General features: G+C 67.8%; 97 protein-coding genes (2 of these 97 cut by a window edge). 51 read left to right on the plus strand and 46 right to left on the minus strand.

What is annotated here, in order from left to right:
- Positions 1–394, minus strand: partial view of a long-chain-fatty-acid--CoA ligase FadD2 gene (gene fadD2 / locus AU187_RS05175; protein ID WP_059098711.1) — the 5' portion only. 1289 nt of this gene lie to the left of the window's left edge; the window shows 394 of its 1683 coding nt (coding positions 1–394); the start codon lies at positions 392–394; its stop codon lies off the left edge, out of view.
- A 55-nt stretch (positions 395–449) separates the two neighbouring features.
- On the opposite strand from fadD2, the gene AU187_RS05180 reads away from it, so the two are divergent.
- The 3 genes from AU187_RS05180 to AU187_RS05190 all read left to right on the plus strand — a co-directional run bounded on the left by AU187_RS05180 (position 450) and on the right by AU187_RS05190 (position 2765).
- Positions 450–1718: a DNA polymerase domain-containing protein gene (locus tag AU187_RS05180; RefSeq protein WP_059098712.1), complete on the plus strand. Its 1269-nt coding sequence runs from the start codon at positions 450–452 to the stop codon at positions 1716–1718.
- Between the two features lie 132 nt (positions 1719–1850).
- Entirely contained in the window at positions 1851–2261 is a 411-nt protein-coding gene (locus AU187_RS05185) for an STAS domain-containing protein (RefSeq protein ID WP_059098804.1), read from the plus strand.
- 132 nt (positions 2262–2393) lie between these two features.
- Positions 2394–2765: an NYN domain-containing protein gene (locus AU187_RS05190; protein WP_059098713.1), complete on the plus strand. Its 372-nt coding sequence runs from the start codon at positions 2394–2396 to the stop codon at positions 2763–2765.
- Here the strand turns inward: AU187_RS05190 and AU187_RS05195 are convergent.
- Positions 2749–3384, minus strand: coding sequence for a TIGR03086 family metal-binding protein (locus tag AU187_RS05195; RefSeq protein WP_172800161.1), 636 nt, complete (start codon positions 3382–3384; stop codon positions 2749–2751). The genes AU187_RS05190 and AU187_RS05195 overlap by 17 nt on opposite strands.
- A 51-nt stretch (positions 3385–3435) precedes the next feature.
- On the opposite strand from AU187_RS05195, the gene AU187_RS05200 reads away from it, so the two are divergent.
- Both AU187_RS05200 and AU187_RS05205 read left to right on the plus strand, forming a co-directional pair.
- Positions 3436–3870, plus strand: a complete 435-nt coding sequence (locus tag AU187_RS05200) for a MarR family winged helix-turn-helix transcriptional regulator (protein ID WP_059098715.1) — start codon at positions 3436–3438, stop codon at positions 3868–3870.
- A 10-nt stretch (positions 3871–3880) separates the two neighbouring features.
- Positions 3881–5296, plus strand: a complete 1416-nt coding sequence (locus AU187_RS05205) for an NCS2 family permease (protein ID WP_059166339.1) — start codon at positions 3881–3883, stop codon at positions 5294–5296.
- A gap of 6 nt (positions 5297–5302) precedes the next feature.
- Here the strand turns inward: AU187_RS05205 and AU187_RS05210 are convergent, their stop codons facing one another.
- Both AU187_RS05210 and AU187_RS05215 read right to left on the minus strand, forming a co-directional pair.
- Positions 5303–5968 carry a hypothetical protein gene (locus AU187_RS05210; RefSeq protein ID WP_059098717.1) on the minus strand — a complete coding sequence of 222 codons (666 nt, stop codon included), beginning with the start codon at positions 5966–5968 and terminating at the stop codon, positions 5303–5305.
- Between the two features lie 23 nt (positions 5969–5991).
- The gene (locus AU187_RS05215) at positions 5992–6540 is read right to left on the minus strand and encodes a CsbD family protein (RefSeq protein WP_059098718.1); all 549 of its coding nucleotides are present in this window, start codon (positions 6538–6540) and stop codon (positions 5992–5994) included.
- A 76-nt stretch (positions 6541–6616) separates the two neighbouring features.
- On the opposite strand from AU187_RS05215, the gene AU187_RS05220 reads away from it, so the two are divergent.
- From AU187_RS05220 to AU187_RS05275, 12 genes are all read left to right on the plus strand, one after another.
- Entirely contained in the window at positions 6617–7660 is a 1044-nt protein-coding gene (locus AU187_RS05220; protein ID WP_059098719.1) for a CobW family GTP-binding protein, read from the plus strand.
- 19 nt (positions 7661–7679) lie between these two features.
- A complete protein-coding gene (ligD, locus tag AU187_RS05225; protein WP_059166340.1) occupies positions 7680–8663 on the plus strand; it encodes a non-homologous end-joining DNA ligase in 984 nt (327 codons plus the stop codon).
- A gap of 50 nt (positions 8664–8713) precedes the next feature.
- Positions 8714–9679 carry a YihY/virulence factor BrkB family protein gene (locus AU187_RS05230; RefSeq protein WP_059098721.1) on the plus strand — a complete coding sequence of 322 codons (966 nt, stop codon included), beginning with the start codon at positions 8714–8716 and terminating at the stop codon, positions 9677–9679.
- A 22-nt stretch (positions 9680–9701) separates the two neighbouring features.
- On the plus strand, positions 9702–10574 hold the full coding sequence (locus AU187_RS05235; protein WP_231740265.1) for an MOSC domain-containing protein: 873 nt from the start codon (positions 9702–9704) through the stop codon (positions 10572–10574).
- On the plus strand, positions 10574–11383 hold the full coding sequence (locus tag AU187_RS05240; RefSeq protein WP_059098723.1) for an SDR family oxidoreductase: 810 nt from the start codon (positions 10574–10576) through the stop codon (positions 11381–11383). The genes AU187_RS05235 and AU187_RS05240 overlap by 1 nt, the downstream gene beginning before the upstream one ends.
- Before the next feature lie 35 nt (positions 11384–11418).
- The gene (locus tag AU187_RS05245; protein WP_059098724.1) at positions 11419–12327 is read left to right on the plus strand and encodes an ABC transporter substrate-binding protein; all 909 of its coding nucleotides are present in this window, start codon (positions 11419–11421) and stop codon (positions 12325–12327) included.
- Between the two features lie 12 nt (positions 12328–12339).
- Entirely contained in the window at positions 12340–13050 is a 711-nt protein-coding gene (locus AU187_RS05250; protein WP_059098725.1) for a queuosine precursor transporter, read from the plus strand.
- 74 nt (positions 13051–13124) lie between these two features.
- Positions 13125–13802: a 5-oxoprolinase subunit B family protein gene (locus AU187_RS05255; RefSeq protein ID WP_059098726.1), complete on the plus strand. Its 678-nt coding sequence runs from the start codon at positions 13125–13127 to the stop codon at positions 13800–13802.
- Between the two features lie 66 nt (positions 13803–13868).
- Positions 13869–14753, plus strand: a complete 885-nt coding sequence (locus AU187_RS05260) for a 5-oxoprolinase/urea amidolyase family protein (RefSeq protein WP_059098727.1) — start codon at positions 13869–13871, stop codon at positions 14751–14753.
- Between the two features lie 37 nt (positions 14754–14790).
- Positions 14791–15372: a GNAT family N-acetyltransferase gene (locus tag AU187_RS05265; protein ID WP_082683955.1), complete on the plus strand. Its 582-nt coding sequence runs from the start codon at positions 14791–14793 to the stop codon at positions 15370–15372.
- A 114-nt stretch (positions 15373–15486) separates the two neighbouring features.
- Positions 15487–16635 carry a uroporphyrinogen-III synthase gene (locus AU187_RS05270; protein ID WP_059098728.1) on the plus strand — a complete coding sequence of 383 codons (1149 nt, stop codon included), beginning with the start codon at positions 15487–15489 and terminating at the stop codon, positions 16633–16635.
- Positions 16632–17312, plus strand: coding sequence for a sirohydrochlorin chelatase (locus tag AU187_RS05275; protein WP_059098729.1), 681 nt, complete (start codon positions 16632–16634; stop codon positions 17310–17312). The genes AU187_RS05270 and AU187_RS05275 overlap by 4 nt, the downstream gene beginning before the upstream one ends.
- Before the next feature lie 77 nt (positions 17313–17389).
- Here the strand turns inward: AU187_RS05275 and nirD are convergent, their stop codons facing one another.
- The 4 genes from nirD to AU187_RS05295 form a co-directional block, all read right to left on the minus strand.
- The gene (gene nirD / locus AU187_RS05280) at positions 17390–17737 is read right to left on the minus strand and encodes a nitrite reductase small subunit NirD (RefSeq protein WP_059098730.1); all 348 of its coding nucleotides are present in this window, start codon (positions 17735–17737) and stop codon (positions 17390–17392) included.
- A complete protein-coding gene (nirB, locus tag AU187_RS05285) occupies positions 17734–20295 on the minus strand; it encodes a nitrite reductase large subunit NirB (protein ID WP_059098806.1) in 2562 nt (853 codons plus the stop codon). Before nirB ends, nirD begins: the two co-directional genes overlap by 4 nt.
- A 175-nt stretch (positions 20296–20470) precedes the next feature.
- Entirely contained in the window at positions 20471–20854 is a 384-nt protein-coding gene (locus AU187_RS05290; protein ID WP_059098731.1) for a hypothetical protein, read from the minus strand.
- A 9-nt stretch (positions 20855–20863) separates the two neighbouring features.
- A complete protein-coding gene (locus tag AU187_RS05295; RefSeq protein WP_059098732.1) occupies positions 20864–21622 on the minus strand; it encodes an isocitrate lyase/PEP mutase family protein in 759 nt (252 codons plus the stop codon).
- A gap of 111 nt (positions 21623–21733) precedes the next feature.
- Here AU187_RS05295 and AU187_RS05300 point away from each other — a divergent pair, with 111 nt between their 5' ends.
- The 5 genes from AU187_RS05300 (at position 21734) to AU187_RS25380 (ending at position 25935) form a co-directional block, all read left to right on the plus strand.
- Complete coding sequence (locus AU187_RS05300; RefSeq protein WP_059098733.1) at positions 21734–22027, plus strand: Rv0250c family protein; 294 nt, start codon at positions 21734–21736, stop codon at positions 22025–22027.
- A gap of 48 nt (positions 22028–22075) precedes the next feature.
- On the plus strand, positions 22076–22915 hold the full coding sequence (gene sdhC / locus AU187_RS05305) for a succinate dehydrogenase subunit SdhC (RefSeq protein ID WP_059098734.1): 840 nt from the start codon (positions 22076–22078) through the stop codon (positions 22913–22915).
- A gap of 33 nt (positions 22916–22948) precedes the next feature.
- Positions 22949–24913, plus strand: coding sequence for a fumarate reductase/succinate dehydrogenase flavoprotein subunit (locus AU187_RS05310; protein ID WP_059098735.1), 1965 nt, complete (start codon positions 22949–22951; stop codon positions 24911–24913).
- Complete coding sequence (locus tag AU187_RS05315; protein ID WP_059098736.1) at positions 24913–25665, plus strand: succinate dehydrogenase/fumarate reductase iron-sulfur subunit; 753 nt, start codon at positions 24913–24915, stop codon at positions 25663–25665. The genes AU187_RS05310 and AU187_RS05315 overlap by 1 nt, the downstream gene beginning before the upstream one ends.
- A 96-nt stretch (positions 25666–25761) precedes the next feature.
- A complete protein-coding gene (locus tag AU187_RS25380; RefSeq protein ID WP_156425577.1) occupies positions 25762–25935 on the plus strand; it encodes a hypothetical protein in 174 nt (57 codons plus the stop codon).
- Between the two features lie 3 nt (positions 25936–25938).
- Here the strand turns inward: AU187_RS25380 and AU187_RS05320 are convergent, their stop codons facing one another.
- Positions 25939–26427 (minus strand): flavin reductase family protein, encoded by a 489-nt coding sequence (locus AU187_RS05320; protein WP_059098737.1) that lies wholly within the window; start codon positions 26425–26427, stop codon positions 25939–25941.
- 83 nt (positions 26428–26510) lie between these two features.
- Between AU187_RS05320 and AU187_RS05325 the strand changes: the two genes are divergently transcribed.
- Positions 26511–27185: a GAP family protein gene (locus tag AU187_RS05325; RefSeq protein ID WP_059098738.1), complete on the plus strand. Its 675-nt coding sequence runs from the start codon at positions 26511–26513 to the stop codon at positions 27183–27185.
- A 4-nt stretch (positions 27186–27189) separates the two neighbouring features.
- Here AU187_RS05325 and pe read toward each other — a convergent pair whose 3' ends face one another.
- From pe to AU187_RS05345, 4 genes are read right to left on the minus strand one after another with little or no spacing between them, the layout of a single operon-like run.
- Entirely contained in the window at positions 27190–28329 is a 1140-nt protein-coding gene (gene pe, locus AU187_RS05330) for an acyltransferase PE (RefSeq protein WP_059098739.1), read from the minus strand.
- Positions 28330–28364: 35 nt separating this feature from the next.
- Complete coding sequence (locus AU187_RS05335; protein ID WP_059098807.1) at positions 28365–30101, minus strand: AMP-binding protein; 1737 nt, start codon at positions 30099–30101, stop codon at positions 28365–28367.
- Complete coding sequence (locus AU187_RS05340; RefSeq protein ID WP_059098740.1) at positions 30098–33103, minus strand: MMPL/RND family transporter; 3006 nt, start codon at positions 33101–33103, stop codon at positions 30098–30100. The genes AU187_RS05335 and AU187_RS05340 overlap by 4 nt, the downstream gene beginning before the upstream one ends.
- A gap of 26 nt (positions 33104–33129) precedes the next feature.
- Positions 33130–34551 (minus strand): condensation domain-containing protein, encoded by a 1422-nt coding sequence (locus AU187_RS05345; RefSeq protein ID WP_059098741.1) that lies wholly within the window; start codon positions 34549–34551, stop codon positions 33130–33132.
- A 236-nt stretch (positions 34552–34787) separates the two neighbouring features.
- On the opposite strand from AU187_RS05345, the gene AU187_RS05350 reads away from it, so the two are divergent.
- Positions 34788–45836, plus strand: coding sequence for a type I polyketide synthase (locus AU187_RS05350; RefSeq protein ID WP_059166341.1), 11049 nt, complete (start codon positions 34788–34790; stop codon positions 45834–45836).
- Between the two features lie 74 nt (positions 45837–45910).
- Here AU187_RS05350 and AU187_RS05355 read toward each other — a convergent pair whose 3' ends face one another.
- A complete protein-coding gene (locus tag AU187_RS05355) occupies positions 45911–46999 on the minus strand; it encodes an NAD(P)H-dependent amine dehydrogenase family protein (protein ID WP_059166342.1) in 1089 nt (362 codons plus the stop codon).
- 239 nt (positions 47000–47238) lie between these two features.
- Here AU187_RS05355 and AU187_RS05360 point away from each other — a divergent pair, with 239 nt between their 5' ends.
- Positions 47239–49074 carry an acyl-CoA dehydrogenase gene (locus AU187_RS05360; RefSeq protein ID WP_059166343.1) on the plus strand — a complete coding sequence of 612 codons (1836 nt, stop codon included), beginning with the start codon at positions 47239–47241 and terminating at the stop codon, positions 49072–49074.
- 99 nt (positions 49075–49173) lie between these two features.
- Here the strand turns inward: AU187_RS05360 and AU187_RS05365 are convergent, their stop codons facing one another.
- From AU187_RS05365 to AU187_RS05380, 4 genes are all read right to left on the minus strand, one after another.
- Positions 49174–49818 carry a response regulator gene (locus AU187_RS05365; RefSeq protein ID WP_059098745.1) on the minus strand — a complete coding sequence of 215 codons (645 nt, stop codon included), beginning with the start codon at positions 49816–49818 and terminating at the stop codon, positions 49174–49176.
- Entirely contained in the window at positions 49815–51092 is a 1278-nt protein-coding gene (locus tag AU187_RS05370; RefSeq protein ID WP_231740266.1) for a sensor histidine kinase, read from the minus strand. Before AU187_RS05370 ends, AU187_RS05365 begins: the two co-directional genes overlap by 4 nt.
- A gap of 243 nt (positions 51093–51335) precedes the next feature.
- Positions 51336–52277 carry a TIGR03564 family F420-dependent LLM class oxidoreductase gene (locus tag AU187_RS05375; protein ID WP_059098747.1) on the minus strand — a complete coding sequence of 314 codons (942 nt, stop codon included), beginning with the start codon at positions 52275–52277 and terminating at the stop codon, positions 51336–51338.
- 150 nt (positions 52278–52427) lie between these two features.
- Positions 52428–53735 (minus strand): acetyl-CoA C-acetyltransferase, encoded by a 1308-nt coding sequence (locus AU187_RS05380; RefSeq protein WP_502687733.1) that lies wholly within the window; start codon positions 53733–53735, stop codon positions 52428–52430.
- A 38-nt stretch (positions 53736–53773) separates the two neighbouring features.
- Between AU187_RS05380 and AU187_RS05385 the strand changes: the two genes are divergently transcribed.
- The 3 genes from AU187_RS05385 to AU187_RS05395 all read left to right on the plus strand — a co-directional run bounded on the left by AU187_RS05385 (position 53774) and on the right by AU187_RS05395 (position 56649).
- Positions 53774–55126: a 3-oxoacyl-ACP reductase gene (locus AU187_RS05385; protein ID WP_059098748.1), complete on the plus strand. Its 1353-nt coding sequence runs from the start codon at positions 53774–53776 to the stop codon at positions 55124–55126.
- Position 55127: 1 nt separating this feature from the next.
- Positions 55128–55970 carry a MaoC/PaaZ C-terminal domain-containing protein gene (locus tag AU187_RS05390; protein ID WP_172800163.1) on the plus strand — a complete coding sequence of 281 codons (843 nt, stop codon included), beginning with the start codon at positions 55128–55130 and terminating at the stop codon, positions 55968–55970.
- A gap of 103 nt (positions 55971–56073) precedes the next feature.
- On the plus strand, positions 56074–56649 hold the full coding sequence (locus AU187_RS05395; protein ID WP_059098749.1) for a histidine phosphatase family protein: 576 nt from the start codon (positions 56074–56076) through the stop codon (positions 56647–56649).
- Here the strand turns inward: AU187_RS05395 and AU187_RS05400 are convergent.
- Together AU187_RS05400 and AU187_RS05405 are read right to left on the minus strand one after the other, a co-directional pair.
- Entirely contained in the window at positions 56646–57290 is a 645-nt protein-coding gene (locus tag AU187_RS05400; RefSeq protein WP_059098750.1) for a TetR/AcrR family transcriptional regulator, read from the minus strand. The two genes, AU187_RS05395 and AU187_RS05400, sit on opposite strands and share 4 nt — an antisense overlap.
- 34 nt (positions 57291–57324) lie before the next feature.
- Positions 57325–58533, minus strand: a complete 1209-nt coding sequence (locus AU187_RS05405) for a glycoside hydrolase family 3 N-terminal domain-containing protein (RefSeq protein WP_059098751.1) — start codon at positions 58531–58533, stop codon at positions 57325–57327.
- A 120-nt stretch (positions 58534–58653) separates the two neighbouring features.
- Here AU187_RS05405 and AU187_RS24880 point away from each other — a divergent pair, with 120 nt between their 5' ends.
- Together AU187_RS24880 and AU187_RS05410 are read left to right on the plus strand one after the other, a co-directional pair.
- The gene (locus AU187_RS24880; protein WP_082683956.1) at positions 58654–58827 is read left to right on the plus strand and encodes a DUF2613 domain-containing protein; all 174 of its coding nucleotides are present in this window, start codon (positions 58654–58656) and stop codon (positions 58825–58827) included.
- A 19-nt stretch (positions 58828–58846) separates the two neighbouring features.
- Positions 58847–63076, plus strand: a complete 4230-nt coding sequence (locus AU187_RS05410) for a DUF3367 domain-containing protein (protein WP_197413433.1) — start codon at positions 58847–58849, stop codon at positions 63074–63076.
- On the opposite strand, the gene AU187_RS05415 is transcribed toward AU187_RS05410, so the two are convergent.
- Positions 63069–64664, minus strand: coding sequence for an MFS transporter (locus AU187_RS05415; RefSeq protein WP_059098753.1), 1596 nt, complete (start codon positions 64662–64664; stop codon positions 63069–63071). The genes AU187_RS05410 and AU187_RS05415 overlap by 8 nt on opposite strands.
- A 74-nt stretch (positions 64665–64738) precedes the next feature.
- Between AU187_RS05415 and AU187_RS05420 the strand changes: the two genes are divergently transcribed.
- Both AU187_RS05420 and AU187_RS05425 read left to right on the plus strand, forming a co-directional pair.
- The gene (locus tag AU187_RS05420; RefSeq protein WP_059098754.1) at positions 64739–65710 is read left to right on the plus strand and encodes a phosphotriesterase family protein; all 972 of its coding nucleotides are present in this window, start codon (positions 64739–64741) and stop codon (positions 65708–65710) included.
- Position 65711: 1 nt separating this feature from the next.
- Entirely contained in the window at positions 65712–67181 is a 1470-nt protein-coding gene (locus AU187_RS05425; RefSeq protein WP_059098755.1) for an AMP-binding protein, read from the plus strand.
- Here AU187_RS05425 and AU187_RS05430 read toward each other — a convergent pair.
- Entirely contained in the window at positions 67150–68262 is a 1113-nt protein-coding gene (locus AU187_RS05430; protein ID WP_156425594.1) for an acyltransferase family protein, read from the minus strand. The genes AU187_RS05425 and AU187_RS05430 overlap by 32 nt on opposite strands.
- A gap of 249 nt (positions 68263–68511) precedes the next feature.
- On the opposite strand from AU187_RS05430, the gene pgfA reads away from it, so the two are divergent.
- The 4 genes from pgfA to AU187_RS05450 all read left to right on the plus strand — a co-directional run bounded on the left by pgfA (position 68512) and on the right by AU187_RS05450 (position 72169).
- Positions 68512–69708 (plus strand): cell envelope lipid trafficking protein PgfA, encoded by a 1197-nt coding sequence (gene pgfA, locus AU187_RS05435; RefSeq protein ID WP_059098756.1) that lies wholly within the window; start codon positions 68512–68514, stop codon positions 69706–69708.
- Positions 69709–69743: 35 nt separating this feature from the next.
- Entirely contained in the window at positions 69744–71420 is a 1677-nt protein-coding gene (locus AU187_RS05440) for an MmpA family trehalose lipid delivery protein (RefSeq protein ID WP_502687735.1), read from the plus strand.
- Positions 71421–71519: 99 nt separating this feature from the next.
- Positions 71520–71753, plus strand: a complete 234-nt coding sequence (locus AU187_RS05445; protein WP_059098757.1) for a FitA-like ribbon-helix-helix domain-containing protein — start codon at positions 71520–71522, stop codon at positions 71751–71753.
- Positions 71750–72169 carry a type II toxin-antitoxin system VapC family toxin gene (locus tag AU187_RS05450; RefSeq protein ID WP_156425578.1) on the plus strand — a complete coding sequence of 140 codons (420 nt, stop codon included), beginning with the start codon at positions 71750–71752 and terminating at the stop codon, positions 72167–72169. The genes AU187_RS05445 and AU187_RS05450 overlap by 4 nt, the downstream gene beginning before the upstream one ends.
- Here AU187_RS05450 and AU187_RS05455 read toward each other — a convergent pair.
- Entirely contained in the window at positions 72153–73313 is a 1161-nt protein-coding gene (locus AU187_RS05455) for a glycosyltransferase family 4 protein (RefSeq protein ID WP_059098759.1), read from the minus strand. The genes AU187_RS05450 and AU187_RS05455 overlap by 17 nt on opposite strands.
- Before the next feature lie 34 nt (positions 73314–73347).
- On the opposite strand from AU187_RS05455, the gene AU187_RS05460 reads away from it, so the two are divergent.
- Positions 73348–74136: a class I SAM-dependent methyltransferase gene (locus AU187_RS05460; protein WP_059098760.1), complete on the plus strand. Its 789-nt coding sequence runs from the start codon at positions 73348–73350 to the stop codon at positions 74134–74136.
- Positions 74137–74150: 14 nt separating this feature from the next.
- Positions 74151–75626 (plus strand): aldehyde dehydrogenase, encoded by a 1476-nt coding sequence (locus tag AU187_RS05465; protein ID WP_059098761.1) that lies wholly within the window; start codon positions 74151–74153, stop codon positions 75624–75626.
- A gap of 54 nt (positions 75627–75680) precedes the next feature.
- Here AU187_RS05465 and AU187_RS05470 read toward each other — a convergent pair whose 3' ends face one another.
- A complete protein-coding gene (locus tag AU187_RS05470) occupies positions 75681–77516 on the minus strand; it encodes an acyl-CoA dehydrogenase (RefSeq protein WP_059166344.1) in 1836 nt (611 codons plus the stop codon).
- Between the two features lie 255 nt (positions 77517–77771).
- On the opposite strand from AU187_RS05470, the gene AU187_RS25625 reads away from it, so the two are divergent.
- Positions 77772–77909: a hypothetical protein gene (locus AU187_RS25625; protein ID WP_172800164.1), complete on the plus strand. Its 138-nt coding sequence runs from the start codon at positions 77772–77774 to the stop codon at positions 77907–77909.
- A 71-nt stretch (positions 77910–77980) separates the two neighbouring features.
- The gene (locus AU187_RS05475) at positions 77981–78553 is read left to right on the plus strand and encodes a TetR/AcrR family transcriptional regulator (RefSeq protein WP_059098812.1); all 573 of its coding nucleotides are present in this window, start codon (positions 77981–77983) and stop codon (positions 78551–78553) included.
- On the opposite strand, the gene AU187_RS05480 is transcribed toward AU187_RS05475, so the two are convergent.
- The 7 genes from AU187_RS05480 to AU187_RS05510 form a co-directional block, all read right to left on the minus strand.
- Entirely contained in the window at positions 78529–79071 is a 543-nt protein-coding gene (locus AU187_RS05480; RefSeq protein ID WP_059098763.1) for a dihydrofolate reductase family protein, read from the minus strand. The genes AU187_RS05475 and AU187_RS05480 overlap by 25 nt on opposite strands.
- A 1-nt stretch (position 79072) precedes the next feature.
- Positions 79073–79990, minus strand: a complete 918-nt coding sequence (locus tag AU187_RS05485) for a helix-turn-helix domain-containing protein (RefSeq protein WP_059098813.1) — start codon at positions 79988–79990, stop codon at positions 79073–79075.
- Positions 79991–80058: 68 nt separating this feature from the next.
- Positions 80059–80913, minus strand: a complete 855-nt coding sequence (locus AU187_RS05490; protein ID WP_156425579.1) for an arylamine N-acetyltransferase family protein — start codon at positions 80911–80913, stop codon at positions 80059–80061.
- Between the two features lie 65 nt (positions 80914–80978).
- Positions 80979–81308: a DUF8129 domain-containing protein gene (locus tag AU187_RS05495; RefSeq protein WP_059098764.1), complete on the minus strand. Its 330-nt coding sequence runs from the start codon at positions 81306–81308 to the stop codon at positions 80979–80981.
- Between the two features lie 11 nt (positions 81309–81319).
- Positions 81320–81526, minus strand: a complete 207-nt coding sequence (locus tag AU187_RS05500; RefSeq protein ID WP_059098765.1) for a hypothetical protein — start codon at positions 81524–81526, stop codon at positions 81320–81322.
- 39 nt (positions 81527–81565) lie between these two features.
- Positions 81566–82348: a crotonase/enoyl-CoA hydratase family protein gene (locus tag AU187_RS05505; protein ID WP_059166345.1), complete on the minus strand. Its 783-nt coding sequence runs from the start codon at positions 82346–82348 to the stop codon at positions 81566–81568.
- A 118-nt stretch (positions 82349–82466) separates the two neighbouring features.
- Positions 82467–83699, minus strand: coding sequence for a protein kinase domain-containing protein (locus AU187_RS05510; protein ID WP_059156996.1), 1233 nt, complete (start codon positions 83697–83699; stop codon positions 82467–82469).
- Between the two features lie 111 nt (positions 83700–83810).
- Here AU187_RS05510 and AU187_RS05515 point away from each other — a divergent pair, with 111 nt between their 5' ends.
- Positions 83811–84620, plus strand: coding sequence for a lysophospholipid acyltransferase family protein (locus AU187_RS05515; RefSeq protein ID WP_059098768.1), 810 nt, complete (start codon positions 83811–83813; stop codon positions 84618–84620).
- A gap of 52 nt (positions 84621–84672) precedes the next feature.
- Positions 84673–85962 (plus strand): alpha/beta hydrolase, encoded by a 1290-nt coding sequence (locus tag AU187_RS05520; RefSeq protein ID WP_059098769.1) that lies wholly within the window; start codon positions 84673–84675, stop codon positions 85960–85962.
- Here AU187_RS05520 and AU187_RS05525 read toward each other — a convergent pair.
- A complete protein-coding gene (locus tag AU187_RS05525) occupies positions 85952–87367 on the minus strand; it encodes a WS/DGAT/MGAT family O-acyltransferase (protein WP_059098770.1) in 1416 nt (471 codons plus the stop codon). The two genes, AU187_RS05520 and AU187_RS05525, sit on opposite strands and share 11 nt — an antisense overlap.
- Positions 87368–87393: 26 nt before the next feature.
- Positions 87394–88617, minus strand: a complete 1224-nt coding sequence (locus AU187_RS05530) for an alpha/beta hydrolase (RefSeq protein ID WP_059098771.1) — start codon at positions 88615–88617, stop codon at positions 87394–87396.
- A gap of 147 nt (positions 88618–88764) precedes the next feature.
- Between AU187_RS05530 and AU187_RS05535 the strand changes: the two genes are divergently transcribed.
- Entirely contained in the window at positions 88765–90960 is a 2196-nt protein-coding gene (locus AU187_RS05535; RefSeq protein ID WP_502687734.1) for an acyl-CoA dehydrogenase family protein, read from the plus strand.
- Here AU187_RS05535 and AU187_RS05540 read toward each other — a convergent pair whose 3' ends face one another.
- From AU187_RS05540 to AU187_RS05550, 3 genes are all read right to left on the minus strand, one after another.
- Positions 90961–91401: a hypothetical protein gene (locus AU187_RS05540; RefSeq protein ID WP_059098773.1), complete on the minus strand. Its 441-nt coding sequence runs from the start codon at positions 91399–91401 to the stop codon at positions 90961–90963.
- Complete coding sequence (locus AU187_RS05545; RefSeq protein WP_059098815.1) at positions 91398–92045, minus strand: helix-turn-helix transcriptional regulator; 648 nt, start codon at positions 92043–92045, stop codon at positions 91398–91400. The genes AU187_RS05540 and AU187_RS05545 overlap by 4 nt, the downstream gene beginning before the upstream one ends.
- A gap of 82 nt (positions 92046–92127) precedes the next feature.
- Entirely contained in the window at positions 92128–92319 is a 192-nt protein-coding gene (locus AU187_RS05550; protein ID WP_059098774.1) for a ferredoxin, read from the minus strand.
- A gap of 122 nt (positions 92320–92441) precedes the next feature.
- Between AU187_RS05550 and AU187_RS05555 the strand changes: the two genes are divergently transcribed.
- Positions 92442–93344 carry an alpha/beta hydrolase gene (locus AU187_RS05555; RefSeq protein WP_059098775.1) on the plus strand — a complete coding sequence of 301 codons (903 nt, stop codon included), beginning with the start codon at positions 92442–92444 and terminating at the stop codon, positions 93342–93344.
- A 1-nt stretch (position 93345) separates the two neighbouring features.
- Here the strand turns inward: AU187_RS05555 and AU187_RS05560 are convergent, their stop codons facing one another.
- The gene (locus AU187_RS05560; RefSeq protein WP_059098776.1) at positions 93346–94650 is read right to left on the minus strand and encodes an amidohydrolase family protein; all 1305 of its coding nucleotides are present in this window, start codon (positions 94648–94650) and stop codon (positions 93346–93348) included.
- Complete coding sequence (locus tag AU187_RS05565; RefSeq protein ID WP_059098777.1) at positions 94644–95762, minus strand: CoA transferase; 1119 nt, start codon at positions 95760–95762, stop codon at positions 94644–94646. The genes AU187_RS05560 and AU187_RS05565 overlap by 7 nt, the downstream gene beginning before the upstream one ends.
- A 132-nt stretch (positions 95763–95894) precedes the next feature.
- Between AU187_RS05565 and AU187_RS05570 the strand changes: the two genes are divergently transcribed.
- Positions 95895–97055 carry an acyl-CoA dehydrogenase family protein gene (locus tag AU187_RS05570; RefSeq protein WP_156425595.1) on the plus strand — a complete coding sequence of 387 codons (1161 nt, stop codon included), beginning with the start codon at positions 95895–95897 and terminating at the stop codon, positions 97053–97055.
- A gap of 103 nt (positions 97056–97158) precedes the next feature.
- Here the strand turns inward: AU187_RS05570 and AU187_RS05575 are convergent, their stop codons facing one another.
- Positions 97159–98040: an enoyl-CoA hydratase/isomerase family protein gene (locus AU187_RS05575; RefSeq protein ID WP_059098779.1), complete on the minus strand. Its 882-nt coding sequence runs from the start codon at positions 98038–98040 to the stop codon at positions 97159–97161.
- Entirely contained in the window at positions 98037–99587 is a 1551-nt protein-coding gene (fadD4, locus tag AU187_RS05580; RefSeq protein WP_059166346.1) for a fatty-acid--CoA ligase FadD4, read from the minus strand. The genes AU187_RS05575 and fadD4 overlap by 4 nt, the downstream gene beginning before the upstream one ends.
- A 114-nt stretch (positions 99588–99701) precedes the next feature.
- Between fadD4 and AU187_RS05585 the strand changes: the two genes are divergently transcribed.
- Complete coding sequence (locus tag AU187_RS05585; protein ID WP_353612190.1) at positions 99702–102236, plus strand: ATP-binding protein; 2535 nt, start codon at positions 99702–99704, stop codon at positions 102234–102236.
- 204 nt (positions 102237–102440) lie between these two features.
- Here the strand turns inward: AU187_RS05585 and AU187_RS05590 are convergent, their stop codons facing one another.
- The 3 genes from AU187_RS05590 to AU187_RS05600 all read right to left on the minus strand — a co-directional run bounded on the left by AU187_RS05590 (position 102441) and on the right by AU187_RS05600 (position 106870).
- Entirely contained in the window at positions 102441–104267 is a 1827-nt protein-coding gene (locus AU187_RS05590) for a phosphoenolpyruvate carboxykinase (GTP) (protein ID WP_059098780.1), read from the minus strand.
- A 141-nt stretch (positions 104268–104408) separates the two neighbouring features.
- The gene (locus AU187_RS05595) at positions 104409–105872 is read right to left on the minus strand and encodes a hypothetical protein (protein ID WP_059098781.1); all 1464 of its coding nucleotides are present in this window, start codon (positions 105870–105872) and stop codon (positions 104409–104411) included.
- On the minus strand, positions 105869–106870 hold the full coding sequence (locus AU187_RS05600; protein WP_231740268.1) for a hypothetical protein: 1002 nt from the start codon (positions 106868–106870) through the stop codon (positions 105869–105871). The genes AU187_RS05595 and AU187_RS05600 overlap by 4 nt, the downstream gene beginning before the upstream one ends.
- A 147-nt stretch (positions 106871–107017) precedes the next feature.
- On the opposite strand from AU187_RS05600, the gene trmB reads away from it, so the two are divergent.
- The 3 genes from trmB to AU187_RS05615 all read left to right on the plus strand — a co-directional run bounded on the left by trmB (position 107018) and on the right by AU187_RS05615 (position 111931).
- Positions 107018–107824, plus strand: a complete 807-nt coding sequence (trmB, locus tag AU187_RS05605; protein WP_059098782.1) for a tRNA (guanosine(46)-N7)-methyltransferase TrmB — start codon at positions 107018–107020, stop codon at positions 107822–107824.
- A 74-nt stretch (positions 107825–107898) separates the two neighbouring features.
- The gene (locus tag AU187_RS05610; protein WP_231740271.1) at positions 107899–108525 is read left to right on the plus strand and encodes an NYN domain-containing protein; all 627 of its coding nucleotides are present in this window, start codon (positions 107899–107901) and stop codon (positions 108523–108525) included.
- Positions 108526–108562: 37 nt separating this feature from the next.
- Positions 108563–111931 carry an MMPL family transporter gene (locus AU187_RS05615; protein WP_059098784.1) on the plus strand — a complete coding sequence of 1123 codons (3369 nt, stop codon included), beginning with the start codon at positions 108563–108565 and terminating at the stop codon, positions 111929–111931.
- A gap of 13 nt (positions 111932–111944) precedes the next feature.
- Here the strand turns inward: AU187_RS05615 and AU187_RS05620 are convergent, their stop codons facing one another.
- Positions 111945–113084 carry an AI-2E family transporter gene (locus AU187_RS05620; protein ID WP_059098785.1) on the minus strand — a complete coding sequence of 380 codons (1140 nt, stop codon included), beginning with the start codon at positions 113082–113084 and terminating at the stop codon, positions 111945–111947.
- Positions 113085–113159: 75 nt separating this feature from the next.
- Between AU187_RS05620 and AU187_RS05625 the strand changes: the two genes are divergently transcribed.
- Together AU187_RS05625 and AU187_RS05630 are read left to right on the plus strand one after the other, a co-directional pair.
- Entirely contained in the window at positions 113160–114215 is a 1056-nt protein-coding gene (locus AU187_RS05625; protein ID WP_059098786.1) for a lysylphosphatidylglycerol synthase transmembrane domain-containing protein, read from the plus strand.
- 12 nt (positions 114216–114227) lie between these two features.
- Positions 114228–114605 (plus strand): DUF3054 domain-containing protein, encoded by a 378-nt coding sequence (locus AU187_RS05630; RefSeq protein WP_059098787.1) that lies wholly within the window; start codon positions 114228–114230, stop codon positions 114603–114605.
- 25 nt (positions 114606–114630) lie between these two features.
- Here the strand turns inward: AU187_RS05630 and AU187_RS05635 are convergent, their stop codons facing one another.
- Entirely contained in the window at positions 114631–115011 is a 381-nt protein-coding gene (locus tag AU187_RS05635; RefSeq protein ID WP_059098788.1) for a heme-binding protein, read from the minus strand.
- A 190-nt stretch (positions 115012–115201) separates the two neighbouring features.
- Positions 115202–115343, minus strand: the final stretch of a protein-coding gene (locus tag AU187_RS05640) for a hemophore (RefSeq protein WP_059098789.1). It continues 431 nt past the right edge of the window; only the last 142 of its 573 coding nucleotides appear in the window; the start codon falls outside the window, past its right edge — the gene reads right to left on this strand; the stop codon is at positions 115202–115204.

Here is a 115343-nt window from a genome sequence, read left to right on the forward strand (position 1 = left end):
CACCGGTGCGGGCGGCGCCGTAGAGCGCGACGAGGAACCACCGGTGGTTGCGGGCCAGGATCGCAACGCCGTCACCGCCCTTGACGCCCTTCTCCAGCAGGCCGTTGGCCACCGAGTGCGCGGCGTCGTCGAGCTCCTTGAACGTCATCTCGCCGAAGTCGTCGATGATCGCGGTGCTGTTGGGCGTGCGACGCGCATTGAGGGCGGGGATCATCCCGAACTCGCCCCAGCGCCGGATGTCGGCGAGCATCCCGGCGATGTTCTGCGGCGGTTCGATCTTGAACGCGCCGGCGCCGAACATCTTGCTGGCGTAGTGCAGCTCGGCCGACCCCCGCTCGACGAGCTGTTGAGCCTTGGCGACTGCTTGCAACGGGAGATCGGAGAGTCTGGCCATGGACCCACAATATGTGACCGGCGTCGCACTTCGGCCGGGAAACTAGCATGACGATATGGCCTCTCGGCGGCAGGAAGCCCGGTACCTGGAGGTCGACGGTCTGCGGGTGCCCATCACCAACCCCGACAAAGTCGTCTTCCCCGAGATCGGGGTGACCAAGTCCGATCTGATGCACTACTACATCGGCGTCGCCGACGGCGCCCTGCGCGGCGTGCAGGACCGGCCGATGATCCTCAAGCGATTCGTCAAGGGCATCACCGAGGAGGCGGTGTTCCAGAAGCGGGCGCCGCAGAAGCGGCCGGATTTCGTCGACGTCGCTGAGCTGAAATACGCGTCCGGGACCTCGGCCGCCGAAGCGGTGATCCGCGATCGGGCCGGCTTGGTCTGGGCGGTGAACCTCGGCTGCGTCGACCTCAACCCCCATCCGGTGCGGTCGGACGATCTGGCCCATCCCGACGAGCTGCGTGTCGACCTCGACCCGATGCCCGGGGTCGCGTGGCCACAGATCATCGACGTGGCGATGGTCGCCCGGGAGGTGCTCGAGGACCACGGGTTGACGGCGTGGCCGAAGACGTCGGGGTCACGGGGTTTTCACATCTACGCCCGGATTCAGCGGCGGTGGCCGTTCAAGTTCGTTCGGCTCACCGCGCAGGCGGTCGCCCGTGAAATAGAGCGCCGCGCGCCCGACATCGCGACGGCGCGCTGGTGGAAGGAGGAACGCGAGGGCGTCTTCGTCGATTTCAACCAGAACGCGTTCGACCGGACCGTCGCCTCGGCCTACTCGGTGCGGGCGACGCCGGATGCCCGGGTGTCCACGCCCCTGCGCTGGAGCGAAGTGCCCGGCTGCCGACCGGAGGCGTTCACGATCGCGACGGTGCCGGAGCGGTTCGCCGAAACCGGCGATCCGTGGGAGGGCATCGACGACTCGGCGGGTTCGCTGGACGCGTTGCTCGATCTCGCCGACCGGCTCGGCCCGGCAGAAAAGGCGCCGCGCGGGGCGAAGCGTTCGGGCGGTGGAGACGCGCGTCGCAGCGCGGGCCGCACATCGTCGAAGCCGCTGATCGAGATCGCCCGCACGAAGACAAAGGACGAGGCGATGGCCGCTCTCGAACAATGGCGGCGACGTTACCCGTCGGTAGCCGAAAAACTCGAGCCCGCAGATGTTCTCGTCGACGGAATGCGGGGACCCAGTTCGATCTGGTATCGGATCCGGATCAACCTGCAGCATGTGCCCGAAAATCAGCGCCCCCCACAGGAAGAGCTGCTTGCCGACTACAGCCCCTGGGAGAACTACTCCGGTCCCCAGTGGTTGCGCCGCGGCTGACGGGTTTGCTGGTCGACGCGAATGCGGCTTCTTACCAAAGTATTAGCCGCCGCTCCCGGTTGCCTTAAATTGGCCGCTTAGCTTGGGTTCCAAGGTCAAGTTGAGGTGCAGGAGGCGGGGATGCCCGGAAAAATGTACGGCAATCCGACCTTCGACTGCGCCGGCGCGCAGCTTCACGCGGTGTGCCGCCAGCTGGCGACGGTCGTGACGGTCGACGGAGTCATCGACGATACGAACATCGAGCGGATCACCGCGTTCGCGCACCGGTTCGTGCTCGCCGAGAAGCCGTTCGTTCTCGACCTCAGCGGCGTCACTTCGTGTGCGGGCCAGATCGTTTCACTGATGTACGACGTCGATGAGTGCTGCTTCCACGCCGGTGTGGAGTGGTCGGTCATCGCCAGCGATGCTGTGCAGCGCGTGCTGCGCGGTACCGGAGTGAGCTTCCCGGTGGCCGAGTCGGTGCCGGACGCGCTTCACCACTTCGCCGACAGCATCGATCAACGGCGCCGCCTGCTGCCGCTGTTGACCAAGAAGACCGCATAGCGGAAGGCGACACACGTGCTACTCGACATTCGTTGGCTCGGTTACCTGCTTGGCCGTCGGCATCCGGCGGCCAAGCAGACCGGCCACGCCGCTCACTGAACCGACGCCCTCGACTGACGCCCGCACCGACGGATGCGCTGGATCGTCGACGGGATGAACGTGATCGGATCGCGCCCCGACGGTTGGTGGCGCGACCGGCACCGCGCGATGGTCGCCCTGGTCGAGCGCCTGGAACGGTGGCGACCCACCGGTGACGACGTCACGGTGGTGTTCGAACGGCCGCCGAAGCCACCGATCGTCTCGTCGACCATCACCGTCGCGCACGCGCCGCAGCCGGCCGTCAACTCGGCCGACGACGAGATCGTGCGACTGGTGAACGCCGACACCCGACCGGCCGACATTCGCGTTGCGACGTCGGATCGAACGCTCGCCGAGCGAGTGCGAGCCGCCGGCGCATCCGTATGTCCGGCGGACCGACTGCGCGATCTCATCGACCCACGGTGACGCCTTCCGCCCGCCAGTCGGGTGAGCGGCCGAGGTGGCGCAGCAGCCGATCGAGGTCGCTCGCGCCCGCTTCCGTGGGGACGGCGTGGGCGAACGGCGAGTTGTCCATGTCGCGGATCTCGCCGTCCGGAACCGCCAATGCCAGCGGTAGGACGGCCTCGATCACCTCGGCCGGCAGCGAGAACGGCACCCCGAGGCTGCGGGCGACGTCCCAGCCGTGGACGACATAGTCCACGAAGTGGAAGCCGATCGCCATCGATCCCGGGACGGCGGCGTCCTTCCCGAACTCGGGTAGCGCGAACGTCGCATCCGGCACGCCGTCGGCGGAGAACGCCTCGAGCACGTTGGCGGCGGCCGCGGCGTAGGTGCCGCCGGGGTCCGCGCGGACCGCGTCGGCGACGGTCGCGGGATCCCACATCGCAAGGTCTGCACCCGACCCGCGCGCGGCGGCGGCAAACCCGTTGTGCTGCACGGTCATATGGGTCAGCAGATCGCCGAGGTCCCAGCCGGCACACGGGGTCGGTGAAGCGAGGTCGCCGAGGGTGACGTCCGCGACGATGTCGACCGACGCGGCGACGGCGATCCGGTGGAGCGGTCGAAGGTCATTATTGATATGCATGTGCATACGATATGCGTCTACTTATCATTGGTCAATGCTTAACATTCGCCCATGCCGCCGAAGTCGAGACGACCGGACCTCGCGGCGATGCTCGCCCCGCTGCTGCGCCGGCTGATCGCCCTCGAAACCCCGATCCTGGCGTCGCACGACGTGTCGATGTGGGGATACAGCGTGCTGGTGGCGCTCGATGAGTCGCCGGTGCGCACCCAGGCCGCACTCGCCGAGGCGATCGGCGCCGACAAGACCCGGATCATTCCCACGCTGGACGAGTTGCAGGCCAAGGGCTACATCGAGCGCCGGCCCGATCCGGCCGACCGGCGTGCGCGGCTACTGGCCATCACCGACGAGGGCCGTGCCCTCAAGGACGCGGTGCAAGCGGAGATTCAGCGCGGAGAGGAGCGGTGGCTGTCGGTGTTGCCGGCCGCCGAGCGGCGGGCGTTCCTGCGGGCTCTGCACGAGATGACGCGCGTCGAGCCCAACCCATAGGGTTCGGAGAGTGACTCGCCTCGTCGACCGCTTCTTCGAGATCTCGGCGCGCGGTACGACGGTCGGCGCCGAGGTCCGCGGCGGACTGGTCACGTTCATCGCGATGGCCTACATCATCGTGTTGAACCCGATCATCCTGTCGAGCTCCGAGGACGTCGCCGGCGAGAGGCTCCAATTCGCCGAAGTTTCGGCGGTGACCGCGCTGACGGCGGGCGTGATGACGATCCTGTTCGGCGTCATCGCGCGGTTGCCGTTCGCGTTCGCCGCGGGCCTGGGCATCAACTCGTTCGTCGCGACCACGCTCGTCGGCTCCCTCACGTGGGCCGAAGCCATGGGCCTGGTGGTGATCAACGGGCTCGTCATCGTCGTGCTGGCCGCGACCGGATTGCGGCGGCTGGTATTCGACGCCGTGCCGATGCAGCTCAAGCTCGCGATCACGGCAGGCATCGGGCTGTTCATCCTGTTCGTCGGTCTGGTGGACGCCGGCTTCATCGGCAGCACCGGGGAGCCGTCACCGCCGGTCGGCCTGGGCCGTCTCGGCGACGGCTCGATCGGCACCGTGCCCACCGTCGTCTTCGTGTTCACGCTGCTGCTGACCGGAACCTTGGTGGCCCGAAAAGTGCGGGGCGGCATCCTCATCGGGCTCATCACCGGCACGGCCGTCGCGGTCGTCATCGAGGCGATCTGGCACCTCGGCCCGGCGGCTGACAAGCCCGGCGGGTGGAGCCTGTCGGTGCCGACGCTGTCGGGATCGCCGTTCGCGATCCCGGACCTCTCGCTGGTCGGCGCATTCAGCTTGGACAGTTTCGGTCCCGTCGGAATGATCGCAGCGATCATGTTCGTGTTCACGCTCGTGTTCGCGAACTTCTTCGACGCGATGGGGGTGTTCACCGGGCTGTCCCGCGAGGCGGGCCTGGCCGACGCGCAGGGCACCTTCCCGCGGCTGCGTTCGGCGCTGATCGTGGAGGGCGCCGGCGCGGTGGTCGGCGGCGCATCGTCGGCGTCGTCGAACACGGTGTTCCTCGAATCGGGCGCGGGCATCGGCGAGGGCGCCAGGACCGGCCTGGCGAACCTGGTGACCGGCGGGCTGTTCCTCGCGGCGATGTTCATCTCGCCACTGGCCAACGTCGTGCCCACCGAGGTGGCCGCCGCAGCACTCGTCGTCGTCGGCGTGATGATGGTGTCGCACCTGCGCCACATCGACATCTCCGAATTCTCGGTCGCCCTGCCGGTGGTGCTGACCGTGGCGACGATGCCGTTCTCGTACTCGATCGCCAACGGCATCGGCGTCGGCTTCATCGCCTGGGTGGTGTTGCGATCGGCGGTCGGCAAGGCGCGCGAGATCAGCCCGCTGCTGTGGGTCGTCGCCGCGGGGTTCCTGCTCTATTTCGGCCGCGGCTGGATCGAGTCGCTGATCGGGATGTAGCGCGGGTCAGCGGTCGGCTTGCCGCGTCTCCTTCTCCGTTTCGGCGAGATCCTCGATCCTGTCCGCCTGCGCCTGCGTCACCGTGGCATCGACGCGCTTTTCCGCAGCGTCGTCGAGCTTGGCGGCTGCGGTCGCTGCGACGCTGCGCTCGGCCGCATCGATCTGCGCCTCTTCGCGACGCTTGGCGGTCTCGACGTTCCTCTTGCGTTGGGTGGCGATCTGGTCGGCCTGCTTCTTGTTCGCGGCGATGCGCTTCTCGGCGTTCTCGATCGCCGCCCGCTTACGCTGCTGGGCCTCCTTGCGGGCCTCTCGGGCTTCGCGTTCGGTCTCCTCGAAGGCATCCTGCTTGTCCTGCAAGGCCTTCTCGCGCGTCACCTCCAACTCGGCATCGGCCTGCTTGGCGTTCTCGTCGGCGGCCGCGTCCAGTTCGGCCGCGCGGCGCAGCGCATCGCTGCGCTCGACGAGCGCGGCCCCCCGCTTACGCAGTTCGGGATCGCCGAGCGCGACGCCGACCGCGGTGTCCAACATGCCCAGCGAACGCTCGTAGAAGAGCCGGGCGGGCGCCTCGGAGTCCATTTGCGCGACGAACCGGTCGTCGATCAACTGCAGTGGCATGCGGGCCAGCTGGTACTGGATCCTCAGCACCGCCCTCGGGATAGCGGTGAGACTCATGGTCAAGCTCCTTTGTGCCCTGGTCAGGCGTCGTTGTTGAGGTTCTCGGCCTGCCGCCTGATGCGGGCGGCCTCCGCGTGCGCGCTGGCCGACTCCGCAACGGCTTCGCGATGTTCTTCGAGCGCGTCGGCGAGTTGGCTGTCGGCGTCGTGGATCTCGGCGCGCTGTTCGGCTTTCGCTTCGCGCGCCTTGCGCTCCGCATCCCGATCGGCCTGGCTGCGCTCTTCGTCGAGCTGCCGGTGGGCGGCCTGCTCGGCGGCCCGCTTCTGCGCGGCTTCCTGATTGTCCACCGCGGCCTGCTCGGCGGCCGTTTCGGCGTTCAGCGCGGCGCGTTCTCCGGCGCTTTCGCGGTTGGCCTCGGCCACATCGGCCCGGGCCTCCCGAGCCTCGGCGTCGGCGAGCGCCCGCGCCTTGTTTGCCTCTTTGCGCTGCTCGGCCTCGGCCTGCTGAAGCTGCCCTTCAGCGGTCAGCGAGTCGTTTCCGGTGACCGCGCCGAACACCTCTTTGGCCTTGCCCTTCACCGAGTCGATCAAGCTCTCGCGTGCCTGGCCGGCCTTGTCTTGGTCCGTCATTCGGGCCTCCTCTCGGGGGCTTAGGTTCCACATCCGACGGGGTCCGAAACACGGCTGTGGGCCAATCGCTGACATCATGTGTGCCGTGGTGGCCCGCGTCCTGCAGCCGACGGTTCCCGTCATTGCGCTCACCGGCTATCTCGGCGCCGGCAAGACGACCCTGCTCAACCATGTGCTGCGCGCACCGGGGGCCCGCATCGGCGTGGTGATCAACGACTTCGGCGAGCTCAACGTGGACGCCGCCCTGGTGAGCGGACAGGTCGACGAACCGGCCTCGATCGCAGGCGGCTGCATCTGCTGCCTGCCCGACGACGACGGACTCGACGAGGCGCTGGCCAAGCTCGCCGACCCGAAGCTGGCACTGGACGCGATCATCGTCGAAGCGAGCGGCCTGGCCGACCCGATCGCGATCTCGCGCATCATCCGGTTCAGCGGCGTGGACCGTATCCGGCCCGGCGGCATCGTCGACGTCATCGACGCCAAGGCACATTTCGGCACCGTCGACCCGCACGCCACCCCGCCGGCCCGGTACGCCGCGGCCTCTCTGGTGGTGGTGAACAAACTCGACCAGATACCGCACGACGACCGCGACGGCGTGCTCGCCCGCATCACCGACCGGGTGCGTGAACGCAATCCGGACGTCCACCTGGTCGGCGCCGTCGCGGGACGCGTCGATCCCGCGCTGCTGTACGACGTGTCCGAGGCGTCCACCGAGGACGGCCAGTTGTCGCTGCGCGAACTGCTGGTCGACGCCGAGCTCGACCAGCATCCGCACGTGCACGCCGACTCCGTCACCGTGACCAGCGACGGATGCGTCGACCCGGACGCGCTGTTCGACCTGCTCGAGCAGCCGCCCGACGGCGTGTACCGGCTCAAGGGCATCGTCGCGGTGCGCTACCGCGACCGCGTCCGCAGCTACGTCGTCAACGTGGTCGGGACGTCGGTGCACATCGCGGCCGCGCCGTCGTCGGCCCGGGCCAACAGCCTCGTGGCCATCGGCACGCACATCGATGCCGATGACGTCCGCGCTCGCGTCGAGGCCGCGCTGCGCCCGCACGACGGCGCCCCGTCCGCCGCCGGCGTGCGGCGCCTGCAGCGCTATCGCCGGCTGAGCGTGTGACGCTGCTTAAGGTGGGCTCATGAGCGTCGCCGAGGAGCGCGCCGGGGTTCGGCTGACAAACCTCGACCAGCCGTTGAGCGAGGATTCCGGGGCGACCAAGCGCGATCTCGTCGACTACCTCGACGCGGTGGCCGAACGAATTCTGCCGGGTCTGGCGGGGCGTCCGCTGACCGTGCTGCGAGTACTGCGCGGCCAGGCGCCGTTCATGCAGAAGAACGTCCCGAAGTACACCCCGGAGTGGGTGAAGACGGTGTCGATGTGGGCGGAGTCCTCGCACCGCGAGGTGCGCTACGCCCTGTGCGACGACCGCCGCACGCTGCTGTGGCTGGCCAACCAGCGCGCCGTCGAATACCACCCGACGCTGGGGCTGGCCGACGACATCTACCGCCCGACGCATCTGGTGCTCGACCTCGACCCGCCGCCCGGCAGCGCCTTCGACGCAGTGGTGGCCACGGCTGCGCTTGTGCGGCAGGCGCTTTCGGACTGCGGCCTGACGGGCGTGGTGAAGACCAGTGGCGCCAAGGGGCTACACGTGTTCGTGCCGGTCGACGACAGTGCCTCGGTCGACGACGTCGCGGCGGCCACCCGCGCCCTCGCGGCGCGTGCGGAGCAACTCGATCCCGCCCGCGCGACAACGGCTTTCATCGTCGAGGACCGCGAAGGCAAGGTCTTCATCGACTCCACCCGTGCCGGCGGTGCGACCGTCGTCGCCGCCTACAGTCCCCGACTGCGCGCCGGCACCCCCGTGTCGTTCCCGGTGGACTGGTCGGACCTGGACCGCATCACACCGGCCGACTTCTCGGTGCACACCGCGCTCGGTGTACTCGGCGACCGCGATCCGTGGGCCGAGCTGATGCCCGCCCCGCAGCCGCTGCCATCAGATCTGATCGAGCACGGCAGGACCATCCCCGTGGCGCGGGTGGCCGCGATGCACGAGGGCAAGCGCCGGGCGCGGGCGCGCCGCGCGCAGGACATCAAGGCGTCAGATTTGCCAGGGCGGTAAACGGGTATCGACCAGCGCATCAGCGAGGCCCGGGTAAGGGGGTCGGTGAGATGGTGGGCTGGCTGGACAGGCTGCAGCGACGTCACCGCCGCATCGGCTTCCTCATCGCGGTCATCTACAAGTACGTCGATGACCAGGGCGGCTACCTGGCCGCGCTGATCACGTACTACGCGTTCGTATCGCTGTTCCCGCTGCTGCTGTTGATGACGACGGCGTTGGGCGTGGTGCTCGCCGGACACCCGGACCTGCAGCAGCAGGTGCTGCAGTCCACGCTCAGCCAGTTCCCGGTCATCGGCAGCCAGTTGCAACGGCCGGAGCAACTCAGCGGCGGCGCCACGGGTGTCGTCGTCGGCATCGCCGGTGCGTTGTACGGCGGCCTGGGCGTGGGGCAGGCCGTGCAGAACGCGATGGACTCGGTGTGGGCGGTGCCGCGCAACAACCGGCCCGACCCGTTCCGGTCGCGGTTGCGCAGCCTGCTGCTGCTGTTCGTGCTGGGGTCCGCGGCCATCGCCACGACCGTGCTCTCGGCGGTCGGCCACGCGACCGCCGGCCTCGGGTGGCTCGGCAAGGTCGGCGTCACCGTCGTCACGGTGGGCATCAACGCGCTCATCTGCCTGGTGGCGTTCCGCGTCACCACAGTGCGGCGCCTCTCCTACCGCGACGTGCTGCCCGGCGCGCTGACCGCGGCGGTGATCTGGCAACTGCTGCAGTGGTTCGGCGCCAGCTATGTCACCCACGCGGTCAAGTCGACGAGCGCCACCAACAGCGTGTTCGCACTCGTGCTGGGGTTACTGGCATTCCTGTTCCTGGTGTCGGTGACGCTGGTGATGTGTGCGGAGATCAACGTGGTCCGGCTCGACCAGCTGCATCCCCGGGCACTGTTGACACCTTTCACCGACGACGTCGACCTCACCTCCGCCGACCGCCGCACCTACACGCGCAGGGCGAAAGCCGAACGGGCCAAAGGCTTTCAGCGCGTCAGCGTGCGCTTCGACGGTTCTCGCGAGCCTCCGTAGCGCCGGCTTGTACGGTCGGTACATGAGACGGATCCGAGATCGGATGACGGACAAGGTCGGACGCGTCGCCTCGCTGCGTCGCTATCCCGTGAAGTCGATGCTCGGGGAGCAGTGCGACTCCATCGAGCTCAGTCCGCTGGGCGGGGCCGGAGATCGGCGGTATGCGGTCATCGACGACGCCACCGGGCACGTCGCAACCGCCAAGCACCCCCGACTTTGGAGCGCGCTGCTGCAGTGTTCGTCGGCGACCGGACCCGACGGCGTCGCGGTGACGCTGCCCGACGGCCGCACGGTGCCGGTCGCCGAGGCGGCCGCGCCGCTGTCGGATCTGCTCGGCCGCACGGTGCACCTCGCCGACGAGCGAGCGGTCGGGGCCGTGCTCGAACGGTCCGATCCCGTCGACGTGCTCACCCACGGCATCGACGCGGAGATCGACCCCGTGCTGCTCGAACTCGCACAGGGCACGCCGGGCGGAGCGTTCGTCGACCATTCTCCTGTGCACCTGATCTGCACCGCCACGCTCGACGCCGTCGGGGTCGACCTGGCCGAGGCGATCCGGTACCGGCCGAACATCGTCGTCGAGACCCGCGGGTCTTCGCCCTTCGTCGAGAACGACTGGGTCGGTGCGCAGATCCAGCTCGGCGAGGTCCTGTTGCGGGGGACGCGGCCGACGCCGCGTTGCGCCGTGCCGACCCTGAAACACGGCCGCTCCGAACGCCTTCCGGGAGCCGTCCGGCACCTGCTCGAGCACAATCGCGTCGAGGTGCCCGGTTCCGGTGCGCTCCCCTGCGCCGGTCTGTACGCGGAGGTCATCACCGCCGGCACCGTCGGCATCGGTGACGAGGTCCGCATCATGGGCGACATCGACGTCGTCGATGCGGGTATGAAGATCTGATGACGCAACCCCCGCCACCACGCAAGTCCGTCTTCATCACCGGTGCTGCCGCCGGGATCGGCCGCGCCACCGCGCTGACGTTCGCCCGTAACGGCTTCGTCGTCGGCGGCTACGACATCGACGAGGTCGGTCTCAAGAGCCTGGCCGACGACATCGACGGGCTGGGCGCCACCGCTGTCGTCGGGCACCTCGACGTCACCGATCCCGACGAGATGGCGCAGCGCGTGCGCGAGTTCGCCGAAGCCGCCGGCGGCCGCCTCGACGTCATGATCAACAACGCGGGCATTCTGCGTGCGGGCCGGTTCGAGGAGATGGACATCCGCGGCCATCTCAAGGAGATCGACATCAACGCCAAGGGCGTCGTCAACGGCCTGTACGCGGCGTTCCCCTATCTGAGGGCGACGCCGAACTCGGTCGTCGTCAACCTCTCCTCCGCTTCGGCGATCTACGGCCAGGCCGAACTGGCGAACTACAGCGCCACGAAGTTCTTCGTCCGCGGGATCACCGAGGCGCTCGACATCGAGTGGAGCCGGTACGGCATCCGGGTCATCGCGATGTGGCCGCTGTACGTGCAGACCGCGATGACCGAGAGCATCAAGACCGGCACGACGGATTCGCTCGGCATCCGGCTGACGGCTCAGGACATCGCCGACGCGATCGTCAAGGCCACCGACCCGTCGTGGTTGCGGCGGGCCATCCACCAGGTGCACTTCCCGGTCGGATCCCAGACCAAGGTGCTGGCCGCGGGTTCCCGGTTCTCCCCTGGATGGCTGACCCGGCTGGTGAACAAGAAGCTGGCGCACTCCTGACGTGGTCTGACCGTTCGGTTGGCTAGGCTCGCCGAGTGGCCACACGGCTGACTCGGCGAGGCTTCCTGACGGTGACCGCGGGCGCGGCGCTCGTCGTCGCGGGATGCGGCTCGGACAAACCCGGCACCGTCGCCAAAGATGGCTCGGTCACCGTCAAGCATGTCTTCGGCGAGACCAAGATCCCGGCGCCGCCCACCCGGGTGGTCAGCGCGGGGCTCACCGAACAGGACGACCTGTTGGCGGTCGGGGTGGTGCCGATCGCGGTCACCGACTGGTTCGGTGGCGAACCGTTCGCAGTATGGCCGTGGGCGCAGCCGAAACTCGGCGGCGCCCAACCCACGGTGCTCAGCCTCGCCGACGGGATTCAGGTCGCCCAGATCGCGTCGCTGAACCCCGATCTGATCGTCGCCGTCAACGCCGGCCTGGACTCCGACACCTACACGAAACTGTCCGAGATCGCGCCGACGGTCGCACAGTCCGGGCACGCCGCGTTCTTCGAGCCGTGGAAGGACCAGGCGGGCACGGTCGGTCAGGCGGTCTTCAAGCACGACGAGATGCAAGCCCTGATCGCGGATGTCGACCAGAAGTTCACCGCGGTAGGTGAGAGCAACACCGCGTGGGCCGGCAGGAGTGCGGCACTGTTGCACGGCCGGCTGGACGATGGGGAGCCGCGGGCCCTGACCCCCGATTGGCGCGCCGAGTTCCTCACCCAGATGGGTCTTCGCGTCGTCGAGAATCCCGACACGGCCGACGTGCTGATCTGGGCCACCGAGAGCGACGAGGAACAGGCCGCGCTGCTGGCCGACCCGGCCGTCGCGAAGCGCGGTAAGGCCAACGTGTTCACGGGCAAGGAACTCGCCGGGGCGATCGCGTTCGCCTCACCGCTGTCGTATCCGGTGGTGGCCGACCGACTGCCGTCGCGCATCGCCCAAGCACTGAGTTGAGAAGATGACCCGGTGACGGTCACCCCGGACGCCCAGCAGACCGAGCACCGCGGCTTCGCCACCACGGGGTCGGCCTACTATCCGACGCTCGTCGCGGTGTTCACCGGCCTGGTGCTGATCTCGAACGTGGCGGCGACCAAGGGCATCGCGTTCGGCCCCATCATCGGCGACTGGTCGCTGATCACCGACGGCGGCTTCGTCGTGTTCCCGTTGACCTACGTGATCGGCGACGTGTTGTCGGAGGTGTACGGCTTTGCGGCCACCCGGCGCGCGATCTACATCGCGTTCGTGATGGAGGCGCTCGCGGCGTTCACGTTCTGGCTCACCGCCGTGCTGCCCGCCGCCGACTTCTACACCAATCAAGCGGCGTTCGAGGCCGTGGTGAAGCCGTTCACGCAGTTGATCATCGCGGGGCTGGCGGGCTTCATCGTGGGGCAGACGCTCAACGCCTGGGTCGTGGTGAAGGTCAAGACCCGGGTCGGCGAGAAGCATCTGTGGGCCCGGTTGATCGGCTCGACGGTCATCGGCGAGTTCGCCGACACGCTCGTGTTCTGCAGCATCGCCGCGGCCGCCATCGGGATCGACACCTGGGGTGACTTCCTCACGTACGTGGCGCTGGGGTGGGTGTACAAGACCGCGGTGGAGGTGGTCGTGCTGCCGGTGACCTACCGCGTCATCGCGTTCATCAAGCGCCGCGAACCGACCTATCGGCCCGCCTCCTGAGGCTTCGTTAAAACTCCTCTGGCAAGGCTCACAGAGCACGGGATTTGGTAGCTACTCGCGGGTAAGTTCGGGTCATGAGCGTGACAGCCGAAATGGACCGTGGCGTACGGGGCGCCGGCGCCATTCCCATCCGCGACTACGGGGAGCGGGCGCTCCTGCTCGAGTTCGACAGCACCGCCGCAGTATTGGCCTGGACCGAGGCGATCCGGCAGGCCGACCTGCCCGGCGTGCTCGACATCGTGCCGGCTTCGCGCACGGTGTTGATCAAGCTCGCTGGGCACCGGTACCAGGCGCCCACGCGGCAACGCCTGCGCAGCCTGCGTGTCGACGCCGACTTCGATGCGGAGTTGACACCGCCGGCAGACCGCCGCGCCGACGTCACGATCGACGTTGTCTACGACGGTCCGGATCTCGACGAGGTGGCCCGACTGACGGGCCTGACGCCCGAGCAGGTGGTCGCCGCGCACACCGGCAGCCTCTGGCGGGTCGGGTTCGGCGGCTTCGCACCGGGTTTCGCCTATCTCATCGGCGGTGATCCCCGCCTGGAGGTGCCGCGACGGTCCGAACCGCGAACCAAGGTGCCGGCCGGGGCCGTCGGTCTGGCGGGCGAGTTCAGCGGCGTCTATCCGCGTGAGTCCCCGGGCGGCTGGCAGTTGATCGGCCACACCTCTGCGGTGCTCTGGGACGTCGACCGTGAGAAGCCGGCGCTGCTGACATCGGGCATGTGGGTGCAGTTCCGGGATGTCGGATAGGACGTCAAATAGGACGTCAAATAGGACGTCAAATAGGACGTCAAATAGGACTGGGTAGGAGGGGCCATGACCACGCTTGAGATCCTGCGCTCCGGGCCGCTGGCGCTGATCGAGGACATGGGCCGCCCCGGGCTGGCGCACATGGGCGTCGGCCGATCCGGTGCCGCCGACCGCCGGTCGCACACGCTGGCCAACCGGCTGGTGGCCAACCCCGGCGATCGGGCCACCATCGAGGTGACGTTCGGCGGGCTGGCGGCGCGCGTGCGTGGTGGCGATATCGCCATCGCCGTCACCGGCGCCGACACCGACCCGGCTGTCAACGGAATACCGTTCGGCACCAACAGCATCCACTTCGCTCGCGACGGCGAGGTGATCACGCTCGGTGCACCGCACTCCGGCCTGCGGACCTATCTGGCGGTGCGCGGCGGTATCGACGTCGAGCCGGTCCTGGGGTCGCGGTCATACGACGTGATGTCCGCCATCGGACCGCAGCCGCTGCAGCCGGGTGATGTGCTGCCGGTCGGCGAGCACACCGAGGAGTTCCCCGAACTCGATCAGGCGCCGGTCGCGGCGATCGAGGACGACGCGCTCGAGCTGATGGTGGTGCCCGGTCCGCGCGACGACTGGTTCGTCGACCCGGATGTGTTGATCCGCACCAACTGGCTGGCGACCAACAAGAGCGACCGCGTGGGCATGCGGCTGGTCGGGATGCCGCTGGAGTACCGCCGTCCGGATCGGCAACTCCCCAGCGAAGGGGCCACCCGCGGCGCAATTCAAGTGCCGCCGAACGGTTTTCCGGTCATCTTGGGGCCGGACCATCCGGTCACCGGCGGCTACCCGGTGATCGGCGTCGTCGCCGACGAGGACATCGACAAGGTGGCTCAGGTGCGGCCCGGGCAAACGGTACGGATGCACTGGTCGCGGCCGCGCCGGCCATTCGAAGACGACTAGACAGACAACGAGCGCACCGCGCTGGTAGAAAAGCAGTGTGCATGTTCAGGAGTCCCATGTTCCCGTCGTGCGCATCCACACCGCGCGACTGATCCACACTTCCGACCTCGACCCCGAGACGCGCGAGGACGCCAAACGGATGGTGATCGAGGCGTTCGGCGGGGATTTCACCGAGGTCGACTGGGAACACTCCCTCGGCGGCATGCACGCGATGATCTTCGACCACGGCGCGCTGATCGCCCACGCGGCGGTGGTGCAGCGGCGGTTGCTGTATCGCAGGACGGCGCTGCGCTGCGGCTACGTGGAGGCGGTCGCGGTGCGCGAGGACTGGCGCGGGCAGGGCTTGGCGCGAGCCGTGATGGATGCCGTGGAGCAGGTGCTGCGCGGGGCGTATCAGCTCGGCGCGCTGAGCGCCTCGGAGGCGGGCAGGCACATCTACACCGCCCGCGGCTGGCTGCCGTGGCAGGGACCGACCTCGGTGCTCGCACCGGCCGGACTGACCCGCACTCCCGACGACGACCATGCGTTGTTCGTGTTGCCGGTGAGCCTGCCGGACGGCATGGCGCTGGACACCAGCGCCGAGATCACCTGCGACTGGCGCGACGGCGACGTCTGGTGAGATTCAGGTCATAACGCCCGCTTGACCTGGGATTTGTGGGCCGCCCGGACTGCCGACACGACTCCGCAACGGTCAATTAATCGCTCGGAAACATGCAGTGCATACACATGTCGCATGACCGAGCCCGACTGGGCGCCGCTCACCGGCTTCCGGGTGGCGGTGACCTCCGCCCGGCGTGCCGACGAGTTGAGTGCGCTGCTGCGCCGCCGCGGTGCGACGGTGACCAGCGCGCCGGCGATCCAGATGGTGCCGCTGCCCGACGACGACGTGTTGCGCGCGCACACTCGAGTTCTGATCGACGCACCACCGGACATCGTGATTGCCACCACCGGCATCGGCTTCCGCGGCTGGATCGCCGCCGCAGACGGCTGGGGCGTCGCCAACGACCTGATCGACGCGCTTGCCAAGGCGCGCATCCTCTCCCGTGGGCCAAAGGCGACGGGTGCCCTGCGCGCGGCCGGCCTGCCCGAGGAGTGGTCCCCAGACTCGGAGTCGTCGCGCGAGTTGGTGCATTACCTCGTCGCGGGCGGGATCGCCGGTCAGCGCGTCGCGGTCCAGATGCACGGCGCGACCGATGAGTGGGACCCGTTCCCCGAGTTTCTCGACGAGTTGCGTGCCGCCGGCGCCGAGGTCGTGCCGATCCTGGTGTACCGGTGGTATCCCGCGCCGCACAACGGAGACTTCGACCAACTGGTGGCCGGCATCGCCGAGGAGAAGTTCGACGCGGTCAGCTTCACCTCGGCGCCCGCGGTCGCGTCGGTTCTGCTGCGGGCCAAGGAAATGGGCCTGGAGAGCCGGGTGCTCGCGGCGTTTCGCGGTGACGTGCACGCGATGTGCGTCGGGCCCGTGACCGCCCGGCCGCTGGCCCGACTCGGGGTGCCGACGTCGGCGCCTGACCGAATGCGGTTGGGCGCGTTGGTCCGTCACATCACCGACGAGCTTCCGCTGTTGTGCGCGAGGACGGTTCGCGTGGCCGGGCATCTGCTCGAGATCCGCGGCACCTGCGTGCTGGTCGACGGCGTCGTCAAGCCGGTGTCGCCGGCCGGGATGGCGACGATCCGCGCGCTGGCCCACCGGCCCGGCGCCGTGGTGTCGCGCGCCGACCTGCTCCGGGCGCTGCCCGGCAACGGAACCGACACCCACGCGGTGGAAACCGCAGTGCTGCGGCTGCGAACGGCGTTGGGCGACAAGAATATCGTGTCGACGGTCGTCAAGCGGGGTTACCGACTGGCCGTCGAGGACAGTCTGGCGGTCGCACCATGAGTTTTCTGCTGGTGGCGCACGGCACCCGCAAACAGAGCGGGGTGTCGCTGATCGGGAACCTCGCAGATCGGGTGTCGACCGCGCTGGGCGCCCGCGTCCATGTCGCGTTCGTCGACGTGCTGGGCCCGACACCGAGCGAGGTGTTGCAAAGCCTGCCCGATCGCACGATCCTGGTGCCGGCGTTCCTGTCCCGCGGATATCACGTCAACACCGACATTCCCGCGCACGTCGCGGCCAGCGGACACCCCGGCGTGACAATCGCCGACGCGCTCGGTCCCAGCCCGCAGCTTACCCGCGTGCTGACCGATCGGCTGATCGAATCCGGTTGGCGGCCGGGCGATTCCGTGGTGCTGGCGGCGGCGGGCACCTCCGATACGGGTGCGTTGTCAGATCTGCGACGCATGTCGGCGCTGCTGTCGGCGGTGATCGGCGACCGGGTCGAGCTGGCGTATGCCGCCACCGGCGAGCCGCGGGTGGCCGACGCGGTGGCGAGTTTGCGCCGCAACGGCGCGCGGCGGGTCGTGGTCGCCTCATATCTTCTGGCCGAGGGTCTGTTCCAGGACCGGCTGCGCGCTAGTGGGGCCGACGCGGTGGCCGATCCGTTGGGTGGCCACCCCGCGATGGTCCGGTTGATCGCCAACCGGTTCCGCCGCGCCCGGCTGCCGTTGGCGGCCTAAGAGGTCTTTTGGCGAGCAGACGGAAATTGCCCCGAATGGCTGAAAATGGGGCACTTTGCGACTGCTCGCGAGGAAGGCTAGCCGCCGACTTCGACGTGACCGTCGGCAGTGAGCCGCGTCGGGTAGACCGGTAGCGAAACCTCGGGGTCGTCGAGGCACACACCGTCGTCAAGCGCGAACGCCTGCTTCTTGATCGGCGACTGCACGGTCGGACGTCCGCCGCGGTCACCCACGATGCCGCGCGACATCACCGCCGCCCCGGAGAACGGGTCGATGTTGCCGATCGCGTGCAGTGATCCGTCGTCGAGGCGGAACAGCGCCGCCTGACCACCGTCAGCGAGTAGCACGCCGACGCCGCGGTTGGGGATCAGGAAGTCATAGCGACAGGCCGACGTCCATACCTGGGTATCGTTGAGCACGGTCATCTTTGCGGCACCTTCGGCATCGCGAGCGGGACCTTGCGCCCCGAACTCTCGGTGAACTCGACAGTGGGATCGTCGACATCCGGGGCGTTCACGAACGACACGAACCGCGACAGTTTCTGCGGGTCCTCCAGCACGCCCTTCCATTCGCAGGCATAGCCGGCGACGTGGCGCTCCATGGCGTCTTCGAATTCGGTGGCCAGGCCGAGCGAGTCGTTGCAGACCACATCGCGCAGATGCTCCATGCCTGACTTACCCGGGAAGTCCATCGCTTCCAGCCACGGCGCCGTGCGCTGCAACCGGTCGGCGGTTCGGATGTAGAACATCAGGAACCGGTCGATGTAGCGGATCAGCGTCTCGTCGTCGAGGTCGCCGGCCAGCAGCTGTGCGTGCCGGGGCGTCATTCCGCCGTTGCCGCAGACGTAGAGATTCCACCCCTGTTCGGTGGCGATGACGCCGACGTCCTTGCTCTGCGCCTCCGCGCATTCGCGGGCGCAGCCGGAGACGGCCATCTTGATCTTGTGCGGGGCGCGCAGCCCGCGGTAGCGATTCTCGATCCTGACCGCCATGTCGACCGAATCCTGTTGACCGTAGCGGCACCAGGTGCTGCCCACACAGCTCTTCACCGTGCGCAGCGCCTTGCCGTAGGCGTGGCCGGATTCCATGCCACCGTCGACCAGCCGACGCCAGATCTCCGGCAGTTGATCGACCCGCGCGCCGAACATGTCGATGCGCTGGCCGCCGGTGATCTTGGTGTAAAGGTTGAAGTCCCTGGCGATCTCGCCGATCAGGATCAGCTGCTCCGGGGTGATCTCCCCGCCGGGCGACCGCGGCACCACCGAGTAGCTGCCGTTCTTCTGGATGTTGGCCAGGAAGTGGTCGTTGGAGTCCTGCAGCGAGGCCTGCTCACCGTCGAGGATGTGCTCCGAACTGGTCGACGCGAGGATCGACGCGACGACGGGTTTGCAGATGTCGCAACCTTTTCCGGTGCCGAACCGTTCGATCAGCCCGGAGAAGGTGCGGATCTCGGTTGCGCTGATGATCTCGAACAACTCGGCCCGCGACTGGCTGAAGTGCTCGCACAGCGCCTTGGACTGTTCGACACCCTCGGCCTCGAGCAGCTGCTTGAGCAGCGGCACGCACGAGCCGCACGACGTGCCGGCCAGCGTGCACTTCTTCAGGCTCGGCACGTCGCAGCAGCCGCCGGCGATGGCGCCGGTCAGGTCTCCCTTGGTGACGTTGTTGCACGAGCAGATCTGCGCGATATCCGGTAGCGCACCGACTCCCAGGCCCGGCGCGCTACCGTCGGAGACCGGCGCGATCAAGGACAGCGGATCGCCGGGCAGCTCGCTGGCGACCATCGGACGCAGCACACCGTAGGCCGACGCGTCACCGACCAGGATGCCGCCCAACAGGATCTTGGCGTCATCGGAGAGCACCAGCTTGGCGTAGGTCTGCTTGACCGGGTCGTTGACCACGACCTCCAGGCAGTTCGGCGTGCGGCCTTGGGCATCGCCGAAGCTGGCCACATCGACGCCGAGCAGCTTGAGCTTGGTCGACATGTCGGCTTCACCGAACTCGGCGGCACCGCCGAGCAGCCGGTCGGCCACCACCTCCGCGCTGGTGTACCCGGGGCCGACCAGCCCGTAGCAGCGGCCCTCGATCGCGGCCACTTCGCCGATGGCGTAGACGTCGGGATCGCTTGTGACACAGGAAAGGTCGGTGAGCACGCCGCCGCGCTGCGCGACATCCAGGCCGGCTTGACGGGCCAGTTCGTCGCGCGGGCGCACCCCGGCGGCGAACACGACCACGCCGGTGTCGATATGGCTGCCGTCGTTGAGCGACAACCGGACCGAATCGTCTCGGTCAGATTTGCGCAGCGGCTCATTGCGCTGCACCGGCACGATGCTCTCGGTGCCGACGCCGGTGTGCACCTCGATGCCGAGGCCCTTGATCATCCGGCTCAGCAGCGCACCGCCCGCCTCGTCGAGCTGCGCCGCCATCAGATGCGGTGCCATCTCGACGACGTGGGTCTTCAAGCCGAAGGTGCGCAACGCATTTGCCGCCTCCAGGCCGAGCAGGCCGCCGCCGATCACCACGCCGACCGGCGTTTTGGAACCGCGCGCGGCGTTCGCACCGGCCCGGATGGCGTCCAGATCATCGAGGGTCCGGTAGACGTGGCACACGGGCAGGTCACGGCCCGGGACCGGCGGAACGAAGGCATATGATCCGGTCGCCAACACCAGTGCGTCATACGGCACGCGCCGGCCGTCGGCGGTGAGCACCTCCTTCGCGGTCCGGTCGATTCCGGTCACCCGCGTGGCCAACCGCAGATCGACCAGATCGTCGCCCCGGTAGTCATTGCCCGGTAGCGCCAGCAGGTTGCGGTCCCAATGGTCGGTGTAACCGGTGAGCCCGACGCGGTCGTAGGCGGCGTCGGCCTCTTCGGCAAGAACGGTGACACGCCAGTCGCCGTCGGCGTCCCGGGAGCGAAGCGCCTCGACGAACCGGTGACCGACCATGCCGTGGCCGACAACCACCACGTTTCTTCTTGACCGCATGCCGCCGACGTTAAGCAGCCGATATTGCCGCAATGTCGCCTCGTGTGAAGCGCCGATCACGGTGTGCTCACAGGGTTCGACGCGCGATGTGAGCCCGGTTTTGAGCTCTGCGGTGTGGCTTCGCTCACAGCGAAAGCAGGCCGGTGAAACCGACCGGGATACCGGCTTTGTCGCCTCAGTCGCCGGTCGTCTCCGTCGTCGTCTCATACCAATCCGACGTCGTCGTCTCATACGGATCCGTCGTCGTGGTCTCATACGGATCGGTCGTCGTGGTCGCCGTGGTCGGGCTGGTGGTGGTGGTCGTCGGGGGCGGCTCCGGCGCCCTGACTTCCGTGGTCTGCACGCTCGGGGTGGTGTAGCTGGTGGTCGTCGTCGGCGAGGTGGTGTACACCGACGGAGTCGACGAAGGTGCGGGCGGCGGAATTGTTTCCGGTACGCGGGCGGCGTCCGCGGTACGGATCACCGCATAGATCAGGATCGCCACCAGCACCACCGCCGCCACACCGGCGGCGATGACCAGCGGCTGCTGGTCCTCCCAGTTCCGATCGTCGTCAGCCACCGCCGCCCCCTAAGCCCACCGCTGCAACAACTCCTTGGCCCGCGTCGACAACGCGGCCTGCAGGAACGGTCCGAAGCTGACGCGTGCCACCCCCAACGGCCCGAACAACGCCGGGTCGTCCTGATCGGGCACACCGATCGCGTTCACCGGTAGCGGCAACTCGGATGTCAAGCGGCGCAAGGTGTCCGGATCATGCCGGCCCACCGGGTAGAGCACGTCGGCGCCGGCGGCAGCCGCCTCGGTCAGCCTGGCCACCGCGCGGTCGACACGGTCGGCGTCATCACCGTCCTTGCGCAGGAACAGGTCCGTGCGCGCATTGATCACCACGTGCACGCCGGTGCCGTCGGCCGCCTCCCGCAACGCGCCGACCAACTCCGCGTGCTCGGTGGACGACCGCAACCTGCCGTTCTCGCTGTGCACGGTGTCCTCGATGTTCAGCCCGACAGCGCCCGCCTCCAGCAGTCCGTCGATCAGGCGCCCCGGGGACTGGGCGTAGCCGGATTCCAGATCGACCGAGACCGGCACATCGACCGCCGCAGTGATCTGCTTGACGCGCGTGACCACGTCGTCGAACGCCATGCCCTCCTGGTCGGGTTTACCGACCGAGTCCGCCATCGGGTGACTGCCGACGGTCAGCGCAGCAAACCCCTCGCCTACCGCGAGCCGCGCCGACCAGGCGTCCCAGACGGTCGGCAGAATGACCGGGTTTCCGGGCTGGTGCAACGCCAGCAGGGCCTCGGCACGCTCTTTGAGTACCTGGTCGGGCATCGAGCCGTCTCCTTCGGTTTGACGTGATCTGTCTCACGGTGGACTGCATGATGTAGCTAGCATCGGGTGTCGTACTGTGATGCCTGACACCCTTCAGCCCAAGGAGGTCAATTGTCCAGCACTACCGAACTTGCCGAGCTGCATGAGCTAATCGGAAGCCTGCGGCGGTGCGTGACATCGCTGGCGTCGAGGTACGGGGATTCCCCGGCGACGCGTCGCATCGTCAATGATGCCGAACGCATCCTCAACGACATCGACCGTCTCGACATTGACGCCGAAGAGCTGGAGCTGGCCCGCGGCGTGGTGCACCACCACGCCGGCGACCGCATCCCGATCCCGGACACCCAGTACGACACCGATTTCTGGCGCGGTGTCGATGACGAGGGACTCGGCGGCGTCCGCTGACGCGGAGGTCCGTCAGGATCCGGGACAACTCGACATCGAAAGGCAACAGTGAGCGCACCCACCGCCGACCGCAAAGCGACCGGCGTCTTCTCAGCGAGCCGTGCAGAGATTCCGCAGCGCACCCTGCGCACCGACCGGTGGTGGCAGTCGCCGCTGATCGTCAATCTCGGCTTCGCCGCTTTCCTGATCTACGCGACGGTGCGGGCGTTCATGCAGAAGTGGTACTACGTTGCCGAGTACCACTACCTGACGCCGTTCTACTCGCCGTGTGTCGTGAAGTGGTCCGAGGCCGAGCAGTCCGGCTGCATCCCTGAGGCCAGCCACTTCGGTCAGTTCCTGCCCGATGTGTGGTGGCTGCCCTACGCGGCGGTGTCCCTGCCGTTCCTGCTGCTGTTCCGCCTCACCTGCTACTACTACCGCGGGGCCTACTACCGGTCGGTGTGGCAGGCGCCCACCGCGTGCGCGGTGGCCGAACCCCATGCGACCTACACCGGTGAGACGCGGTTGCCGCTGATCATCCAGAACACACACCGCTACTTCTTTTACATCGCCGTGCTGATCTCGCTGATCAACACCTACGACGCGATCGTGGCGTTCCATTCGCCGTCGGGCTTCGGATTCGGTTTGGGCAACGTCATTCTCGTCGTCAACGTGATCCTGTTGTGGACGTATACGGTGTCGTGCCACTCCTGCCGTCACGTCGTCGGCGGGCGCCTCAAACACTTCTCCAAACACCCGATCCGGTACTGGTTGTGGTCACAGGTCAGCAGGCTCAACACCAGGCACAAGGCCTACGCCTGGATCACGCTTGGCACGCTGATGCTCACCGACTTCTACATCATGTTGGTGGCCAGCGGTGCCATCCCTGACCTGAGATTCATTGGCTGACAGCTTTATTCAATTGGTAGTGAGGTTTATTTAATGGCGGAATCCGAGGCTCTCAGCGCAACCGGCTCACCTCAGGTGGAACGGCACTCATACGACGTACTCGTCATCGGTGCCGGCGGCGCGGGTTTGCGTGCGGTCATCGAGGCACGCGAGCGCGGTCAGAAGGTTGCGGTCATCACGAAGTCGCTCTTCGGTAAGGCGCACACCGTGATGGCCGAAGGCGGCTGCGCGGCCGCGATGGGCAATGCCAACCCGAAGGACAACTGGCAGGTCCACTTTCGCGACACCATGCGCGGCGGAAAGTTCCTCAACAACTGGCGGATGGCCGAGTTGCACGCCAAGGAGGCACCCGACCGGGTCTGGGAGCTCGAGACCTACGGCGCGCTGTTCGACCGCACCAAGGATGGCCGCATCAGCCAGCGCAACTTCGGCGGCCACACCTACGCGCGGCTGGCGCACGTCGGTGACCGCACCGGCCTGGAGATCATCCGCACGTTGCAACAGAAGATCGTCTCGCTGCAGCAGGAAGACAAGGCCGAGTTCGGCGACTACGAGGCGCGGATCCGGGTCTTTCACGAATGCACGGTCACCGACCTGATCTTGGACGAGACCGGCGGTGAAAAAAGAGTGGCCGGCGCCTTCGGGTACTGGCGCGAGACCGGCAACTTCGTCTTGTTCGAGGCACCCGCGGTGGTGCTGGCCACCGGCGGAATCGGCAAGTCCTACAAGGTGACGTCGAACTCCTGGGAGTACACCGGCGACGGGCACGCGTTGGCCCTGCGCGCCGGCGCGACGCTGATCAACATGGAGTTCGTCCAGTTCCACCCGACCGGCATGGTCTGGCCGCCCAGCGTCAAGGGCATTCTCGTCACCGAGGGCGTGCGCGGCGACGGCGGTGTGCTGAAGAACTCCGAGGGCACCCGGTTCATGTTCGACTACATCCCGCCCGTGTTCAAAGGCCAGTACGCCGAGAGCGTCGATGAGGCCGATCAGTGGCTGAAGGACAACGACTCCGCGCGCCGGACGCCGGACCTGCTGCCGCGTGACGAGGTGGCCCGCGCGATCAACTCCGAAGTGAAGGCCGGCCGCAACTCGCCGCACGGCGGAGTGTTCCTCGACATCGCGTCGCGGCTGCCCGCCGAGGAGATCAAGCGACGCCTGCCGTCGATGTACCACCAGTTCATGGAGTTGGCCGAGGTCGACATCACCAAGGAACCGATGGAAGTCGGTCCGACCTGCCACTACGTGATGGGCGGTATCGAGGTCGATCCTGACACGGCCGCGGCGACCACGCCGGGACTGTTCGCGGCCGGTGAGTGTGCGGGTGGCATGCACGGCTCCAACCGACTCGGCGGTAACTCCCTGTCGGACCTGCTGGTGTTCGGCCGCCGCGCGGGGCTCGGCGCCGCCGACTACGCGCGGGCGCTGACCGATCGGCCTGCGGTGTCCGAGCGGGCGGTGCAAGACGCGATCAAGCGGGCGCTGCTGCCGTTCGAGAGCGCGACGAACGGAGATACCCCGGAGAACCCCTACACCCTGCAACTCGATCTGCAGGACACGATGAACAGCCTGGTCGGGATCATCCGCAAGGCCGACGAGATCAGCGAGGCGCTCGACAGGCTGGCCGAGCTGCGCGAGCGGTACAAGCGGGTGCGCATCGACGGGGACCGGCCGTTCAACCCCGGCTGGCACCTGGCCATCGACCTGCGCAACATGATGCTGGTCAGCGAATGCATCGCCAAGGCGGCGCTGCAGCGCACGGAGAGCCGCGGCGGCCATACCCGCGACGACCACCCGTCGATGGAGTCGGATTGGCGCAAGACCCTGCTGGTCTGCCGCGTCGAAAGCGATGACACCGAGTTGGTGCCCGACGTCAGCGTCACCAGACAAGACCAGATTCCGGTCCGGCAGGACCTGCTCGACCTGTTCGAGCTCTCCGAGCTGGAGAAGTACTTCACCGACCAGGAACTGGCCCAGCATCCAGAACGGAGCAACTGATGGCCTATCAAGCGACCATGCGGGTGTGGCGGGGCGACCTCGCGGGCGGCGGGCTGCACGACTACTCCGTCGAGGTCAACGAGGGTGAGGTGGTGCTCGACATCATCCACCGCCTGCAGCAGACGCAGACGCCGGACCTTGCGGTGCGGTGGAACTGCAAGGCGGGCAAGTGCGGATCGTGTTCAGCGGAGGTCAATGGCCGGCCGCGGCTGATGTGCATGACGCGGATGTCGACGTTCGACCCCGACGAGGTCGTCACCGTCACGCCGATCCGCACGTTCCCGGTCATCCGCGACCTCGTCACCGACGTGTCGTTCAACTACGAGAAAGCCCGCGAGATACCGGCTTTCACCCCACCGAAGGATCTCCAACCGGGCGAGTACCGGATGGCGCAGGAGGATGTGAACCGGTCGCAGGAGTTCCGTAAGTGCATCGAGTGCTTCCTGTGCCAGAACGTCTGCCACGTGGTGCGTGACCACGAGGAGAACAAGGAGGCGTTCGCCGGTCCGCGGTACCTGATGCGCCAGGCCGAGCTGGACATGCATCCCCTCGACGTGCACGAGCGACGCGCCGAGGACGCCCAGGAGGTACACGGGCTGGGCTACTGCAACATCACCAAGTGCTGCACCGAGGTCTGCCCCGAACACATCAAGATCACCGACAATGCGCTGATCCCGATGAAAGAGCGCGCCGCCGACCGCAAGTACGACCCGGTGGTATGGCTCGGCGACAAGCTTTTCCGGCGCCGGTAGCAGCGCCGAACACGAAGCTCGAGCCGACGACGGTATGAGCCGGTTCGTCGTGGGTAGTCTGCAGTCAGCGGCCAATCAACGACGAAAGGCGGCACTGTGACTGCTCACAAGCCGGATCAGAGACCACACAGCATCAACGACATTCGCACTGCGATCCGCGAGCTTTCCGCCCGCGCCGAGTTGGCGCGCAAGGAGGGCCGCGCCGCCGACGCCGACGAGCTGGAGCGCCGCGTGGCCGGCTACCGCGAGGAGCTCAGCGCTCGCCCCTGACGATCACCCGCCGCCGAGGCGACGAAACGTGCTGCGGTGAAACACGATCGGGGCTACATCGGCGTGCACGGTGATGTCGCAGACCCGCAGGATCACGATCGTGTGGTCGCCGGCGGGGATCAGCTGCTCGATCGCGCTCTCCAGCCACACCGCGGTCCCGTCGACGAACACCGCCCCCGACTCGCGCGACACCGTCTGCAGGCCGGCGAACCGGTCGCCGGTCTTGGCGGCGAGCGTGCGCGCGGCCTCGTCATGCGCTTCGCCGAGCACACTGATCCCCAGGCTGGGCAGGTCCTTGAGCTTGGGCCACGTCTCCGAGGTGTTCTGCACGCAGAATGACACCAACGGCGGGTCCAGCGAGACCGGCACGAAGGTGCTCGCCGCCAGGCCGACGCGGGTGCCGTCCACCTCCGCCGCGATCGCGATGACGCCGGACGGGAAGTGCCCGAACGCCTCGCGCAGTGTCGCCGGGCTGAGATCGGTCGCGCTCATATCCTGTCCATCTTCACACGTGGCCGTGCGCGGCGGCCATGTCCGGGTACGCCGATCCCGCTGAGCGGTAGCCTGACCTCGACATGTGGATCACGCTCCTGATGATGGCCGTTGCGGTCAGCCTGGAGCCGTTCCGGATCGGCATGACGGTGCTGATGATCAACCGGCCACAGCCGGTTCTGCAGCTACTCACCTTCCTCACAGGCGGTTTCGTGATGGGGCTTTCGGTGGGCGTGATCGGGCTGTTCGTGCTGCGGCCGGCTCTTGGGTCTGCGCATTTCACGCTGCCCCGGGTACAGATCGTGGTCGGCGCGCTCTTGCTGGTCAACGCCGTATTGGTGGCCAGCGGTGTGCTTGGCGGTGGCCGGGACGACGGCGCGCCCGGCCGCGCGAACCGGATCGTGGGACCGCTTGCGACCCGCACCCGGCAATTGGCCAGCGGACGTTCGCTGTGGACCGCCGGCGTCGCGGGCCTCGGCATCGCGTTGCCGTCCGTCGACTATCTCGCCGCGCTGGCGCTCATCGTCGCCTCGGGCGCCGCGGCCGCCACCCAGTTCGGCGCCCTGATGCTGTTCAACGTGGTGGCGTTCGCGCTCGTGGAGATCCCGCTGCTGTGCTATCTGGTGGCCCCGGACCGCACCCGCGCCACACTGTCCGCACTGTATGAGTGGCTGCGGTCGCAAGGCCGTCGCGGGGTGTGCGTGCTCTTGGCCGGGGTCGGCAGCGTGCTGCTCGGGGCGGGGCTGGCCGGACTGTAGCGGCTCAGGGCTTGGGTTGGTTGTTCAGCACGTACTGAAGCCCGGACAGCAGCTGCGACACCGGGTCGGCGCCGCCGCCGAAGGCGGCCTGGGTGGCCGGGGCGGTGACCTCCGCCGGGTCATAGCCGTTCACCGGATCGACTGTGATCGGCGCGGTCAACGGGTTGTCGTGCCGGGAGTAACCCGCATCCACGTACGGCTTGAGCACCGCGTCGAGCTTGATCAGCGTCTCCTTGTCCACTCCGAGATACTTGAACGGCATCACCAGCGGAAGGTGCTCCTCGGGAATCATGAACGTCGTCGTCTTCGCGCCCCGGGAGTTGACGGTCGTGCGAATGTTCTGCGGTGGCACCATGCTCGGCTCGGTGAACGCGACCGCGGTGTGACCGGTCGCGAGGCCCACGATCGCATTGGCGACCGATATCCAATTGTCCGGCCGGTCGGGCCAGTCGGCGATGCTGTCGTAGGCAGAGACGAACTGGTAGGTGTCGTATTGGCTCTCGACCGGCGGCGGAATCCGGTAGTCGAGCGAGGGCACCACGCTGCCGACCGGAAACATCTGCGTCAGGAAGCTCTCACCGAAAGCGTGCCGTGCTACCGGATCGCCGTACATCGCGAAGCTCAACTCGTCCGGAGGTGGGGCGGCCGGGTCGTACGCCAGTCGTGCCTGTACCTCGTTGAGCACCATCGCACCCTCGGACAGACCGATGGCGGTGCCGGGCCCGCCCTCGCGGATCGCATTGATCAGATTCGGCGCTCCGACGTCGACCGACTCGCCGACGCTGGGACCGTCGACGCCCAATCCCGGGAATGAGTCGTCCAGCTTGCCGATGCCCGGAAACAGCCGCTCCAGGGTGTGGCCCTGAACCTGCCCGGCGGGATAGTCGACGATCTGCCGGTCCAGTCCCGGAAACCAGTCCGCGCCCGTACGCATGATGTATTCGTCATAGGGGATGCCCAGGACGTGGGCCCCGCCCAACGCGTACGCCCGACCGGGTGTACCCAGCGGGGGCGGTCCGTCGGTGGGGCTGGGTGGGCTTGGCGGCACGACCGGTGACTCTTCGGCTCCCGCGACGCCTAATCCGAAACACCCTGCGACGCCGATGGTTGTCAGTGAGGTGCAGAGTGCGAGAAGTCGTTTCATGCGTTTCGCAACCTTACTCCGTATCGGCCTGGGACTCAGGCGTCCAACCGAATGAAATGGTCTCGCCGATACCGCTCGACACACGCCGCGCGCCGGATCTTTCCGCTCGTCGTCGTCGGTATCGACCCGGGCGCTACCAGCACGAGATCTTCGACACTCAGTCCGTGCGCATTCGCTATCGCGGCCGTGACATCGCTTTTCACCGCGCTGAACCGGCGCGCCGCGTCGTCGTCAAAGTCAGTCGGCTTCTTGAGTTCGATGATGACGACCAGCTTTTCGCTACTGTCCACCGGCACCGCTATCGCCGCGACCCGACCGCGGGTGAGCTCTTGCACCGTCGCCTCGATGTCTTCCGGATAGTGGTTGCGCCCCCGGATGATCAGCAGATCCTTGATACGGCCGACGATGAACAGTTCGCCACCATGGACGAAACCGAGGTCGCCGGTGCGCAACCACGGCCCTTCCGGTGTGCCGGGTGATGGGTCGACAAGTGTGGCGCCGAAGCAGCTCTGCATCTCTGGCGGCTTACGCCAATAACCGTCGGCGACGTTCTCGCCGTGCACCCAGATCTCCCCGATCGACTCCGGCGGACACTCGCGATGCGTCTCGCTGTCGACGATCCGCAGCAAAGGAGACTGCGGCACTTTGTATTTCACGAGCGCAGTGCCTTTGCCGGCTGCGCAGGGCCGAACCCGGCCCGCGCCCAGTTCCTCGGCATCGAAGTGAGCAGCCGGCGACGATTCGCTCCAGGTGCCCGACGCGACGAAGACCGTGGCCTCCGCCAGGCCGTATGACGGGCGCATCATGTGGTCTCGGAAATTGAAGTGCGCGAACCGATCGACGAAGCGACGCAACGTGGCCGGCTCCACGCGTTCGGCACCGCTGATGATGCCCACCACGCCACCGAGGTCGAGCCCGTTCAGATCTTCGTCTGTGGTTTTGCGGGCGGCGAGGTCGAACGCGAAGTTGGGTGCCGACGACCACGCGCGCGGGTTCTCTGCCAGCGCGCGCATCCACCGGGCCGGTCGCTCCAAGAAGGACACGGGGCTCATCAGCGCGGCGGGACGGCCGGTCAGAATGGGTGCGCAGACTCCCAGCACCAAGCCCATGTCGTGGTAGAACGGCAACCACGACACGAGCGTGGTGTCCGGCGGAAACGGGGACTCCGCGAAAAAGCTTCGCATCAGCTGATCGAAATTCGCTGTGAGGTTGCGGTGCGAGAGCACCGCTCCGGTCGGCAGCCGGGTGGACCCCGAGCTGTATTGCAGATACGCGGTTTTCGGCAGATCAGCGGGCTCCAGGCCGGCACATTCGGCGTCCAGATTCAGCGAGTCGACCTCGACGAGCTTCGGCGCCGTGTCCACTCGTGACTGACCGACGAAATCGCCGACGTCGTCCGCGGCCGCCGATGTCGTGAGGACAACCGAGGGCTCCGTATCGGCAAGGACCGCACTCACCCGCTCATGGCTGGAACCGCGATGGGGCAACGGCAGCGGAACCGCCACGAGCCCGGCCTGCATGGCTCCCAGGAATGCCAGGATGTACTCCAGACCCTGTGGGGCCAGGATCGTCGCCCTGTCACCGGTCGACCCGTATGACCGAATCTCGCGTGCCACATTCATCGTTCGCCGTGCCAGCTGCGACCACGTCAGTCTCTCCGAGATGCCGGCTGGGTCGTGGTCGTAGGCGGTGAAGGTGAACGCGACCTCGTCGGGACGCAGGCTGGCGCGTCCATGCAGCATCGACAGAATCGATGACTCAGGCGTTGTCATTCCACTCCTGTCCGCTCGGCTGGCGCCCGCGACATCGGCCGGCGCGGACCGATCCGTGACGGCCACCAGTTCGCCCGGCCGATCAGCGCAGCGATGGCAGGCACCGTGATGGTGCGGACGACGAACGTATCGAGAAGGATCCCGACCCCGATCACGAAACCGCCTTGGACCACGATGCCGATACTCGAGAACAACAGGCCCGCCATCGACGCGGCGAAGATCAGGCCCGCGGCGGTGATCACGCCGCCCGTCGAGCCCAGGGTTCGGATAACGCCGTAACGCACGCTGTGCGGCGACTCGTCCCGAAGTCGCGACACGAAAAGCATGTTGTAGTCGGCGCCCACGGCAACCAACACCACGAACGCCAATGGTGGCACGCTCCAATGCAATTCCTGCCCGAGGATCAGCTGGAACGTCAGGACACCGAGACCGACGGCCGCGAAGTACGAGATCACCACGGACCCGACGAGGTAAAGCGGCGCGACGACCGTGCGCAGCAGCACCATCAAGGTCAACAGCACCACGATGAGCGTCGCGGCGATGATGAATCGGATGTCCTGCTGGTAGTAGTCACGCGTGTCCCGCAGTGCGGCGGGGTATCCGCCCATCGATATCGTCGCGTCGGCCAACGCGGTGTTCGGCTGCGCGCCCCGCGCGACGTCCTGGATCTCGTTGACCTGATCCATCGCCTCCGGGCTGAACGGGTTGAGCTCAGTTTGGACCAGGTACCGCACCGAGCGACCGTCCGGCGAGATGTAGGCCGTGGCGGCTTTCTGGAAGTCCGGCAAATTCAGGACCTGGGCGGGAATGTTGAAACCGGCCTGCGACGGGTCAGCAGCGTTGCTCCTCATCGTCAGCAGAAAGGTCGACGCCTCGTTCAGTCCGGCGGCGATCACCTTGACCTGTTTGACGAGTTCATCCACCCCGCCTGCCACCTCCCGGCTCCCGGCGGCCAGGCGGTTCGCGCCCTGCTGCAGCTCGGTCAAGCCTTGCTGTGGACCACCGGGTTGGTCCAATCCCATGGCGTCGACCGCCTTGGCGACATTCGCCATGGCGGCGTTGAGCTTGGTCACCGCCTCGTTGAGGGTCTGCCTGTCCTCGACGCCCTGAAGCTGGTGCGCGAGATCGTTGATCTCGTCGAGGCCTCCTTCGTCGCGCGCGGCAACGAGCCGCTGAAACTGCCGGCGAGTGTCGACGCAGGAGGGGTTGGCGTCGCAGACCGCGTTGCCCTGAAGCGCTGTGAGGACCGGGCCGATCCAGGCGAAGATGTCCTTGACCGCGCGGAAGTTCACGCCCATGGAGTTGCCGAGCGCGTTGACGCTGGCGACGAGCTTGGCCGCAACTTCGACGTCACGCACCAGCGCATCGCCGCCGTACTCGGTCCGCACCGAGGAGAACGTGTCGACCAGGTCCTGGATGCTGGGCGCGATCGTGTTGATCTGACCACGTACGTCGGCCAGTGTGTCGGCCAGCGTGTCGGCTCCGGCGGTGAGGCGGTTGAGGTCGCCGGCGCGTTGACCGATCTGCTCGGAGCCGTCGGCCAGCCGGTCGCCGACGATGCCGGCCTGATAGGTGGCCCGGAACTCCCGTGGCACTTCGCCGAGGGGTCGGGTGATGCCACTGACCAAGCCGACGTTCGGCAATTGCGCCACCCGCGAGGCCATCTGCTCCAGGTCGGCAAGGGCCCGCGGGTTGCGCAGGTCATGCGGCGACTGGACGAGGATGTACTCGGGAATGGACTGGCTGATCGGGAAATGGCGTTCCAGCGCGGCGTATCCGATCGAACTCGGCGCCGACGCCGAGACAACCTTGCGATCGTCATAGTTGTAGCGCGCGAACACTGCCAGACCGGCCAGCAGCGCCAACACGAGCACACTGCCGACCAGATGCGCCACGGGCCGGCGCACGATGCGGATACCTGAACGCCTCCAGAACCGGGCGGTCAGCTCCCGCCGCGGCTTGACCCAACCACGCGGTCCGGCGAGCACGAGTATCGCCGGGAGCAGTGTCAACCCGGCGAGGAAGGCGATGCCGATCCCGATCGCCGCGGACACCCCGACAGTTTTGAACACACCCATCTGCGCGAAGCTCAGCAGAAGGAATGTGAGCCCCACCGTGACGGCGGATGCGGTGATCACCTTCCCAATGGAGATCATCGCCGTCTTGACCGCCTGATCGAAGTCCTCACCCAACCGCAGATAGTCGTGATAGCGGCTGATGAGAAAGACCGCGTAGTCCGTTCCGGCGCCGGCCATGATCGCACTCAGGAACACGATGGACTGGTTGGAGACGCCGGAACCGGTCAGGTGGGAGTACCCGGCCACCACGGCCTGCGCGATCACCAGCGACGATCCGATGGTCACCAACGGCAGCAGCATCGTGACCGCGCTGCGGTACACCAGCAACAGCACGCCGAGAACCAAGACCGCGATCGCGATCTCGATCGGAAGGCGATCCTGTTCGCCGGCGACGGTGAGGTCCGCGACGGTCGCCGCGGGGCCGGTCAGATGGACGTCGACCGAACTGCCGGCAACGTTGAGCTTGACGAGGTCGGCCACCCGGTTGAATGAGTCGAACGCCCGCGGTGTGCCCAATTCCCCCTCGAGGTTGACCGGGAGCACCCAGGTCGTCTTGTCCTCGCTGGTGAGGAACGGCCGAAGTTGGGGCGTGCTGACGAAGTCCTGCACCGACACCACATCGGTGACGTTGTCCCGCAGCGCGTCCACGAGCTTTCGGTACGTGGCCTCGTCTGCGGGGGTCAGACCGTTCTCGTTGACCAACGCGATCACCAAGAGGTCGTCGTTGCCCGATTCGCCGAACGCCTCGGCCATTTTCTGGGCCGTGACGCTCGACGGCGCATCGCTGGGCAGGATGTCGAGCGGGTGCTTCTCGGCCATTTCGCCGAGGGACGGAACCGCCAGGGGTAGGGCGATCGCCATCGCGACCCAGACCCCGATGACCACCAGGGGCCACCGCACCACGAGATCGGCTAGCCGTCGCATATCGCCCTCATCATCGTCGCGTCACGCTATGCGACGCGCCCCCACTGCCCGCTGTCGGCGACCAGCGCGCACACGGACTTCATCGTGTTCATGTAGCGGGTAACGGATTTCCTGGCGACCGCATTGTCGGGATGCATGATCGCCATCACCGTGCCCTCGCCGTATCGGAATATGTAAATGGTGAGCTGGTAGGAGAATCGGCCGTCGGGGTAGATCCCGATGTTGTCGGCAAGGCCGAGATCGGCGGCGGCGAGCACAGCGTTGAGCGGAGCGGCACCGGCATGGAAGAAATTCGACACGGGGAAATTCGGCCGAGGCCAACTCAACCAGGGTGCCAATTCCAGTACGCGGTAATACGGCACCTTTGCCATGTTCAGATTCGAGTCGAACGAATTCTGCGCCGCCCACGCGGCATCGGCGAATGAGGCCGCGCCGATCGGCACCGTGATCGGAATCAGGCCGGTGAACCAACCCTGCGTCATGAAATTGTCCGTGGCCGAACGCGAATCCCGGGGCGTGAGCCCGTAATAGGTGAGCGCACCGGTCAGTTCGTGTTCGACCTGGGCGAGGCAGGCGAACAAGCCGCCGACGAAGCGGGCGCCGACCGCCGCGCAGGCCGCTTCGAAGCGCTCGGTCTGTGCGGGGTCCATCAGGACTTCCGAAGTCATGTCGCTGCTGGTGGAGTCGAGCGGGTTGCCCAGCGGAAGCGGGAATTCCGGAAAGCCGCCTTCGTTGCTTTCGGCGAATTCGATCCATGCCCGCACGTCGGGCGAATCCACGGTCAATTCCGACGTCCGTTCTCGCTCGCGGACACAGAAGTCGTCGAAGCTACCGGCTTCGGGAAGCGCGAGGGCCGCGCCGCCGCCACTCAACGCCGAATACATTCCGTTCGCTTCCAGCATTGTGGTGCCGATCAATGTCGCGTCGCCGTGGACGTGATCCATGGCCGCGAAGAAAGTGAACTGGTCTTCGCCTTGGATGATTCCGAACGTGAAGCAGCCCCACTCCAACGGATTCGGTATGCCGACGACATGAGCGCGTATCTCTTCGATCGTCATGCCGCCGTGAGCGATCGGCGCGAATTCGATGTCGGCCGGATCGTCGATGGCGTGCCGAATGAACTCTCCATCGCCGCTGTGCTCGAACCAGCTGCGGAACGTGTCGTGCCGGCGCAGGTAGGCATTCACGGCATGGTCCATTGCCGCGATGTCACACTGGCCAGCAACCTCGCAGCTGGCGATGATCTGCCGGGAGAAATTTCGGCCCGCGGCCGTCAACTCGCAATAGTTCCGCAAATGCTGGCGCTGCATGTAGCTGATCGGCACCGGACTGACGGGGGCTCGCCGGGCCGCCTCGGCCGCCTCGGCCGTCGGATGCCAGGAGGTGACCGAGCCGGGAGTCAGCGACCATTCATCGAGTGCGCCCACCGTGATCTTGCCTATGCGCAATGCTTGGTCCTCTCCTGGACTCCCAGCTAATGCCGGCCTTCAAGGCCGGCATCACTCATGGCGGGGTCAACCCACCCGCGGCCCGACCGTAGTCGCCCGGCGCCGACGGTACCCCGGGAGTGAGACCCCGCACGAGATAGTTGCACGTGCAATAGTGTTCCTCGGAGTCGCTCGCTCTTCGGCGCTACAAGTGTCGCGCAGAGTGTAAATGTGACCGTCGATGCAGGGAGGACGGCATGGGACCCGCCGAAAAGCAGATCGAGCCGGCGCCCCGTTTTGCAATCGTCGGCTACGCTGCGCGTTTTCCGGGCGCTGCGGACGCCGACGAGTTCTGGAATGTGCTGCGTGAGGGCCGCGACGCGGTATCGGAAGTGCCCAGGGACCGCTGGGACGCCGACGAGTTCTTCGACCCGGAACCCGGCGCACCCGGCAAGGTGGTGACCCGTCGCGCGGGGTTCGTCGATGACGTGACGGGGTTCGACGCGCCGTTTTTCGGGATGTCGACGCGCGAGGTCAACTCGATGGACCCGCAGCATCGGCTCCTGCTGGAGACGACGTGGCGCGCGGTGGAGCATGCGGGCATCGCTCCGACGGCGCTGGCCAACACCAGCACCGGCGTGTTCGTGGGTCTGGCCACTCACGACTACCTCGGAATGGCATCCGACGAGCTGACCTATCCGGAGATCGAGGCCTACATGGCCATCGGGACGTCCAATGCCGCGGCGGCGGGACGGATCAGCTACCGGTTGGGGCTGCAGGGGCCCGCGGTCGCGGTCGACACGGCGTGCAGCTCGTCGCTGGTGGCGATCCATCAGGCGTGCCAAGCGCTGCGGTTGGGTGAATGCGACCTTGCGCTGGCCGGTGGCGCGAACGTCCTGCTCACACCGGCGACCATGATCACGTTTTCCAACGCGCACATGCTCGCGCCCGATGGCCGGTGCAAGACCTTCGACGCGGCCGCGGACGGCTATGTGCGCGGCGAAGGTTGCGGTGTCCTGGTCATCAAGCGGCTCGAGGACGCGGTCCGCGACGACGACCGGATCAGGGCCGTGATCCGCGGCAGCGCGATCAACCAGGACGGCGCGTCGGGCGGCCTGACAGTACCGAACGGCGTTGCACAGCAACTAGTTATCGCCGAAGCGCTGAAGCGTGCCGGCGTCGAGCCCAGCGATGTCGGATATCTGGAAGCCCACGGCACCGGCACGTCGCTGGGCGATCCGATCGAGGTACAGGCCGCAGGCGAGGTGCTCGGCGCCGGGCGCGGACCCGGGCAGCCGCTGTTGGTGGGCTCGGTGAAGACGAACATCGGGCATCTGGAAGCGGCCGCGGGCGTCGCCGGTGTAATCAAGGTCATCCTGTCGCTCGAGCACGAGTTGCTGCCGCAGCACCTGAACTTTCAGAACCCGTCGCCCCACATTCCCTGGGACCGGCTCGCGGTGCAGGTGGTCAAGGAGGCCACCGCGTGGGAGCGCAACGGCCGCCCCCGCATCGCAGGAATCAGCTCGTTCGGATTCGCCGGGACAAACGCGCACGTCATCCTCGAGGAAGCGCCCGAGGTGGCCGCGCCGGCACCGGAGCCGGTCGGGGCGACCCCGCGGTTCGGCCTTCTTCCGCTCTCGGCCAAGACGCCCTCCGCGCTGGCGCAGATAGCCGACCGGTATCGCACATGGTTGACCGCGCATCCGGAGGTCAGCCTGGCGGACGTGTGCTTCACCGCCGGGACGGCACGGGCCCACCTGGAGCACCGGGCCGCGCTGGTGGTCAATTCAAGGGAATCCGCCGTCGAGCTACTCGGCGCGCTCGCCGACGACCGCCCGGCACCGGGGTTGGTGCGCGGAGAATCCCACGACACTCCGAAGACGGCGTGGCTGTTCACGGGTCAGGGCAGCCAATACCCGGGCATGGCGCGAGAGTTGTTCGACACCGAGCCGGTGTTCGCCCAGACGCTGCAGCGATGCGCGGCGGCCGTCGCCGATATTCTCGAAAAGCCCTTGCTGGACGTAATTTTCGACGTCGGCCAGCCGGATGGTAGCGACGGCACAGAGACGCTGCGGCAGACCTCCTACGCGCAGCCCGCACTGTTCGCGGTCGAGATGGGCCTGGCCCGCCTCTGGCAGTCCTGGGGTTTCGAGCCCGACGTGGTGCTGGGTCACAGCGTCGGCCAATACTCCGCGGCCTGCGTCGCGGGCGTCTTCAGTCTCGAGGACGGCGCTGTGCTGATGGCCGAACGCGGCCGCCTCTTCGGCAGCCTGCCCGCGGGCGGTCGAATGGTCGCGGTGTTCGCCCCCGCCGAGCGCGTCGAGGGCCTGACCGATCGGTTCACCACGCTGTCGGTCGCCGCCTACAACGGTGCCAACACCGTATTATCCGGTCCCGCAGTCGATCTGGAGAAGGCCGTAACCGCGTTGGTGGCCGACGGTGTCCGGTGCGACTGGCTGGACACCAGCCACGCGTTCCACTCGGCGTTGTTGGACGCCATCCTCGACGACTTCGAGTCGTACGCACAACGGTTCGATTACGCTCCGCCACAGCGGATCTTGATCGACAACCGCACCGGCGACGCACTCGGCAGGAGCGTGAAACTCGATGGCGCCTACTGGCGTCGGCACGCGCGCCAGCCGGTGGAGTTCGCCAAGAGCGTGCGCACCCTTGCCGATCTGAATTGCAAGGTACTGCTCGAGATCGGCCCGCAACCGGTGCTCACCGCCGCCGCCCTGCGGGCCTGGCCCGACCCGGCAACCGCGCCCCGGGCGATCGCTTCCCTGCGTCGAAACACCGCCGACCACCGGCAGATCACCGAAGCCGTCGCCGACGCCTATGTTCTGGGCCACCAACCCGAATTCGACGCCTTCCGACAGGCGCACGCGCGAAAGCTCGACCTACCCGTCTACCCGTTCGAACATCGCCAGTACTGGTTCCGCGACAACCACCAGCGACCCGCCGCACAACAACACGATGGCCGACCGCGTACCGAAACCGTCCGTCTCCTGGAGGACGGCCGGATCGAGGAACTCGCGACCCTCCTCGACGGGGCCGACGACGATCAGCAGACCCTGGCCGTGCTGACCAAGCTCGCCACCCGACACAACCAACAACGGACCACCCAATCCGTCGCAGACGACCGCTACGAGTTCCGCTGGGAGGAATGCACCGCCGCCGTCTCCGGCGCGGGAGCCGACGAAGGTTCCGAGTGGATCCTGGTCGCCGACGACACCCACACAGTCAAGCCTCTGGTCGACGTGCTGACTGCCCGCGGCCACCGGTACCGGATCGTCGGGCTGCCAGCCTCCGACAAGGACGAGGAAATGCTCGCAGGCGCGTTGCGCGCTGCGGCAGAAGACAATCCGGTGCTTCGCATCGTGCATGTCGCAGCCCTCGACGGGGACCCGAACTCGCGGACCGCACCGACGATGCGGTCGCTGTTGCGGATGCAGCACCGGACCCTCGGCGGAACGCGGCGGCTCTTCCGTGCCGCGATGACCGCCGAGCTACGCAGCCCCATCTGGCTGGTCACCCGCGGCGCGCAACGAGTGACTGACACCGATTCGGTGTCGCCGGATCAGAGCTGCCTGTGGGGATTCGGCCGCGCCACAGCGCTGGAGCTTCCCCAGGTGTGGGGCGGACTGGCGGATCTGGCTGACGGCACGGCCGGCGAATGGTGCGGCCTCGTCGACCGAGTCACGATGCCGCGCGACTCCGACAGGGAAGATCAGATCGCGCTGCGCGACCGCGTCGTCTACGTTCCCCGGCTGGTGCGGCGGAGTCGGCGGCCGAGCGGATCGCCGATGCGATTGCGGGGTGACGCAACATATTTGGTCACCGGCGGGCTCGGGGCGGTAGGACTGGAGATCGCCGGTCACCTGGCCGCCCGCGGCGCCCGGCGTCTGGTGCTGACCAGTCGACGTCCACCCGGCGATGCGGTGCAACAGCGCATCGATGCCCTCGGAGAACAGCACGGCTGCGAAATACAGGTGGTCGCCGCGGACGTTGCGGATGCCCACGATGTGGCACGGCTGCTGGCCACTGTGCAGGCCGAGCTGCCCCCGCTGGCCGGCATCGTCCATGCCGCGGGTGAGGTCGGCACCACCCCGCTGACCACCCTGGACGACGCCGAACTCGATCGCGTTTTCGCCGGGAAGGTCTGGGGCGCCTGGCATTTGAGCGAGGCAGCCGCTGATCTGCAACTGGACTTCTTCCTCAGCACCTCGTCGATTGCCTCGGTATGGGGCGGATTCGGCCAGACCGCGTACGGCGCGGCCAACGCCTTCCTCGACGGGCTGGCCTGGCACCTGCGCGAACGGCACATCCCCGGAATCAGCATCAATTTCGGTCCGTGGGCGGCCGGCATGGCCGACGCCGATTCCCGTGCGCGACTGGATCAGCGCGGGGTACGGACGTTGTCCCCCGCCGACGCCCTGGCGGGCCTGGTCGATGTCGTGGCGGCTTCCTCGGACCACGGTGCCGTACAAGGGGTTGTCGCCCGGATCGACTGGTCGCGCTTCCTGCCGCTCTATCAGCAGGCCGGCAGGCGGGCGTTCCTGGCGGAGTTGGAGCGCGAGGTGCCGGCCCACCTCGCGACGCCGGCGGTGACGGCGTCCGGAAAGACCCGGCTGGTCGAGCAGCTCACGAACGCTCCTGTGCAGCAGCGCAAGAGACTTCTGACCGGTTACCTGCGCGACGCGGTCGCGGAGGTGACGCGTGTTGACACCGCGGAGATCCGAGAAGACGCCGGGTTCTTCGACCTCGGCATGGACTCGCTGATGGCGGTCGAGCTGCGCCGCCGGATCGAACAAGGCGTGGGCACGGAGATTCCCGTTACCCTGGTGATGGATCACCCCCGTTTGTCCGACGTGGCCGACTATCTGCTCGGCGACGTCCTCGGGCTCGGCTCGCTGGCCAGTCCCGAGCCTCGAGTGACGCCGGCGGTCACATCGCGCCCGGACGAACCGGTCGCGATCGTCGCGGTGTCGTGCCGCTTCCCCGGCGCACCGAACCCGGAGGCCTTCTGGGAGCTGCTGTTCGACGGTGTCGACGCCATCCGGGAGGTCCCCGAGGACCGCTTCGACATCGACGAGTTCTACGACCCGGATCCAGCGACCGCGGGTAAGACCTACACGCGCTTCGGCGGATTCCTCGACAGCATCGACGGATTCGATCCCGAGTTCTTCGGCATCTCCCCGCGCGAGGCCGTCTGGATCGAGCCGCAGCAGCGGCTGATGCTCGAGACCGTCTGGGAGGGTTTGGAACGGGCTGGTTACGCGCCATCCGCGTTGCGCGGCACCCGGACCGGCATCTTCGCCGGGGTCGCTGCCAACGAGTACGCGCACCTGTTGTCCTCCGAGTCGGTCGACAAGATCGAGCCCTACTTCATCACCGGCAATGCGCTCAACGCCATCGCCGGTCGGGTGGCCTTCGCGCTCGGACTCGAAGGGCCCGCTGTGGCGGTCGACACCGCATGCAGTTCGGCGTTGGTGGCCGTCCATCAGGCCTGCCTGGCACTGCGCTCCGGTGACTGCGACATGGCCTTGGCCGGCGGTGTGAACGTCCTGCTGAGTCCGGTGACGGTGATCGCCGCCTCGCGCGCGCGGATGCTGTCCCCCGTCGGCCGATGCAAGACCTTCGACGCCTCCGCCGACGGCTACGTGCGCAGTGAAGGTTGCGGCATTCTGGTGCTCAAGCGGCTGAGCGACGCGGTCAGCGACAACGATCGGATCTGCGCGGTGATACCCAGCAGCGCGGTCAATCAAGACGGCGCCTCGAGTGGTCTGACGGTGCCCAATGGTGGTGCACAGCAACGGCTTATCGGCGCGGCGCTGACCCGGGCCGGCCTGACCGGCGGGGATGTCGACTACCTCGAGGCACACGGGACCGGCACCCCGCTGGGTGATCCGATCGAGGTCCAGGCCGCCGCGGCCGCTTACGGCGCTTCCCGCGATCCGGACCGGCCGTTGCTCATGGGGTCGGTGAAGACCAACATCGGCCACCTCGAATCGGCCTCGGGGGCGGCGGGCTTGATCAAGGTCGTGATGTCGCTGCAGCATGAGATGCTGCCGCGAAGCCTGCATTTCGAGAACCCGTCGCCGCACATCCCGTGGGACTCGCTGCCCGTGCGGGTCGTGGACCAGGCGAAGCCGTGGCAAGCCAACGGCAAGCCGCGGCGCGCCGGTGTGAGTTCGTTTGGGTTCACCGGGACGAACGCCCATGTGCTCATCGAAGAGGCACCGCCGTCGGCGACCGCGGACGAATACGCGCCCGGCGACACTGCGGCGGAACCGGATGCCGGAAAACATCCGCTCAATGTGCTGACACTGTCGGCGCGGTCACCAGAGGCACTGGTCGCATCGGCACAGCGATTCGGCGACTGGCTGGACGCGAATCCGAAGGTGGACATCGCCGATGTCTGCTACACGGCCGGAGTCGGTCGTTCGCATTTCGAGCATCGGGGAGCTCTGGTCGTCGATTCGGTGCAAGGTGCGCGCGAACTGTTGGCCGAGTTGGCCGAGAACCGGCTGCGGCCGGGCGTGGTGCGCGGTGAGTGCATCGGCGCACCGACGACGGCGTGGCTGTTCACGGGTCAGGGCAGCCAGTACCCGGGAATGGCGCGCGAATTGTTCTTCACCGAGCCGGTTTTCGCCGAGACCGTGAAGCGCTGCGCGGAAGCGGTCGACGGGATGTTGCCGCGTCCGTTACTGGAAGTGCTGTTCGCCACCGACCGGGAGACCGGAGAAACCCTCCGGCACACGTCGTTCGCGCAGCCGGCGCTCTTCGCCGTCGAGATGGGACTGGCCCGACTGTGGCAGTCGTGGGGGATCGAACCCGATGTGGTGCTGGGGCACAGTGTGGGCCAGTACGCGGCGGCCTGTGTGGCCGGGGTCTTCAACCTCGAGGACGGCGCCCGGCTGATCGCCGAGCGCGGCAGGTTGTTCGGAAGTCTTCCTGAAGGTGGGCGAATGGCGGCGGTGTTCGCCGACGCCAAGCACGTCGAAGAGGCCACCGGAGAATTCCCGCGGGTGTCGGTCGCCGCCTACAACGGTCCCAACACGGTGGTCTCGGGACCCGGCGAGGATGTGGAACAGATCGTCGCCCGTTTCAGCGACGACGGCATCCGCTGCACCAGCTTGGAGACCAGCCACGCTTTCCACTCGGAACTGCTGGATCCGGTGCTCGACGAATTCGAGTCGTACGCAGCGCAATTGCAGTTCGCTGCCCCGACGATACCGCTGATCTGCAACCGCACCGGCGCCGTACTCACGACGCACACCTCACTCGACGCCGCGTACTGGCGGCGGCATTCCCGCCAGCCGGTGCAGTTCGCCGAAAGCGTGCGCACCGTGGCGGCGCTGGGCTGCTCCGTGTTGATGGAGATAGGACCGCAACCGGTGCTGACCGGCGCCGCGGTGCAGGTCTGGCCGGAGCATCTGGCTTCCCCGCGGGCGATCGTGTCCCTGCGGAAGGGTGTCGATGACCGGCGCCAGATCGCTGATGCGCTGGCCGCGTCCTACGTCGGCGGCCTCCGGCCGAATTTCGCGGCGCTGCATCGCGAGCCACGTCGCAGACTGGAAATGCCCACCTATCCGTTCCAGCGCCGCCGGTTCTGGCCCAGGACGGGAGGGATCGTCACAGAGGGAGGTGCCGGCCCCGCGGTATCCGGAATCCTCGGTTACGCGAAGGACCTCGCCTCGGGTGACACCGTCTACACCAGCAGGCTGTCGGTCAAGTCGCAGCCGTGGCTGTCCGACCACGTCATCTACGGCACCGTCGTCGTTCCCGGGGCGACGTACGCGGCGATGGCCCTGGCCGCGGTCGGTTCACCTGCCCGCGTGACGGACGTCTTCTTCTACGAGCCGATCATCCTGCCGGAGAAGAGTTCGCGCGAAGTGCAGCTGACACTGCATCCGGGGTCGGACGGCAGTGAGCGGCGCTTCCAGGTGCACAGCCGCCCATACGGTGATCGTGATGCCGACTGGTCGCTCAACGCCGACGGCACTGTCCTCGTCGGTGTCCCCGACATCGCCGACGAGCCGGAGCCCGAGCACGCGGATCCGGTCGACGCGGCCATCGAGCGGATGGAGCGCATGCGCCCGCAGGATCTGTTCGACACCTTCGCCGACATGGAACTCGCATGGGGACCCAACTGGTCCGGTTCGCTGAAGTCGGTGTGGCTCGGTGAGGGTGAGGCGATCGGCGATATCGCCGTCGGCGAAGAACTCGCCGAACACCTCGGCGCCGAGCCCATGCATCCGGTCCTGATGGACCTGTGCACCGGCGTCGCATTCCCAGCGTTCCCGGCGCTTCTGGCCGCCGAACAGGGAGTCAACGATCTGTTCCTACCGTTGCGGTACGGGCAGGTGATGTTGCGGGAGAAGATGCCTCGGCGGTTCTATTGCCGCGCGCGGTGGCACAACAGCGGGCTCGACAGCGAGACCCAGGTTTTCGATCTCGATTTCGTCGACCGAGACGGCCGACAGCTGGGCGGGATTCGCGAGTTCACGGTCAAGCGCGCGCCCCGGGAGGCGTTGTTGCGTGGGCTCGGCGGCGACGCCACCCGGCTGCTGTACACCCTCGGCTGGCACGAGGTGCCGCCGTCGGCATCAACCGAGAATGCTGGAAGGCCGGACGGCACCTTGCTTATCGCCGGATTCGACGAGCTGGCGGCCAACGTACCGGGCGGCATCCCGTTCGACCGGACCACCAATCCTGAGCCGTTGGGTCAGCTGTTGGACCACGCTCAGCAGCGCGGGATGCCGTTCTCAGGCGTCGTCTGGCGTAGCTCCGGTCCGGAAAGCGGGGCCAAACGGATCGAAACCGAGATCGCCCAGCTGCTCAGCGTTGTGCACGCCGTGCAGGGTGGGGCGGTGAAATTGCCTGGTGGACTGTGGATTGTCACCGAGCGGGCCGTCGCCACCGAGTCCGGTGAGCCGGTCGATCCGGCGCAGGCGGCGCTGTGGGGATTCGGGCGCACCGCGATCGCCGAGGAACCGGCGCTGCGCTGCAAACTGGTCGACAGTGACGGATCGCCGGAGGCCGTGCGCGCACTGGCCGGCCTGCTGGCCGCACCCATCGATGAACCGGAAATCGCGCTGCGGCAAGGAAAGCTGCTGGCGACGCGGTTATTGCCATGGGCGCGCAGCGGTCATCTCACGGTCCCACGCTCGACCGATTACGCCCTGGCGCCCACCGAACGCGGCGCGATCGACAATCTGCGGCTCACCGAGGCGGACGTGCCACCGCCAGATGAGGGTTATGTGCAGGTGCGGGTGGAGGCAGCGGGCCTCAACTTCCGGGACGTGCTCAACGTACTGGGCCTCTACCCCGGCGACCCGGGGCCGATCGGCGGTGACTTCGCCGGTGTCGTCACACAATTGGGTACCGGCGTCGGTTCGGGGCGAGCGGAGCGACGGGATGGGTTCCAGCTCGAGGTCGGCCAGCGGGTCTACGGTTTCATGCAGGGCGCGTTCGCCAGCCGGTTCAACGTGCCGGCGCAGTTGGTGGCGCCCGTACCCGACGGCCTGAGCGCGACCGCGGCCGCGACCATTCCCGCGGCCGCACTCACGGCCCGGCTCGCCTTCGACTGGGCGCAGTTGCGGCCCGGGGACCGGGTGCTCGTTCACGCGGCCAGCGGCGGCGTCGGACTGGCCGCCATCCAGATGGCACAGCAGCACGGCGCCGTCGTGTTCGCGACCGCCAGCACCTACAAGCGCGCGACGCTGCGCAAGATGGGTGTGCAATACGTCTACGACTCGCGTACTACGGATTTCGCCGATCAGATCCTCGCGGACACCGACGGCGCCGGCGTCGACGTGGTGCTCAACAGCCTCACCAACGCGGGGTTCATCGAAGCGACCGTTCGGGCCACCGCCCACAACGGCCGGTTCGCCGAGATCGCCAAGCGCGACATCTGGACGCATGAGCAGATGGCCGCGGCACGCCCCGATATCGCTTACGAGATCGTTGCGCTGGACACGGTGACTTTCCAAGAGCCCGAGCGAATTCGAGGCTTGCTGACCGAGGTGTCGGACGGGCTGGCCAGTGGCGAGTGGACACCACTGCCCGCCGAGATTTATCCGCTGACCGAGGCGCGGGCCGCGTTCCGCCGCATGCAGCAAGCCCGGCACATCGGGAAAATCGTGCTGCAGATACCGAATCCGCTGCAGCCGCGGCCCGATCGCAGCTATCTGATCACCGGCGGACTCGGAGCGATCGGAATGCACACGGCGTCGTATCTGGCCCAACTCGGCGCCGGGGACATCGTGCTGACCAGCCGGCGTGAACCCGACGCACACGCCCAGCACGCGATCGGCGAGATCACCGAGCGCTACAAGTGCCGCGTCCACGTCTTCGCGGCCGACGTCGGCGACGATTCCGAGGTCGCGAATCTGCTGAAGCGGATCCGCACCGAGCTGCCGCCCCTTGCCGGAGTGGTGCATCTGGCCGGTGTGCTCGACGATGCGCTGCTGTCGGAGCAGACCCTGGAGCGCTTCCGGACGACGTTGGCGCCCAAGGCGTTCGGCGCCTGCCATCTGGACCGGCTGACGAAAGATGACGATCTGGACTTCTTCATCGTGTCCTCATCGGTCTCCAGCGTGTTCGGTTCACCCGGCCAGGCCAACTACGCGACCGCCAACGCGCTGCTCGACGGCCTCGTCGCGCAGAGAAAGGCGCAGGGGCTGCCGGCCACGGGAATCAACTTCGGGCCATGGGCCAAGGGCGGCATGGCCACTTCCGAAGCCGCGCACAACAATCTCAGCGCAACGGGACTGGTGCCACTGGAGCCCGCCGCCGCACTGAGCGCGCTCGCCGAGGTCGTCGCGAACGGCACCGGGCAGGCCACCGTCGTCAAAGCCAACTGGCAGCGGGCTGCGAAGTTGTTGGGCGCTTCCCGGCCACCGATTCTCGAGCTGGTGTTGCCTCGCCCCGAAGGTGAGGTGACCGGTGACAGCGAGCTGCTTCGGCAGTTGCAGGAGATTCCGGTACCGCAGCGCGCGAGCTTCGTCACCGAATTCCTGCAGCGCGAGGTGCAGAACTTCCTGCGATTGGCACAACCGCCCGCCGCCACCAGTCGGTTCCTGGACCTGGGAACGGATTCGCTGATGGCGATCGAACTCCGAAACCGGTTGCACAGTCAGTTCGGCGGCGCGTTCACGATCAATGCGACCGCGGTATTCGACTATCCGACCATCGGCGGGCTGGCCGAGTATCTCGTCGGTCAATTGCCGGATGCGGAGTCGCCCGCGCAGGAGGAGGCGGAATCAACAGAGAAGCAGGTGGTTTCAGAGGGCGACTGATCTCGCCGAGACTGCGGGCAGATCGCCGATCTGGCGAAAATCGCGATCTGTGAGCAGTTTCGGCGAAGCACGAGTTAGGCCCAGCGCTGAGCTTGCACCTCGGGCGGCAGCGCCGTCTGCAGCGGCACGTCGAGCCCGTCGTAGATGCCGGGCTTCTGATTCGACAGCCAGTCGAGCGCACCGAGCAATCGATTGGCCGCGGTGGTGTTGCCGCCGTCGGCACGGGTGCCGCCCGGCACGTCGGCGCGCGTCGTGATCGTCAGCTGCGGATCTCCGTCGATGATCACGCGGTGATCGCCGACGCCCTCGTCGGGATACGGCCAGTCGGGCGCACATGACGCGTGGATACGGGTGATGTGGTCGATGACGATGCGTTCGCGCCCACCCGACTTTCCGATGACCTTGAGCCAGAACGCGCCCTGCGTGCCCTTCTCGAAGGTCCCCATCACCGTCTCGACGGACTCCTCCAGCGGTCGCCGCTCGACCTCCTCGGTGATCTCGTCGATCTCCATGCCGAGACCTCGCCCGACTAGTCGGATGTTGCCGCCCCACACCATCGTGGGGATGGTGGGCAGCAGCATCATCGGGGTCTCGTCCATGGACCCGCCAAACCCGCACGACACCTTGACGGCGAACGGCTGGTTGTAGGTGGAGTAGTCGAAGATCTCCTGGCAGCGGATGGTCTTGATCCTCGTGCACAACCCGGCGGCGAGGACCGCGAGCGCGTCGTTGCCCCAACCGGGGTCGACGCCGCTGACCAGCAGCGCGGAGTTGCCCTCCTCCGCTGCCCGGGTCAGCCGGTCGACCCAGTCCGGAGGCGCCGAACGCGGATCGTAGAGCGAGTACAGCGACGGCGTCACCACGTGACTGCCCGCGCGTAGGCAGCGTTCGATGTCGGCGACGGCCTCGTCGGGGCGGATGTCGCCGGACGCCATGTAGGCGACGGCATCGCATTGCGCGAGGACGGCGCCGATATCCCTGTCGTCGGTGGTGGCGCTGACGCCGGTCGGCGCGTCGAGCCCGGCGAACGTCGCGGCATCGCGGCCGGCCTTGTCCGGTGAGGACGTGATGACGCCGGCGAGCTGCAGACCGGGAAACGCCACCGTCGAACGGATGGCGCAGGCGCCCATGTTTCCTGTCCCCCAGACCGCGACGCTAAGCATCGCAACACCCTATCGGCAGGCCGGGTGATGATTCTCACAGCGGGTCGAGGCGGTCGGCCAAGCGCCTGTCAACTGGGGTTTTGGCCGCCCGACCAACCGGGCGGTTAGTTAGGCTGCGGAAATTGTTCCGTGGTGGCTTGAGTTGAAGTTACTGATGGGTATAGTTCGAGGCAGTTACTGGTGGGTAACTTAGCCAGAAGTACCCAACCGTTGAGTGGCTATCTCACCGAGGAGGAACCGTGAGCCACTATAAGAGCAACGTTCGTGACCAGGTCTTCAACCTGTTCGAGGTCTTCGGCGTTGACAAGGCGCTCGGCGACGGTGGCTTCGCCGACCTGGACATCGACACCGCCCGCGAGATGCTCGGCGAGGTCGCCCGGTTGGCTGAGGGCCCGATCGCCGAGTCGTTCGCCGAAGGCGACCGCAATCCGCCGGTGTTCGATCCGAACGCCCACTCGGTGACGCTGCCCGAGCCGTTCAAGAAGTCGATGCGCGCCCTGTTTGACGGCGGCTGGGACAAGATCGGCCTCGACGAGAAACTCGGCGGCATGCCGATGCCTCGCGCCCTGCAGTGGGCCCTCATCGAGCACATTCTCGGCGCCAACCCGGCCGCGTACATGTACGCGATGGGCCCGGGCATGGCGCAGATCATGTACAACCTCGGCACCGAAGAGCAGAAGAAGTGGGCCGTGCTGGCCTCCGACCGCGGGTGGGGCGCCACGATGGTCCTCACCGAACCCGACGCGGGCTCCGACGTCGGCGCGGGCCGCACCAAGGCAGTCCAGCAGGACGACGGCTCCTGGCACATCGATGGCGTGAAGCGCTTCATCACCTCGGCCGACTCCGATGACCTGTTCGAGAACATCTTCCACTTGGTGCTGGCTCGCCCCGAGGGCGCAGGACCGGGCACCAAGGGTCTGTCGCTGTTCTTCGTACCGAAGTTCCTGTTCGATCCGGAGACCGGCGAGCCCGGTGAGCGCAACGGCGTGTTCGTCACCAACGTCGAGCACAAGATGGGCCTCAAGGTTTCCGCTACCTGTGAGCTGACCTTCGGCCAGCACGGCGTTCCCGCCAAGGGCTGGCTCGTCGGCGAGGTGCACGAGGGCATCGCGCAGATGTTCGAGGTCATCGAGCAGGCCCGGATGATGGTGGGCACCAAGGCGATTGCCACGCTGTCCACCGGTTACCTCAACGCGCTCGAGTACGCCAAGGAGCGTGTGCAGGGCGCGGACATGACGCAGATGACCGACAAGACCGCGCCGCGGGTGACCATCACGCACCACCCGGACGTCCGCCGGTCGCTGATGACCCAGAAGGCCTACGCCGAGGGTCTGCGTGCGCTGTACCTGTTCACCGCGACGTTCCAGGACACCGCGGTCGCCAAGGCGCTGCACGACGTCGACGCCGAGCTGGCGGTCAAGGTCAACGACCTGATGCTGCCGGTCGTCAAGGGCGTCGGCTCCGAGCAGGCCTACGCCAAGCTGACCGAGAGCCTGCAGACCTTCGGTGGTTCGGGCTTCCTGCAGGACTATCCGATCGAGCAGTACATCCGCGACGCCAAGATCGACTCGCTCTACGAGGGCACCACCGCCATCCAGGCGCAGGACTTCTTCTTCCGCAAGATCGTGCGGGACAAGGGCCAGGCGCTGGCGTACGTGGCCGGCCAGATCGAGCAGTTCGTCAAGAACGAGTCGGGCAACGGCCGGCTGAAGGCCGAGCGCGCGCTGCTGGCCACCGCGCTGGAGGACGTCCAGGGCATGGCCGCCACGCTCACCGGCTACCTGATGGCCGCGCAGGAGAACCCGGCCGAGCTGTACAAGGTCGGCCTGGGCTCGGTGCGCTTCCTGATGAGCGTCGGCGACCTGGTCATCGGTTGGCTGCTGGCCCAGCACGCCGCGGTGGCGATCGACAAGCTCGATGCAGGAGCCAGCGGTGACGAGCGCGCCTTCTACGAGGGCAAGGTTGCGGTGGCGTCGTTCTTCGCGAAGAACTTCCTGCCGCTGCTCACCAGCACGCGCCAGATCATCGAGAACCTCGACAACGAGGTGATGGAGCTCGACGAAGCGGCTTTCTAAAGCCACTCGTCGCCTCCGACAAGACCGCCCCCGGACTCTTCCCGGGGGCGGTTTTGGTTGTGTTGGCGGCCTTCCGAGGGCCGGCACGACGACGCGGCGTCAGGAGTTGAGATAGGTGACCACCGCCAACACGCGGCGGTGATGCGCTTGCGACGGCGCCAGGTCGAGCTTGGTGAAGATCGCCGACACATGCTTCTCGACGGCACGTTCGGTGATCGAGAGATGGTGCGCCAGCCCGCTGTTGGAATGACCTTCGGCCATCAGGCCCAGCACCTCGCGCTCGCGGGGAGTCAACCGGTCGACTGCCGTCGCGCGCCGGCCGCCGATCAACTGGCGCACCACCTCGGGGTCGAGGGCGGTACCGCCCGACGCCACCCGTCGCAGTGCGGCATCGAACTCGCCGATGTCGGTCACCCGGTCCTTGAGCAGATAGCCCACACCGTCGGGGCTGGCCGCGAGAAGCTCATTCGCGTAGCGGGTTTCCACCCACTGTGAGAACACCAGCACGCCGACGCCGGGGTGTGTCCGCCGTAGGGACACGGCCGCGACGAGACCCTCATCGGTGAATGACGGCGGCATGCGGACGTCAATGATCGCGGCGTCGGGCGTGAGATCGTCGACGACACCGAGCAACTCATCCGCGGTGCCGACCCTGGCCGCCACGTCATACCCACGCTCGCGGAGTAGCTGCGCCAGGCCGTCACGCAGGATCGCGTTGTCCTCGGCGATGACCACGCGCGTCATTTCTGGGCTCCTGGCGGCACCACCACGGTGACGACGGTCGGGCCGCCGTCCGGACTGTCGACAACCAGGTCGCCGTCGAGCATCGCCAGCCGTTCCCGCAGGCCCGTCAGCCCGGATCCCGTGCCGACCTGCACACCACCGGAGCCGTTGTCCTGCACGGTGATTCGTAGTTCACGCGGATCACTACGAATCGTCACCGTGGCGTGGTCGGCGCCGGAGTGCTTGGAGACGTTGGCCAGCAACTCGGCAACGCAGAAGTACGCCATGGTTTCCACGCCTATCGACGGGCGCACCGGCAGATCGACCGTGACGTCGACGGGCAGCGGGTTGCGCGCCGCAAGGGTCTGCACCGCCGCTTCGAGGCCCAGATCCAGTGCGGGCGGGCGGATCCCGCGCACCAGATCGCGCAGTTCGGTCAACGTGTCCTTGGTGTTGGCCAACGCGTCGGAGACCAGTTCGCGGGCGCGGCCCACATCCGAGGACGCGAAGTTCTCCTCGGCGCGGGCAAGCGCCATCGCGACGGTGATGAGCCGCGCCTGGGTGCCGTCGTGCAGGTCGCGTTCCACCCGCTGCAGCGTGGCGGCCGACTCGTCGACCACGTCGGCGCGGGCCCGCTCCAACTGGCCCACCCGCCGGTCGCGCTCAGTCGCGCCGAGCAGGGTACGCGCCAGCATCACGTCGACGCGACCGACGCCGATCATCACCCAGCCCAGTGCGTACAGACCGGCGAGGCCGCCGATCGACAGCAACAGGTATGCGGGCAGCGAGTCCACCGGTTCGCCGATCGTCATGAAGGGGTGGCCCACCGCGACGTACACGAGCGGGGAGGCGACGGAGATCGCGCACACCGCGATGCCCACGATCACGAAATAGCCGACGGGGGTCATGACGACGGAGTGCAGCGTGACGAAGCCAAGACTGCGCCAACCGACGCCATCGGTGAGTGCTGCCGTGATTGTTTGCAGCCGTCCGCCCGGCCGCTCGAACGGTGGCGGCGCATCGATCTCGACACCGGTCAGTCGGGCCAGCGCCCGGTACAGCCGGTTCCACGCCCGCCCGCTCATCACCACCAGTGCCAGAAGCGGAATGCCGATCAACGTCGCAAGCAGCAATCCGGACGCCAAACTCGCGACGAACAGGAACGCCACCCCGGCGACCGCCAGCACGCTGACGAGCACGAAGTAGAGGTAGCGGCGCCAGGACTCGGGCTGCAGCGGCAGCAGAAGCGTTCGCGCCCAATCCGACCGGGAGGAGATGACGGTTGTTGTGGTCACGGCACCTATCGTCGCCTGCGACGCTCAGCGCGAGCCATCGTGCTGTCCGGCCAATCGTCGGTGTGGCCAGCCGTACCGAACGGCAAAAAAGGCGGGTTCGGGAGGGCAAATAGGTGCGTCACGTCAGTCTCGCGCGGTCGGCTTTCAACCCTTGCCGACTCTTCGGAATAGCCACTCCCGAACCCGTCGTGCGATCGATCGTACGCCCGGGATCTAGATCACACCAGGGGCAATTGCGGGCGATCAATTGTCCTTCGATCGCAGCAGCGCACGGGTGCGGGCACGCGTCTCGGCATCGGCGTCGAACAGGCTCGCGACGAACTCGTCGACACCGGATGCGGCCAGTTCGTCGAGCCGCTGCGCCACGGTTTCCTCGTCGCCGATGATGGCGGCGTCCTCCGGTCCGGCATAGCCTTCGCGGTCCAGCATCGCGCGGTACGACGGCAACTGCCCGTAGATCGCGAACTCCTCGGCGGCTCGGGCCCGGGCGCCTGCGACGTCGTCGGTGACGCTCACCGGCAGCGACGCCACCACCCGCACCGACGTCTCCGACCGGCCGGCTTCCGCGGCCGCGGTGCGCAGCGCCGGGACGACGTGATCGGCCAGTGTCTTGGGTCCGGTCATCCACGTCATGGTGCCGGCGCTGCGGCGGCCGGCGAGACGCAGCATCTGCGGTCCCAGGGCAGCGAGGTACACATCCGGCGCCGGGGCGCCCGGCACCTTGAGCGAACCGTGTGTGGTCCAGAATTCGCCCGCGGTGTCGGCGGGCTCACCGGCCAGCAGCGGCAGCAGCGCGTCGAGGTATTCGCGCATCTGGCGCACGGGCTTGTCGTACGAGATGCCCCACACGCCTTCGGTCACCATGCGATGGCTCAGGCCGATGCCCAGGCTGAACCGCCCGCCGGCGATCGTGTTGAGGGTCAGCGCGCGCTGGGCGAGCTGGGTCGGATGTTGAACCTGGATCGGCACCACGCCCGAGGCCACCTCGATGGTGTCGATCTCGCGGAACGCGACGGCCAGGATGGTCAACAGGTCGGGGTCGTAGGGCAGCTGGGCCATCCAGACCCGGCGGAACCCTTCGTCACGCAACGCGGCGAGCTTGCCGAGAGTGGCGTCGAGCGGCGACCGCCCTTCGGCGTCGGTGAGGAGTCCCACGAGGGACATGCTGATCTGCATGCCCACCATCGAAGCATCCGCCGCCAAAAGTTAAGAGCCCCGTACTGCCGTCGGGTCGGGGGGTCAGACGGCAGTACGGAGCTATCTGTCTATCGACATGGCCCAAACCGGCGTTACAACCGTCGACACAACTTTTTTTCGAGGCTTTCTCGGGGCTTTCTACGCCTCGAGGATCGCCGCGACGCCCTGCCCGCCGGCCGCGCAGATCGAGATCAGCCCGCGGACCGGTTGACCGGTCTGCTTCTTCTTCTCGGCCAGCTGCTTGGCCAACTGCGCGACGATGCGCCCACCGGTCGCGGCGAACGGATGGCCCGCGGCCAGCGACGATCCGTTGACGTTGAGCTTCGACCGGTCGATCGAGCCAAGCGCAGCGTCGAGGCCGAGCCGCTCCTTGCAGTACTCCTCGGACTCCCACGCCTGCAGGTGTGCGAGCACCACCGACGCGAACGCCTCGTGGACCTCATAGAAGTCGAAATCCTGCAGGCTCAACCCGTTGCGAGCGAGGAGGCGCGGCACCGCATACGTCGGCGCCATCAGCAGTCCGTCCTTGCCGTTGACGTAGTCCACCGCGGCGGTTTCCGCGTCGACGAAGTATGCGAGCGGTTCGACACCGTGCGCGGACGCCCACTCCTCGGTGGCCAGCAGCGACACCGAGGCGCCGTCGGTCAGCGGAGTGGAGTTGCCGGCGGTCATCGTCGCGTCACCGTTGCGGACCCCGAACACCGGCTTGAGCTTGGCGAGCTTCTCGGCCGACGAGTCCGCCCGCAGGTTGTTGTCGCGGTACACGCCGAGGAACGGCGTGACCAGGTCGTCGAAGAACCCGCGGTCGTAGGCGGCGGACATGTTCCGGTGGCTGGCGGCCGCCAATTCGTCCTGGTCGGTGCGCTTGATTCCCATCTCCTTGGCGGTGACGGCAGCGTGTTCGCCCATCGACATCCCGGTGCGCGGCTCGCTGTTGACGGGGATCTGGATGCCCAACGAGGCCGGCAGTTTGCCGACCAGCTTCAGCCGGTCGAGGTTCGACTTCGACCGGCGCAGCCCCAGCAGCGTGCGACGAAGGTCGTCGCCGAGTGCGATCGGCGCATCGGAGGCCGTGTCGACGCCGCCCGCCGCCGCCACCTCGTAGCGTCCGGCGGCGATGCCGTCGGCGGCGGAGATGGTCGCCTGCAGACCGGTGCCGCACGCCTGCTGGATGTCGAAAGCCGGCGTGTACGACGACAGCGCGCTGCCGAGCACACACTCGCGGATCAGGTTGAAGTCGCGGCTGTGCTTGAGCACCGCGCCGCCGATCACGGCGCCGAGGGTCTCGCCGGACAGGTTGAAGCGGTCGATGAGGCCGCCCAGGGCGGCGGTGAACATGTCCTGGTTCGACGCGCTGGCGTAGGCGCCGTCGGAGCGGGCGAACGGAATTCTGTTGCCGCCGAGGATGGCGACGCGTCGGCGGGTATCACTAGCCATGAACCCCATAGTACCCACCCTTCTTACTCAGGAGTAAGTTCGTCCCCATGGCTTCCGATCTGTACTCACAAATCGTCCATTCGACGCCGGGATCGTTCGTCGCCAAGCAACTCGGCATTCCGCAGCCCGAGACGCTGCGCCGCTACAAGCCCGGCGATCCGCCGCTGGCGGGCACGTTGCTGATCGGCGGTGAGGGCCGTGTCGTCGAGCCGCTGCGCACCGCGCTGGCCGAGGATTACGACGTCGTCTCGAACAACCTCGGCGGCCGCTGGGCGGACTCGTTCGGCGGGCTGGTGTACGACGCGACCGGCATCACCGAACCGGCCGGGCTCAAGGGCTTGTACAAGTTCTTCACCCCGCTGCTGCGCAATATCGGGCCGTCCGGCCGCGTCGTCGTCGTCGGCACCACCCCGGAGCAGGCGGGCAGTGAACACGAGCGCATCGCGCAGCGCGCGCTCGAGGGCTTCACCCGGTCGCTGGGCAAGGAGTTGCGCCGCGGCGCGACGGTGAACCTGGTGTACCTGTCCTCCGATGCCAAGCCCGCCGCGACGGGGCTGGAGTCGACGATGCGTTTCCTGCTCTCGGGTAAGTCGGCCTACGTGGACGGGCAGGTGTTCCGGATCGGTGCGGACGACTCGGCGCCGCCGGCCGACTGGGACCGGCCGCTGGACGGCAAGGTCGCGATCGTCACCGGCGCCGCCCGCGGGATCGGCGCGACGATCGCCGAGGTGTTCTCGCGCGACGGTGCGAAGGTGGTGTGTCTCGATGTCGAGGGCGCCAAGGACGCGCTCGGCGTGACGGCCACCAAGGTCGGCGGCACCGCGATCGCGCTGGATGTGACGGCGCCCGACGCGGTCGAGCGCATCACCGAACGCCTGAAGGAAAACCACGGCGGACGCGCCGACATCCTGGTCAACAACGCCGGCATCACCCGCGACAAGCTGCTCGCGAACATGGATGAGGCGCGTTGGGACTCCGTCGTCGCGGTGAATCTTCTTGCGCCGCTTGCCCTAGCCGAAGGGCTGGTCGGCAACGGCTCGATCGGTGAGGGCGGCCGGATCGTCGGGCTGTCGTCGATGGCGGGAATCGCGGGTAACCGCGGGCAGACCAACTACGCGACCACCAAGGCGGGCATGATCGGGTTGACCGACAGCTTGGCGGAGGCCTACGCCGACAAGGGCGTCACGGTCAACGCGGTGGCGCCCGGGTTCATCGAGACCAAGATGACCGAGGCCATCCCGCTGGCCACCCGCGAAGTCGGGCGACGGTTGAACTCGCTGTATCAGGGCGGCCAACCGGTCGACGTCGCCGAGACCATCGCCTACTTCGCGAGTCCCGCGTCCAACGCCGTGTCCGGCAACACGGTGCGGGTGTGTGGCCAGGCGTGGCTGGGGGCGTGACGTGACCCAACCGTCCGGGCTGATGAACCTGGTGCGCGCTGCGGCGGGCGCGCTGCCCTTCGTGCCGCGCGGGGAGACGCTGCCCGACCGCACACTGACCGTCGACGACCTGAGCATCGACCCCGACAACGTGGCGGCGTACGCGGACGTGACGGGTCTGCAGTTCGGCGACACCGTGCCGCTGACCTATCCGTTCGCGCTGACCTTTCCGACGCTGATGTCGTTGGTCACCGGCTTCGACTTTCCGTTCGCGGCAATGGGTTCGGTGCACATCGAGAACCACATCACGCAGTATCGGCCGATCGCGGTCACCGACACCGTGTCGGTGAAGGTGCACGCGGAGAACCTGCGCGAGCACCGGCGCGGCCTGCTGGTCGACCTCGTGACCGACGTCAACGTCGGCAACGAGCGGGCGTGGCACCAGGTGACGACGTTCCTGCACCAGCAGCGCACGAGCTTGTCCGACGAACCCAAGCCCCCACCGCAGAAGCCACCGAAGCTGGGCCCCCCGAACGCGCTGCTGCGCATCACGCCCGGCCAGATCCGGCACTACGCCTCGGTGGGCGGCGACCACAACCCGATCCACACCAATCCCGTCGCGGCCAAGCTGTTCGGCTTTCCGACGGTGATCGCCCACGGGATGTTCAGCGCAGCAGCGGTTCTCGCCAACATCGAGGGCCAACTGCCGGGTGCGGTGAAGTACTTGGTGAAGTTCGCCAAGCCGGTGGTGCTGCCTGCGAGCGCTGGACTGTATGTCGACCGCGTCTCCGATGGCTGGGATCTGACGTTGCGCGACATGAAGAAGCGCGAGCCGCACCTGTTCGGCACGGTGCGGTCGCTCTAGCGACAACTGGTTCGAGACTGCGCACAGATCGCGATCAAGCCTGGTTCGGCGATCTCGCCGCAGTCTCGAAGCCACCTTCGCGAACGCCTGCAGGAGACGGGGCATGGCAATCGAGCTGATCTTCGAAACGCATTCCTTGACCGTGGACAACGAAGCGGGCATTGCCACTGGATGGCTGCCCGGCGAGCTGTCGCCCCTAGGCCGCGAGCTTGCGCGTGAGCTCGGCGGGCGCCATCGCGACCGCCAACTCGCCGCTGTCTTCGTCTCCGATCTTGCCCGCGCCGTCGAGACTGCCGCGATTGCCTTCGCCGGCAGACATGTGCCCATCCGCACCGATTCCCGGCTACGCGAATGCAACTACGGGATGCTCAATGGCATGCCAGTTGCACGGCTCACCACCACCCGCCGTCAGCACATCACCGAGCCCTATCCGGGCGGGCAGAGCTATCAACAGGTCGTCGACCAGATGCGCTCATTCATAAGGAGTTTGGCCGCACAATACGACGATCGGACCGTGCTGGTCATCGCTCACTCGGCCAACAAGTGGGCACTTGACTACCTGCTGAAAGGGCGACGTCTCGCCGAATCGGTCGACGCGCCGTTCGACTGGCAGGAAGGCTGGACGTACCACGTGCCACCGGGGTGGACCGTCGAGACCACTAACCGCGGTTCGGCCTAGTTCGGCGATCTCCCCGCAGTCTCGACGGGGTGGTCGGCCACGGCGTGGTCGGCCGGTGTGCCCTTCAGGCCACGCCAGAACAGGTTGATCATCAGTTCGGCGGCCTCGTCGACACCGGCGTCGCCGGTACTGACGCGGCTGGCCACCGCCTCGCCCGCTCCGACGAGCGCGACGGCCATCATGTCGAAATCCGTGTCGGGCTCGGGGTTTCGGGTACCCGACCGCAGCAGCCTGCTCACGAGATCGATGATGCGTTCGCGGCCCTCACGCACGGTGTGGGCGAACGCCTGAGAGCTGGTGGCCTGACTGTAGAGCACCATCCACGAGGCCCGGTTGGCGTCGATGTAGTTCAGGAACGCCAGAACCGCGGTGCGCAGAAGGTCTTTCGGGCTCTGCTTGAAGTCGATCCGGCTGCGCACGTCGTCGACGAACCGGGCCAGCTCACGGTCCAGGCACGCGGCGAACAACTCCTCCTTGGAGCCGTAGTACAGATACAGCATCGGCTTGGAGATCTGCGCTTCGGCGGCGATCGCGTCCATGGACGTCTCGTGATAGCCGTTGACCGAGAAGATCTGCACCGCGGCGTCAAGCATCTGCTGCTCGCGCACGGCGCGCGGCAACCGCTTGGTCCCTCCGGCCATTACACAAGGGTAAGCAATCGGTGGACGCCAGGTGTCAACAGCGCGGGTTGGGCCCCTTCATCGCCGCCAGCCGCAGCACCGACGCGTCGACGCTGGACATCGACAGCTCACCGGCCGCCACCGCCTTCTCGAGCCGGTCGAGCACTGCGGGCACCTCACCGGTCGTCACCCACAACGCGTTGTCGGCGCCGGCCTGCAGGGCGCGCAGGGCGGCCTCGGCCACCCCGAACCGGTCGGAGATTGCCTGCATGGACGACAGGTCGTCGGTGAACACCGGACCGTTGAACGGCGGGCCGCCGTAATTGCCGGACCGCAGCAGCGCGTACGCGGCCGGGCTCAGGCTCGCCGGATCGCTTCCGGTCAGACCGGGCACCTGCATGTGGCCGACCATCACGCCGACGGGGGCCTGCGTGGTCAGCGTCCGATACGGCACCAGGTCGGTCGTCTGCAGTTCGGCGAGATCCGGCGTGGAGACGCTGCCGGTGTGCGAGTCGCCCGACCCGGAGCCGTGGCCCGGGAAGTGCTTGAGCACCGGGAGGACCCCCGCGTCGCGCAGCCCGCGAGCGTAGGCTCCGGCGAAGTCGGTGACGACGGTCGGGTCCGAACCAAAGGACCGGTCTCCGATGACACCGTCGGCGTTGGCTGAGTCGGTGACGTCGACGACCGGGGCGAAGTCGATGGTGATGCCCATCCCGCGCATCTGCTGGCCGCGCCGCAACGCGATGTCGTACACCTGCTCGGGGGTGTTGGTCTGCGCCAGCACCCGCGGGGAGGGCTGGGCACCGATCAGCGGGGCCAGCCGCGACACCCGGCCGCCCTCCTCGTCGACGCTGACCGCCAGCGGCAGCGGGTTCGCCGCACCCGCGATGTCGGCCAACGATCCGTCGGACAGCATCGACAGGTCCGTCCAGCTGCCGATCATGATGCCGCCCACATGATGGGTGTCGACGACCGCGCGGGCGTCGGCCGCGCCGGTGACCCCGACCATCAGCAATTGCGCGAGCTTGTCGCGGGTCGACAGGGCCGAGAGCAGCTGCTCGCCGGCTCCGCACGCCGGTGCCGCCGGCGCGTCCGGCGCCGGAGCGTTCGGCACGGCCGTGGCCGCCTTCGTCAGCGGAGCCTCGGAGACGGCGGACGGGGCTTCGGGTTGCTCGGTCGGCGAACAGGCCAGCACGAGCCCGGTCAGTGCCACCAGTGCGCAGAGCGTCCTGGTCCTCGATGTCTTCCTCGATGTCAAGGCCATGGGCCTCGACACTAACGGCACTGGACGCTCAGTTCTATCTCCTGGTCGGCGAGCCGGGTGGCTCGACCGCCGGAACGCACGTTCATCTGCGGACATCGGCCGCGTGCTACTTTTGCCCCCATGGATCGGTTCCTCGTGCCCGCTGCCGCCAGCATCGTGGTCGGCCTGCTGCTGGGCGCGGCAGCCGTATTCGGCGTGACGCTGATGGTGCAGCAGGACAACAGGCCTCCTCTGCAAGCGGGCGATCCGGCGTCCTCGGTGCTCAACAGGGTCGAGTACGGCGACCGAAGCTAAATCCCGGGTCGCGTCGCTCCTGCCCTCCGCCGCTGAGACCGTCCCGCTCTCGCGGCGTTGGCTGTGGGTGGCCGCTGCCGCGGCGCTGGTCCTGACATTCGCCCAGTCACCCGGCCAGATTTCGCCCGACACCAAGCTCGACCTGACCGCGAATCCGCTGCGGTTTCTCACGCGCGCGTTCAACCTCTGGAACAGCGAACTGCCGTTCGGGCAGGCCCAGAACCAGGCGTACGGCTATCTGTTCCCGCATGGCGCGTTCTTTCTGATCGGTGACGTCGCCGGGCTGCCCGGATGGGTGACTCAGCGGCTGTGGTGGGCGCTGCTGCTGGTCGTCGGGTTCTGGGGCGTGCTGCGGGTGGCCGAAGCGTTGAACATCGGCAGTCCGACGTCACGGGTGATCGCTGCGGTCGCCTATGCGCTGTCACCGCGGGTGCTGACCACGCTCGGCGCGATCTCCTCGGAGACGCTGCCGATGATGCTCGCGCCGTGGGTGCTGCTGCCGATGGTCCTCGCCCTGCGGGGTGGGCCCGGAGGGGTAGGAAACAGACAGGGCGATGCAAGGATCCGGGTGCTGGCCGCGAGGTCGGCGGTGGCGATCGCCTTGATGGGCGCGGTCAACGCGGTGGCCACCCTCACCGGCTGCCTGTGCGCGGCCATCTGGTTGGCATGTCACCGCCCCACCAGACTGTGGTGGCGATTCACCGCCTGGTGGGCGGTGGGTATCGCGCTGGCGGTGCTGTGGTGGGTGATCGCGCTGGTGCTGCTGGGCCGGATCAGCCCGCCGTTCCTCGACTTCATCGAATCCTCCGGTGTCACCACTCGCTGGATGTCGCTGACCGAGATGCTGCGCGGCACCGACGCCTGGACACCGTTCGTCGCACCGAACGCGACCGCCGGCGCGTCGCTGGTGACCGGTTCGGTCGCCGTGCTCGCCACCACCCTGGTCGCCGCCGCCGGCCTGGCCGGACTCGCCATGCGCACGATGCCGGCCCGCGGTCGGCTGATCACCATCCTGCTGACCGGTGTCACGCTGCTGGCGCTCGGTTACTCCGGTGGACTGGGATCGCCGGTGGCGCTCGAGGTTCAGGCATTCCTCGACGCGTCGGGAACACCGCTGCGCAATCTGCACAAGCTCGAACCGCTGCTGCGCCTGCCGCTGGCCCTGGGGTTGGCGCACCTGCTCGGCCGGATCCCGCTGCCGGGCAGCGCGCCGCGCTCGGAGTGGACGAGCGCGCTGGCTCACCCCGAACGCGACAAGCGGGTCGCCGTCGGAATCGTCGTGCTGGTCGCGCTGGCCGCCGGAACCTCGCTTGCGTGGTCCGGACGCCTCACTCCGCCAGGCGCTTTCGACGCCATCCCGCAGTACTGGCACGACACCGCCGACTGGCTCGACGAACACAACACCGAGGGCCGCGTCCTCGTTGCGCCCGGCGCGCCGTTCGCCACGCAGGTGTGGGGCAACAGCCACGACGAACCGCTGCAGGTGCTCGGCGACAGCCCGTGGGGCGTGCGCGACTCGATCCCGCTGACCCCGCCGCAGACCATCCGAGCGCTGGACTCCGTGCAGCGTCTGTTCGCGGCGGGACGGCCATCCGCCGGGCTGGCCGACACCCTTGCCCGCCAGGGTATTTCGTATGTGGTCGTGCGCAACGACCTCGACCCGGAGGCGTCGCGGTCGGCGCGGCCGCTGCTGGTGCACCGGGCCGTCGACGGCTCGCCCGGCCTGGAGAAGGTCGCCGAGTTCGGCGATCCGGTCGGGGGCGGCACCCTGGCCGGATTCGTCACCGACAGCGGCCTGCGCCCCCGCTACCCCGCCGTCGAGATCTACCGGGTGCACGCCGAAACGCCGGTGACGCCGTACCTTGTCGACACCGAGCGCATGGCGCGCGTGGACGGTGCGCCCGAGGCCCTGCTCCGACTCGACGAACGCCGACGACTCCTCGGTCAGCCGCCGCTGGGCCCCATGCTGTTGACGGCCGACGCCGAACGCGCGGGCGTGCCCGCCCCGCTCGTCACCGTCACCGACACCCCGGTCGCGCGCGAGACCGACTACGGCCGCGTCGACCACCACTCCTCGGCGATCCGCGCTCCCGACGATGCCCGGCATACCCACAACCGGGTCATCGACTATCCCTCTCCCGGCACCGATCTCGTCTACGGGCAGTGGAACGGCGGCCGGGTCTCGGTGTCGAGTTCGGCGGCCGATTCGACCGCGCTGCCCAACGTGACGCCCGCGGCGGGCCCGGCCGCGGCGATCGACGCCGACCCGTCGACGAGTTGGGTGTCCAACGCGTTGCAGTCGGCGATCGGGCAGTGGCTGCAGGTCGACTTCGATCATCCGGTGACCAACGCGACGATCACCGTCACGCCCAGCGCCACCGCGGTCGGCGCGCAGATCCGCCGCATCGAGATCTCGACCGTCAACGGCACCAGCACCCTGCGTTTCGACGAGGCCGGTAAACCGTTGACCACGGCGCTGCCCTACGGGGAGTCACCGTGGGTGCGGATCACCGCGGTCGCCACCGACGACGGATCGCCGGGTGTGCAATTCGGGCTCACCGACATCGCCGTCACCCAGTACGACGCGAACGGCTTCGCCCATCCCGTCAGCCTGCGCCACACCGTCGCGGTTCCCGGGCCTCCGCCGGGTTCGGCTGTGGCGCAATGGGATCTGGGTTCGGAGTTGCTCGGCCGAACGGGCTGCGCGCAAAGCCCAACGGGTACCAGGTGCGCGGCCGCGATGGCGCTGTCGCCCGAGGAGCCGGTGAACCTCAGCCGGACGCTGAGTGTGCCGTCGTCGATCGCGGTGACGCCGACGGTGTGGGTGCGGGCCCGCCAGGGGCCCAAGCTGGCGGACCTGGTCGCGGCGCCGGGCGCCGCCCGCGCGCTGGGCGACGCCGATCCGATCGACATTCTGGGCTCGGCCTACGCCGCGGCCGACGGCGATCCGGGCACCGCGTGGACCGCGCCACAACGCGTCGTGCAGCACCGGACGCCACCGACGCTGACGCTCAAGTTGCCGCGACGCAGCGAGGTCGCCGGACTGCGGGTGACCCCGAGTTCGGTTGAGCTGCCGGCACATCCGACTCTGCTGGCCGTCGACCTCGGTGACGGTCCGCAGATCCGTCGGGTGGCCGGGGACGCGGGCGCGCAGACCCTGAAGCTCAAGCCGCGGGTCACCGACACCGTCACGGTGTCCATCCTCGAGTGGGACGACGTCATCGACCGCACGGCGCTCGGCTTCGACCAACTCAAACCGCCGGGGCTGGCCGAGGTGACGGCGCTGGACACGCGGGGCGCACCCATCGCCGCTGCCGACGCGGCGCGCAACCGGGACCGCACAATCGAGCTCCCCTGCGGGCGTGGACCGGTCATCGGTATCGCCGGCCAGTTCATCCAGACCTCGCTCACCACGACCGTCGGCGCCCTGCTCGACGGTGCTCCCGTCGCCGCGCAACCGTGCCGGAGCGAACCGATCCTGCTGCCCGCGGGCCAGCAGGAGCTGGTGGTCAGCCCCGGTACCGCGTTCATCGTCGACGGCGCGCAGTTGTCCGGACCCCTGGCCCGCGAAATACGCCCGGCGCCAACCACACCCGCGCAGACCGGCGTATGGAGCCCAGACCACCGTGAGGTGAGCGTCGCGCCGTCTCCGGCGTCGCGGGTGCTGGTCGTGCCCGAGAGCATCAACCCCGGGTGGGTCGCACACGACGGCGGCGGGCGCGCATTGACGCCGATCACGGTGAACGGCTGGCAGCAGGGTTGGGTGCTGCCGCCGGGAACGTCGGGTCCGGTCACGCTGACCTTCCCGTCCAACGGGTCCTACCGCGTCGGCCTGATCGGCGGGTTGGCGCTGCTGCCGGTGCTCGCCCTGCTGGCGTTCCTTCCGGCGCGCAGGCGCCAACCGCCCCTTGACCCCGTGCCGGTGTGGCGTCCGCACGCGATCGCGGTGGCCGCCGCCACGCTCGCTGTCGGCGCGGCGATCTCCGGGTTGGCCGGTGTTGTGGTGGTCGGTTGCGCGCTGGGCGTTCGCCGCCTACTTCGCGACCGCGAAAAGCTCTGCGAGGCAACTACTGTCGGCCTATCGGCCGTTGGCCTGATTCTGGCCGGCGCGGTACTGAGCCAGAACCCGTGGCGATCGGTCGACGGCTACGTCGGGCATTCGTGGGGGGTGCAGCTGCTGGCGCTGGTGTCGGTCGCCGCCGTCGCCGCCTCCACCGTGCCGATGAGCACACGCAGGCCGGTCAGTTGACGGCGATCAGGTGCTCGAGCGTGGGCTGGCCGATGACGAACTTGTCGACCGCCTGCTCGACGAGCAGGTCCTGCCGGGTCTGACGGGTCATGTGCTGGTGCAGATGCTCGTCCCACGACCGCACGACGAACGCCTCGACGAACGTGTTGGCCGACTCACCGCTGCGGAACAGCCGCCACTGCACGGCACCGGTGCGCTGCCGCGAGCGCTTCACCCTGGCCATCGCCGCGACGAACGCCGCCTCGTCCTCCGTCGCGACGCGATAGGTCTTCAGCACCACGACCGGTCCGTCGGGCGGCGCGGGTTCGAACACCAGCGCCGGCTCCGGCCAGTGCGCTGACGGTTCCACGTCCAGATTGCCGGTGCCCCGGTGCAGCGGCCACCACAGCAGCGACACCGCGCAGGCGGCCAGCAGCCCCGCACTGATCAGCAGCGCCGTCACACTGCTCGTGGCGCCGGCCACCAGGCCCCACACCAGCGAGCCGATCGCCTGCCCGCCCATGAACACCAACTGGTAGACCGACAGCCCGCGTGCCCGCACCCAGGCCGGAAGGCTCAGCTGCATCGACGCATTCAGAGTCGACAAGGTGAGCAGCCAACACAACCCCCCGAGCAGCATCGCGACGACGACCACCGCCAACACCGGCACCAGAGCCAGCACCACGGTGGCGATCGCGAAACCGACGGCGCCGCCGGTGAGAAGCGCGTTGCGCCCGAACGCCGTCTGCAGCCGCGACAACAACGTCGCGCCGCACACCGCTCCGACCCCCAGCGCACCCAACAGCACGCCGTATCCCGCCGACGACAGGTTCAGTTGCCGACTGGCGATGACGGCGAGCAATCCCCACAGTGCGCTGGCCGGCGCGATGAACAACAGCGCGCGCAACAGAATGCGCCGCACCACCGGCGAGCTCCGGATGAACCGCCCGCCCGCGCTCAGCGCCGACAACGGCCTCTCGGTCGGCAGCAGCCGTTCCGCGGCCGGGCGGCGCCAGACCACCAGCGCCGCGACGATGCCGACGAACGAGACCGCGTTCAGCGCGAAAACCAGCGTGGGCCCCGACAGCGACACCAGCGCGCCCGCGATCGCCGGCCCGATCGCCCGGGCGCCGTTCATGGCCAAGCTCGTCAATGCCGCAGCGGCCGGGATCTGTTCGCGGGGAACGAGTTCGGGCTGGATCGCCTGCCACGCCGGCGCGGTCAGCGCCTGACCGCAGCCGATCAGGAACAGCAGGATCAGCAACACCGCCGGGGTCGCCAGGCCGACGCCCGTCAACGCCGCCAGCAGCGAGACGCCGGCCGCCATCGCCGCCTGGGTGGCGATCAGCAGCCGCCGCCGGTCGACGAGGTCGGCCAGCACACCGGAGGGTAGGGCCAGCAGCATCACCGGCAACGCCGTCGCCGTCTGCACCAGCGGCACCAGCACCGCCGCGCCGGGATCGGCGACCAGCATCCACTGCGCGCCGACCGTCTGCATCCAGGTACCGAGGTTCGACACGAACTGCGCGATCCACAGCGCACGGTAGATCGGTGAGGACAGCGGCGCCCACGCCGACGGCGCGGCGCGGACAGAGGACGATGCCGCCATGCGGTTGTGGCCTTTCTGTATGAACAGTTCTCAAGTACCCGATTGACCGATCGCTATCTCGTAGCATCGGCCGCGTGCCGCAACTGAACACCGCCGGCGGGGCGATCGACACCGGGGAGCTGGGCGTCACGCTCATGCACGAGCACGTCTTCATCCAGTCCCCCGACATCTCGGCCAACTATCCCGAAGTCTGGGGCGACGAGGGCAAACGCGAGGCCGACGCCGTCGTCCGCCTCAACGAGCTGAAGTCGCGCGGCGTCGACAGCATTGTCGACCTCACGGTGATCGGAATGGGCCGCTACATCCCGCGCATCGAACGCATCGCCGCGCAGACCGACATCAACATCATCGTGGCGACCGGCGTGTACACCTACAACGACGTGCCGATGTTCTTTCACTTCAGCGGTCCGGACACCCCGCTCGGTGAACCGATGGTCGACATGTTCGTCCGCGACATCACCACCGGCATCGCCGGCACCGGAATCAAGGCGGCAATCCTCAAGTGCGCGACCGATGAACCGGGTGTGACTCCGGGTGTCGAGCGGGTGCTGCGGGCGGTCGCGCAGGCCCACAGGGAGACCGGCGTGCCGATCTCGACGCACACCCACGCCGCGACGAAGCGGGGCCTGGATCAGCAGCGCATCTTCATCGAGGAAGGCATCGACCTCTCGCGCGTGGTGATCGGGCATTCGGGTGACACCACCGATCTCGACTATCTGGAAGAGCTCATCGGCAACGGCTCCTACATCGGCATGGACCGGTTCGGCGTGGACGTGTTCCTCGGCTTCGAAGACCGGGTCGACACCGTCGCAAAGATGTGCGAGCGCGGGCACGCCGACAAGATGGTGTTGTCCCACGACGCATCGTGTTTCATCGACTGGTTACCGGAAGCGCTTGTGCCGGCGACCATGCCGAACTGGCACTATCTGCACATCCACAACGACGTCATTCCCGCGCTCAAGGATCGTGGCGTCACCGACGAGCAGCTGACGACGATGCTCGTCGACAACCCGCGCCGAATCTTCGAGACACGGGGCGGCTACTGAGATGACCGGACCGATCCCGCCGATCGGGACGCAGGTGTCGCGGCTGGCGGCCGCCGCCCCCGACGCACCGGCGGCGACGTGCGAGGGTGTCACGGTCACACGCGGTGAACTCGACGAGTCGACCAACAGGCTGGCCCGCGCCTACGCCGAACTCGGTGTGCGACAGGGTGATTACGTCACCGTGGTGCTGGCGAACTCGATCGAATTCGTCCAGGCGGTGCTCGCGACGTGGAAGCTCGGCGCCGTTCCGCAGCCGCTCTCACCGCGGCTGCCCGACGCCGAACTCGCCGGGTTGCTCGAGCTCAAGCCGCGGGCCCTGGTGGTCGGCCGCGACGACCCGACCGGTCGAACACCAAGCGTGCCAACCGGTTACGCACCCGATCCGGGGCTGTCGGACGCACCGCTGCCGGAGGCGGTGTCGCCCATCTTCAAGGCGATGGCCTCCGGCGGGAGCACCGGCAAGCCGAAGCTGATCGAATCCGGTGGCGACGGCCGGTTTCCGCCGGCCGCCGGGTACCCGCTCGGCGCACAGGAGGGTGACGTCAACCTGCTGTCGGTGCCGCTGAGCCACAACACCGGGTTCACCACGTTCGCGATCGGCCTGGTGCAGGGCCATCATCTGGTGCTGATGCCGCGGTTCGAACCGCACGAGTTCCTGCGTCTGGTGACCGAACACCGGGTGACATTCCTGACGACGGTGCCGACGATCATGCAGCGGTTGCTGCCGGTCTACCGGGCCGACCCCGACGCCTACGACCTGTCCTCCATCCGGCGGTTCTGGCATGTGGCCGCGGTCTGCCCGCCGGCCGTCAAGCAGGCGTGGATCGACATCCTGGGTCCGGACACAGTGTGGGAACTGTACGGCGGCACCGAGTTACAGGCGTTGACGTTCATCTCCGGGGACCAGTGGCTGACGCACCCGGGTTCGGTCGGCGTCGTTGTCGCCGGGGAGATGAAGGTGCTCGACGACGACGGCAACGAGTGCCCGCCGCGAGTCGCAGGCGAGATCTACATGCGCCCGTCGCCGGGCAGCGCGCCGACCTACCGCTACGTCGGCGCGACCGCGAAGTCCCGCGACGGCTGGGACTCACTGGGCGATCTGGGCTATTTCGACGAGGACGGCTTCCTGTACCTCAACGACCGTCGCGTCGACATGTTCACCGTCGGCGGCCGCAATGTCTACCCCGCCGAGATCGAGTCGGCGCTGGCCGAACACCCGGCGGTGCTGTCGTGTCTGGTCGTCGGCGTGCCGGATTCGGATCTCGGCCAGGTCCCGCACGCGCTCGTGCAGGCCGACGGTGATCTCGACGAGGCGACCGTCATCGCATTCCTCTCGGAGCGCCTCGAGCGCCACAAGGTGCCGCGCACGGTCGAGTTCACCGATGCGCCGTTGCGCGACGACGCGGGCAAGGCGCGACGCTCCGCGGTGCGCGACGAGGTCATCTCGCGACGGGCTCAGGCACGCCGCTGACCGCCGAGTCCAGCGGCGGTATCGGGCGTTCGTGACGAAACTCCCATCGCCGCAATGCCGTCCGGCACGGCGACTCCACCAGCGCGTAACTGACCGCGGCGATCGCGAAGCCGAACACCACCGTCAGCACCAGCACCACCGGCATGTGCCCGCTGAACGCGAACTCGCCGATCACCGGGAACACCATCGCCAGCGCGGCGAGGTGCCAGATGAACAGCCCGTAGGACCACCGGCCCAACGTCACCATCGTCGTGTTGCCGAGTAGTCGGTGCGAGGTGTCGGGGCGGTCGAGCACCAGCGGGGCCACCAGCGCGGCGGCGACCACCGCGCCCATCGCGATCTTGACGACGAACTGGCTGACCGTGCCCGGGGTGAGTCCCTCGGGACCCGCGATCGGGGACGCCGCGACCAGGAAGGCGGCCGCCGCGATGACCGCCATCAGCACCCGCCGCCGGGCCAACCGGTGCGGCCATCCGACCGGTTCCACCGTCAACTCGGCAAGCAGCATGCCCGCGGCGAACCAGGAGAAAAAGGCTGGCGGCCAGTTCAGGTGGTTGACACCGGCGGAGGTGGCGATGGGCAGCACCGCCCACCCCAGGCTGGCGACCGCCGCGACCGCGATAACGGGTATCCGCGCACGCACCGGGACCCGTCGCACCAGCAGCGCGAGCAGCGGTAGCGCGAGGTAGAACGCCACCTCGACCGACAGGCTCCACATCTGCGTCAGCCCCGCGGTCAAGGTGAGCGGCACGTAGATCTGGGTCAGGGTGAGGTTGGCCAGCCACACGGTCAGGTCGGCTTTCGCATCGGGCAGCAGCGACAGGATCACCACCACCGCGACCAGGTAGCCGGGCATGATGCGGACGATCCGCGAGCGCAGGTAGTGGCCGGTCGACGGGGTCGGCCGCAACCCCCGCGCGGCCGCGGCATGCCCACGCCACAGCAGGAAGCCCGACAGCGCGAAGAACACCGCGACCGCGAGGTCGAAGCGGCCGAACAGCCGGCCGGTGATCCCGCCGGTGTGGCCGGTCTGAAAGGCCACGTGGGTAACGACGACCCCGACCGCCGCGCAGGCCCGCATGCCTTCGACGGCAGGCAGGAAGCCGCGAGTGCCGCCGACTTCCGCCACGTTTCCGATGCTGCCCACGGCAATCAGTGTGCCGGGAGGATCGAAACACGCTGAATACGGGTAGTCCCGGGGGCCGCGGGTGGATGCGCTCGGACTAAACGACGACCTTAAATTGTGCTGTTAGGGTCAAACGGGTTTTTGCGGGCGTACCACGGGACGACGAAGCCGCGGACGCGAGGAGCGGGATATGGGAGGCACGGTTTGAACCGCGCAGTGGCGCTGCGTATTGCGGCGTGCGGGATCTTGGGGCTGGGTGCCGCCCTGCTGATCGCCGCGCTGTTGCTGTCCACCTACACCCACAGCAAGATCGCCAAGATTCCGCTGGACCTCGATGCCACGCTGATCAGCGAGGGCACCGGGACCGCGTTCGACCCGGCATCGCTCAACTCGGCCAAGTTCGTCATCGACCGCGACGTGCCGATGGCGATGCAGGAGCAGATCTCGGTGGAGTCCCCGTCGAACGCCGACGTGGTGACCCTTCAGGTCGGCAGCTCACTGCGCCGAACCGACAAACAACAGGACACCGGCCTGCTGCTGGCGATGGTCGACACCGTGACCGTCGACCGCAGCACCGCCGAAGCGGTGTCCAGCGAGAGCAATCCGGGCGGCGCGGTGCAGAAGCCGCGCGCCATCGACGACGACAAGCCGCCGACGAACATCGCGCTGCCGCACGAGGGGCTGGCCTACCGGTTCCCGTTCGACACGGAGAAGAAGACCTATTCCGTGTTCGACCCGATCGCGCAGAAGGCGTTCGACGCCAATTACGACGGCGAGGAAGACGTCAACGGCATGACCACCTACCGGTTCAGCCAGAACGTCGGCTACGACGCGGACGGCAAGCTGGTCGAGCCGGTGAAGTACGCCTCGCTCTACGAAGACGACGCCGACAGCGAGGTAACCGCGCGCGCGGCGATGTGGGGAGTGCCCGGTGAGCCCGACGAGCCGATCACGATGTCGCGGTACTACGCCGCGCAACGCACCTTCTGGGTCGATCCGGTGTCCGGGACCATCGTCAAGAAGGACGAGCACGGCTACCACTACTACGCCCGCGAGCCGCTCAAGCCCGAGGTGACGTTCGTCGACTACAAGGTCTCGTACAACGAGGAGACCGTCGAATCCCAGGTCGCCAGCGCCAGCGACGAGCGCGACCGGGTCGCGCTGTGGGGCCGCATCCTGCCGATCACGTTCACCGCGATGGGCCTGGTGCTACTGGTCGGCGGCGCGCTGCTCGGCTCGTTCAGCCTGCGCGCGGAGTCAGCGCTGATCGATCCGGGGCTTGACGAGGCCGACCACGGGTTCTTCGACACCCAGGGCATCAAGGTGCCCGGCGCGGAAGCCAAGACCGAGAAGATTCCGACGTCCAGACCGCCCGACCTGCCCCCGGACAGACCGGTCTGATCACGCGTCTGACCGCGCCGTTGCGGGCGCAGTCGCTGGTGGCTCGCTTCGTGCCGCCCGCCCTCCCTCCGGCCTATGCGCTGGTGCTCGTCCTCGCCGTGACGGCGCCCCTGCTCGCACCGGGGTACCTGCTGTTGCGTGACGCGGTGTCGACGCCGCGTTCGTACGTGTCCGACGCCGCACTGGGGTTGTCCGAGGCGGCACCGCGTGCGCTGCCGCAGGACTTTTTCGTGGCGGTCGCGTCGTCGGTCGTCGACGGCGGAGTGGTGGTCAAATCGCTGCTGATCGCCGGGTTGTGGTTGGCGGGCTGGGGCGCGGCCCGGCTGGCCGCAGCGGTGGTACCCGAATCCGGGGTGGCCGGTCAGTGCGTGGCGACGACGATCGCCGTGTGGAACCCCTATGTCGCCGAACGCCTTCTGCAAGGCCACTGGAGCCTTCTCGTCGGCTACGGATGCCTGCCGTGGGTGGCCGCCGCGATGCTGGCGATACGGACTCGGCCGTCGTGGTCGGTGGCGGCAGGTCTGGTGTTCTGGATCGCGCTGGCCGGGCTGACTCCGACCGGGCTGATGCTGGCGGCGACCGTCGCGCTGGTCTGCGCTTTCGCGCCCGGCGACGGGTGGCCGCGGTGGCGGTGCGCGATTTTCGGGATGGGCGTGGCGGTCGTCGCGGCGCTGCCCTGGCTGGTCGCGGCGATGGTGGCGCGGTCGTTGGAGTCGTCGCAGGCCGACGGGGTCGCTGCGTTCGCGGCGCGGGCCGAACCCGGGCTCGGGACTCTGATCAGCCTGGCCGGGCTGGGCGGTATCTGGAACGCAGAAGCGGTACCCGCTTCGCGCACACCGCTTTTCGCCGTCGTAGGCACCGCGGTGTTGCTCGGTGTCGTGACGTTGGGTCTGCCGGTGGTGCTGCGCCGGCGGGCCGCGGTACCGCTGCTGGTGCTGGCCGCCGTCGCCCTGGTGGTGCCTGCGCTGATGGCCACCGGGCCCGGACTCGCCCTCGTCGAGGCGGCGATCCGCGCGCTGCCCGGCCTCGGAGTGATACGGGACGGGCAGAAATGGGTGGCGTTGGCGGTGCCCGGGTACGCGCTGGCCGGAGCGGCCGCGGTGCTCACGACGCGACGCTGGCTGCCCGCGGCGGCGACGGCAATGGTCTGTTGCGCGGCGCTCATCGCGACACTGCCGGATCTGGCGTGGGGCGCGGGCGGCAAGGTTGCGTCGGTGCAGTATCCGCCGGGGTGGGCGACGGTCGCCGAGATGATCAACGCCGACCCGCGCCCAGTGGCCGTGCTGGGGGTGGACAGCATGCGCCGATTCGACTGGGCGGGTGACGCGCCCGTACTCGACCCGTTGCCGCGGTGGGTTCGCGCCGAGGTGCTGAGCACCGGCGACCTCCAGATCGGCGACCGGATCGTCTACGGGGAGGGGCAACGCGCGCGCGAGGTGCAGGAGATCCTCGTCGAAAGCGCCGACCGCGACGCGTTGGCCGATGCCGGCGTCGGGTGGGTCGTCGTCGAATCCAGCGGCGCCGCAGAGCATTTGCCGTTGCCCGTGGCGTATACCGATGATGAGCTCACGCTGTACCGGATCGGTGGCTCGTCGCCGGGGGCGGACGGGCGCGGCGTCGTGCTGGCCGCGCACCTGGCGTGGCTGGCGATTCTTCTGGTCGGTGGGGGCGCCGCAGTCGTCACGGCAGTTCGAGGCCGTCGGGGCCGTTGAAGTCGCAGGCGATATCGCTTGCACCGCGGGCCGTACTACGGAAAATGAGCTCCAAGCGATCTGCCTGCAGATTAGCAGCAATACAGCTAAACTGCAGGGATGGTTGCCATCACCATCCGTGACATCCCCGACGACGTGCGCGACGAGTTGGCTGTCCGGGCGGCCAGGGCCGGAAAGTCGCTTCAGGAATACCTGCGCGGAATGCTTGTCGAAACCGCCGCCAAACCGACAGTGCAGGACACTCTCGCCCGGGCACGAGCGCGCGTTGCGACAACCGGAAGCCGACTCGACGCGGCGACGATCCTCGCCGACAAAGATGCGGATAAGCGTTGAGATTGCGCGTCGTCTGCGATGCCTCCACGATCCTGGCCGCTCTACTGGACTCCGGCGACGACGGTCGATGGGCGACCGCCAAGATCAGCGAGGGAGATCTCTACGCCCCGACACTTCTGCCGTTCGAGTGTGCCAACGTCATGCGACGACAAGAACTCGCCGGAACGATCACGCCCGACCAAGCCGCACAAGCGCATACCGACCTTCTCGACCTGGCGATCGAGTATTGGCCCTACGACTTGCTTGCCGATCGAATCTGGGAACTCCGGGAGAATCTGTCCAGCTACGACGCGGCATATGTCGCACTAGCCGAGACGCTGGACGCGACCGTCGTCACCCTGGACCGTCGTATCGGCGGTGCGCCGCGCCTGAGGTGCGAGATCGACACGCCGCCTCTGCCTAGACGACGCCGCTGAGGTACTGCCCGCGGTGCACCGACTCCAGCACGGCGCGCATGGCCGTCGCGCTCTGCTGCCAGGAGAACTCACCGCAGCGCACATGTGCCTTGGCTCCGAGTTGCTCGCGCAGCACCCGATCCGACAGCAGCTCACCCAGGCCGTCGACCAATTCGTCGAAGTCGTCGACCAACAGACCGGTCACCCCGTCGACGATCGAATCGGTCAGGCCGCCGGAGGCCCGGTAGCCGACCGTGGGCACCGAGTGCTGCCCCGCCTCGATGACCGCCAGCGCCCAACCCTCTTTCCGCGACGGCAACACATGCACCCAGGACTGCTGCAGCACACGATGTTTCGTCTCGTCATCGACGTGCCCGTGGAACGTCACCGCGTCGGAGATGCCGAGCAGCGCGGCGTGCTCGACGAGCCGCTGCTCCCACCAACCGCCGCCGACGACGTCGAGCGTCAGATCCGGAATGCGGCGCCGCAGCGCCGCGACGGCTTCGAGCGCGTCCTCAATCTGCTTGTGCGGCACCAACCGCGACAACACCGCGACCCGCGGTGTCGACGCGCGCGCCACGGTCAACGTCGACGCCGGCGCCTCGTCGAGCCCGTTGCGCACCACCGCGATCTGACCGGGCCGCACGCCCAACGCCGCCAGGTCTCGCGCCGACGGCAGCGACACGGTCACATACTGATTGCGCCGGTGCGCCCGCGGCGACAGCTTCGACTCGACAAACCAGCCGATCCGGCCGATGACCGCGCCTGCGACCGGCCACTGCTCGCGGTGGCAGTGGTGCACGAGCACAGCGGCTCGACGCCCGTAGGCGAGCCGGGCCATGAACGGGATGCCGTTCTGCGTGTCGATCACCACGTCGGGCCGCACGCGCCGCAACGGCCCGAGCCCGATGCGGGCCAACACCATCGCCAACCCCGCCCAGATGTAGACGGTGTAGCGCCCGCCGCCACGGCTGACCCGTACCCCGTCGACGACCTCGCGGCGCGGTGCCCCCGGATAGCGGGCGGTGCGCAGGGTGACCTCCACACCCGAAGCGACCAACTGGGCGCCGATGCGCTGCAGGTAGGCCTCGCTGCCGCCGCCCTGCGGGTGGCCGGTGTCGCGCCAGCACAGCAGCAACACCGATCGGAGGGGGCGGTCAGACATCCGCCCCAGCCTAATGGCTGCGTAGGGTCGCGCTGTGGTCACCGACCTGTTCGCTCGCCGCGCGACGCTGTCGCGGTCGCTGCGCCTGCTGAGCGAATTCCGCTTCGAGCAGCGTGACCCGGCCCGGTTCTACGGCGCGCTCGCCGAGGACACCGCCACGATGGTCGCCGACTTGTGGCATGGCGTGAACGGCTCATCACCGGCCGGCCGGACCGTGCTCGACGTCGGCGGCGGACCGGGCTACTACTCGGAATCGTTCAGCGGCAGGGGGCTTCGGTATATCGGCGTGGAACCCGATCCGGCGGAGATGCACGGTGGTCCCGCGACGACGACGGCCGCCACGTACGTGCGGGCATCCGGGATGGCGTTGCCGTTCGCCGACGCCAGCGTCGACATCTGCCTGTCGTCGAATGTCGCCGAGCACGTGCCACAGCCATGGCGGATGGGGCGCGAGATGCTTCGGGTGACCAGGCCCGGCGGGCTGGTGGTGCTGTCGTACACGGTGTGGCTGGGCCCGTTCGGCGGCCACGAGACCGGCCTGTGGCACTACCTCGGCGGCGCCCGCGCGGCGCGCAGATACGCCCGCAAGCATGGCCATCCGGCGAAGAACAACTACGGCTCGTCACTGTTCGCTGTGCATGCGCGCGACGGGCTGCAGTGGGCGGCGAGCACCGGATCCCTGGTCGCCGCTTTCCCCCGCTACCACCCGCGATGGGCGTGGTCGCTGACGAACGTCCCGGTGCTCAGAGAGTTCCTGGTGAGCAATCTGGTGCTGGTCTTGAGGCCGCCGACTGGAACAGGTTCTACTTTCGCCGGTTCGTAGGTAGTGTGACGGGCATGACACAGAGCACCGCGTTTCGGACCGAGTGGGACAAGCTGTTCATCGGCGGTAAGTGGGTCGAGCCGTCGTCGCCTGAGGTCATCGAGGTGCATTCGCCGGCGACCGGCGAGCTCGTCGGCAAGGTGCCGCTGGCCGAGGAGGCCGACGTCGACGCCGCTTGCACAGCCGCCCGCAAGGCGTTCGACGAGGGCCCGTGGCCGCAGATGTCGCCGCAGGAGCGCGCGGCCGTGATCGGCGCCGCCACCAAGCTGATGGAGGAGCGCGGCGACGAGCTGAAGTTCCTGCTGGCCGCCGAGACCGGCCAGCCGCAGACGATCGTCGACATGATGCAGTACGGCGCCGCGATGTCGGCATTCCAGTACTACGCGGGCGCCGCGGACAAGTTCGCCTGGAAAGAGATCCGCGACGGCATCTACGGCCAGACGCTGGTCGTGCGGGAGCCGATCGGTGTCGTCGGGGCCATCACCGCCTGGAACGTGCCGTTCTTCCTGGCGGCCAACAAGCTCGGGCCCGCGCTGCTCGCCGGCTGCACCGTCGTGCTCAAGCCCGCCGCCGAGACGCCGCTGTCGGTGTTCGCGATGGCCGAGATGTTCGCCGAGGCCGGCCTGCCCGAGGGCGTGCTGTCGATCGTGCCCGGCGCCGCCGAGACCGGCCGCGCGTTGACCGCCAACCCCGAAATCGACAAGTACACGTTCACCGGCAGCTCGGCGGTCGGCAAGGAGGTCGCCAAGATCGCCGCCGATCGGCTCAAGCCCTGCACACTGGAGCTGGGCGGCAAGTCGGCGGCCATCATCCTCGAAGACGCCGACCTCGACTCCACGCTGCCGATGCTCGGCTTCTCCGGCGTGATGAACAGCGGCCAGGCCTGCGTCGCGCAGACCCGCATCCTCGCGCCGCGGTCGCGTTACGACGAGGTGGTCGAGAAGATCGCCAACTTCATCTCGGCGATGCCGGTCGGACTGCCCGACGACCCGAACGCCGCGATCGGCCCGCTGATCAGCGAGAAGCAGCGCGAACGCGTCGAGAGCTACATCAAGAAGGGCGTCGACGAGGGCGCACGGCTGGTCACCGGCGGCGGGCGTCCCGACGGGCTGGACAGCGGCTGGTTCGTGCAGCCGACGGTGTTCGCCGACGTCGACAACGCGATGACGATCGCCCAGGAGGAGATCTTCGGTCCGGTACTCGCGGTGATTCCCTACGAGACCGAAGAAGACGCGATCCGCATCGCCAACGACTCGGTCTACGGGCTGGCCGGCAGCGTGTGGACCACCGACAACAAGAAGGCCCTCGAGGTCGCCTCGAAGATCCGCACCGGCACGTACGCGGTCAACATGTACGCGTTCGATCCGGGCGCGCCGTTCGGCGGCTACAAGAACTCCGGTATCGGCCGCGAGAACGGGCCCGAGGGCATCGAGGCCTATGTCGAGCACAAGAGCGTGCTGCTGCCGTTCGGCTACACCCCCGAGGACTGAGGCCTCTTAGCGCGTTCCTCTGACTTCGTCGTGGGCCCAGCTCGCCGAAGTTGGTCAGAAGGCCCCTTCGGGTAGGTCCATCACCTCGAGGCCGACCTTCTCGACGATGCCGCGCCGGGCGCGCAACGGCGGCAACATGTTCTCGGCGAAGAAATTCGCGGCGGCGACCTTGCCGGTGTAGAACGCGCGGTCGCTGTCGGAGACATCGCCGTCCATGGCCGCCAGCGCGATCTCGGCCTGGCGCAACAGCAGCCAGCCGATGAACAGGTCGCCGACCGCGAGCAGGAACGGCACCGACTCCAGGCCGACGCGGTACAACTCGCGCGGGTTCTCCTGCGCGGAGATCAGGTATCCGGTCAGCGTTGCCGTCATGGTCTGCACGTCCTGCAGTGCGGTGGCCAGCAGGGCGCGACCATCCGCGAGTTCGGGACGCGCGGTTTCGCTGGCGATGAACCGCTGGATCTGATCGGCCACGTGCGTGAGCGCCGCGCCTTGGTCGCGGGCGATCTTACGAAAGAAGAAGTCCTGCGCCTGGATTGCGGTGGTGCCCTCGTAGAGCGAGTCGATCTTGGCGTCGCGGATGTACTGCTCGATCGGATAGTCCTGAAGGAACCCCGAACCGCCCAGCGTCTGCAGCGATTCGGTCAGACACTGGTACGCGCGCTCGGAGCCAACGCCTTTGACGATCGGCAGCAGCAGATCGTTGACCCGGTCGGCCATCTCGCCGTCGGCACCGGAGACGATCTGCGCGACGACGCTGTCCTGATGGGCTGCTGTGTAGAGGTAGAGGGCACGTAGCCCCTCGGCATAGGACTTCTGCGTCAGCAGTGCACGGCGCACATCGGGGTGGTGCATGATCGTCACCCGGGGCGCGTTCTTGTCCGTCATCTGGGTCATGTCGGCGCCCTGCACCCGGGTCTTTGCGTAATCCAGCGCGTTGAGGTAGCCGGTCGACAGCGTGGCGATCGCCTTGGTGCCCACCATCATTCGGGCGTACTCGATCACTTTGAACATCTGGGCGATACCGTTGTGGGTGTCGTTGACCAGCCACCCCACCGCGGGCACGCCGTGTTGGCCGAAGGTCAGCTCGCAGGTCGCCGACACCTTCAGCCCCATCTTGTGCTCGAGACCGGTGACGAAGACTCCGTTGCGTTCGCCGATTTCACCGCTCTCGGGGTCGAAGTGGTACTTCGGCACCAAGAACAAGCTCAGCCCCTTGGTGCCCGGCCCCGCGCCTTCGGGCCGGGCCAACACCAGATGGAAGATGTTCTCGAACAGGTCGTCGGTGTCGCCGTTGGTGATGAACCGCTTCACCCCGTCGAGATGCCATGTGCCGTCGGGCTGTTGGGCGGCCTTGGTGCGGGCGGCGCCGACGTCGGATCCGGCGTCGGGCTCGGTGAGCACCATCGTCGCGGCCCAGTTGCGCTCGACCATCAACGCGGCCCAGTGGCGCTGTTCCTCGTTGCCGATGTCGTTGAGGATGTCGGCCATCGTCGATCCGGCGTGGTACATGAACACCGCCGGTTGGGCGCCCAACGGCAACTCGTTGATCGCCCACTCCACGACTGCCGGGGCAGGTACTCCGCCGATCTCCTCGGCCATGCCGACACGGAACCACTCGCCCTGATGCCAGGCCTGAAACGACTTCTTGAACGCTTCGGGCAGGGTCACCTCGTGGGTGGCCGGGTCGAACGTCGGCGGATGCCGGTCGCATTCGGCGAAGGACTCGGCGACCGGACCCTCGGCCAGGCGGGCCGCCTCGTCGAGCATCTGCCGCACCGACTCGCCGTCGAGGTCGCCGAACTCGCCGGTCGCCAGCGCCTTGTCGAGGTCCAGCACCTCGAAGAGATTGAACTCCAGATCGCGCACGTTGCTTCTGTAGTGGCTCATGACGAGCGCCTTTCCCTCTCCGCGTCGAGCCCGAGCGTAGCCGTCCGGTCATGCCCTGACCTGCACTTCGCGCGGAGAATCCGGGGCACGACGGGATTATGGCCTAGTCCATAATCGGCCGGTTCGACGTGCAGATGGCGTCCGGCCGCCGGTCGGCTACCTGCGTACCCACCGCGCACATGTGATGCGGAATACATCCATTGCCTCGGTGTGTTCCTGCTTTTATGCTGATTGTCATAGACAGGGAGGCGCCCGATGTGGGTCATTGAGGTCAACTTCGCCGGTTACCGCTTCACGCATCACGCGCATGACCGCCGTCGGCCGATCCTCCGGTTCAGCCCACGCGCCCACGGTTGGCGTTCGGCGCTGATGCGTCGCACACCCGCAGCCTGACCACTTCCCTGGAGGTTGTTCTGACATCCGCCACGACCAAAACCAACAACCGGGTTTCGACGCGCACCAAGATGTTGATCACCGCGGCCGAGGTGCTGCGGGAACGCGGTGCTGCCGGGGTCACCATCGACGAGGTGCTGGCCCGCAGCGGCGCACCGCGCGGGTCGGTCTACTACCACTTTCCGGCGGGCCGCAACCAGATCCTGACCGAGGCCCTTCAATACGCCGGTGAGGAGATCACCGAGGTCATCGACGAAGCCGCGGCCAAGGGCGGCATGTATCTGGTCCGCAAGTTCGTGGTGTTCTGGAAAGAACTGCTCGTGGAAAGCGATTTCGCCGCGGGCTGTCCGGTGGTGGCGGCGGCGATCGGGTCCGCCGACGACGAACCCCGGCTGACGACCGTCGCCGGAAGCATTTTCGGCCACTGGCGCGATGCGCTGACGCGCGCGTTCGTCGCCGACGGTTTCGACCAGGCGCAGGCGTCCTCACTCGCGATCACGTGCATCGCCGCGCTGGAGGGGGCGGTGGTGCTGTGCCGATCCACCCGCACGGTGGACCCGCTGCGCGACGTCGCAGAGCAAATCGAATTCCTCATCAGGTCAAGGGAATTCATCCGTCGCTATGGTGTTCCCGACCGGGGGTAGGCCGTCTTCCACCGGGCGCAGACGAACTCCCTGTTGACCGCCGCCTCGACCAGAACCCATTCCGAACGCACCGGCAGCACCGGTGAGCCCGCGCCGAGCGAACAGGGTGCGTAGCTGACGATCATCTCGTCGATCAGGCCCGCCGACACGAACTGCCCGGCTGTTTCACCTCCCCCGACGACCCAGACATCCTTACCCGCTGCGGCGTCGACCAATTCGGGGTGTAGTTCGGCGACGTCGCCGGCGAAGGTCCGTACCGGGTGCCCGCCCTCGACGATGTGCGGTCGTTGTGTCAGTACCCAGGAGGGCTGCTCGTACATCCAGTCGCCCGGATGGTTGCGCACGATCCATTCGTAGGTTGTCGAGCCCATCACCACGGCGCCGATCGTGGCGATGAACTCGTCGTAGTTGAATGGCCCGCTCGAATCGATGTCACGGGAGGTCAGCCAGTCCAGGCTGTCGCGGTCGTCGACGATGTAGCCGTCCATACTGGACGCGGTGTAGTAGACGGTCGCCAAATCAGTTGCCCCGCATCCATTCCAACGGGTCACCGCGGTGGGTATCGATGCCGTGGCGGCCCAGCATGGAGCGGGCCAGCCCGCGTCTGAGGGCTGCGTATTCGAGGACATGCGCGACGATGCCGCACAGCTGAAACGATTCGGGCGGATCACACAACGCATCGATGACGGTGTCGCCCATCCGACCGTCGGCCGCATACTCGGAAACCATTGCACTCCAGCGCTTCCCGATGTCGGCGTGGTGCCCGGCCAATTGCTCGGGCGAAGTAGATTCGGGCCGGGTCACCGCCCGGTCCGGAAAATCGTGGCCCGCGATCGTGGCCAGCCAAACCTGCTTCGTCCAAACGATGGCGCCGAGCACAGCGCCGACGCTGGGTTCGGAACCGTCCCAGTCCAGGATCACCTGACGCGGCGAGATCTCTTCTGTCCACTGGTGTTCCGTCAGATTGGTGGCCTGGTCGATGAGGTAGGCGGTGTCGGCGATGTCGTGCGCGACCATCAGTTGGGAGATGTCGGGCTCCTTCGTGTCACCGGCGTTGTCCAGCCACAGCGAATGCGGTGGATGGAAGTGCAGGCCGTTGGGCGCGCTGACCCGGAACGCCACGTCGGCCGCCTTGGACGGCGGCACGCCGAAGGTGCGCCGGAAGGCTCGTGAGAACACCTCGGCCGACGACCATCCTTCGTCGGCCGCGACGGCGGCCACTCGCTCACCGCGCTGCAGGCGCCAGGCAGCGCGCTCGAGCATGATCCGGCGCCGCATCGCGGCGGGCGATTCGCCGGTCAGCCGGCGAACCTCCCGTGAGAAGTGGAATTCCGAGGCGTGGCTGCTGCGGGCCATCTCCCCCACCCCGCTGTTGTCGGCGTCGACGACCGCGTCGAGCAGTTCGCGCAAGCGGTCACGGTGTGATGGCTGGCCCACGCTCACCGAGTATGGTCGCGCCGCGCGCGGAAAGACATGACAATTTTTGCTCCGTTTCCCGCTGCGTTCTAGCGGTCGAGGACTTCGTGGATGCGTGCCTCGACGTCGCGGTGCTCGCCGAGGTCGTGCAGATCGATTCCGAAACGGTCGGTGAGCGTGGTGAGGACGTCGGCGGCGGTGTCGAACCGAACTCGTTCGGTGCTCCCGCCGCTGTGGATTGCCAGGTTGCGTCCCCGCAGGTTCCACCGGGCGTCGTCGGTGATCAGCGCTGCCGACAGGCCGGTGACGAAGCCCGACTCGGGATGCGTTGACACGTACCAGCTTCCGACTTCGAGATCGATCTGAGGCTGCGGTCGGGTGTCGAACGTGTACAGCGGCTGCCGCGCGCCACGGATCTCGGCTTCCAGCAGGTAACCGTCGACGTGGTTACGCAACCGGTAGGGCTCATGGCGGGTGGTCTGCACGGGTCCGGCTTCCAGCCGGATCGGCGATGAAAGGGTCTGCCCGCCGAAGCCGACGTCGACCAACCACGGTTCGTCGTCTCCGGGAACACGTACCGAGAGCGCCTCGTGGGTCTGCGCCGGCAGTGCGTCGGACTGATTCATCCACACCACCCGGCCCGCAAGCCGTTGCACGCCGTAGCCAAGCTCGGCCAGCACGTATCCCATGAGCCCGTTCTGCTCGTAGCAGTACCCGCCGCGTCGGCGGGCCACGAGTTTGTCGGCGAGCGGACCCACGCTGAGGTCGGCGACCGGAATGCCGAGCAGGGGGTCGAGGTTCTCGAAGGGAATCGACCGGTTGTGCGCGGCGATCAGGCCGCGCAGCGTATCCAGCGTCGGCTGCGTCGATCCGGTGTATCCGATGCGGCCGAGGTAGGCCGCGATGTCGAGGCCCACGTCCAGGCCCGCCGGCGAAGATGTCATGCAGACAATCCTGCGACCTCAACGGCGGTTCAGGTCAACACCGGGCAAGGCCGACGGTGAAGACCTCAGGGCTTGCCGCGCGCCGGCGTCTGATTCGCGACGCCGTGCCGCAGCGGGGTGTTGGCCTCCGCGGCCGTCGACTCCTGCACCGGCGAACCGCCCGGCGTGGCGCTGACCCCGGGTGCGTTGGCCGGATCCCCCGGAGACGGCTCCGCGCCGTGGGTCAACTCGTTGAGCCGCGCGTGCAGCACCTCGAGCACCGGAATCCGGTTGCCGTGCTCGGTCTCGTGCTCGAACACCGCGCGCAGCGCCGGTTCGTCGAGCCCCCGGATGCGGTGCCGCAGCTCGGTGATCGGCAGCTGGTCGTAGTCGGCAATCGGCAGGTCGTGCGCCATGCGCTGTCTCCTTAGAGGTGGGGAAGGCCGTCGGTTGGCGATGGAACGGCGCTCGCCGGTCCGTCGGCGCGTCCGCGGTACCGCATGACCAGCGCCGCAACGGCGCCGATACCGGCGAGGGCCACTGTCGGCCACAGCGCGGCCTGCAACAACCACAGTCGCCGCTGTGCTCTGAAGATGCGCTTCTGCGCGTGCCGCGCCCGGGTCAACGTTTCCACGTCTACCCGGTTGCCCCGGGCGGCGGCCGGAGAAACCCGTCAGGTGCCCGTCCACTTCGGCGCCCGCTTCTCGGCGAACGCGATGGCGCCTTCCTTGGCATCGTTCGACATGAAGACAGGCGCGAAGATCTCGACCTGCTTCTTCCACATCTCCTGGGAGTTCCAGTCGCGGGATTCGACGATGATCCGCTTGGTCGCCGCCACCGCCAGCGGTCCGTTCGCGGTGATCTTCTCCGCGAAGGCGATCGCCGCCTCGAGCGCCTGACCGGGCTCGGCGAGCACGTTGACCATTCCGAGGTCGTGGGCGCGCTGGGCGGACAGGCTCTCACCGGTCAGCGCGAGTTCCATCGCGAGGCCATAAGGGATCCGCTGCGGCAGTCGCAGCAGACCGCCGCCGCCGGCCACCAGGCCACGCTTGACCTCGGGAATGCCGAACGCCGACTCCTTCGACGCCACGATCAGGTCGGTGGCCAGCGCCAACTCGCAGCCACCGGCCAGGCAGTAGCCCTCGACGGCTGCGATCAGCGGCTTGGCGGGCGGCCGCTCGGTGAAGCCCAGGCCGCGACCCTCGATGGCGACGTTCTCGCCGCGCGCGAACGCCTTGAGGTCCATGCCCGCGCTGAACGAGCCGCCGGCGCCGGTCAGGATGCCCACGGACAGGCCCGCCTCACCGTCGAGGCGGTCCATGGCGTCGGCGAGGCCACGGCTGACGTCGGCGTTCACCGCGTTGCGGGCCTGCGGCCGGTTGATGGTGATGATCAGGATGCGGTCGCGCTGTTCGACCAGGACGGCTGGTTCGGTGTTGTCACTCACGCGGCTGATCGTAACGGCCCGGGAAAACTCAAGCGGGCGCGCTCCGGTGTGAATCTGGCGACGCTTTTCGGCGGGATTCCGTCGCCAGATTCACAACCGGGCCGGTAGCCCGGGCGGCGTGAACCCGTCAGTCGTCCTTCTTGCCGTTGCCCTTGCCGTTGCCGCCGCCTTCGTTGCCCCTGTTGCCGTTGCCCCGCCCCTGCTCGCCTTTCTTGTCTTCCTTGGGTTTCTCGAACACCGGTGACGCGGACGTCGGCGGTGGAGGCGGCATCGACGTGGGCGGTGGAGGCGGGGGTTGCACCGGCGTGCTGGTGCTGATCGGTTGTGGCGGTTGGGTGCTCGATGACGGGTCCAGCGCGAGCGCCAAGCCGGCGACGACGAAGGCCACGAACCCGGCGGCCGCCAACAAGAGCTTGCGTTCGCGGCTCAGCGGGCGCCGACGCGGCGCCGGAGCGACGTAGTAGTTGGCGGACGGCGCGATTGGTTGGGCGAGCACCTTGGTCGCCGGTCGCGAGGCGGACGCCGGCGCCGGTCCCAGAAGCAGCGCGGAGGGAGAACCCGTCAGCGCGGCGCGCATGTGCTCCGCGCTGCCGAACCGCTGGCTCACGTCGCGGGCCATGGCCCGGTCGATCGTCGCGGCCAGCGCCGGGTCGAGGTCCGGGCGTATCGCGCTGATCGGCGGAGGCGGCGTGTCGAGGATGGCATGCAGCAGCGCGGCCGGGTTCTCCTGAGGGAACGGCCGCTGCCCGGTGAGCGCCTCGTAGCCCATCACGCCGACCGCGTACAGGTCGTCGGCCGCCGACGCCGGCGCACCTGCGACCCGCTCCGGGCTCATGTAGGCCATCGTTCCGACGAGTTGACCGGTCGCCGTGAGGGCGGCGCCCGCTGTCTTGGCGATACCGAAGTCGGCGACCTTCATCGCGCCGCTGTTCGGGGCGATCAGTACGTTGCCGGGCTTGATGTCGCGATGCACGATGCCCGCGGCATGCGCGCAGCCGAGCGCGCCGAGCACGTCGTCCAGCATCGCTCGGACCCGTTCCGGCGGCATCGGACCCAGCGCGATGTCGTCGTGCAGCGTCCGTCCGGGCAGGCGCTCCATCACGATGAACGGGGTGCCGTCGTGCTCACCACAGTCGTGCACCGCGACGATGTTGGGGTGGTTCAGCGCCGCGGCGGCGCGGGCCTCGTCCTCGAACCGGCGACGCATGTGGGCGTCGGCGTTGAACGCCTGGTACAGCAGCTTGATCGCCACCGGGCGCTGCAACCGGGTATCCCACCCGTCGTGGACCTCGGCCATCCCGCCGCGACCGAGCACGCCTCGCAGTTCGTAGCGGTCCGCAAGGAGGTCGCGGCCGTCCATGCCGAATAAGGTAGCCGTAGCCGCGCAGAGGCAAACCAGCGCCGTTTGGCTTGCACAGCGGCAGTCGGCTAAACTAGAACACGTTTCAGTTTTCGATCCGGAGGAGATCCGATGGCCGCCACCGACACAGAGCCGTCGCAGCTCACCAAGTGGGATCCGAAGCTGACCGAACGCTTCATGGGCGTCACGCGGCCATTCCTCAAGCGCTACTTCCGTTCTGAGGTGCGCGGCCTGGAGAACCTGCCGGCGGGCGGGGCGCTCGTGGTGTCCAACCACTCCGGCGGCATGCTGCCGATGGATGTGCCGATCCTGGCCGCGGACTTCTACGCGCACCACGGCTACGACCGCCCGCTCTACACGCTCAGCCACGACATGCTGATGGTCGGCCCGACGGGCGAGTTCTTCCGCAAGATCGGCTACATCAGCGCCAATCACCGCAACGCCGACGAGGCGCTGCGCTCGGGCGGACTGGTCGTGGTGTTCCCCGGCGGCGACTACGACGTGTACCGCCCGACATTCTCCGAGAACGTGATCGACTTCGGCGGGCGCACCGGTTATGTGAAAGCCGCGCTGAACGCCGGTGTGCCGATCGTGCCGACCGTCGGCATCGGCGGGCAGGAGACGCAGATCTTCCTCTCGCGCGGAACCTGGCTGGCCAAGCGGCTCGGCCCGATCGCGCGCCTGGCCCGCGCGAAGATCGTGCCGATCTCCTTCGGCTTCCCGTTCGGGCTGTCGCTGGTCGTTCCGCCCAATATCCCGCTGCCGTCGAAGATCGTCATGCAGGTGCTTCCGCCGATCGACATCGTGGCCGAGTTCGGCGAGGACCCCGACGTCGACGAGGTCGACGCTCATGTGCGCCGCGTGATGCAGCGCGCGCTCGACGAACTGGCCACCGAACGCCGCCTGCCGGTGCTGGGCTAGCGGGTGGTCGCCGATGTTTTGCCGGCCGTCGCCCGGGCTATGACGGACCTCGATGCCTAAACGCCGCTATCCGCTGCTTCGTGCAGCGGCCGAACTCGCCAACGCTGCCAACGGAGTTCAACCGCTCGGCCGCGAGGGTTACATCACGCTGCCGGTGTTCGCCTTCGGCTGGGCCACCACCGAGATGTCGCCGGTGTACATGGCGGTCTCGATGCTCGACGCAGTGCGCCGCGGCCTGCGCGGTGACTTCCGCGGCGCTCGGGGCCGAATAGCGTTGGTACTGACCGCAATCGCGTGGGCGCTGTTGGGGCTGATCCACTACCGCAACGTCAAGTCGCAGCCATACTTCGAAAAGCCGCTGCGCGAGGCATTGGGCGAGGACTACGAGCGCGTCGCGAACAAGTCGCAGCCGGCTCGGCGACGGCGGGCGCAGATCGGCGTCTGGCCCCACGACCTGATCAGGCGCCGGTACGTCGAGAAGGCCAACACCATCCAGTACGGCCCACACCGCCGCGTCAACCGCGCCGATATCTGGCGCCGCCACGACCTGCCCCGCGACGGCAAGGCCCCGGTGCTGCTGCAGGTGCCCGGCGGCGCATGGGCCATCGGCATGCGGCGGCCCCAGGCCTATCCGTTGCTGGCCCACATGGCCGAACGCGGGTGGGTGTGTGTCTCGATCGACTACCGGGTCAGCCCGCGGCACACCTGGCCCGCCCACATCGTCGACGTCAAGCGGGCGCTCGCGTGGATCAAGGAGAACATCGCCGACTACGGCGGTGACCCCGACTTCGTCGCGATCACCGGCGGCTCGGCAGGCGGGCACCTGTCCTCGCTCGCCGCGCTGACGCACGATGATCCACAGTGGCAGCCCGGATTCGAGGACGCCGACACCTCCGTCGTCGCCGCCGTGCCGCTCTACGGCCGCTACGACTGGGTATCGGCGAAAGGCTCCGGCCGCAAGGAGTTCATCGGGTTCCTGCAGAAGTTCGTGGTCAAGAAGCGCATCACCGAGCACAAGCAGATCTTCGTCGACGCCTCGTCGATCATGCGGTTACGTCCTGATGCACCACCGTTTTTCGTGCTGCACGGCCAGGACGACTCGATCATCCCCGTGCAGGAGGGCCGCGAGTTCGCCGAGGCGCTGCAGAACGTGTCGACGTCGACGGTCGCCTACGCCGAGATCCCGCACGCACAGCACGCGTTCGACTTCTACTACGGATCGCCGCGGGCGCACTACACCGCGCAGGCGGTCGAGAAGTTCCTGTCGTGGGTGCACGCCAGGTACACGCGAGCCGGCGAGCCCGTCGACGCCGCGGCTACTGCAGCGCCGCTCAAGCCATAGCCGACTCGATCACCGTCAGCTCGTCGGAAAGCCCTGCAGCGCGGCGGATCTCGATGAACGCCTCGACCATCGCGTCGGTCAGCTCGTGCGGGTCAGCCAGCGTGGCGCCGTCGGACAGCACGGAGATGTTGAGCTGGTCGACGTAGCTCCACACCGTGATGTTCAACCCGCTGCCGGTGGTCAGTGGACCGACGGAGTAGATCTCGGTGACCAGCGCGCCGCCGACGCGGCCGGGCTCACGCGGACCGGGCACATTCGAGATCGGCAGGTTCAACACCTTGTTCTGGCCATCCTTTTCGGCCAGCCAGTGGAACAGCCGCTCGGCCGGCGCGGGCGGAAAGTACGCCGACCACCGGCTCACCAGCTCCGGCCCCATCAGGTGGTGGGTGTCCTTGGCGTCGCTCGCGGCCTCGTGGACGGCACGCACCCGCTCCAGCGGGTCAGCGAGCTGGATCGGCACCACCATCATGACGCCGGTGAAGCAGTTGCCGGAGATGCGATCCGCTGAGAAGTCGAAACTCACCGGCACAGAGGCCAACAGCGGATGATCGGCGTGTCCGTCGTACTTCAGCGACAGTCCGCGAAGCGCGCCGGCGGAGATCGCGAGCACCATGTCGTTGATCGTGACGCCCAGCTGCTTCGCCGTCTCCTTGACGTCGGCGAGCGCCAGCGTGGTTGTGGCGAACTTGCGCTGGGCGTCGACCCTGTGGTTCATGAACGACGGCGGGGGCGTGAACGGCCGGGTGAGCTCGGGCGAGAACTTCTTGGCGCTCCTGCGCACCCGCTGAATGCCCTGCGCCGTGTAGCGCATGACGCCGGGCAACCGGCCGATCTGCCGCATGTGGTCGGCGAACGCGGTTCGCACCAGCTCCGCGCGTCCCGGTGGCGGATCGGTGGCGTACGAGTCGCGCTCGGCCTGCGGGCCGGTCTGTAGGTCCATGCCGCGGGCCAGCAGATTCGCCGACGCCACCCCGTCGGCGAGGGCGTGGTGGATCTTGCCCAGCACCGCGATCCGGCCGTTGGCGAGGCCCTCGATGAAATACATCTCCCACAACGGCCTGCTGCGGTCCAGCGGTGTGCTGGCGATCCGGCCGACCGCCTCGTCGAGTTGCCGGCGGCCGCCGGGACTGTCCACGCGGTATGGACGCACGTGGTACTCGAGGTCGACCTCGCAGTTCTCCCGCCACATCGGGTGGTGAAACTTGAACGGGATGTCGACCAGTTCATAGCGGAACGGGTCGAGCTTGTAGAGCCGCCCGTGGATGACATGACGGAACTCGTCGATGCCGAACTGCCGGCCGCCCAGTTCGGACAGGTCGATGACCGCCAGCTTGAGCGTGTGCATGTGTACGGACGGCGTCTCGCTGTACAGCAGCACGGCGTCCCAGCCGCTGAGCCTCTTCACTTCGCCACCCCCCTGTCCGGAGGTGCCTATATAACCTCTTTGGCGCCGATCAGCGACCGGTTTCGGTGAATCTGGTTGAGGAACAGGCCGATTGCCGTCGCCACCGAGCCGGTCCTGGCCCCGTCAGTCATGTCGAACGCATGACCCGCGCCCGGCAGCTCGAGGTAGCTGACCACCGACCGGGATACTGCGCGCATCCGTTCGACGAACGCGCGGGCCTGGGCGACCGGGATGACGCTATCGCCGCTGCCGTGCACGACCAGGAAGGGCGGGGCGTTGCGGTGGACTCGGGCGATCGGCGACGCCTTGCGGAAGACGTCGGGGTGGTCGGCGAGTTTGCGCTTGACCACTACGCGCTCGAGGAAGTCGACGAACCGCACCCGCTCGACGGTGGAGCGATCCTCCCAGTCGTAGCGGCCGTAGATGGGAACGACCGCGTCGACGGACGTGTCGGAGCCCTCCGGCAGTTCGGCCTGCAGTTCGGGATCGTTGGGCGTGAGGCCGGCGAGCGCGGCCAGGTGCCCGCCCGCCGAGGTGCCCGCGACCGCGACGAAATGACGGTCGCCGCCGAACTTGTCGACGTTGGCCCGTGCCCACGCGATCGCGGTCTTGACGTCGGTGATGTGCGCCGGCCACGGGTGATGCGGCGCGACGCGGTAGTCGATGGACAGGCACACCCAGCCCTGCTGGGCGAGGTGGCTCATCAGGGCGTAACCCTGCAGCAGTCGGCTGCCGTGGACCCAGGCACCACCGGGCACGAAGAGCAGCACAGGTGCTGGCTCAGACGGCAGTTCCTCGGGCCGCCACACATCGAGCAGTTGTGACGGCCGCGGACCGTACTGCACGGAGGTGCGGTACACGCTGCGGCGGTGTTCGCGAATGTTCCACAGCGGCGGCACCGATTGCGGTGCGGGCCAGTCGATTGCGAGATCCTTGGCGTTGATTACACCGCGCAGCGCGGCCTCGGCGATGGCGTTGGTGCTGTTGCGCTCGGACCGCTTGAGTTCGGCGCTGCCCGGATTCAACCAGGACTTCGCGGTCGCGTTCAGGAAGTCGGGCAGGTGGCGGTAACCCCACACCCCCATCGCGGTCGCGGCGCCAAGCGGCTCAAGGTGTTTACCGATGACGGGCAACGACGCCGAAGCGACACTCATCGCCATCATGTAGTCCGACGGACCAGCGTTGAGCAACCACCGCGCACGCGTCCAGAAAGTCGGTCCTGGGTAGCGGGGCTCCGGTCGTTCGGCCATTGCGCGACTGTACCCCCGCGCCCGGTGCCGAAACGACAACATTCGGGAAGTGTCTACGCGTGACATTTCGCATCGAAATTGTGACGGCCATCACCTATACCGTGACCTGCGCGTTCGGGCTAGCTTTGGTCGACGACCGTCAAGCAGATGAGGACTTCCACCGTGAGTAAGTCAGCGCTAGCCATCACCGAAGAACACATCGACCTGGCCGATTCCGTGTTCGGCCAGCTCAACCGGGTCAAGAGCCGGGCGGCCGCCCGCGCCACCCTCGACGACGGGTCCGCACATCCGCCGGAGATCTGGTCGGCCGCGGCCCACCTGGGATGGCTTGGGCTGGCCATCGCCGAGGAGCACGGCGGGTCCGGAGTCGGCCTCGCGGAGCTGGCGGTCGTATTGGAGGCCCAGGGGCACGAGCTCTGCCCGGGCCCGTTTCTGCCCAGCGTCGCCGCCGCCGTGGTGATCGACCGCTGTGCGCCGGATTCCGTTCGGGCGCAGCACCTTCCGGGACTCGCGGATGGCAGCGTCGTCGGAGCGCTCGCGGTGGCGGGCAGCGTGGCCGTCGGACCGGATCTGACCGTCTCCGGTGAATGCCCCGCGGTGTTGGGTGCGCCGGACGCGAAGGTGCTGGTTGTGGTCGCCGGTGACGACGTCGTGGTGGTCGATACCAGCCGGAAAGAATCAGCCGACGGTGTGACGGTGACGGCACTGGAGGCGATGGACACCTCGCGCAGCGTCGGATCGGTGGCGTTGCGCGCAGTACCGGTCGCAGAAGATCACGTGCTGCGCGGCGCGGCGCGCAAGGCGCGCACGGTGTTTCGGATTCTGGCATCCGCCGAGGCGGTCGGGGTCAGCTGGGCGACCCTGGAGATGGCTGTCGAGTACGCCAAGGTGCGAGAGCAGTTCGGCCGAACCATCGGCACCTTTCAGGCAGTCAAGCATCATGCCGCCAACATGCTCGTCAACGCGGAGGAGACCGCCGCCGCGACGTGGGACGCCGCGCGCGCCGACGATCTCGACAGCGCGTGGTTCGCCGCCGCGGTCGCCGCATCGCACGCGATTCGTACGCAGCTCTTCAACGCGCAGAACAACATTCAGCTACACGGCGGAATCGGCTTCACCTGGGAGCACGACGCCCACCTCTACCTGCGCCGCGCCCGCACGCTCGCGGCGTTGCTGGCCGAGGCGGGCGACCCGCTCCTCGACATCGTCGAGGCCCAGCGCAGCGGTGCGGCCCACGGCGCCACGTTCACGTCGCCGCCCGAGGCGGAGCAGTTCCGCGAGCAGGCACGCGAGGCCGTCGCCAAGCTGCGGTCCCTGCCCGCCGACCAGCAGCGCGATTTCCTCGTCGACTCGGGCTATCTTGTGCCGCACTGGCCGAAGCCGTGGGGCCGCGCGGCCGACGTGCTCGAACAGCTCGTCATCGAGGAAGAGTTCGCCGGAGTTGACCGGCCCGACATGGGGATCACCGGCTGGGTGACACTGACCATCGCACAGGCAGGAACCGACGATCAGCGGGAGCGGTGGGTGGAACCGGTGCTGCGGGGCCAGGTGATGTGGTGCCAGCTGTTCTCCGAGCCGGGTGCCGGGTCGGACGCCGCCGCCGTGCGGACATCGGCGAAGAAGGTCGACGGCGGCTGGCGGGTGACCGGCCAGAAGGTGTGGACCAGCCTGGCGCACCTGTGCCAGTGGGGGCTGGCGACGGTCCGCACCGATCCCGATGCGCCCAAGCATGCGGGCGTGACGATGATGGCGATCGACATGAAAGCCCCTGGTGTCACGGTGAATCCGCTTCGCGGCCTGACCGGTCACGCGCACTTCAACGAGGTGTTCTTCGATGACGTCTTCGTCCCGGACGCCGACGTGGTCGGCGACGTGAACAAAGGCTGGCTGGTGGCCCGCGCGACGTTGGGCAACGAACGCATCTCGATCGGCGGCGGTTCGGGCGGGGCGACCGGCTTCACCGCAGAGGACCTGGTCAAGCTGCTCGACAACGCGCCGGCCGAATCCGCGGCGTATTTCGTGCGGCGAGCCGGTGAGGTCATCGCCGAAACACACACGCTGCGGCTGCTGAACCTGCGCCGGGTGACCCGCGCTATCGCAGGATCGGATCCGGGCCCGGAGGGCAACGTCACCAAGCTGCTGCTGGCCGAGTCCGGTCAGCGGATGACGGAGCTGGCCATGGAATTGGCCGGTTCGGCGGCGGTCGTCGGGCAGACCCCGACATTGACGCAGTCCTATCTCGGCAACCGGGCGATGACCATCGCGGGCGGCACTTCGGAGATCACCCGCAACACCATCGCGGAGCGAATTCTGGGCCTGCCGCGTGACCCGCTGCTGAAATAGTCAGGCCAGCAGGGCAACTCCGCCGACGATCAGCGCGATGACTTTCACCGTCTCCAGCCCGACATAGCCGTAGTGGGCGCGTGACCGGCCCCGGCCCGACGGGTTCGCGGCCGGTGGCGTGGACAGTACGGCGTCGGAACGCCGGTTCAGTGCCGGCCGAACCGCCACCAATTGGACGGCCAACACGACGATGGCGACGCCGATCGCGACGACGGCGGTCGTCGAGAACCCGTCGACCACGATGGCGATCAGCAGGATGACGGACAGCGCGATTTCGATTGTGTTGAGCGCGCGAAACACCAACCGGCCGATGCCCAGCCCGATCTGTATGGAAACCCCGGGCGCCCGGAACTTCAGCGGCGCTTCGATGAACGAGATCGCGACCACCATGCCCAGCCAGACGAAGGTGGCCGCCGTTGCGATCGCGTGTGCGACGGTCATGAAGCTTGCCTCCTCGGCGCGAGATCAGCGACACACAGCCCGGGTTCCGCGAACGGAACCAGCGCGTCCACGGTGAGCGGCGCGTCCCAGGCCTCCAGCGCGCCTTGCATGAGACCGAGATGCACCGGGCATATTACGTCTCGGCGGCTGTCCGCCAGCTCCAGGAACGGGCAGTTCCGCAGCCCGATTTCGCCGAGACCGGCAGAACCGGAGCGCCTTTCGGGCGCGAACCCGAGATCGGCGAGCAGCCCGGTGAGCCGTTCCAGAGCCTGGTCCGGCTCCGGTACATCGTGGGCGTCGTGCGCGACGGCTGTGTTCTTCGCCCAAGCGCGCCCGGCGGCGACGGCCCGGCCCTGCGGGTCTCGCTGGCGCGCGAACGCGTCGGCCAGAACCGCCGCCAGCATTCGGTAGTCGCGGGGGCCGTCGGGGTCCATACCCGTTGCGGCGCGGAACATCCGAGGCGGGCGGCCCGGTTTGGTACGGCTGGGTTTGATCGCTTCGACGCGTCCGCGGTTGACCAGCGCTTCGAGATGAAATCGCGCGGTGTTGGGATGGATCGACAACCGCTGCGCCACTTCGACGACGCTCAGGGGCGCACCCGCGTCCCGCAGTGCCGCCAGCACGTCGTCATGCCGTAGCGCCATCATCGCTCCCGTCGCGTCCACGTGTTTATACAACTCAGACTTGTAATAATACGATAGTCCTTGGGTGCCGGCCCGAAAGTTCCTAGTCCTCTCGCGACAGCGCCGCGCGCGGGCACTCGGCGACGGCCTTCTCGGCCTGCGCCTCCAGGTCGACCGGCACCGGATCGCTGGTCACCACGGCGTAGTCGTCATCGTCGAGCTCGAACACGTCGGGCGCGTATTTCACGCACATCGCGTTGCCCTCGCATCGGTCACGGTCCACCACAACCCGCATGACGTCTCCTTGGTTTCAGCTCGATGACAGATTTTTACATATCAGATTGTGCAAATAACAGGTAGTGGAACGGCCCGCCGAATCACCGACCCGGCGCGGTGTGGCCCTGGTAATACTTGTGAATGCCGTCCAGCCGCTTCCATCCCGATCTGCGTCGCGCAGCCCGTCTCGTCCCCAAGCAGGTGATCACGCCCGTAACGCTGCCGATCGTCCGGATGGTCACCCGGCGGATGTGGCAGCGGGTACCCCGCGACGTCGAGCAACTGACCTTGCCGTCGGGTGTCGGCGTTCGGCTGTACCGGCCGACCGGCGGGAGCCTGACGGGCCCCGCGCTGCTGTGGATCCACGGCGGAGGCTTCCTCATCGGACATCCGGGCCAGGACGACCAGCTGTGCCGCCGTTTCGCACGCCGTCTCGGAGTCACCGTCGCGTCCGTCGATTACCGACTGGCCCCCGAGCACGCTTACCCGACGCCGCTCGAGGACTGTTATTCGGCGCTGACCTGGTTGGCGGCTCTGCCGTCGGTCGATCCCGACCGCATCGCAATCGGCGGCGCCAGCGCGGGCGGCGGATTGGCGGCCTCGCTGGCGTTGCTCGCCCGCGATCGCGGCGAGGTGGCGCCGGCTGCCCAACTGCTGGTGTATCCGATGCTCGACGACCGCACCGTGCACCGCCGCGGATTGGACAATCCGGGCCATCGCCTCTGGAACCAGTCGAGCAACAAGTTCGGCTGGACGGCCTATCTCGGCGACGCCGACCCCGCTGTCGCGGTGCCCGCTCGGCGGGAGGACCTGGCCGGCCTGCCGCCGGCGTGGGTGGGGGTCGGAGACCTGGACCTCTTTCACGACGAGGACCTCGCCTACGCCGAACGTCTCAAGGCCGCCGGTGTGCCCTGCGACGTCGAGGTCGTCGAGGGCGCCTTCCACGGGTTCGACGGTATTTTGCCGAAAGCTTCGGTGTCGCAACAGTTCTTCGACAGCCAGTGCGCGATGCTGCAGCGGGCGTTGGCTCCCGCGGCGGCCTGAGTCAGCCGCGCTCGAACACCACCTCACCCGCGACCACCGTCGCAGCGACCAGTTCGGCATTCAGTTCGCCGAGGACTTCATCGGGTGACGCGGCGAGTACGACCAGATCCCCTGGCTGGCCCGCCGCGACGGCGCGGGGCTCGGTAGGCCGGTGCGCGTGCCCGAGAAACATGTCCAATGCCGTTCGCGCCGTGATGCGTTCGCCTGCGTTCAACACCGCGCCCCCGACGGTCACGCGTCGAACCGCGGCACGCATCGCTGCCCACGGGTCGTCATCGCCGAACGGCATGTCGGTCGACAGCGCGACCGGGATCCCGGCGCGGACCAGTGAGTCGACCCGCCACAGCTCGTGATGCTCCGCGGCCGGCACGTCTTCGAGGTATTGGTCCCCACGCTCGGCGACGAAATTCGGCTGCGTCACAACGGTCACTCCGCTTTCGGCCAGAGTCGCGATGGTGGCGTCGGGGACCACGGCGGCGTGTTCGATGCGGTCGTTCGGATGCGCTCCGGTCACCTGCAGGGCGGCCAGCGTGAGGGCCAGTTGCGCAGCGGTCACGCAGTGCACCGCGACGGGCGCTTCGTCGGCGTGCCGTTCGTTGATCCACTCGATCAGTTCGTCGAGGTCGAGATCGGTGTCGTGCAAGATACGTTTGCCGGGGGCCAGACATTGCACGCGTTGGCGCAACTCGCCGTGCCGATGCGCCTCCATGAGCTTCACGATGTCCCCGACGTCGAGGTCAGGCGTGGCGTCCGTGACCCCCGTGACGCCGAAACGACTGAGCCGACTACTTACCTCGGCCAGCCCGCCTTCGTAGCGTTGCAACGCATCCGACCACGACCGGTCGGCGCTGCGCAGCCGCCCGTCGGGATGGTCGGCCATTCCCACGTGCGCCAGACCCATCGAGTTCAACGTCCACAGCACGCCGCTGCGATGCTGTACCCGCACCGGCACCGGCGGGGACAGCTCGTCGAGCACCGCGCGGTCGAGCCGGCCGGCGGCCGCCTCGTGATAACCCACCGCTCGGATCCAGCCGTCGGCGCCCACATCCGCGGCGGCCAGCGCACGGGCGAGCTCAGCCCGGTCGCGCACCTCGGCCGGACCGACCCGCACCGACGTCAACGCCGCGGCGGCGGACCGCAAATGCACGTGATGATCGTGCAGGCCCGGAATGACGGTGCGCCAGGCGGCGTCGTGAACATGCTCGCCGGGAAGCGGCGCCAAGGTCTGCTCGACGGCCGTGATCTGTTCCGCGACCCGGATATCGACGACGGTGCCGTCGAGCAGCGTTGCCCGCTGAATCAGCAAGGGGCGAACCGTCGCTGCGTGATCAGCTGTTCGACTTCATCGTTGTCCGCGCCGAGCGGCCCCGCCGACGCAGACACTTGCGGCATTGCCCCACAACCCGTTTGGTCCTCTAGCGGCAACTGCGCATACGTGGCGGCCACGGCGGCCATCGACATCTCGATCAACTCACCGCCGCCGCTGCGCAACGACTGCACCACTGCCGATGCCGCCTCCAGGCCGGTCAGCGGGTCGGCGATCGCATCACCACAGAAAATCGGATCGTCGGTGCCACCGCAGACCAGCCCGCCCGATACGGCCGCGTCGTCGCCGAATGCGACCCAGTTCGCGCGGTCGCCGTCGGTGCCGTGCCCAGTGACCCGAAGCCACACCCGGCCGTCGCGCGGCAGCACATCCGTCGGCGCAAGGCCTCGGCGGGCCAATGCGGCGGGCCGCGACGACTCGATCACCACATCGGCGGCGGCGAGCAGCGCCCGCAAGCTGGTGGGCTCGTCGAAATCGACGACGTACGAGAGCTTTCCGGCGTTCATCCAGTCGAAGAACGATTGCGGTCCGCTGCGGGCGCCATCGGGTCGCGCCGCACTCTCGACTTTCACCACGGTCGCGCCCGCATGCGACAGCAGCTGTGCACACAATGGGCCCGCCCACATCGCGGACAGGTCCGCGACCAACAGGTCGGCCGGGCCGCGCGTCGCGGTGGCCGCGCCGAATGGATACACCCGCGCCAGCTCGGCGGGTGTCTCGGCGAGCGCGGCGACCGGCAGTCCGAGCAGCCGGGCACGCTCGGTCACGTCGGCGCAGTCGCGATCGGCGACCCAGCGCTCTACGGCCGGCCATGGGTCGTCCACCCCGTCGGCACCAAGCAGCGCGGGTACGGCGTCGATATCGTCGGGGCGGGACAGCGTGAGCGCACACCACCCGTCGCGGCTTGACATGAGGCGCGTCGCACCGCCCGCCGAGACCCGCCCGTTCGGTGACAGACCCAGGAGAGCGGCCCGCCCGCCGATCACTTCGGCGGCGTCGACCTCGACGCCGGTGAACGTCTCGTAGGCGGCGGCGGCCTGCCGTGCCCGCTCGAGCACGGCGGTCGGGACAGTCAACGACGTCGACGTCACATCCCCATTGTCGGTCGACTGCGCGAACGCGCACACCCGGGGTGGGTCGCGCTCAGAACTGCAACGCGGTGAACCGCCAGTCGAGCAACTGGCGGGCCTGCTCAGGCTGGTATCCGGCCGCACAAAGTGTCAATATGGCCGTCCGTGAACGAGGAAGAGACCATTCTGGTCGCCACCGTGCGGGCCTTCGTCGACCGCGAGGTCAAGCCCCGGGTGCGCGACGTCGAACACGCCAACGAATACCCGGAGGCGTGGATCGAGCAGATGAAGCAGATCGGCATCTACGGCCTGGCGATACCCGACGAATACGGCGGTTCGCCGGTGTCGATGCCGTGCTACGTCGAGGTGACCCAGGAACTGTCCCGCGGCTGGATGAGCCTGGCGGGTGCGATGGGCGGGCACACCGTCGTCGCCAAACTGCTCACGCTCTTCGGCACAGAGGACCAGAAGCGGCACTACCTGCCGGCGATGGCCACCGGTGAAGTCCGCGCCACGATGGCGCTGACCGAGCCCGGCGGCGGTTCGGACCTGCAGAACATGTCGACGACTGCGCTGCCCTCCGAGGGCGGCGGGCTGGCGATCAACGGCTCGAAGACGTGGATTTCCAATGCGCGACGGTCGGGGCTGATCGCGCTGCTGTGCAAGACCGATCCGGCCGCCACCCCGCGGCACAAGGGCATCTCGGTGGTGTTGGTCGAGCAGGGTATGACGGGCCTGTCGGTGTCGCGTGACCTGCCGAAGCTGGGGTACAAGGGTGTCGAGTCATGCGAGTTGGTTTTCGAGGACTGCCGCGTGCCCGCCTCGGCGATCCTCGGCGGGGAGCCCGGCAAGGGTTTCGCGCAGATGATGAAAGGCCTTGAGACCGGCCGCATTCAGGTTGCCTCGCGGGCGCTCGGGGTGGCGACGGCCGCGTTGGAGGACGCGCTGCGTTACGCCCAGGAGCGCGAGAGCTTCGGTCAGCCGATCTGGAAGCACCAGTCGATCGGCAACTACCTGGCCGACATGGCGACCAAGTTGACCGCCGCGCGCCAGCTGACGCGGTATGCCGCCGAACGCTACGACAGCGGGGAGCGCTGCGACATGGAAGCGGGCATGGCGAAGCTGTTCGCCTCCGAGGTCGCGATGGAGATCGCGCTCAACGCGGTACGCATCCACGGCGGCTACGGCTACTCGACGGAATACGACGTCGAGCGCTACTTCCGCGATGCACCGCTGATGATCGTCGGTGAAGGCACCAACGAGATTCAGCGCAACGTCATCGCCGCGCAGTTGGTGGCCCGGGGCGGAATCTAGCTTGCGAATCCCGCCGGCATATCAGACCGCGTGACGTTACGCCGTTCGGGTTGAGTGATTTCGGTGTCGCTGGTTGCGCTGACCGCAACTAACTACACCGAAATCACACGATTGCGTCGATCAAACCCCACCTCAGCGCCGTGGGCGGGTCGATCGTCCGGCCGGACAGCACCAGATATGCCGTGCGCCACCGGCCGATCCGACGGGTCACGCTCACCGTGCCGCCGGCGCCGGGAATCAGGCCGAGGCTCAGTTCGGGCAGCCCGAAGACCGCGTCGGCAGTCGATCGGACGTGCCCACAGAAGGCGGCCATTTCCAGCCCGCTGCCCAACACCTGACCGTGCACCTCGGCGCGGCACCGCTCCCCCAGGCGTGTGGTCAGTTCGTCGAGCACCAGCGCCGGGCTGTGGCGGGTCCGGGCGAAATGCGCGCTGGCCGGGTCGGCGAAGCTGCCGAACTCGGCCAGGTCGCCGCCGCTGCAGAACGACGGCCCGTTTCCGGACAGGACCACCTCGGTGATCGAACGGTCGAGGCGCGCGACCTCCAGCGCTTCCAGCAGTGCCGCGCGCGCGTCGGTGGAAAACGCGTTGTGCCGCTGGGACCGGTTGAACCTGACGTGCAGCGTGTCCCCGACGCGTTCGGCGGTGACGGGGTCGGGAATGTCGGGTAGTTGCGCCGGTCCGCGTTCGGCGAGCCAACGCGCGAACTCCGGGCCCGACTGCAGCGTCGAGTACGCCAGCGATTCGGTGATGACACCGGTGAACGCAGGCGCGGTGGGGTCGGCGGCGCGCAGCACGTCGTCACAGATGCCCGCCGCGTGCGGCCATCGCGCGCACCGCTGTCGTAACTCGTCGAGCGCGTCGGGTACCGATGACACGGTGATGACCCGCCGGTCCTCGATGTCGTTCTCGGACAGTGTGAAAGTGGCGTCGTCCGTTGGCGTTCCGGTCGCGACGGCCACGCCGCCCGCGAGCTTGTGCGTCACGAGTACTTCTTGATCAGCTCCTGCTTGTACAGCTTGCCGGTGTCGGTGCGCGGCAGCTGCATCTCGAAGGAGATCGATCGTGGACATTTGTAGTGCGCCAACCGATCCCGCAGCCATGCGAGCAACTCGTCGGCGAACTCCTCGGTGACGTCGGCCGGGTCGACGGTCTGCACCACACCTTTGACCCGCTGGCCCATCTCGTCGTCGGGAACACCGAATACGGCGGCGTCCAACACCTTCGGGTGGGTGATCAACATGTTCTCGGCTTCCTGCGGATAAATGTTGACGCCGCCGGAGATGATCATGTGATGCCTGCGGTCGGTCAGGTACAGGTAGCCGTCCTCGTCGACGTAACCGATGTCGCCGACTGTTGCCCAGCCGCGCTCGTCGCGCGACTTGGCGGTCTTCTCCGGGTCGTTGAGGTACTCGAACGTGTTTCCGCCCTCGAAGTAGATCTCGCCGGGCTCGCCGGGCGGTAACTCGTTTCCGTCCTCGTCGAGGATGTGCAGGTTGCCGGTCATCGGCTTGCCGACCGAACCAGGGTGCGCCAGCCAGTCCTCCGCGCTGATCAGTGTCGAACCGTGTGCCTCCGAGGAGGCGTAGTACTCGTCGATGATCGGCCCCCACCACTCGATCATCTGCTTCTTGATCTCGACGGGGCACGGCGCAGCGGCGTGAATGACCCGCTTGAGGCTCGACACGTCGTACGAATTACGCACCGACTCGGGCAGTTTCAGCATCCGGGTGAACATCGCGGGAACGAACTGGCCGTGCGTGACCCCGTAGCGTTGGATCGCATCCAGCGCGCTTTCCGGGTCGAACTTCTCCATCACCACCGTCGTGTAGCCGGCGGCCTGCACGGTCATCGACCACACCGACGGCGCTGTGTGATACAGCGGCGCCGGGCTCAGATATACCGAATCAGGTTGCATCCACACGGCGACGAGCATGGTCATCAGGCCCGGCGCCTCCGCGGGCGACAGGTGTGGAAGCTCGCGCTTGATGCCCTTGGGACGGCCGGTGGTGCCCGACGAGTATTGCAGGAGGTCACCCTCGATCTCATCGGCGATCGGCGTACCGGGATGTCCCGCAACGGTTTCCGAGTAACGCTGCCAGCCCTCGAGGTCGCTGGGGGCGCCTGTCGCCGACGGATCGGCTCCGTCGGCAATGAGCAGTACCGGTGGCAGGCCTCGTGGCAACTCAGCGGCGAGGCCTTCCAGCGTCTTGCGCAGCGCGGCCGAACCGACGATGCCCTTCGCATTGCTGTTGTCGATGATGTAGGCCGCTTCGGCCGCGGTCAGGTGCGTGTTGATGGGCACGTAGTAGAGACCGCTGCGTCGCGCCGCCCACATCACGACATGGAAGTGCTCGTTGTTCTCCATCAGGATGGCCACGGTGTCGCCTTCGACGAGCCCGGCCTGCCGGAAGTGGTGAGCCAGTCGGTTGGCGCGCGCTTCGAGCTCACCGAAGGTCACCACGGTTCCCGACGGGTGCATGACGACGGCTGGCTTGTCGGGGGTGGCCTCGGCGTGTTCGCGGATCTGCATGGGCCGACTCTACGACGCATCGAGTTGACAGGTGTCAAGTGGTCGAATCTGTCCGCTGCTGACTCCGCCGACTTAGCATGAACCCGCAGGATATGGGGGTGCGGCGGTGGCCGAATGAGTGGCGGGCAAGAAGCGGCGCCTTCTGGGATCGTCACGTTTCTGTTCACCGACATCGAAGGGTCGACCCGACGATGGGAGGCCGACCCCGAGGGGATGCGGCGCGCGCTGACCGTCCACGACGACACGTTGCGACGGGCGGTGAAGTCGCACGAAGGCTGGTTGTTCAAGCACACGGGTGACGGAATCTGCGCAGCCTTTGCCTCGCCCAGGCACGCGGTCGACGCCGCCGTCGTCGCCCAACGATCGCTCGAAATTCCGGTCCGCATGGGCGTTGCGACTGGCGAGGCGGAGTGTCGGGACAGCGACTACTTCGGTGCCGTGTTGAACCGCACTGCGCGGCTGATGGGCGCCGGCCACGGCGGCCAGATTCTGCTCGACGGAGCGACGGCCGGATTGCTCACCGGTGTCGATCTGATTTCGCTGGGCCCGAGGCGCCTGCGCGACATCGCCAAGGCGGTGGAGATCTTCCAGGTTCGGGCGCCCGGCCTACGTACCGACTTCCCTGCTTTGAGGACGGTCGAACCGGCTACAGGCAAACTTCGCCGCCCGACAACGAGTTTCGTTGGGCGAGAGAAGGAGCTCGCCGAGCTGGTGACCACACTGAAGGCACATCGGGTGGTGACGCTCACCGGCGTCGGCGGCGTAGGCAAGACCCGGTTGGCGCTGGAACTGGCCGATAGGTCCGCCGACGACTTCCCGGACGGGGTTTTCGTGATCGAGCTTTCGCCCGTCGGAGACCCAGCGGCGGTCCCCGAGATCGTCGCAGCCGCACTGGGCGTAGTCCAGCAGCCGGGGCTCAGCCTCACCGAAAGCGTCGCCGCCGCATCAGAAGGCAGAACTCGGCTCTTGGTGTTCGACAATTGCGAACACCTCTTGGATGCCGCTGCAGACGTGATCGAAGCCATCCTGGCTCAGTCGACGACCGTGAAGATGCTCGCGACGAGTCGCGAAGGGCTAGGGCTGACAGATGAACGGTTATGGCTGGTGCCCTCACTCGACGTCGAATCCAGCGCCGCAACACTGTTCGTAGAGCGTGCAGCAGCCGTCACGTCCGCTGCGCCTTCGCTGGCTCACTCCGAGGCAGTGGCGGATATCTGCCGTCGTCTTGACGGGATCCCGTTGGCGATCGAGTTGGCAGCATCACGCATGCAGTCCATGACCGCCGCGGAACTGCGCGACCGGCTGGACGACCGATTTCGGTTGCTCGTCGGGTCGCGACGCGGGCTGGAACGCCATCAAACCCTGCGGCATGCGGTTCAGTGGTCTTTCGACCTCCTGAGCGACGGTGAAAAGTCCTTGCTTGCAAGATGTTCGGTATTCGCCGGCGGATTCGATCTGACTGCCGCTTGCGTATTGGCCGACAACTCCGACGAACTGGCGACCCTGAATCTGCTCGATTCGCTCGTACGGAAATCTCTGCTCGTCGCCGACAGGTCTTCGGTACACACCCGGTTCACGGTGCTGGAGACCATCCGCCAGTTCGCCGAGGAACAACTCGTGTCATCAGGAAACGCGAACGCGGTGCGCGCCGCGCATGCACGCCACTTCGCCCGTAAGGCAGCCGAAGCCAAGGCTGAGTGGAACACTCCCCGACAGCGAAAAGCCCACGAGTGGTTGGCCCTGGAACTGGCGAATCTGCGCGCCGCGTTCCGGTGGGCTGCCAGTGAAGAGGATCTCGAAGCGGCTACCGCGGTCGCAGTGCATGCCGCCTTTCTGGGCTACTCGACCGAGCAGTGGGAACCGGTCGGATGGGTGGAGGAGATCATCCCTCGCGCCGAAGCGGTGCGACATCCGCGTCTGGCGCAGCTGTACGTCGCAGCCACCTATTGTGCTGCGGTAGGCCGAGTCCACGAGTTCGTCCACTACGCCGAGGCGGCCCGGGCGGCCATCGAAAGCGGCCGCTTCGACGCCGTGGACGACGAACTCGGATGTGCTGTCGCGGCCGGCTACAACACCGTGGGTCAGGCCGAACGGGCCATCGACTGGTGTCGCTTCACGCTCGCACGAAGCCCGGACCCTCATACCGCCAGCAGGACAGTGCTGGCAGTGACGTTGGCCTTCTCGGGCGCCACGGAGGAAGCGGTCGCGTTGTCGGAGGACATGCTCACTGCGGTGCAAGATGCCCACAACTCCGACATGCTTGCCGCCGTACTCCTGGGATACGGCTGGGCCCGCCGGGACACCGATCCCGCCAGCGCTTACGAGGCACTGCTGCGCGGCCTGACGATCAGCACCGAAAACGGCAACCGGCAGCAGGCGTCGATCATCGCGCTGCTGTTGTCGAGGGTCGCGGCCACAGCCGGGAAGCCTGGCGAGGCGCTCGACCACATCTTGCTGACCATCCGCCAGTATTACGACTCCGGCAGCGTCCTACTACTTTCAACGGTTTCGGTGTGCTCGCCGCGTTGCTGGACGACCTCGGACACCACGAGTCTGCGGCTACCATCAGCGGCTTCGCCGCGGGCAGCCTCGCGCTCTCAGCCTTCCCCGAAATCGGCACCGCGATTGCCCATCTGCGCGCTGAGCTAGGAGACCAGCGCTACGAGTCGCTGGCGAGCCGGGGCACACAGATGACGAGGGCCGAGATGGCTGACTACGCCTTCGATCAGATCGACCACGCCAGCGCACAACTGGCCGTCAGCGGCTGAAGCAGCTGACCGCGAGCGACCGCGAAGTGCTGCATTTCCGCGGCGCGTCGTGTGCAAACACGGCCGCTCACGGTAGGGAGGTGAGTTACTCGGCCTCGGCCAACCGGTGCTTCAGCGCGTCGAACTCGTCCTTGATGCCGGTCGGCAGCTTCTCGCCGACGAACTCGAACCACTCCTCGATCAGCGGAAGCTCCTGGCGCCACTCCTCGACGTTCACCTTGAGCGCAGCGTCCACGTCGGCCGGATCGACATCCAAGCCGGACAGGTCGAGATCCTCGGCGGTGGGCACGGTGCCGATCGGCGTGGTGCGGCCACCGGCCTTCTGCTCGATCCGGTCGATGATCCACTTCATCACGCGGCTGTTCTCACCGAAGCCCGGCCACAGGAAGCGGCCGTCGTCGCCGCGACGGAACCAGTTGACGAAGAAGATCTTCGGCATCTTCGACTCGTCGGACTGCTTGCCGATGTCGATCCAGTGCGCGAAGTAGTCGCCGACGTTGTAGCCGAGGAACGGCAGCATCGCCATGGGGTCGCGGCGCACGGTGCCGACCTTGCCCTCGGCGGCGGCGGTCTGCTCGGAGCCCATCGTGGCGCCGATGAACACGCCGTGCTGCCAGTCGCGGGCCTGCGTCACCAGCGGCACCGTCGTCTTGCGGCGAGCGCCGAACAGGATCGCCGAGATCGGCACGCCCTGCGGGTCGTCCCACTCCGAAGCCAGCGTCGGGCACTGCGACATCGGGGTGCAGTAGCGCGAGTTCGGATGCGCGGCCTTCTCCTCCGAGTCCGGCGTCCAGTCGCGCTTCTTCCAGTCGATGAGGTGCTGCGGATCGCCCTCCAGGCCCTCCCACCACACGTCGTTGTCGTCGGTCAGCGCGACGTTGGTGAACACGGTGTTGCCGGCCTCGATGGTCTTCATCGCGTTCGGGTTCGACGACCAGTTGGTGCCCGGCGCGACGCCGAAGAAGCCGAACTCCGGGTTCACCGCGTACAACCGGCCGTCCTTGCCGAACCGCATCCAGGCGATGTCGTCGCCGATGGTCTCGGCGCGCCATCCCGGAATCGTGGGCTGCAGCATCGCGAGGTTGGTCTTACCGCACGCCGACGGGAACGCCGCGGCGACGAAGTACGCCTTGTTCTCCGGCGAGATCAGCTTGAGGATCAGCATGTGCTCGGCGAGCCAGCCCTCGTCGTGCGCCATGGCCGAGGCGATGCGAAGCGAGTAGCACTTCTTACCCAGCAGCGCGTTGCCGCCATACCCCGAGCCGTAGCTCCAGATCTCGCGGGTCTCCGGGAAGTGGCTGATGTACTTGGTGTCGTTGCACGGCCACGGCACGTCCTTCTGGCCCGGCTCCAGCGGCGCGCCGATCGAGTGCAGCGCCTTGACGAAGAAACCGTCGTCGCCCATCTTGTCAAGCGCGGCTTTGCCCATCCGGGTCATGGTCCGCATCGACACCACGACGTACTCGGAGTCGGTCAGCTCCACGCCGAGCTTTGGATCCTCGGCGCCGAGCGGGCCCATGCAGAACGGCACCACGTACATGGTGCGGCCGCGCATACAGCCGCGGTACAGGTCGGTCATGGTCTCGCGCATCTCGGCGGGCGCCATCCAGTTGTTGGTGGGGCCGGCGTCGATCTCCTTCTCGGTGCAGATGAAGGTCCGCGACTCGACGCGTGCGACGTCCGAGGGGTCAGACAGCGCGAGGTACGAGTTCGGCTTCTTCTCGTCGTTGAGACGGGTGAAGGTGCCTGCCGCCACCAGTTGCTCGCACAGGCGGGCGTTCTCCTCGTCAGATCCGTCGGCGAACACCACGCGGTCGGGCTGCGTCAGTTCGGCGACCTCTTGAACCCAAGCGAGCAGACCCTTGTGCTTCGTCGGTGCGGTGTCCAGACCTGGGATGGTCGCTGCGGTCATGAAAATCTCCTGTGTCTGTTGCTGCCAGGACCCAAGGCTCCGTGTGCGCTACCCAGACAGGAATAGGCAGCGTTGCGGTTTCCTATACCGAGGTTATCGCGGGTGAGATACCCACGGGGAATCGGGGATGTGTCCGATGACTCACAAGAACGATTCAGAAGGCCGTTTTCCATAGAGTTCGGCCCGCACCGCGTCGAGCGCCCGGTGCAACGACGGCAGGCGTTTGTCCCGCACGGCGGCGGCACGGGCGGTCTGCACAGCATGCTCACGCAGTTCGGCGTCGATCTCGGCCACCTGGACCTCCGCGGCGGCGGCCTCGCGTTCGTCGCGCGCGGCCGATTCCGAGGTCAGCGCACTCTCGGCGGCCAGCATCCGCGTCGCCACGCGCTCCTCGAGTGCGGATTTCACGATCGAGGCGATGTCGGTGACCCAGCGGTCCAGCACGGCCCGGTCGTGCAGCAGTCCGCGGATGCCCACGACCCACACCGTCAACGCCAGCCCCACCAGCCCCCCTGCCACCAGGCCGGCGATGGTCAGCCCGGGTGCCAGGCCGGTGAACAACCGCGTCACCGCGAGCGCCACCCCCAGCCCGAAGCCGGCACCGAGGATCATCGTCAGCTGCGTCTCCAACCGTCGCGACTTCAGCGGCGGCGCTGTGACCTCGGGAGCGGACGGCGCCGCGGGAGTCGGCGGGGCGGTCAGGCCGAGTTGTGCCGCCACGTCGGTGAGCTGGGCGCTGATACCCTCCTCGACCTCCGCGACCACCTCGCCGACCCGCTCGCGTACGTGCGACTCGAAGCCGCCGAGTCGGCGGCGGCTCAACTGCGCCGCGTCCTCGGCGAGTTCGGCCCGCACCGACGTGCACCGCTTGCGCGCGAAGTAGCCCAGTTGGACACGGGCCTGTTGAAGCTGGCTGCGCAGCGCTATCGCGTGCTCGGACTTCGCCTGCCGACGGCTCCGAGCGATGTCCTCGCGCGCCTGCTGCAGAGCCTTCACCCGCGCCCGCCGGTCGGCGCCGTCTCCGTCGGAACGACACCGCTCGATCGCCGTCCCGAGCCGAGTTTCCCACGCCCGCAGCCTGTTTCGCCGCTTCAGCTCCGGATCTGCCAGCCGTTGCCGCAGCAATCCGACGAGTTCATCGACACGTGGCTCCCCCAGATCCGGCGCCGCGGCCGTACCCACCCACGGCACGTGCGCGTGCCGGGGCGACCATCCAGCCAGCACGGCCCGGTTGGCGGCGAGCACGTCGCGCCAGTTGCGGTGGGTGTCGATCTTCGCCACCACACCGACCACCAGATCGGTATGCGGTGTGACCAGATCCATGAGCTCACAGTCGGATTCGGTCAACGGCGACACCGCCGACACCACGAACACCACCGCGATGGGTGCGTCGGTCCGGCCCAGTTCATCGGCTTCGACGAAGGTGTGCTCGGGAATCTGTTCCCGCAGCGCCGCAGCGACGCTGGTGGTGCCGGCCAGCCAGGGCCCGGTCACGAGCACGACGTCTCGCACCCGCACCTCCGGCGGGGCCAGTCCCGGTTCGACGGCGGCGACCACCGCGTCGGCTGATGCGAGCGCATCGGCGCTCGTCGCGTCCGACGTCACCGCGACCGTCCGAGCAGGCGCAGCGAACCCCGGCTGATGTCGGCGGCGCAGGCGCGGTGCAGCGCGTCGACCGGGCCGCTGCCGTACCGGCGCCACCGCACGGCACGGCGCAGGTGGGCGGCCGGGTCGTCGCCACGGTCGACGGTCAGGCCCGCAGCCTCGACGACGTCGACCGCCGCCGTCATCACCGCGAGTATCGTGTCGTCGTTCACCAGCATTTCGGCCAGCCGCGAATCATCGGATTGTGTTGCCACTGCCCGCAATTGGCTCACCGCGGCTCGAAGGCGCCGGTACCGAAGCGGTGCGCCCGCAGCGTGGATGTGCTCGACGACCCGGTCGACTTGGCTGAGCCGACGCAGGTGGCCGGTCAGCGACTCCGCAGTCGCACCGCGGTCGAGGGCGAGCACCGCATGCGCGATACCGAACCGGTCGAGCGCACCGAGCAGGCGTTCGCGCACCTCGCGCGACAGTGGGTGGGGCGCCTCGACGAACGCATCGGTCGACGTCAGATCGGCGGGGTGGCTGAGCAGTGTCTGCAGCGCGCCGACGAGGTCGCCTGTCAGTTCCACGTCGGCGAGCAGCGCGATCATCGGCGCCGTCGAAAGGCCGGTCAGCGCGCGGATATGGGCGGCCCGGCGGTGTGCCAGCGCCACCGGTCCGTCCGCGCCGAAGCCGGTGAGGTCGGCCTTGTTCAGGACGATGACCGTCGGCCGGTCCCGGCTTGTCAACACCCGGTCCTCGGGTTTGAGCGCTTCGGCGATCACCACGACATCGACGTCGGCGGCGCCGGCGGATGAAACCGGGACGCCCGCGGCGGTCAACGCGGCGGCCACCGTCGCGCACCCGACCCCGTCGCGACCGCGCACCGCAACCCGTGTCGGCGCGGTGAGGCGCCGGATGATCGGCGGCAGCCGCGGATCGCGGCTCTCTTCAGCGAATTGCAGCAGGGTGTCGACGAAAATCTGACGACCTTCTTCTATCCGTGGACGAGGCGCCACATCACACCCTGCCCTCATCTGACGATCGTGACACCTCGGTGGTCACGGCGCGAGCGGCCGCGGCGCAGCTTGGGGACAGACCGCTGTACCAGCCGAAGGCAACTGTTGGGTATCAATCTGTACCACGATGCGGGTACTCCAGTCGGGATGAGCCACCATGGACGGATGCATCTGCCCGGGCCCGATGTCGCCGACGCTTCGGCTCCCAGGCCCGATGTCGCCGACGCTTCGGCTCCCAGGCCCGACGTCGCCGATGTCGCCGGTGAGCACCGCTATCCCCGCGTCACCAGCTTCCGCACCAGGCGCACCACGCTGTCGGCCGCCCAGCAGGCGACGTGGGAGCGGCTGTGGCCGGAGATCGGCATGCATGCCCGCGACGGCGGCCGACCTGTTCCGCAGTTGGACATCGAGGCGTGGTTCGGCCGCTCGGCGCCCGTCGTGCTGGAGATCGGCTGCGGGGCAGGCATCTCGACGCTGGCGATGGCCCAGGCGGAACCTCACCTCGACGTGGTCGCGGTGGAGGTGTACCGGCGCGGGCTGGCCCAGCTGCTGAGCGGCATCGACCGCGAACAGGTGACGAATATCCGGCTGGTCCGCGGAGACGGCGTCGACGTGCTGCAGCACATCTTCGGACCCGACTCGCTGACCGGGGTGCGGGTGTTCTTCCCCGACCCGTGGCCCAAGGCTCGCCACCACAAGCGCCGGCTGTTGCAACCGGCCACCGTCGCGTTGATCGCCGACAGGCTGCGCCCCGGTGGCGTGCTGCACGCCGCGACGGACCACTCCGGCTACGCCGAGCACATCGCCGAAGTCGGCGACGCCGAGCCGCGGCTGCGTCGCGTCAGCCCAACCGATCCGCTTCCGATCTCCGTCGAGCGGCCGGTCACCAAGTACGAGGGCAAGGCGCAGCACGCCGGCAGCGCCGTCGCAGAACTGCTGTGGGAGAGAGTATGAGCCTCACAGAAGACATCAGACATATAGAAGAGGTGGCACCACCCGAAGCGGCCACACCACCGGCGGCCGACAAGATGGCCCGGGTGCTGCTGGTCTGGGACGCTCCCAACCTCGACATGGGTCTCGGCTCGATCCTCGGCGGCCGGCCGACCGCCGCACACCGGCCGCGGTTCGATGCGCTGGGGCGCTGGCTGCTGACGCGGACGGCGGAGCTCTCGGCGGTGCGCCCGGACGTCACGCTGGAGCCGGAGGCGACCGTCTTCACCAACATCGCGCCCGGCAGCGCCGACGTCGTCCGGCCGTGGGTGGAGGCGTTGCGTAACGTCGGCTTCGCGGTCTTCGCGAAACCGAAGATCGATGAGGACAGTGATGTCGATACCGACATGCTGAACCACATCGCGCTGCGCCGCAGCGAGGGTCTGGCCGGGGTGCTGGTGGCTTCGGCCGACGGTCAGGCCTTCAAACAACCGCTGGAGGAGATCGCTCGCGACGGCATCCCGGTCCAGGTGCTCGGATTTCGCGAACATGCAAGTTGGGCGCTAGCGTCGGATACCTTGGAGTTCGTCGACCTGGAGGACATCGAGGGTGTCTTCCGGGAACCGCTACCGCGAATCGGCCTAGATTCGCTGCCCGAGCAGGGGGCATGGTTGCAGCCGTTCCGGCCGCTGTCCTCGCTACTGACCTCGCGTGTCAACAACTGAACTGCGCGGGTCGCCGCTGACTTAGTTAGGAGCTCAAGTGTTCGCCTGGTGGGGTCGAACGGTGTACCGGTACCGGTACATCGTCATCGGCGTCATGGTCGCGCTCTGTCTCAGTGGCGGTATCTACGGCATCAGCCTCGGCAGCCACGTCACCCAGAGCGGCTTCTACGACGAAGGCAGCCAATCGGTGCACGCATCGGTGGTCGCCGACGAGGCATACGGTCGCGACCGCACCAGCCACATCGTCGCCATCCTGACGCCCCCCGACGGCAAAAAGGTCAACGACCCCGCGTGGATGAAGCAGACCGTCGACGAGCTCAACCAGCTGGTCGAGGACAACAGCGACAGGATCGTGAGCTGGGTCGGTTGGCTGCGCGCGCCCGACGCCGAATCGCAAACCGTCCAGCAGATGAAGACCGCGGACCTGTCCCGCACGTTCGTCAGCATCCCGCTCAAGGGCGACAGCGACGACGAGATCCTCAAGAACTACCAGGCCGTCGAGGACCAATTGCGCGAGGTCAACGACGGCAACATCCAGCTGGCCGGGTTGAACCCGCTGGCCAGTGAACTCACCGGCACCATCGGTGAGGACCAACGCCGCGCCGAGGTGGCCGCCATCCCGCTGGTGGCGGTCGTGCTGTTCTTCGTGTTCGGCGGCGTGGTCGCGGCCAGCCTCCCGGCCATCATCGGCGGCCTGACGATCGCCGGCGCACTGGGCATCATGCGGTTGGTCGCCGAGTTCATGCCGGTGCACTTCTTCGCCCAGCCCGTGGTGACCCTGATGGGTCTCGGTATCGCCGTCGACTACGGCCTGTTCATGGTCAGCCGCTTCCGCGAAGAGATCGCGGAGGGCTACGACACCGAGGCCGCGGTCCGGCGCACCGTGATGACTTCGGGCCGCACGATCATGTTCTCCGCGGTGATCCTGGTGGCATCGTCGGTGCCGCTGCTGCTGTTCCCGCAGGGCTTCCTGAAGTCCATCACCTACGCGATCATCGCGTCGGTGATGCTGGCGGCGGTGCTGTCGGTCACGGTGCTGGCGGCTGCGCTCGCCATCCTGGGACGCAACGTCGACGCCCTCGGGGTGCGGACGCTGGTGCGCTTCGCCCAGCCGGACACGATCGCCTCGTATTCGCACAACGGCCGCCGCAATCCGCTGGCCGTCGCGTCGGTCGTCCTCGGTGTACTGGTCCCGTTCGCGGCGATCCCGGTCGGCCACGTTGCCCGAGCGCAGATCCGTCGCACGCAGGACGACGGCGCGGGGCTCGCGCTGATCGGTCTGGTGCTCGGCTACATCGGTTCGTTCGCGTGGCTCACCTACGGCTTGTTCGCGTTGAAGGACACGATCGGCTCGGCGATCTTCTGGTTGCTCCTGGGAATCTTGGTGTTCGTCGCGGGCACCATCACGGTGCTGGCGCTGGCCCGGTTCAGCCCCGCGGTGCGTAAGCCCACGATCGCGTGGCTCGACTGGCTCGCCGAGAAGACCCAGAAGACCAAGACCCGCGCCGAGGTCGAGAAGGGCTTCTGGGGCAAGCTGGTCAACCGCGTGATGAAACGCCCGATCGCGTTCGCCGCGCCGATCGTCATCGCGATGATCCTGCTGATCATCCCGTTGGGACAGTTGTCGCTCGGCGGCATCAGCGAGAAGTACCTACCGCCGGACAACCCGGTCCGCCTGGCTCAGGAGGCCTTCGACAAGACGTTCCCCGGGTTCCGCACCGAACCGCTGACCATCGTGATCGAGAACAACGATGGTGATCCGGTCACCGACCAGCAGGTCGCCGAGATCCGCAACAAGGCGATGGCGATTCCCGGTTTCATCGAACCCGACGACGACCCCACCAAGATGTGGCAGGCGCGCCCGCATCAGGAGAGCGGCTCGAAGGACCCGTCGGTCCGCGTCATCCAGAACGGTCTGGAGAACCGCAACGACGCCGCCAAGAAGATCGAGGAACTCCGGTCCATCACGCCACCGCGCGGGCTGTCGATCTCGGTGGGCGGCACCCCGGCGCTGGAGCAGGACAGCATTCACAGCTTGTTCGACAAGCTGCCGCTGATGGTGACCGTGCTGATCGTCACCACGACCATCCTGATGTTCCTGGCGTTCGGGTCGGTGGTGCTGCCCATCAAGGCCGCGGTGATGAGCGCGCTCACCCTCGGTTCGACGATGGGCGTGCTGACGTGGATGTTCGTCGACGGGCACGGCTCCGGCCTGATGAACTACACGCCGCAGCCGCTGATGGCGCCGATGATCGGGTTGATCATCGCGGTGATCTGGGGGCTGTCGACCGACTACGAGGTCTTCCTGGTGTCACGCATGGTGGAGGCGCGCGAACGCGGCATGTCCACCGCCGAGGCGATCCGGATCGGCACCGCGACCACCGGCCGGTTGATCACGGGCGCCGCGCTGGTGCTGGCGGTCGTCGCGGGCGCGTTCGTGTTCTCCGACCTGGTGATGATGAAGTACCTGGCCTTCGGCCTGCTGATCGCGCTGCTGCTGGACGCCACGATCGTCCGGATGTTCCTGGTCCCGGCCGTGATGAAGCTGCTCGGCGACGACTGCTGGTGGGCACCGCGGTGGATGAAGCGCATCCAGGAGCGGCTGGGGCTGGGCGAGACCGAACTGCCCGACGAGCGGAAGCGGCCCGCGGTGCGCGACTCCGCCGAGAGTCCCGAGGCGTTGGTCGGTGCGGGTGCGCCCGCGCCGCGTCGCCCGTACGACAGGCCCCGCCCACCGCACGATCCGACGCATCCGGCCGTCGAAGGCTCGTCGCGACCCGGCGCGACCCGCGTCGCGGCGCCGCCGCGGGCGAACGCTCCCTCGGTGGCGGGCACGACGCGCATCCCCAGCGCTGCCACACCTGCCGCACCGCCTTCTGACGAACCGCAGACCACGCGGTTGTCGATGGCCAAGAACGCCGTTCGCAACGCGGTGACCAACGCCGCCGCCGCGACGCGTCAGGCCGCTCGGCCGCCGGCACCGCCCGCCCCGCCGCCACGGCCTCCGCGCGAGGAACGCGAGATCGAGTCCTGGCTGGGCGAGTTACGTGGCACCGGCACGCCGCCCGCCCCGCCGGCACCGCAACGTCCGTCGGCGGAGCCCACCAGGGCGATGCCCGCGGGAAGCCCGCCGGAAGGCAGGAGACAACGTCGGGCCGAATCGCGTCCGTCGCCGGACAACGAGCCGACCACCGCGATTCCGACACCACGGACCCGCCCGCAGGGCACCCCGCCGGAAGGCAGGGAAGACCCCGATGCGACGACCGCCATCCCCACCCCGGGTAGGCAATCAGACGATGCCGAGGCGGCGACTGAAAAGCTCAACACGCGCGAGGACGAGGAACGTCAGCGTCGCAGCGGTGGGTTGAGCGCACAGGACCTGCTGCGCCGCGAGGGCCGGCTCTAGCCAATCACTGAGGCTATGACTCCTCGACGTCGTCGGTCTCGGCTCTGACCAACGGCCCGTCCTCGGCCTCCTGCGCGGCTTCCTCCGCGGCCGGGTCCCGGGCGGTGAGCACGCGAATCGAGCTGTTGAGGAACGCGAGCACCGGTACCGCCAGAAGTGCTCCGACGATGCCCGCCAAGACGCCACCGCCCGCGATCACCAGAACGATCGCCAGCGGGTGAATCGACACCGCACGACCCATCACCAACGGCTGCAGGACGTGTCCTTCCAGCTGCTGGACCGCGATGACAAGAGCCAGAGTGATCAGTGCATAGATGATGCCCTTGGCGATCAGCGCGACGACCACCGCGAGGGCGCCGGCGATCACCGCACCGACGAGCGGAATGAATGCGCCCAAGAACACCAGCGACGCCAACGGCAAGGCCAACGGCACACCCATGATCGCCAGGCCGGTGCCGATCCCGACGGCGTCGACGAGCGCAACCAGGAACGTCGCCCGCACATAACCGATCAGCGAGTGGAAGCCGGCCCGGCCGGCGTCGCGAACGCGCTCGCGCACGCTCACCGGGAAGATCCGCGTGACGAACGCGTAGATGTTGCGCCCGCCTTGCAGCAGGAAGATCAGCGTGAACAACACCAGCACGGCGCCGGTGACGATCTCGGTCACCGTGCCGGCCGTCGACAGCGCGCCGGTCGTCACCCGTTCCTGGTTGTTCTGCAAGGCCTCGATCGCGGCGTTGCCCGCGTTGTCGATCTGTTCCCGACTCAGGTGCAGTGGGCCGTCGATCAGCCAGTCGCGCACACCGTCGATGCTGCGGCTCACCTGCTCCACCAACGCCGGTGCACCCTCGATGAACTGGCTGACGACGAAGGCCAGAATCCCTCCGACGACGGCGAAGCCGCCGAGCAACATCAGCGCTACGGCCCCGCCGCGCGGTGCTCCGCGCCGGTCTAGGAAGTCGACCGCCGGCATCAGCAGGGCCGCCAGAATCGTCGCCAACGCCACTGGGACGACGATGATCTCGAGTCGCTTGAACAACCACAGCAACGCGACGATGGCGGCGAGGATCACCAGCAATCGCCATGACCACGCGGCGGCCTTGCGAACGAGAGGCGAAACCGCCTCGTCATCGAGCGAAGTGCCCTCGAGCATCCCGATAGCGTAACGGCCCGCAGCACCCTGGGCCGGTTCTCCGGGATCGGCCGCGCCACGCACTACCCTTACCCCGTGGCCCACGACGCGCCTGCGAGTGCAGCCCGCAGCCAGGTGCGCTCCACGCGCAGCAGGTACTGGTGGCTGCGGTGGGCGGTCTTCGCCGTCGTGGTCGTCGTACTGACCGTCGAACTCGGGCTGGTGTGGGATCAGCTCGCCAAGGCGTGGCACAGCCTCTACACAGCGGATTGGTGGTGGGTGCTCGCCGCCGTCGGCACCGCCCTGGCGTCCATGCACTTCTTCGGCGACATTCAGCGCAAGTTGCTGCGCTCGGCGGAAGTGCCTGTGCGGCAGTGGCGTTCGCAGGCGGCGTTCTATGCGGGCAATTCGCTGAGCACGACGCTGCCGGGCGGGCCCGTGCTGTCGGCCACGTTCATCTACCGTCAGCAGCGGCTCTGGGGTGCGACGCCGGTGATCGCCTCGTGGCAGCTGGTGATGTCGGGGGCGCTGCAGGTGACCAGCCTCGCGCTGCTCGGGTTGGGCAGCGCGTTCTTCCTGGGAGCCAAACACAACCCGTTCTCGCTGATCTTCACGCTGGCCGGCTTCATCATGCTCATCGTGCTGGCGCAAGCGGTGGCGTCGCGGCCGGATCTGCTCGACGGCGTGGGCGTGCGGGTGCTGTCGTCGGTGAACTACCTGCGCGCCAAACCGGCCGACAACGGCTTGGCGAGGTGGCGTGAGACGCTGGCGCAGCTCGAATCGGTGAAGCTGAGCCGAAGCCAGCTCAGCGTCGCGTTCGTGTGGTCGATGTTCACGCTGGTGACCGGTGTGGGCACGCTGCTGTTCGCCTGCTACGCCGCCGGCGGACGGCCCTCCCTGCTCGGGGTGATCGTGGCGTACGTCGCGGCCCGCGCGGTCGGGTCGATCCCGCTGATGCCCGGCGGGTTGCTGGTGGTCGAGGCGGTGCTGGTGCCCGGCCTGGTGTCGAGCGGAATGACGTTGGCGTCGGCGATCTCGGCGATGCTCATCTACCGGTTGATCAGCTGGATCTTCATCGCGGCGATCGGATGGGTGGTGTTCTTCTTCATGTTCCGCACCGAAACCGACGTCGACCCCGACGCATGTAGTTGAAGGTGACGACCCATGCCGATCGATAGCCGAGAGCAGACCCGGCCCGCGCTGGCGGCGCTGGCAACCGACGTGTGCTGCCTGATCGTGTTCGCGGCCATCGGCCGACGCAGCCACGCCGAGGGTGTCGACCTGGCCGGCGTCGCTGCGACCGCATGGCCGTTCGTGGCGGGCGCGGCGGCCGGGTGGGCGCTGACTCGTGGGTGGCGGCGACCCTACGCGCTGCTCCCTACGGGGATCGCGGTGTGGGTGTGCACCATCGTGGTGGGGATGCTGCTACGTAAGCTGACGACGGCCGGCGTCGCACCGAGTTTCGTTGTGGTGGCCTCGATTTCGACCGCAGTGCTGCTACTCGGCTGGCGCGCCGCGATCCTGGTCATGACCCGCCGCTGACACCGCCAGCGGCGGGCACGCAGACCTAACTGTCGGCGAGGCCGTCGCCGTTGGTGTCGCCGCAGCGGTTCTTGATGTCAACCAGAGGCTGGCGGATCCCGGTCAACTCGGCCTTCACCTGAGGGTTGGAGTTCAGGTAGTCCTGCACCTTGCCCCGAACCTCGTCGCGCGGCAGGCCCTCGAGGCTGGTGAAGAACCAGTTCACATCAGGATGGCTGAACAGGTACGCCGAGGTCGCTGCCGAGACGCCCGACGCCACCCCGGCGAGATCGGCCGCCGTGCAGTTCGGCGGCGCGGGCTGGGCCGTCGCCGAAGGCATGGCACCGAGGAACATCGCACCGGCGATCGCGCCGGTGCCGACCGCGCCAGCTACCGCACGTCGCGCAGTACGGGCCGAGAGAACCATGGTTGAGCTCCTTCATGGGAAGTGGAGTGGTCGTAACCTGGGCGGTTACTGACGAAGACCAACTAGGACCAACGCTGAAAAGCTAAGCAGAATGTCGGCGGACTTTCTCGCCTTGCGGTCAACGAATCCCTAGAAACTCCGAATCCGCAGCTCAGAAGGCTCGTTGCGGAGTATTGCGCGCCGGGTTGGCTCAGGGCAGACCGGCGATGGCCGATCCCGGCGTCGCTGCGGTGCCCTGCGAGACCGGCGCCGCCGCGGGCATGTGCGCCGTGGCGCCCGCTGCGGGAAGGCCCGCGCTCTGGGCGGCGGGCGCCTGCGCCGGCAAACTCGCC

It is taken from the genome of Mycobacterium sp. IS-1556 (assembly GCF_001499985.1).
In the GTDB taxonomy this organism is placed as follows: domain Bacteria; phylum Actinomycetota; class Actinomycetes; order Mycobacteriales; family Mycobacteriaceae; genus Mycobacterium.

Bases quoted from the DNA above. Each gene is read 5' to 3' on its own strand.
- AU187_RS05180 (WP_059098712.1), top strand. From the start codon at position 450: ATGGCCTCTCGGCGGCAGGAAGCCCGGTACCTGGAGGTCGACGGTCTG.
- AU187_RS05185 (WP_059098804.1), top strand. From the start codon at position 1,851: ATGTACGGCAATCCGACCTTCGACTGCGCCGGCGCGCAGCTTCACGCG.
- AU187_RS05190 (WP_059098713.1), top strand. From the start codon at position 2,394: ATGCGCTGGATCGTCGACGGGATGAACGTGATCGGATCGCGCCCCGAC.
- AU187_RS05195 (WP_172800161.1), bottom strand. From the start codon at position 3,384: ATGCATATCAATAATGACCTTCGACCGCTCCACCGGATCGCCGTCGCC.
- AU187_RS05200 (WP_059098715.1), top strand. From the start codon at position 3,436: ATGCCGCCGAAGTCGAGACGACCGGACCTCGCGGCGATGCTCGCCCCG.
- AU187_RS05210 (WP_059098717.1), bottom strand. From the start codon at position 5,968: ATGAGTCTCACCGCTATCCCGAGGGCGGTGCTGAGGATCCAGTACCAG.
- AU187_RS05215 (WP_059098718.1), bottom strand. From the start codon at position 6,540: ATGACGGACCAAGACAAGGCCGGCCAGGCACGCGAGAGCTTGATCGAC.
- AU187_RS05220 (WP_059098719.1), top strand. From the start codon at position 6,617: ATGTGTGCCGTGGTGGCCCGCGTCCTGCAGCCGACGGTTCCCGTCATT.
- ligD (WP_059166340.1), top strand. From the start codon at position 7,680: ATGAGCGTCGCCGAGGAGCGCGCCGGGGTTCGGCTGACAAACCTCGAC.
- AU187_RS05230 (WP_059098721.1), top strand. From the start codon at position 8,714: ATGGTGGGCTGGCTGGACAGGCTGCAGCGACGTCACCGCCGCATCGGC.
- AU187_RS05235 (WP_231740265.1), top strand. From the start codon at position 9,702: ATGAGACGGATCCGAGATCGGATGACGGACAAGGTCGGACGCGTCGCC.
- AU187_RS05240 (WP_059098723.1), top strand. From the start codon at position 10,574: ATGACGCAACCCCCGCCACCACGCAAGTCCGTCTTCATCACCGGTGCT.
- AU187_RS05255 (WP_059098726.1), top strand. From the start codon at position 13,125: ATGAGCGTGACAGCCGAAATGGACCGTGGCGTACGGGGCGCCGGCGCC.
- AU187_RS05260 (WP_059098727.1), top strand. From the start codon at position 13,869: ATGACCACGCTTGAGATCCTGCGCTCCGGGCCGCTGGCGCTGATCGAG.
- AU187_RS05270 (WP_059098728.1), top strand. From the start codon at position 15,487: ATGACCGAGCCCGACTGGGCGCCGCTCACCGGCTTCCGGGTGGCGGTG.
- AU187_RS05275 (WP_059098729.1), top strand. From the start codon at position 16,632: ATGAGTTTTCTGCTGGTGGCGCACGGCACCCGCAAACAGAGCGGGGTG.
- nirD (WP_059098730.1), bottom strand. From the start codon at position 17,737: ATGACCGTGCTCAACGATACCCAGGTATGGACGTCGGCCTGTCGCTAT.
- nirB (WP_059098806.1), bottom strand. From the start codon at position 20,295: ATGCGGTCAAGAAGAAACGTGGTGGTTGTCGGCCACGGCATGGTCGGT.
- AU187_RS05295 (WP_059098732.1), bottom strand. From the start codon at position 21,622: ATGCCCGACCAGGTACTCAAAGAGCGTGCCGAGGCCCTGCTGGCGTTG.
- AU187_RS05310 (WP_059098735.1), top strand. From the start codon at position 22,949: ATGGCGGAATCCGAGGCTCTCAGCGCAACCGGCTCACCTCAGGTGGAA.
- AU187_RS05315 (WP_059098736.1), top strand. From the start codon at position 24,913: ATGGCCTATCAAGCGACCATGCGGGTGTGGCGGGGCGACCTCGCGGGC.
- AU187_RS05320 (WP_059098737.1), bottom strand. From the start codon at position 26,427: ATGAGCGCGACCGATCTCAGCCCGGCGACACTGCGCGAGGCGTTCGGG.
- AU187_RS05325 (WP_059098738.1), top strand. From the start codon at position 26,511: ATGTGGATCACGCTCCTGATGATGGCCGTTGCGGTCAGCCTGGAGCCG.
- pe (WP_059098739.1), bottom strand. From the start codon at position 28,329: ATGAAACGACTTCTCGCACTCTGCACCTCACTGACAACCATCGGCGTC.
- AU187_RS05335 (WP_059098807.1), bottom strand. From the start codon at position 30,101: ATGACAACGCCTGAGTCATCGATTCTGTCGATGCTGCATGGACGCGCC.
- AU187_RS05340 (WP_059098740.1), bottom strand. From the start codon at position 33,103: ATGCGACGGCTAGCCGATCTCGTGGTGCGGTGGCCCCTGGTGGTCATC.
- AU187_RS05350 (WP_059166341.1), top strand. From the start codon at position 34,788: ATGGGACCCGCCGAAAAGCAGATCGAGCCGGCGCCCCGTTTTGCAATC.
- AU187_RS05355 (WP_059166342.1), bottom strand. From the start codon at position 46,999: ATGCTTAGCGTCGCGGTCTGGGGGACAGGAAACATGGGCGCCTGCGCC.
- AU187_RS05365 (WP_059098745.1), bottom strand. From the start codon at position 49,818: ATGACGCGCGTGGTCATCGCCGAGGACAACGCGATCCTGCGTGACGGC.
- AU187_RS05375 (WP_059098747.1), bottom strand. From the start codon at position 52,277: ATGGTGGGCATGCAGATCAGCATGTCCCTCGTGGGACTCCTCACCGAC.
- AU187_RS05380 (WP_502687733.1), bottom strand. From the start codon at position 53,735: ATGGGGTTCATGGCTAGTGATACCCGCCGACGCGTCGCCATCCTCGGC.
- AU187_RS05385 (WP_059098748.1), top strand. From the start codon at position 53,774: ATGGCTTCCGATCTGTACTCACAAATCGTCCATTCGACGCCGGGATCG.
- AU187_RS05395 (WP_059098749.1), top strand. From the start codon at position 56,074: ATGGCAATCGAGCTGATCTTCGAAACGCATTCCTTGACCGTGGACAAC.
- AU187_RS05400 (WP_059098750.1), bottom strand. From the start codon at position 57,290: ATGGCCGGAGGGACCAAGCGGTTGCCGCGCGCCGTGCGCGAGCAGCAG.
- AU187_RS05405 (WP_059098751.1), bottom strand. From the start codon at position 58,533: ATGGCCTTGACATCGAGGAAGACATCGAGGACCAGGACGCTCTGCGCA.
- AU187_RS24880 (WP_082683956.1), top strand. From the start codon at position 58,654: ATGGATCGGTTCCTCGTGCCCGCTGCCGCCAGCATCGTGGTCGGCCTG.
- AU187_RS05415 (WP_059098753.1), bottom strand. From the start codon at position 64,664: ATGGCGGCATCGTCCTCTGTCCGCGCCGCGCCGTCGGCGTGGGCGCCG.
- AU187_RS05425 (WP_059098755.1), top strand. From the start codon at position 65,712: ATGACCGGACCGATCCCGCCGATCGGGACGCAGGTGTCGCGGCTGGCG.
- AU187_RS05430 (WP_156425594.1), bottom strand. From the start codon at position 68,262: ATGCGGGCCTGCGCGGCGGTCGGGGTCGTCGTTACCCACGTGGCCTTT.
- AU187_RS05445 (WP_059098757.1), top strand. From the start codon at position 71,520: ATGGTTGCCATCACCATCCGTGACATCCCCGACGACGTGCGCGACGAG.
- AU187_RS05455 (WP_059098759.1), bottom strand. From the start codon at position 73,313: ATGTCTGACCGCCCCCTCCGATCGGTGTTGCTGCTGTGCTGGCGCGAC.
- AU187_RS05465 (WP_059098761.1), top strand. From the start codon at position 74,151: ATGACACAGAGCACCGCGTTTCGGACCGAGTGGGACAAGCTGTTCATC.
- AU187_RS05470 (WP_059166344.1), bottom strand. From the start codon at position 77,516: ATGAGCCACTACAGAAGCAACGTGCGCGATCTGGAGTTCAATCTCTTC.
- AU187_RS25625 (WP_172800164.1), top strand. From the start codon at position 77,772: ATGTGGGTCATTGAGGTCAACTTCGCCGGTTACCGCTTCACGCATCAC.
- AU187_RS05475 (WP_059098812.1), top strand. From the start codon at position 77,981: ATGTTGATCACCGCGGCCGAGGTGCTGCGGGAACGCGGTGCTGCCGGG.
- AU187_RS05490 (WP_156425579.1), bottom strand. From the start codon at position 80,913: ATGACATCTTCGCCGGCGGGCCTGGACGTGGGCCTCGACATCGCGGCC.
- AU187_RS05495 (WP_059098764.1), bottom strand. From the start codon at position 81,308: ATGGCGCACGACCTGCCGATTGCCGACTACGACCAGCTGCCGATCACC.
- AU187_RS05510 (WP_059156996.1), bottom strand. From the start codon at position 83,699: ATGGACGGCCGCGACCTCCTTGCGGACCGCTACGAACTGCGAGGCGTG.
- AU187_RS05515 (WP_059098768.1), top strand. From the start codon at position 83,811: ATGGCCGCCACCGACACAGAGCCGTCGCAGCTCACCAAGTGGGATCCG.
- AU187_RS05520 (WP_059098769.1), top strand. From the start codon at position 84,673: ATGCCTAAACGCCGCTATCCGCTGCTTCGTGCAGCGGCCGAACTCGCC.
- AU187_RS05530 (WP_059098771.1), bottom strand. From the start codon at position 88,617: ATGGCCGAACGACCGGAGCCCCGCTACCCAGGACCGACTTTCTGGACG.
- AU187_RS05535 (WP_502687734.1), top strand. From the start codon at position 88,765: ATGAGGACTTCCACCGTGAGTAAGTCAGCGCTAGCCATCACCGAAGAA.
- AU187_RS05540 (WP_059098773.1), bottom strand. From the start codon at position 91,401: ATGACCGTCGCACACGCGATCGCAACGGCGGCCACCTTCGTCTGGCTG.
- AU187_RS05545 (WP_059098815.1), bottom strand. From the start codon at position 92,045: ATGGCGCTACGGCATGACGACGTGCTGGCGGCACTGCGGGACGCGGGT.
- AU187_RS05550 (WP_059098774.1), bottom strand. From the start codon at position 92,319: ATGCGGGTTGTGGTGGACCGTGACCGATGCGAGGGCAACGCGATGTGC.
- AU187_RS05555 (WP_059098775.1), top strand. From the start codon at position 92,442: ATGCCGTCCAGCCGCTTCCATCCCGATCTGCGTCGCGCAGCCCGTCTC.
- fadD4 (WP_059166346.1), bottom strand. From the start codon at position 99,587: ATGCAGATCCGCGAACACGCCGAGGCCACCCCCGACAAGCCAGCCGTC.
- AU187_RS05585 (WP_353612190.1), top strand. From the start codon at position 99,702: ATGAGTGGCGGGCAAGAAGCGGCGCCTTCTGGGATCGTCACGTTTCTG.
- AU187_RS05590 (WP_059098780.1), bottom strand. From the start codon at position 104,267: ATGACCGCAGCGACCATCCCAGGTCTGGACACCGCACCGACGAAGCAC.
- trmB (WP_059098782.1), top strand. From the start codon at position 107,018: ATGAGCCACCATGGACGGATGCATCTGCCCGGGCCCGATGTCGCCGAC.
- AU187_RS05610 (WP_231740271.1), top strand. From the start codon at position 107,899: ATGGCCCGGGTGCTGCTGGTCTGGGACGCTCCCAACCTCGACATGGGT.
- AU187_RS05620 (WP_059098785.1), bottom strand. From the start codon at position 113,084: ATGCTCGAGGGCACTTCGCTCGATGACGAGGCGGTTTCGCCTCTCGTT.
- AU187_RS05630 (WP_059098787.1), top strand. From the start codon at position 114,228: ATGCCGATCGATAGCCGAGAGCAGACCCGGCCCGCGCTGGCGGCGCTG.
- AU187_RS05635 (WP_059098788.1), bottom strand. From the start codon at position 115,011: ATGGTTCTCTCGGCCCGTACTGCGCGACGTGCGGTAGCTGGCGCGGTC.